Genomic DNA, 112339 nt, shown 5'->3' with positions numbered 1-112339 from the left:
GCTACGGCTGGGACTTCTCCCCGCGCCTCCGCCACCAGGGCGTCTGGAAGAGCGCGCGCCTCCGCGTCGCCCGCGCCCTCCTGGGCGACGTGACCGTGAGCGCGCGGGTCGCCGAGGCGGGCGAGGCGCCCGCGCCGCGGTCGAGTGGTGAGTGGATGCGCGAATCCGCGTCGGGTGGCGACGAGATGTCACGACTCGATCCGACCGCGGCGCACGAGCGAGACGGCGTGGTCGACGTCTCGTGGGAGGCACCGCTCGCCGCGAGACCGGATGCCGCCCTCGGCGTGACGGTCACGGTCACGCGCGAAGGGCGCACCGTCGCCCAGCAGCGGGTGGATGCGGCGGCCGGCACCGCGAGCCTGCGCATCCCGCAGCCCGAGCTGTGGTGGCCCAATACGGTCGGCCCGCAGCCGCTCTACGCGGTCACGGTCGCACTGTCGGACGCCGCGGGCGAGACGGATCGAACCGCGCGGGAGGTCGGGTTCCGCACGGCGGAGCTGGTGCCGAACGAGGGTGCCCCGGCGGGCGCGCTCGGCTACACGGCCGTCGTCAACGGCGTCGTCGTGCCCCTGCTCGGCTGGAACTGGACCCCGGCCGACACCCTGTTCGGCTCGATCGACCCGGCGAAGGTCGAGCACCTGCTCGCGCTGGCGGCCGCGTCGGGCGCGCGCCTCATCCGTGTCTGGGGCGGCGGCCTCATCGAGTCAGAGCACTTCTACGCCACGTGCGACCGCCTCGGACTGCTCGTCTGGCAGGAGTTCTCCCAGTCGAGCTCCGGGATGCAGAGCGCGCCCAGCACGGATCCCGACTTCGTCGCGCTCATGCGCGCCGAGGCGGAGGCGCTGGCGCCCACGCGCATCCACCACCCGTCCTTGCTGCTCTGGGGCGGCGGCAACGAGCTCGACGACGGCGGCGTCCCGCTCAGCGACGACCGGTCGCCGGTGCTCGCCGCGCTCTCCGCGACCGTCGCCACGCTCGATCCCGGCCGCGGCTGGCTGCCCACGTCGCCGACGGGACCCGAGTTCCACAACCGGCTCGACCGCATCCACGCCAACCCGGAGGGGCAGCACGACGTGCACGGACCTTGGGAGCATCAAGGGCTGGTCGGCCAGTACACGCTCGCGAACGCCGGAACGAGCCTCGCGCACACCGAGTTCGGCGTCGAGGGGATGACGAACCTGCGCTCGCTGACGGCGCTCGTCCCCGAGGCCGAACGCTGGCCCGCCGACCGCACCAACCCGGTGTACCGGCACCTCGGCGAGTGGTGGAACAACGCCGACCAGGTCGTCGAGCTGTTCGGCGGACGGCCGGACGACCTCGCCACCCTCAACCGGGCGTCCCAGCTGCTCCAGGCGACCGGGCTGCAGTACGCGGTGGAGGCGGACCGCCGCCGGTTCCCGCGCTGCAGCATGGTCTTGCCATGGCAGCTGAACGAGAGTTTCCCGAACGCGTGGTGCACGACCGCGGTGGACTTCCGCGGCGACCCCAAGCCGGCGTTCTTCGCCGTGGCGCGGGCCTTCGAGCGACGCCGGGCAACCCTGCGGGTGGAGCGGGCCGTGTGGGGCGGCCAGTCCGTCGCGGCGGCGGAGGTCTGGCTGTGGGCGGAGGATGCGGTGGTCGAGGGCTCGACGGTCACGGTGCGGGCGGTCGCTCTCGACGGAACGGTGATCGCCGAGCGGGTGCTCGGTGCGCCGACGGTCGGCCGCCCGGCGGCCGTCGGGAGCCTCGAGGTGGCGGTGGATGCGCTGCCCGCCGTCTTCCTGTGGGAGGCGGACTGGCGGGATGCCGAGGGGCGCGTCATCGACCGCGAACGCACGGTCGCGACCACGACGGAAAACTTCGCGGCGCTGCTCGACGTCCCGGCCCCGCTGCTCGCGGTGACCCGCGGTGCGGACGGCGCGGTGCGCATCGGGAACGAGGGCGACGTGGCGGCGCTGACGCTGCGGGTTGTGGACGCTCGTCCCGTGGAGGCCGAGCCAGGGGGCGCGAGATCCGCGGTGGGGCGCCCCGTCGGCGCGCCGGGGGCGCCCATCCTGAGCGTCTCCGGCGACCCGCGCCCGCTGCTGCCCGGCGAGGAGCGCTGCCTAGCCGCGACGCCCGGTGTGCCGGTAAGGCTGGAATCGTGGAACGCGGAGCCGGTCGACCTGCCGTGACGAGCGACGCCGTGACGCGTCTCCACGTCACCCGTTCTGGTGTGACCGCAATAGAGCCGCCACACCGGGAGCGTTCACGATCCGTTCAGAACGGGGTGGTGTGATAGCCCCGTGAAGACGCGAATCGCGGAATACCCGCGGCCGGACCACTTCCTGCTCCACATCAGCGACACGCATCTGCTGGCGGGGGGCGAGCGGCTCTACGGCACCGTCGACAGCGAGCAGCACCTCCGGGCGCTGCTGCAGGAGGTGGAGTCCTCGGGCGGCCGTCCTGACGCCATCGTGTTCACCGGCGACCTCGCCGACCGCGGGCAGCCCGACGCGTACGCGCGGCTCCGCGCGCTGGTCGACCCGGCGGCGGAGCGGATGGGCGCCCGCGTCATCTGGGTGATGGGCAACCACGACGACCGGGCGGCGTTCCGGCAGGGGCTGCGCGACGAGAACGCGGTGACCGCGCCCGTCGACGACGTCGTGTGGATCGGCGGCCTGCGCGTCATCGTCCTCGACTCGACCGTGCCCGGCCACCACTACGGCGACGTGAGCGAGTCGCAGCTCGACTGGCTCGCCGCCGAGCTCGCCATGCCGGCGCCCGAGGGGACCATCCTCGCGATGCACCACCCGCCCATCCCGAGCGTGCTCGATCTGGCCGTGTCGGTGGAGCTGCGGGACCAGTCCCAGCTGCGCGAGGTGCTCGAGGGCAGCGACGTGCGCAGCATCATCGCGGGGCACCTGCACTACTCGTCGACGGCCATGTTCGCTGGGATCCCGGTGTCGGTGGCGTCGGCCAGCTGCTACACGCAGGACCTCAACGTGCCGGTGGGCGGCACCCGCGGTCGCGACGGCGCGCTGTCGTTCAACCTGGTGCACGTCTACCCGAACACGGTGCTCCACTCGGTCGTGCCGCTCGGCCACTACCCGACGCTCGACTACGTGGACGCCGAGGAGTCGGCGCGCCGCCTGGCCGCCGACGGCATCCGCATCCCCCCGGCCGCCGGCCGCGAGGCCCCCACGGAGCCCGTCCGCATCCTGGCCTGACCCCGCTCCTGTCGCGCCCGCGCCAGGGCCGAGATTTGTGCCAAATCGTGGTTATGCGCGCGCCATAACCGAGATTTGGCACAAATCGTGGACCCCGGGCGGCGCAGAGGGTCAGGGGAGCGGGCGCTCCCACGGGGCGGGGAACGGGAAGTAGCGCTCCAGGAAGTCCGTCACCACGCGCGTGCGCTCAGCGGCGTCGATCTCGGGCTTCGAGCCGTCGTTGAGGCAGAACATGTCCTGGTCGCGCTTCTTCAGCAGGCGGCGCATCATGTCAGGCGCCTGCCGCAGCGTCGTCTCGATGTAGAGCACCTTCGCCTGCGTCTGCGTCACGGCGCGTCCGGTCATCAGCGCGTAGTAGTGGTACAGCGAGTTCGTGACCGAGATGTCCGTCGCCGAGCGGAACGGGCTGCCCGCCGTGCGGCGGAAGTCCTCGGGAAATTCGCGCTCCATCTCCTGCAGCACGCTCACCCGCAGGGGCGCTGCGCAGTGCTCGAGGTGCCGCGTGGTGACCGCCCCGAAGCGCTCCCACAGCAGCCGCCGGTTGACGCGCGCGGCGTTCTCGAACCCGCTGCGGGCCGGGTCGGTCTCGCCGAGGCCGATGCGCGTTCCGGCCTCCACGAACTTCGTCACACCGCCGGGCGAGAAGAAGATGTCGGGCGAGAGCGGCCGCCCGATGAACATGTCGTCGTTCGAGTACAGGAAGTGCTCCGACAGGCCCGGGATGTGGTGCAGCTGGCTCTCGACGGCGTGCGAGTTGTGGGTCGGCAGGGTGGACGTGTCGGCGAAGAAGTCCTCGCTTCGCATGATGTGGATGCGCGGATGCTCGGCATCCAGCCACGGCGGCACCGGTGAGTCGGTGGCGATGTAGATGTTGCGGATCCACGGGGCGAACATGTGGATGCTGCGCAGCGCGTACTTGAGCTCGTCGATCTGCCGGTAGCGCGCCTCGTTGTCGTCGCCCTCGCCGACGACGTAGGCCGCCATCCGCGCGGCCCGCTGCCGCTGGTACTCGCTGTCGGAGCCGTCCACCCACGAGAAGACGATGTCGATGTCGAAGGCGACGTCGCTCGCGAGCGGGTCGAACATGTGCTGGAGGGTGCGCCAGCGGCGCCCGTACAACTCGACCTCGGCCTCGACGGCCTCGCTCCGCGGCAGGCGCGGCCGCATCAGGGCGTTCTCGCGCGGTGCGGTGATCTCGTCGTCGCCGAAGCGCCAGAACTCGAGCTGGAAGGCCGTGTCGGCGCCGTACCGCAGGCGGCCGATGGGCTCCAGCCGCGGACGGTACAGGCGGATGATGTCGGCCTTGCGGCGGGAGAGGCGGCCGTCTGCGATGAGCAGGTCCTCGCCGTGCGCGCCGCCCTCGGGGTCGATGCCGCGGGCGTAGAACGGCTCGTCGGCGAAGGCCGCCGCGAGCGCCGCGGTGACCTCCTTGCGCTTGCGCCGGTCGAGGGCGACGATCAAGCGGTTGTCGTCGTCACGAACCAGCAGGTACTCGAGCCCCGCGTCGTCGAGCGCGTCGCGCACGGCGAGCAGGTCCTCGATCATCGACTCCCGCGGGGTGAACGGTCCGGACACCAGGGTGTACAGCCCTTTGCGGTGCACGATGTCGTCGCGGGTGAACCGGCGCGCGCCGATGCCGGGGTCGCTGGTGACGACGACGGGCTCGGGCTGGTCGGACAGGGATGCGGGAGGAAGCTCAGCCATACAGGGACCACTCTAGGCTGCTTCTCCGTCCGCGCCGTCCCCCGGTCGGGGTGGCCCCCGCAGCGCCGTGCGCGGCGCGGGAGCCGCCGCTCAGCCGAGCAGCTCGCGCACGGTCGCGAGCAGTAGCGCCCGCGCCTCCGGGGTCACGAGCCACGGTGCGAATCCGTCGGCCGCCAGGAAGAACGTCGCGCGCGCGGCGGGGGCGATGCTCCCGTCGGCCAGCCGCGACCCGGCCGGGGTGACGCCGATGACGGAGCGGCCGGACTCGGGGTCGTGCGCCACGACCGCTGCGTCCTCCGGCGGGTCGGCGACGGTCAGCTTCGACCGGCCGCGGTACACGACGACGTCGCCGTCGAGCCCGGCGGCGGCGGGATGGTCGGCGCCGGCGATGCGGATGCGGTCGAGCGAGAGCGGAACGGCCGCCGCGGTCGCCAGCCCGAGCGGCACCAGGTGTCCCCAGGCGAGCAGCGGGACCGGGCGCGACGCGGCTGCCCGGGCCGTCTCCTCGGTCGCGCCACGTGTCACGATGAGCAGGTCGGCGGCGGGGTCGTCGCCGAGGTGGGCGCGCATCCCGGACCGTCCGAGGAACTCGACCAGCTCGCGGTCGCCCGGCGCCGGGTTCGGGCCGGTCAGGACGGCGACCGTGGCGCCGGTGCCGTGCGTCCGCGTCCCGACGACGCCGAGGCGTTCGAGCGCGCGATCGACCAGCGCGAGCACGGCGGCGCGGGCGACGTCCGCGTACTCGGCCTCCAGCAGGCGGAGCGCGGTGCTGAGCTCCTCGATCGCGTCGGCAGGGTCAGCGCCGTCCCGGGAGCCGCCCAGCACCCGGCACGCCAGGACGCCCGCGGCGCCGGTCGCGCGCGCCGCGTCGATCCACGGTCCCAGCTGTGCTGCCAGGTCGACGGGGGTGGATGCGCTGGGCGCCGTCTCCGCGAGGCCCCGGAGCAGCGTGGCAGCGTCGTCCCAGCGCTCCGCGGCGACGGCGTCGTCGAGCCGCGGCCAGCGCGGGGCGCCCGGGGGCCACGCGCTGCACGCATCCACCAGGGTCCGCAGCCCGGCCGCGTCCCCGTCGTCATCACCGGCGACGGCCCGGTACGCGCGATCGGCAGCAGCCGAGGGATCGTACGCCGACGGGTCGGCCGCCCACTCCGCCACGGTGTGCAGCGCGAAGCGGGAGGGCGCCGCCTCCACCATCGGATTGGCGACGATGCCGACCAGCCCGGGCCCGGCCTCGCGCCCGGTCAGCGGCCCGAGGAACACGCGGGACCGGTCGAAGTCGTTCACCGGGAAGTTGTCCCACAGCACCAGGTCGCGTCCGAAGGCGGCGGCCGCCCTGGCGATGTCGTCGGACGTCACGCGCCCGACGACGATGTCGGCCCCCGTCCACAGCACCCGCGCATCCCGGGGCAGGGTCCGGTCCAGGCCGATCCGGTACGGCGTCCGTTCGAGCCCCGCGTAGTCGGTCGGGCAGAACAGCACGGGCTCGTGGATCCCGGCCGGCCGCAGGAACGACCGCTCGAACCGCGCCGCCACCGCGCCGTGCTGCCGCCCGAGGAGCTCCGGCTCCTCCATCGGAACGTCGTCGAAGAGCAGGGCGAACGACCGGATGCCGGCGTCGAGCAGCTGCCGGCACTTCGCCGCCAGCGCCTCGTGGTCCGCGTCGTCGTCGAACCGCATGTCGAGGCCGGGGGAGACCGAGTACACGAGGCGGACGCCCCGCTCGTCGGCAGCACGTCCCAGGCGAGCGAGCTCGGCCAGCCGGTCGGCGGGATACGGCTCCCGCCAGCGCTCCCGGTGCCACGGGTCGTCCTTGGGCGCGTACAGGTAGTGGTCGAGCCCGAGGGCTCCGGCGCGGTCGAACCAGGCGAGCCGGTCGGCGTGCGACCACGGCTCGCCGTAGAAGCCCTCGACCACCCCGCGCCAGGCGAGGCCGCTCACCGGCCGCCGCCGTGCCACGACGACCAGAGCTCGGCGTAGGCCCCGCCGGCGGCCACCAGTTCGTCGTGGCTGCCCAGCTCCTCGATCTCGCCGTCGCGCACCACCGCGATGCGGTCCGCGTCGTGCGCGGTGTGGAGCCGGTGTGCGATGGCGACCACGGTCCGCCCCTCGAGCACGCGGTTCATGGCGCGCTCCAGGTCGCGGGCGGCGGTCGGGTCGAGCAGGGAGGTCGCCTCGTCCAGGATCAGCGTGTGCGGGTCGAGCAGCACCAGCCGCGCGAGGGCGAGCTGCTGCGCCTGTGCCGGAGTGAGGACGACACCGCCCGAGCCCACGACCGTGTCGAGGCCCTTCGGCATCGCGGCGACCCAGCGGAGCGCATCCACCACCCGGAGGGCGCGCGCGAGCTCGTCGCGTCCGGCGCCGGGCTTGGCGAGGGACAGGTTCTCGGCGATGGTGCCGACGAAGACGTGGTGCTCCTGCGTGACGAGCGCGACGTGGCTGCGCAGGTCGTCCAGCGGGAGGTCGACCAGCCGCACGCCGCCGACGGTGATCCGCCCGCCGGTCGGCTCGGTGATGCCCGCCATGAGACGGCCGAGCGTCGACTTGCCCGAGCCGGACGGCCCGACGATCGCCAGCCGCTCGCCGACGGCCAGGTCGAGGCTGACGCCGTGCAGCACCTCCGTGCCTTCGCGGTACGCGTAGCGCACGTCCTTCGCGACCACGTGCTCGTCCGCGGGCTGCTCGCCCGTCGCGTGCCGGTCCTCCGGAACGTCGGCGACGCCGATGATGCGCGACAGCGCGGTCGTGCCGACCTGGATCTCGTCCAGCCAGCTGATCAGTTCGTCGACCGGCGACACGAGCTGCATGGCGTAGAGCGCGACCGCCGTGACCGCGCCGATGCCGGCGACGCCCTGGCCGACCAGGAACGCGCCCCAGGCGAGCACCACGATGACCGGCAGCAGGAACGCGATGTCGGTGCTCGGGAAGAACCAGGACCGCAGCCACAGCGTGTACCACTCGGAGTCGCGGCGCTCGCGGAGGGCCGCGTCGATCTTGGCCCGCTGCGCCGGCGCCAGGCTGAGCGCCTCGATGGTGCGGACGCCGTCCACGGTCTCGCTGATGGTCCCGCCGAGCGTGGCGTAGGAGGCGAGCTGCCGCTGGTAGCCCGGCCCGGACCGCTTGAGGTACCAGCGCGCGGCGACGATCAGGATCGGGACGCCGGCGAACATCGCAACAGCAACGGCCGGGTTCACCAGGAATGCCGCGACCACGGTCAGCACGGCTGTCACCCCGGCGACGAGGATGCGCGGCACCCCGAACCGCACGGTCTGGGCGACCGACTGGATGTCGTTGGTGGTCCGCGCGAGCAGGTCGCCGGTCCCCGCCGCCTCCACGGTCGAGAGCGGGAGGCGCGCGACGGTGGCGAGGAACTCTTCGCGGAGCTGCGCGAACACGCCCTCGCCGAGCACCATCGACTGCCGCTGCGCGAAGCGGATCAGCACCGCCTGGCAGACGATGGCGCCGAGCAGGATGAGCGCGATCGTGTCGATGCCGGTGCTGGTGAGGGTGTGCCCGGTGATCCCGTCGATGATGAGGCCGATCAGCGCGGGACCCGCGAGTCCGGCGACCGCCGCGAGGGTGTGCAGGAGCAGGACGACGGAGAGCCCGCCGCGGTGCTGGCGGATGAGCCGCGCGCCGGTGGCCCGGACGGTCGCGGTGCTAGCGATCGGAAGCAGCATCGTCGGTTCCCTTCGTGGGGGTGGAGTCCGGAGTCGCCCGCTTCTTCGCGGCCCGCTTCGCCTTCTTCTCCTTCTTGTCCTTCTTCTTCGTGCCCGCGCGCGTGCCGCCGTCCGGCCGCTGGGCGGTCACGGGATGCGTCGCCGTCCAGAGCGCGTCGATGGAGCCGGTCCACGCGGCGTCGAGCTCTTCGCCGTCCGCGGGCTCGGCCGCGCTGATCGTGCGCGAGACGATGGCGCGGTAGAGGTCGCCGAGGTCGTCCTCCTGCCGCAGCAGGGTCTGGTGGTCGCCGGTCCCCACCACCCGTCCGCGGCGGACGACCGCGATGGTGTCCATCCGGTCGAGGAGGAGCGGACTGGCGGTCACGACGACCGTCGTCCGTCCATCCCGCGCTTCGCGGAGCCGCTCGGCGATCTGCGACTCGGTGTGCGCATCCACCGCACTGGTCGGCTCGATCAGCACGAGCACCTCCGCGTCGGTGAGCAGCGCCCGGGCGAGGCTGAGCCGCTGGCGCTGACCGCCCGAGAAGGTACGGCCGCGCTCGGCGACCCGCTCGTGGACGCCGTCCGGCAGCGCCTCCACGGTCTCGGTCGCCGCGGCGGTGTCGAGGGCTGCGGACACCCGGCGGATGCGGCCCGTGTGCGTGTCGGTGTACTCGCGGTCCCGGATGGGCAGCGTGTCGAGCCCGTCGAGCAGCCGGCCGCCGAAGAGGTGCGGGTTGGCGTCGTTGACCACGATGCGCTCGCGCACCTCCTTCACCGGCACGCGCGTGTGGTCGACGCCGCCCCACAGCACCGGCGCCTCGCGGTGGACGGTGTCGTCGAAGCGGCCGAGCCGGGTCGCGATGGCCGCCGCTTCGTCGGGGTCGGCGTCCACGATCGCGGTGAAGCGGCCCGGCTCCACCACGACCCCGGAGGCGAGGTCTTCGATGGCGGAACCCCAGGCCGGGGCCTCAGCGGTCTCGTCCCGGTCGCGCGCCGCGGGCTGTGTGCGCAGCACGGACAGCACACGGCGGGCCGACACGACGCCGGCGGTGAACGTCTGGGCGGCCTCCACCGCCGTCCGCAGCGGGAGCACCAGGAACGTCGCGTACCCGTAGAAGGCCGTCAGCTGTCCGGGAGTGATGCTGCCCGCGACGGCGAGGTGCGCCCCGAACCAGACGATGAACACGAGGAAGGCGCCGGGCAGCAGCACCTGCAGGCCGTCCAGCCAGCTCTGCGTCTTCGCGACGCCGACGCCCGCGGCGCGCACGCGCTGCGACTGGCGGGCGTAGCGGTCGACGAACTCGTGCTCGCCGCCGATCCCGCGCAGCACACGCAGGCCCACGACGGTGTCGGCGCCGAGCGTGGTGAGCCCGCCGGACTCCTCGCGCCAGACGGACTGGCGGGTGCGCAGCGGACGCAGCAGCAGCGCGAGCACGAGCGCGACAGCCGGAACGCCGATGACCACGGCGAGCCCGAGCGGCAGGGATGCGTTGAGCATGATGATCGACACCGCGATGAACGCGACAACCCCGCCGCCGAGCCGGGCCGTGACGTCGAACATGGCGCCGAGCCGCAGGGAGTCGGTGTTGACGGTCGCGACGATCTCGCCGGACGACGTGGTCGCCGTGATCGCCGATCCCGTCTCCGCCGAGTGGTACCCGATCAGCCGCGCGACGCCGAGGGAGGAGCGCAGCCAGTTCGAGACGGCCATCCGGTGCCGCAGCATCCCGGTCACCGCCTGCACCACGGCGACGCCGAGCAGCGCCGCGCACCACAGCCACAGCCGGGCCGGATCTCCCGAGACGCCCTCGTCGACCGCCCGGCCGAGCAGGTAGGGCCAGATCGCCTGGCACAGCATCCAGACGACGCCGAAGAGCACGCCGGCGCCCAGGGTGAACGGCTGCCGGGCGGCCTGCCAGAGCAGGAAGCGCGGCACCGACGAGAGGTGCCGGTCGCTCGGCCGGGCCGCGGGGATGCGCGCACCGCGCGGCGGGCCCGACGGCGGACGGGAGGGGGATGGACGGGCAGCGCGCACGCTGGACACGGAGTGCTCCTGAGGGATCGAGCGGGAAGGGAGGAGGGAGTGAACGGACGGCGGGAACCCGGCGGCGGTTCAGCGTCCCGGCGGGGTCAGCGCCGCGACCGCTGCGGCATCGAGGGCGACCGCGGGGGCCTGCTTCAGCAGCAGCGTGAGCTGCGCCGCCGTCTCGAGCTCTTCGGCGAGGTCGATCGCCGCGTCGAGCGTGGCCGCCGCGACCACCGGTCCGTGGTTCGCGAGCAGCAGGACGGGGTGCCCGGGAGCGGCGGCGGCCACCCCCGAGGCGAGCTCGGCGCTTCCCGGCGGCGCGTAGGGGACGAGGGGCACGTCGCCCAACCGCATCACCCGGTAGGGCGTCAGCGGCGGGAGCGGCGCGAAGCCGTCGGGGGTCGGCGGCAGGCAGGCGATCGCCGTGGCGTACGGCGAGTGGAGGTGGACAACCGCCGTGGCCTCGGGATGCGCGGCGTACATGGCCGCGTGAAGGGGCAGTTCCTTGGTGGGCCGGGGGGTCCCGTCCTGATCGGCCGGCGTCGCGGCGAGCTGCTCCTCGGTGACCGAGCGGAGCGACGAGCCGGTCGGCGTGGCGATGATGCGGGCGCCGACGCGGACGCTCACGTTTCCGGAGCTTCCGGGCGACAGGCCTGCGCCCGACAGGTGGCGGCAGGCCCGCACGACGGCGGCGCGGGCGTCGGACTCGGTGCGGATGGCGGTCACGGCGCGACCTCCCAGGCGTCGTCGAAGAGTGCCGGGCCGCCGAAGTTGCCGGACTTCAGCAGCACCGCGATCGTGCGCTCCTCCCCGCCGGGCGCTGCGCTCGCCGCCACGGCCCAGGGCACGCCCGGCGCCGCCTGTGCGCCGATCCGTAGCCGGGCGATGCCCAGCCGCGCGGTCACGGCGCCGGACGTCTCGCCGCCCGCGATGAGCAGGTGGCTGTACCCGAACTCGTGGACCGCGACGGCGGCGAGTTCGGCGAGCGCACCCTCGAGCAGAGCGGCGGCACGAGCGGCGCCCAGCGCTTCCTGTGCGGCGGCCACCTCGGGCGAGGCGTGGATGAGGAGCGGCGATCGCCGGTCGTCGTGGGCGGCGAGCGCATCCCGGAGCCGGGCCAGTGCCGCGTCCGCATCGCGGTCGAGCTCGCGTGGATCGAGCACGTGGCGCTCGCCGCGGAACGCCGCGAGCTGAGCGCGCGTGGCCGCCGAGGCGCTCCCGGCGAGGATGAGCCGGCCGGTCACCGGGACCGACGGGAGCCCGGCCGCCCCACCGGCGACGCCGCTCTCCCGCATCTCGGCCCGGGCCAGCGCGGTGGCGACCCCGGCCCCGCCGCCCGCGAGGATCGGCGCGTCGGCCGCCCGCTCGCGCACGGCCGCGGCGATGAGGTCGAGATCCTGCTCGGTGAGCGCATCCACCAGGGTGTGCCCGTCGGCGATGGCGGCGGCGACCGTGGCCGAGCCGCGCTGGACGTCCTCCCAGCGCACGAGCCCGACCGGCGCGCGGGTCTGCGGTGCGAGCAGGCGGACGAGGTTGGAATCGCGCATCGGCGTGAGGGGGTGGTCGCGCATGGGCGACTCGGCGAGCGGCACGCCGTCCACGAACAGGACGCCCTGATACTGGGTGCGGCCGGCGCCGGGGGTGGCCGGCGTCCCCACCGATGCGGTCGCGCCGGCGACGTCCAGGAGCGCATCGGCGATCGGCCCGATGTTGCCGGAGGGCGTGGAGTCGAAGGTCGAGCAGTACTTCTGGTACAGCTGCGTGGCGCCGGCCGAGAGGAGCAGCCGGGCGGCGGCGGTGGATGCGTCGACCGCCTCCGCCACGGGTGCGGTGCGCACCTTGAGCGCGACGACCGCACATCCCGAGCCATCGCCGGGGAATACGGCGGCGTCGGCCGCGTCCGCCGACGCGGTGAGCAGCACGCTCGCAGGAAGTCCCGCCTCGGCGACGCGGCCCGCGAGATCGCAGGCGCCCGTGACGTCGTCGGCGACGGCGCCGAGTCGCATCACGAGACGTCGACCCCCGCGTCGCCGGCGGTGGAGAGCGCGTCCACCGTCTCGCCCGCGACGACGACCGTCGCCCCGATCTCGCGCAGCACGCGGAGGTCGTCCGGGTCGGCCCCGGCGTCGGTCACGATGATGTCGACGAGGTCCAGTCCGCCCACGCGGATGGGCGCACGCGCACCGAGCTTCGAGTGGTCCACGAGCAGCACCGTGGTGCGGGCGGCGCGGGCGAGCTCCTGCTTCAGTTCGGCGTCGAGTGCGTTGGCGCAGAGGATGCCGCTTCGGTCGACGGCGGTCGCGGACAGCACCGCCACATCCACCGAGTAGTCGGCGATCGTGCGCCGCGCGGCCGAGCCCGCGAAGCTGCGCGTCTCGTTCTGGTAGACGCCGCCGACGGCGACCAGCTCGACGTCGTCGCGCGCGATCGCCGCCTGGATGACGGGGACGGAGTGGCTGATGATCGTGGAGCCGGCGGGCAGCATCCCGGCGAGCGGTGCGACCGTCGTGCCCGCGTCGAGGGCGACCGTCACGGCGCCGTCGAGCAGCTGCAGGCACGCCTCGGCGATGGTGTGCTTCTCGCCGCTGCCGGTGACCGCGCGCTCGTCGAAGGGACGGCCGTGGCCGAGGTTCGGGAGGCTCGCGCCTCCGACGACGCGACGGGCCAGCCCCTCCGCCTCGAGCTGGCGCAGGTCGCGCCGGATGGTCATCTCGGAGACGCCCAGCTCGTCCGCGACGCGCGACGACGAGACGTAGCCTTCGGCCGAGAGCCGGCGGAGGAGCTCGTCGCGGCGGGCGGGGGCGTCGGTGTAGCGCACGCGTCCATCCAACCGGCTGCTCGGCGCGCTTGTCAACAATCGGACAAATCTTGACGTGAATGTTCAGAAGTGAACAGAATGGATGCGTGACCCCCGCTCCGCTCGCCGCCCTCGGCGTCGACGTGGGCACCACCAACACGAAGGTGGCGCTCGCCGTGCTCGGCGACGGCGTGACCGAGGAGCGCACGCTGAGCGTGCCGACGCCGCGGACCGGGGATGCGTTGCAGGCCGTGGTGCTCGGCGCTCTGCGCGAGGTCGCGATCGACAGCCCGCACCCGATCGCGGCGATCGGCGTCGCGTCCATGGGCGAGACCGGTTCGCTGACCGGTCCCGGCGGCATCCCGCGCGGCGACCTGCTCCGCTGGGCGGACGGCGACACCGCGACCGCCGACCGGCTCGTCGCGGCCGTCGGCGCACAGACCCTGTACGACGCGACCGGTGTGCCCGCCCCGCACAAGTCGCCGCTGACGCACTGGCTCCGGCTGGCAGCCGAGGGTGACGCCCGGCTCGGCGACGCCCACTGGCTCGGCGCCGACGGGCTCGTGGTGTCGGCGCTGACCGGCGAGGCGGTCACCGACCACACCCTCGCCGCCCGCACGATGGCGTACCGCCTGCCTGAATCCGGCGCGCCGCTCGCGGAGACCTTCGATCACGACCTCCTCGGACTCGCCGGCCTGACGCCCGATCGCTTCCCTCGAGTGGTCCTTGCGGGCGAGACGGCGGGCAGCCTCACCGCGAGCGCGGCATCCGCTCTCGGGCTGGGCGACGGCATCCCCGTCGTCGTCGCCGGGCACGACCACGCGGTCGGCGCCTGGGCGGCCGGCGCTCGGGAGCCCGGGAACGCGGCCGACTCGGTCGGGACCGCCGAGGCGCTGCTCCGGATCGCCCAGGGTGTCTCCCGGGAGGAGGCCCTTCGCGAGGGGATGTCCCTCGCGCGCTGCGTCGACGGCCGCTTCGAGACCCTCCTGGCCGGCAACCCGACGGCCGGGGCGCTGGTGGAGTGGGCGTTCTCGGAGCTGATCCCGGGCGCCGACCGGCACGACGTGCTGCAGCAGGCCCGGCTGCTCGCCGACGGTCCCCTCGATGCCTTCGTGCTGCCCTACCTGCGGGGACGCCAGTCGCCCGCGCCCGATGCGACCGCGACCGTGCGGCTCGTGCGCGCCGCGCGCTCCGGCACCGACGCCGGAGCCGAGCCCGTCGCCTCCGCCGACCCGGCCGCCGCCCTGACCGCCGTGCTCACCGGTCTCGCCCTCCAGCTCGCCTGGATGGATGCCGCTCAGAGCCGCCTCGCCGGCCCACGACGCGACGAGCTCGCCGTCCTCGGCGGTCCCGGAGCGGGCAATGGCGCCTGGTGGCGGCTCAAGCAACGCCTCGTGCCCGGCGTCCTCCGCCGCGCCGACGTCGCCGAGCCGGTCGCCACCGGCGCCGCCATGCTCGCCGTGCACCGTGTCGCCGGCCTCACCACCTCGCTGCCGCTGAGCAGCGCCGACACCGTCGCCTCCGTGGGCGATCCGGCCCTGCTGGACGCCTTCGTGCAGGCGGCGGCACCCGAACAGAAGGAAACCGCATGACCGACACCGCGTCCCGCCCGGCGCTCGACCTCGACGCCATCGCCCGCCCCGGCGGCGCCCTCGCGATGGTCGCGATGGACCAGCGCGAGAGCCTCCGCCACATGTTCGACCTCGCGGGGGCCGGCCGTCCGGCGGACGACGTGCTCGTCCGCTTCAAGCTGGAGGTCGCCGAGGCGCTCGGCCCGCTGGCCTCCGGCTTCCTCATCGACCGCCACTACGGCTTCGAGGCCGTCCGCGACACGCTCCCGTCGGGAACAGGTCTCATCCTGGCCGCCGACGAGCTCACCCAGGAGGACGGCGGCCCCGTCGAGGAGACGGCGCTCGACCAGGTCGTGCTCGATGACCTCGACCTCGCCGGCGTCTCGGCGCTCAAGCTGCTCGTGATCTGGCGCCGCGACGCCCTGCGCGAGCAGCGCGTCCGCCTCGTGGAGCGATTCGTCGCCGAGTGCCGCGCCCGCGGCGTCCTCTCCGTGCTGGAGCCGGTCGTCCGCGCGACGCCCGCCGAGCTCTCGGACGGCACCTGGGATCTCGACGTCGCGATCCGCGAAGCCGCCGCCGAGCTGTCGCCCTCCGGCCAGAGCCTCTACAAGGTGCAGGTTCCGCTGTCGGGCACCGGCGACGCACGCGCCCAGCGCGAGGAGAGCGAGCGCCTGAACGCCGCCATCACCGGGCCGTGGGTGGTGCTGTCCCAGGGCGTCGACCGCCCGGCGTTCCTGCCGGCCGTCGAGGCGGCCTGCCGCGCCGGGGCCAGCGGATTCCTCGCCGGCCGCGCCCTCTGGAGCGACGTGGTCGGCCGCGACGATGTCCCCACCGCGCTGCGCGAGCTCTCCGTGCCGCGCCTGGAGGCGCTGATCGACGTCGTCGACCGCGAGGCCCGGCCGTGGCGGGAGGCCTGATGATCGCGGGTCTGCTGCACACCGTCCCCGCCCTCGCGCCGTCCTTCGACGCCCTCGTCGCCGACGCCGTCCCCGGCGTCGCCCGCGAGCACGTCGTGGACGCGTGGATGCTCGAGACGGCCATCGCCGAGGGCGTCACTCCCGAGGTGCGCGAGCGGGTCGCCTCCCACCTGCGCCACCTCGCGGAGTCGGGCGCGGACGCCGTGCTGGTCACCTGCTCGTCCATCGGGGAGGCGGCCGAAGAGGCCGCCGCCGCGCTGCGCATCCCCGTCGTCCGGGTGGATGCGGATATGGCCGCCGAGGCCGCCCGGATCGCCGGGGTGAGCGGGCATCCGCGGATCGCGGTGCTCGCGACCAACACGGCGACCCTCGGGCCGACGACCCGGCTGATCGAGCGCGAGGCCGCGGCCCAGGGCGTGCAGGCGGACGTCACCGCGACGGTCGTCGAGGGCGCCGCGGCAGCACGCGCCGCGGGCGACCAGGAGACGCACGACCGGCTCATCGCCGAAGCTGTGCGCGCACATGCCGCGCCGTCGGGCGGCGCAGAGCCGGCCGCCGTGCTCGTGCTCGCCCAGGCGTCGATGGCGGCGGCCGCCGCCTCCGCGGGCGTCGACCTCCCCGTGCTCACCTCCCCGGCGGGCGGCGTCGCCCGCCTGGTGGAGGCACTGACCCCGTCGGACCCGGGAACGCCGGACGCCAGCGCGAACCGGCCGGCGCCTCCCGGGTCCGGCGGAACCTCGGCATCTGCTCTCGACGGAGAAGCCGCGGACGGGAGGCCCACCGCGTGACCGGCGTCGACCTCCTCGTCTACGCCGACCGGCTCGGCGGAGATCTCCCGCGGCTGCGTGCGCTCCTCGACGGTCCGCTGCGCGACTTCGCCGGGGTGCACATCCTGCCGTTCTTCGTGCCCTTCGACGGCGCCGACGCCGGGTTCGATCCGATCGACCACGGCACCGTCGACCCGCGCCTGGGCACCTGGGACGACGTCCGCGCCATCGCGGCGAACCGCGAGGTGACCGCCGACCTGATCGTCAACCACGTCTCGAGCGAGTCGGCCGAGTTCGTGGACTGGCTGGCGCTCGGTGAGGAGTCAACCCACGACGGCATGTTCCTCACCTTCGACACCGTCTTCCCCGACGGCGCGAGCGAGCACGACATCACCGCCTTCTACCGGCCGCGGCCCGGGCTGCCGTTCACCGCGTACCGGATGGCCGACGGCCGGCGGCGACTGGTCTGGACGACCTTCATGCCCAGCCAGGTCGACCTGGATGTGGCGAACGACCGCGCCCGCGCCTACCTGCGCCGCATCCTGGCGACCCTGCGCGCCGGAGGCGTCACGACCGTCCGGCTCGACGCGGTCGGCTACGCGGTCAAGACCCCCGGCTCCGACAGCTTCATGACGGAGGAGACGCTGGAGTTCGTGCGCGAGATCGTCGGCATCGCCCGCGAGGAGGGACTGCGGGTGCTCGTCGAGGTGCACGCGCACTACAGCCAGCAGCTCGCCATCGCGCCGCTGGTCGACCTCGTCTACGACTTCGCCCTCGCCCCGCTGCTGCTCCACAGCCTGGGCACCGGGACCTCGGACCGCCTGGCCGAGTGGCTGCGCATCCGCCCCGAGAACGCCATCACGGTGCTGGACACCCACGACGGCATCGGCATCATCGACGCCGGTCCCTCGGGCGACAGGCCCGGCCTCATCGACCAGGACGAGATGGCCGCGATCTTCGCCCGCGCCGCGGAGGCGACGCACGGGCACTCGACGCTCGCGTCCGTCATCCCCGCGTGGATGAGCCTCCCGCACCAGATCAACGCGACCTTCTTCTCTGCGCTGGGCGCGGACGCTGCGAGCTACCTGCTGGCCCGCGCGGTGCAGCTCTGGCTGCCCGGACGGCCGCAGCTCTACTACGTCGGCCTGCTCGGCGGTCTGGATGACGTGGCTCTGTTCGATCGGACCGGCCAGGGCCGCGACGTCAACCGCCACGTCTACACGCCCGAGGAGCTCGACACCGCCCTCGGCAGCGAGGTCACGCGCGCCCAGCTCGCGCTCGTGCGATTGCGGTCCACCCACGCGGCGTTCAAAGGTTCGTTCCGCTACCGTGTGGATGCGAACGGCGACCTCGCGCTGGAATGGGAGCTCGGTGACGAGCGTGCCGCCCTCGAGGTCTCGTTCGCGCCCGCCCCCCGCTTCCGCCTCCGGCTGACCGGCCCCGACGGCGGTCTCACTGCCGACTCCGCCGCCGCGCTCGCGGCACTCTGACCCCCGCCCCCGACAGAGGACCATGCAGACCACCCAGGACATCACCGTCACCCGCCGCGCGACCGAGGTCGTGCTGGTCGCGCCCGCCTACACGCTGGGCGTCGCCCTGACTCGCCCGCGCGCCACGATCGCCGGCCCCGACGGGGAGCTGTGGAGCGACCTCTCGCTGCTGGCGAGCGTCGACCGCGTCGGCGTCCCCGACGAGTCGTGCGGCCCGACCGCCGTCACGGTCGAGGAGGACCCGGACGGCTCGGTGCGCGTCACCGTGCTGACCGACTCCAGTGCGTGGGCGACGAAGGCCGTGGTGCTGCACTGCACGCCGCGCGAGGTGCGGGCACGGGTCGAGGTGACCACCGAGGAGGACGACGCCCGGATCGCCGACCTCACCATGTTCGGCGGGCAGGCCGCCCTGCCCACGGGTGCGGCGGGCACGTTCCGCTCGGGCATCCGCTTTCCGTCGGTGTTCGTCCCGACGCCGACCGAGCCGATCCAGGTGGTGCGCCTCTCGAACACGCAGGCGCAGCTGGGCGTGGTGGGCGACGCCGAGCCGGGACGCCTCCACGGCATCTTCTCGCCGCCGCCGCTGGTGTTCGGGCTGGGCCGCCCCTCCATCGCCGCGGACGCGCCGCACGGCCCCACCGACATGCCGGTCGGGGACTGGCTGGGCGTCTCGCTCGTCGCGCCGGTCGAGGAGCTCGGCTTCACCACCTTCCGCTACGACGCCATCGACGGCGGCTTCCTGTTCCGCCTCACCTACGAGGGCCACACGCGCGTCCGGGCCGGCGGATGGGTCTCGCCGGAGTTCGTGTTGCGGCCGGGCGGCGCTCCGCTCTCGCTGATCCGCGACTACCGCGACGACCTCGCGGCCCACGGCTGGGCGCGGCCGGCGGGCGAAAGCGCGTCGTGGTGGCACGAGCCGATCTTCTGCGGCTGGGGAGCCCAGTGCGCCCTCGCCGTGCGGATGAGCCACGAGGGGGAGGCGCTGGCGACGGACAACGCGGACGGCTTCGTGCTGCCCGCGGGCGCGGCCTTCGCCCCCGATCTGGCGCGCCAGTACCTCTACGACCGCTGGCTGCGGCGGCTCGCCGAGCACGACATCCACCCGGGCACCGTCGTCATCGACGACCGCTGGCAGGCCGACTACGGCACCAACACGGTCGACACCGAGAAGTGGCCCGACCTGCGCGCCTGGATCGACGAGCGTCACGCCGCCGGTCAGCGCGTGCTGCTCTGGTTCAAGGCGTGGGACCCGACCGGGCTGCCGGCGGAGCTGACGGTTCGGGATGCGCACGGCCGGCCGGTCGCCGTCGACCCGTCGAACCCCGCCTACCTCGAGGCGCTCGCCGAGCAGGTCACGCGGATGGTCTCCCCCGACGGCCTCGACGCGGACGGCTTCAAGGTCGACTTCACCCAGCGCGCACCGTCCGGCGTCACCCTCCGCACCCACGGCGACGGCGAGCCCGACGGCGGCGTCTGGGGAATCAGCGCGCTGCACGCGATCATCGCGACCATCCACGCGGCGGCTAAGGCGGCGAAGCCGGATGCGCTGGTCGTGACGCACACCGTGCATCCCTCGTTCTCGGGCGTCACCGACATGGTGCGCCTCAACGATGTCCTCGAGGACTCGGTGCACGGCGACCCGGTGCCCGTCGGTGACCAGCTGCGCTACCGCCACGACATCGCGGCCGCGGCGCTGCCCGGGCACCCGATCGACACCGACCAGTGGCCGATGCCGAACCGCGACGAGTGGCTGGCCTACTCGCGCATCCAGCCGGAGCTCGGCGTCCCCGCGCTCTACTACGTCGAATCCATCGACAACAGCCGCGAGGCGGTGACCGACGCCGACCTGGACGAGATCGCCGAGCTGTGGCGCGGCTACCGCGCGGCTCGCGGAGAGCGGGCCGAGAAGGAGCCGACCACGGTATGAGCGCGTTCACCGAGGTCGCTCCGGGCGTCCACCGGTTCGCGGACACCTGCAACGTCTACATCGTCACCGCGGGCGACGGTGCGGGCGACGGCCGCCGCGGGGCGATCGCGATCGACTTCGGGTCCGGAGACGTGCTCGACCACCTCGACGAGCTCGGCCTCGACACCCTCGACGCGATCCTCATGACCCACCACCATCGCGACCAGGGTCAGGGCCTGCCGCGCGCGGTCGCCGCGGGCATCCCCATCCACGTGCCGCCGGTGGAGCAGGACCTGTTCGCCCGCGTCGACGAGATGTGGTCGGCGCGAGCGCTCTACAACGACTACAACCTGCGCCAGGACCGCTTCTCGCTGCTCGACCCCGTGCCGATCGCCGGCACCGTGCCCGAGTACCGCACGGCACGGTTCGGCGCCATCGACGTGAAGACCGTCCCCGCCCCCGGTCACACCATGGGGTCGGTCGCCTACCTGGTCGACCGGGGGGATGCGCGGATCGCGTTCACCGGCGACCTCATCTACGCGCCGGGCAAGGTCTGGTCGCTCGCCGCCACCCAGTGGTCGTACACCGAGAACGAGGGCCCCGCCATGACGGTGCTCTCGTGCCTGCTGCTGCAGGAGGAGGAGCCGACCATCCTGCTCCCGTCGCACGGGGAGCCGATGCCGCAGGCGATCGAGGCGCTCGAGAGCCTCGCCGTCCGGATGGGCGAGTACGTCGACTCGCGGCGCACCAACCCGTGGGACCTGCGCGACTGGCTGGAGCGTCCGTTCGTCCGCCTCACCGACCACCTGCTCCTCAACCGCACCGCCAACTCGTGCGTCTACGTGCTGCTCAGCGACTCCGGCGCCGCCCTGTTCATCGACTACGGCTACGACATGTCGACGGGATGGCCGGCCGGCACCGACCGGGCCGCCCGCCGGCCGTGGCTCGCGTCGCTGCCCGCGCTCAAGCGCGACTTCGGCGTGACCTCGATCGAGGTCGTGCTCGGCACGCACTATCACGACGATCACATCGCGGGCCTGAACCTGCTGCGCGACGTGGAAGGCACCGAGGTGTGGCTGCCCGAGAACGTCGCGCCCATCATGGCCGACCCGATGCGCACGGACCTCCCGTGCCAGTGGTTCGAGCCCATCCCGGCCGACCGGGTGCTGCCGCTGGGCGGCACGGTCCGCTGGCAGGAGTACGAGATCGTCACCCACGAGCTGCCCGGCCACACGCTGTACGCGGCGGCCTTCGAGTTCGAGGTGGACGGCGTCCGCGTGCTCGCGACCGGCGACCAGCAGACCGCCGAGGGGCGGCTCGGCGTGCAGCGCGAGATCCTCAACTACCAGTACCGCAACCGGTTCCGCCGCGACGACTTCATCCAGAGCGCCGCGCTGTACCGGCGGGTGGCCCCCGGTCTGATGATCACCGGCCACTGGCAGGGCCGCGAGGTGGACGAGGACTACCTCCAGCTGCTGACGGAGCAGGGCGACGAGCTCGCGGCCATCCACGACGGGCTGCTCCCCGACGACGGGCAGCGGCCCCCGGCGGACGGCAACCTGGTGCTGGTCGAGCCGTTCTACCAGCGCGTCACGGCCGGTGACGACCTCACGTACGAGGTCGTCGTCGTCAATGCGTACGACGACGCCCGCGAGGTGGTGGCGGAGCTCGTGACGCCGCCCGGGTGGAGCCGTCCGGAACCCGCGGCGGTCGTCGCAGGCGCGGGCGAGACGGTACGGCTGCGGTTCGCGGTGCGCGCGGGCGGGGAGGCGCGGAAGCGCCAGCGGCTGGCGGCCGACGTGCGGGTCGGCGGGGTCCGGCTGGGGCAGGCGGGCGATGCGGTGGTCGACACAGTGGCGGCTACGGCGCTGGATGCGGTGGTCGACACGGCGGGGACGCTCGGCTAGCCTGCGGGCGTGGACCGCATCCCGCTCTACCGTGCCTGGTTCGGCGACCCGGACTCGCCGCACCCGCCGCTGCTGCTCATCCACGGCGGCGGTTCGACCATCGAGACGAACTGGGGCCTCCTGCTCCCGCTCGTCGCTCCGACCCGTTCCGTGCTGGCCGTCGAGCTGCAGGGGCACGGGCGCACGCCGTCGGGCGACCGGCCCGCGAGCTTCGAGGGCTCGGCGGACGACGTCGCCGCGGTGCTCGAGTCGCTCGGCGTCGGGCCGGTGGATGTGCTGGGCTTCAGCAACGGCGGGCAGGTCGCCCTCCAGCTGGCCGCGCGCCACCCCGACCTGGTCCGACGCCTGATCGCGGCGTCGGCGCCCGTCCGGCGCTCCGGAATGGTGGACGGCTTCTGGGACCGCCTCGCCGCGGGAACGTTCGACGACCTCCCCGCGCCGTACCGCGACGCGGACCTCGCCGTCAGCCGCGACCCGGAGCACGCCCGGCGGATGTTCGAGCTCGACCGCGAGCTGATGCTCGGCTTCGAGGATTTCCCGGATGCGCTGCTCGCCTCGGTCGCCGCCCCCACGCTCGTCGTCGGCGCCGACCGCGACGTGGTCCGCGCCTCCCACTTCGTAGAGCTGGCCGCCCTCCTCCCGGACGCCCGCCTCCTCATCGTCCCCGGCATCCACGGCGACTACCTCGGCGAACGCCTCGCCGCCGCCGGCGACCCTGCGTCCCTCCGCCGCACGCTCCCCCACCTCCTCGCCTTCCTCGACGCCCCCTGACCCCACCATCGGTTCCTGCCCCCCGTCGAGTACACGAAAAGTGCACGCTCTCCAGGCGAAAAGCGTGCACTTTTCGTGTACTCGACGGGGGGCGCCGGCGAGGAGGTCAGGCGGCGAGGAGGGCGTCGACCTGGGTGAGGGCCTCGCGCATGCCCTCCTCCATGTCGATCGCGAGCATCTCCTCCAGCTGGGCGGCCGATGCGAAGCGCACCAGCTGCGTCATGCGCGTGCGCCCGTCCCGCTCTTCGAACGTGGTCACCATGCGCACCGGCTCGCCAGGCATCGGGTTGCCGTTGTCGTCGGCGAAGCCGTCATCCAGCTCGATCCGTTCGGGGGCGTCGATCTCGGCGAAGCGCCACCAGCCGTGGGCCTTCGTGCCGTCGGGTCCGGTCATGTAGTACGCCGCGCGTCCCGCCGGCTCGAACTCGAACGTGTCGAAGGTGGCCGGCCACTCCGGCGGACCCCACCAGCGCTCCAGCTGCCGCGGATCGGACCACAGTTGCCACACTCGCTCGCGCGGGGCGTCGTACTCGGTGACGAACGTGAGCGTCAGCGCGCCCACATCCTTGGTCGACTCGATGAAGGTCATCGGCCGCTCCTCTCTGGTTGGTGGTGCGGGTGGTTCCGGTCGTCGTCGATGGATGCGGCGGGCCGCGTCGTCAGCGGCGGTCCGCGGCGAGGATCCCCTCGATCGCCGCATCCCGCCGCCGCCAGATCGCCTCGTACTCGTCGAGCAGCCGCGACGCACGGCGGATGGTCTCCGGGTCGCCGGAGACGACCCGCTCCCGTCCGCGCGCCCGCTTGCGCACGAGTCCGGCGCGCTCGAGCACCGCCACGTGCTTCTGCACGGCCGCGAAGCTCATGTCGTACCGCTCCGCGAGCTCGCTCACGGAGTGCTCGCCCTCCAGCGACCGCGCGACGATGTCCCGTCGCGTCGCATCCGCCAGCGCGTGGAAGAGCCGATCGACTTCGGCGTCCGTCATCTCATCTACAACCATTTGGTTGTACGTTAGCGCCGCACTCCGCCCCGCACAACCCCCGTCCGCATCGAGTCGTGAGTGGATGCGCGAATCCGCGACGAATTCGGACGTCATGTCACCACTCGCGGGGCGGCGCCGCCACCGCAACGCGCGCGTCGCGCCGACGCGGCGGGGCGCGCCCGCGTGGGCGCAACGCCGACGGCACGCACGCGCCCGCCCGCCCGCCCTCCCCGCGATCGACCGGTGAGTGGATGCGCGAATCCGCCCCGAATTCGGACGTCATGTCACCACTCGCGAGGCAGGCCGCCGGGCGCTTCTGGCGTCCGGAGACGAACGCCCCATGTTGACCCGCCCGCCCGCGTCGGCCTAGTATCTGTGGGAACGATCCCACACGATCCGCCGACGAAGGCGCGGTCGTGCACCCTCGGAAGGACATGATGGCAAACGGCCTCCGCGCCGTCCTCTCACTCGACATCGGCGGCACCAAGCTCGCTGTCGGTGTCGTCACGGAGGATGGACGAACCCACGCACTCACCGTCGAACCCACGCGTCGTGAAGAGGGTCCGGGTGTAATCGTTCCCAGACTCTTCGCCATGGGGCAGCGCGCCATCGCCGAGTCCGGTCTTGCGATCGAGGCCGTCGGCATCTCGTGCGGCGGTCCGCTCGACGCGAAGGCCGGCGTCCTGACCGGCCCGCTGCACCTCCCCGGCTGGATCGACCTGCCGATCGTGGAGCTCGCTGAGCGCGAGTTCGGCGTTCCCGCCGTGCTCGAGAACGACGCGACGGCCGGCGCTCTCGGCGAGTTCCGCTACGGAGCCGCCCGCGACGCCGACACCATGGTCTACCTGACGATCTCGACCGGCATCGGCGGAGGGGCCGTCATCGACGGCCGCCTGCACCGCGGCGCGGCCGGCAACGGCGGCGAGTTCGGTCACGTCATGGTCCGCACCGGCGGGCGCCCCTGCCTGTGCGGCCGGCGCGGGTGCCTGGAGGGCTACGCCTCCGGCACCTCGATCGCCCTCCGCGCCCGCGAGGCCGTCGCCGAGCGCGGGCAGGGCTCGTCGCTCGCGCAGCTGCCCGTCGTCCACGCCGAGGACGTCGTCGCGGCCGCGGCCGACGGCGACCCGCTCGCCTCGGAGCTGTGGGAGGAGACGATCGACGTGCTCGCCACCGCCCTCACCGACCTCGTCAACGTCTTCGAGCCCGACCTCGTCGTCCTCGGCGGCGGAGTGACCCGCTCCGGTGACGCCCTGCTCGTGCCGGTGCGCGAGCGGGTGGCCGCCGCCGCGATGGCGCCCGCAGCCGCCGCATCCACCGTGGTGCTCGCCGCGCTCGGCGACGTCGTCTGCGTCGTCGGCGCCGGCGCGGTCGCCTTCGACCGTCTGGACCAGCTCGAGGGCGCGATCGCCGGAGCACCGAAGGGAGGCCCCCGTGGCTGAGTGGATGCGACAGCAGCTGGAGGCTCACATCCAGGTCGCCGAGAAGGGCGAGGCCCTGCTGCCCGCGCTGCGTGAGGTCGGGAAGGTGCTCTGCGACGCGTTCGCCGAGCGCGGCATCCTGTACACCTTCGGCAACGGCGGCAGCGCTGCGGACGCCCAGCACTTCACCGGCGAGATCATCGGCCACTACAAGCGCGACCGGCGGCCGCTGGGCGCTGTCACGCTGAGCACCGACCCGACCACGATGACGTGCATCGCCAACGACTACTCCTACGACGACGTGTTCGCTCGGCAGGTCGCGGGCCTCGCACGCCCGGGCGACGTGGTCGCCGCTTTCACGACGAGCGGACGGAGTGCGAACATCGTCTCAGCGCTCGAAGCCGCGAAGGCGGCCGGCGCGACGACCCTGCTGTTCGGCGGGGGCGACGGCGGTCCCGCGCGGGAGTTCGCCGACTACGCGCTGCTGAGCCCGTCCACGACCACCCCGAGGATCCAGGAATTCCACACGTTCATGCTCCACGTGCTCTCCGAGATCGTGGATGCGTGGGCCGACGGCGACGAGGAGTACGCACTGTGACCACCCCGCACACGCCGGGCACCGACGCCGGAGCGCGCACGGAGACGGACGACGCGGCACGAGCGGTCGACGCCGTCCGCGTCGGCCCGGAGACTCCGGAGAAGTTCGCGGTGGATGCGGCGCAGGAGCAGCGCGAGAGCGCATCCGGCGCCGAGGTAGCCGGCGAGACCGGTGAGACGGCCGACCCCGACGCGGGCGGCAAGGCCCCCGTCGCGAACGCCCCCGCCGGCACCCAGCCCCGCGACCTCCCGCCGGCGAAGCGCCCGACCGCGACGCCGCAGCGCACCCTCCACATGATCGGCAACGCCCACCTCGACCCGGTGTGGCTGTGGCCCTGGCAGGAGGGCTACCAGGAGGCGCGCGCCACCTTCTGGTCGGCCATCCACCGCATGGAGGAGTACCCCGACTTCGTCTTCACCTGCGACCAGATCGTGCTGCTCAGCTGGGTGGAGGAGTCCGATCCCGAGCTGTTCGAGCAGATCAAGCGCCGTGTGGCCGAGGGCCGCTGGGTGAACGTCGGCGGCTGGTGGGTCGAGCCCGACAACAACATGCCGATGGGCGAGAGCTTCGTGCGCCAGGGCCTCTACGGCCAGCGCTACCTCGAGTCGCGCTTCGGGATGCCGTCGACCGTCGGCATGAACGTGGACCCGTTCGGCCACAATGCGATGCTCCCGCAGATCCTGCGCGGCCAGGGGATGGACTCGTACACGTTCCTGCGCCCCGGCCCGCACGAGTCCGACCTCGCGCCCAGCCTGTTCTGGTGGGAGGCGCCCGACGGCTCCCGCGTGCTGGCGTACCGCATCCCGTTCGAGTACTGCAGCCCGCCCGGGTCGGTGGACGGCCAGACCGAGAAGGCGCTCGCCTCCCTCGACCGCACGGTCGGCTTCGGCGAGAACGCGACCGCGATGGTCTTCTACGGCGTGGGCAACCACGGCGGCGGCCCGACGATCGCGAACATCGAGTCGATCCACCGCTACGACCGCATGGGCTCCTTCGGAAGGATGACGATGTCCTCACCGCGCACGTACTTCGACGAGGTGCTCGGGCGCGGCGAGGCGTTCCTCGACACGCTCCCCGTGCGCCGCGACGACCTGCAGCATCACGCGCCGGGCTGCTACTCGGCGCACTCCGGCATCAAGGCCTGGCAGCGCCGCGCGCAGTTCGCGGTGCTGAACGCGGAGCGCTGGGCGGCGGTCGTCGCCGCGAGCGACGGCGTCGACTACCCGCGCGAGCAGTTGGAGACCGCCTGGAAGCAGGTGCTCTTCAACCAGTTCCACGACATCCTGCCCGGCTCGGCGATCGAGCCGTCCTACGACGACGCGCGCGACCAGCTCGGCGAGGCCGTCGCGATCTCGAAGCGGATCATCACACGGGCGCACAACATCATCGCCCGCCAGGTGCAGGTCGACCGCGAGGACGGCACTCAGCCGGTCCTCGTCTTCAACCCGCACCCCTGGCCGGTGTCCGTGGATGTGGACTTCCAGTACGGCGCGCAGCGCGCCGGCGTCCACGTGGTCGACGAGAACGGCGAGCCGGTCGTCTTCCAGAACTCGCAGTCGACCGCCACGACGGACGACGTCTCGCGCGGCGCGGTCGTGTTCCGCGCCGACGTGCCCGCTCTCGGCTACCGCCTCTACCGCCTGCGCCCCGGAGCGGGACCGGGCGCCGCATCCAGCGCGCTGACGGTGACCGCTGACACTCTCGAGAACGACCACGTCCGCATCCGCATCGATCAGGAGACCGGCTGGATCTCGTCGTACCTGGTCAAGGCGACCGGTGTGGATGTGATGGCCGGCGTCGACGGCGCCCAGCACACCCAGATCAACGACGACCCGACCGACACGTGGGGCCACCGCGTCATCTCGTACGCCTGGCCGGGCGCGACCATGGCGCTGAAGCGGATCGTGGTCCGCGAGACCGGCCCGCTGCGTTCGCGGGTGCGGGTCGAGCGTGAGTGGGGAGCATCCACCCTGGTGGAGGAGCTCATCCTCGACCACGACTCGTCCGTCCTGCGCGTCAATGTCACGCTCGACTGGCGGGAGCAGGCGCACCTGCTGAAGCTGCGCTTCCCGACGGTGCTGGAGGACCCGACGGCGACCTACGAGATCCCGTTCGGCCACCTGGAGCGCCCGGTCGACGGCGCCGAGGAGCCCGCGCAGTCGTGGGTCGACCTGACCGGGACGGTCGACGGCGCCGCAGCGGGGATGACCGTCATCACGACGAACAAGCACGCCTACGACGTCTCGCCCGGCGGCGCCGACAACGGCGAGCAGCCCAGCATCGGCGTCACCGCGGTCCGCAGCCCCGTCTACTCGTGGCACGACCCGCGGCTCCTCGACCCCGAGGGCATCTACTCGTTCCAGGACCAGGGCGTGCAGCGGTTCAGCTACGAGCTGGTGCCGCACGCGGGCGACTGGCGGGAGGCCGACCCGATCCGCCGCGCCCTGGTGCTCGGCAACCCGGTGCGCGCGATGCAGGAGTCGTTCCACGATGGCGCCCTGCCCCCGGTGAACTCGTTCGCGGGCGACGGCGGCGACGCGGTCATGGTGACCGCGCTCAAGGGCACGGAGGACGAGACGGATGCGCCCGGCGGCGCGGACGTCGTCGTGCGAGCCGTCGAGACCCGCGGCGAGGGCGGACGGTCGCGCATCGAGCTGCCCTTCCTCGGGCGGACGATCGAGGAGGACTTCGGCCCCTCGCAGCTGCGCACCTTCGTCGTCCCGGCCGACCCGTCCCAGCCCGTTCGGGAGGTCGACCTGATCGAGCGCCCGCTGCCGTGAGCGCGCGGCCGGAGGTCTGTGCGACCGCGGTCGGCGCCGCTGCGGCGTCGGCCGAGGTCGCCCTCGACTGGACGGAGGCCGAGCTCGGTTGGCGCCTCACCGTACGTGTGCGATACACCGGCGATGAGGCGGCCGACGGCTCGGTGCTCGTCGAGGCGCCGGTCCACGGCGCCGACGACCCGTGGTGGCTGATCCCCGGCGCCTTCTACGGGGAGAACCGCCCCGCCGAGAACACCCGCGCCTTCCCCCGCTTCGAGGTCGGCGCCGACACCGCCGAGCAGCACGACGCCCTGGTGAGCGACACGTGGGAGTTCCGCGCCGACCGCGCGGCGACGCCCGCCGTGTTCGCCTGGGCGGGTGAGGGCCGCGGGGGTGTGGCGCTCGCCGCCGCCGAGACCTCGGCGCTCGGGCTGACGGGACTCGGCCTCGCCCACGACGCCGCCTGGGGCGACGCCACCGTGAGCCTCCGCTTCCCGTACCGCGAGTACCCGGTCACCTACTACGGCGACGCGCGTCCGCGCCCGGCCGACGTGTCCACCTACCGTTTCTCGCCCGGCGAGACCCTGGAGCTGTCGGTGCGCGTCTTCGCGCTCGACGCGTCCCGTCACGCCTACGCCCCGATCCTGCGCGCCCTGCACGCCGAGGCCGCCGCCGACACACCCCTTCAGCCGTGGGTGGATGTGGCGACCGCGGCGGACCTGACCGCCGACGGCCTGCTGACCTGGCACTACGACCCCGACCCCGGCGTGCTGCTGGAGACGGTCGGCTTCGACCGCGAGGTCAGCGGCCGCGACGGCCTCACCGTCGACCGCCAGGCCATGCACGTCGGCTGGGTCAGCGGCATTCCGTGGGCGTACGCGCTGCTCGCCCACGGTCTCCGCACCGACCGCCCCGCCGAGGCGGACGCCGCGCGCCACGTGATCGACTTCATCAGCGCGAACCTCTCGCCGTCGGGCACGTTCTGGGGCGTCTGGTACCGCGACCACGGCTGGACGCAGAGCTGGACGGAGCTGAAGCGCGGCCTGCACGCCCGCACGCTCGGCGAGGCGACGCTGTTCCTCCTCCGCGCCCAGGCGCTGGACCCGCATCCCCGGTGGGAGGACGCCCTCCGCTCGAACCTGAATGTGATGGTCGGCCGCCAGCGTGCCGACGGGAACCTCGGGTCGGTCCACCACGCCGAGACCGGCGAGGTGCTGTCCTGGTCGGGCGCCTCCGGCCTCACCTGGATCGCGGCTCTGGTTGAAGCCGCCGATCGCGACGACCGGTACCTCCCTGCCGCCCTCGCGGCCGGCCGCTACTACGAGCAGTTCGTCCACCGCGAGTTCGTCCACGGTGCGCCCGAGGACGTCGACCTCGCACCGACCTCCGAGGACGGCTACGCCGCGGTGATGGCGTACGTCGCGCTGCACCGGGCGACGGGCGACGCGCACTGGCTCGACCTGGCACGGCGCGCGGCCGATTGGATGCTGACCTTCCGGTACACGTACGACGTGCGCTTCCCGGAGCACACCCTGCTCGGCGCCTACGGCTTCCGCACGCGCGGAGCCGACAACGCCTCCCCGTCGAACCAGCACCTGCACGCCTACGGCCTCGTCTGCACCGCCGAACTGCGCGAGCTGTCCGCCGCGCTCAGCGACCCGCACTACGCGGAGCGGGCGGAGGAGACCCTCGCCTGCTTCCGCCAGTTCATCGCGCGCGAGGACGGCGACTTCAACGCCTACCGCGGCATGGTCAGCGAGCGGTACTACCAGACCGCGTGCTTCCAGCCGAAGGGGATGCTGCTGACGCTGTCGCACGCGTGGAGCGCCGGAGTGACGCTGCTGGCGTGCGAGCAGACGCTGGCGGGCTGACAGGGTCAGCGCCGTCTGGCGCCGGTCGGAGGGGGGCGTTCTGGGCATCATGCCGGTCGGAGCAGAAAGAACGAGCCGGCCGCTCCAGCGCTCAGGCAGACCGCGGAGCACCCGAACAGCAGGACGATCAGACCGATCTCGGGGAGCGTTGTCGTCCCGATGACCAGCCCGATCAGGGCGAGGCCGATCCCTGTCGCAAAGAGTACGACGGTGGCGAGCCAGCCGAGTGCGGTGCCCGAGTCGATCGTGCTCGTGCGGCGCATGCCGTTTCCTGTTCTCTCTGAGGACATCATTCGCCAGCGCAGCCCGCCCGCGACAGTCAGCGCTCCGCGACCAGACGCAGACGCGGTCCCGAGGCGCCCGTGGGGATACGCGAACGGTCGATGAGCGCGGCGTGGTCGAGCGCGTGCACGAGGTCTTCCGGGTCGCACCATTCCACGTAGCCGCCGCCGTCGGTCGGCCACTGGACCTGGACGATGTGCAGCGTATCCCTCGTGACATCGACCGCCATCACCTCGCCGCCGCGCTCGTCCCCGTTCACTCGATCGACGCGCATCCCGGGCCGGAACAGCTCGGGCAGGCTGTTTCCAGCGACGACCGAACCGGCCGGGGTGCGGTGCGCGCTCCGGGTCGCGGCCGCGAACCAGCGGGACCGCATGATGATGCCGGCGATGATCGCCGTGTCCTTGTCGAGGTTCAGCCCCTCTCGGTGGGCGTCCTGAAGCACCATGGTGAGCGCGGACTGGCCGCCCTCCCAGCACTCGAACGGCGGCTCGGTGCCGAGCTCACGGGTGTCGCGATCGATCATGTCCATGCGGATTCCTGCCTTTCGTCTTACCTAGACAGACGCGTCTACGAAGCATCCATGACGGAACCGCCCGGGTGCCGCGCCGTAATCCGTGCATTCGTGCGTTCGACGCCGCGTCCCCGTCACAATTTGTGTTCCCATCCGTCTGCACAAGTAGTCACCTTGTGCAGTGGGCCACTGCAATCGGCCGCCGAGCGCCCCCGCTCGACGAGCCGGTCTCGGATGCGATCGGATCGGACACCTCATGAGACTCAGGACCAAACTGGTGGCCGGCCTCACGGCCGGTCTCGTCAGCGCCATGACGCTGACGGCGGCGGCTGCGCCAGCGCAGGCGGCGCCCCTCCCGGCGCCGCCGGTGCCGACGGTGACCCCGAGCAGTGGGCCGGCGGCCGGGGGGACGGCCGTGACGATCGATGTGCCGCAGATCCAATTCAGTGACGTGCAATGCGGTGCTAATCACTGCCTGGGCCTGACAGTCAACGGCCTCGTGCTGGCGTGGGGAGATAACGCCCACGGGCAGCTGGGCGACGGAACCACAACCGATCGAAGCGTGGCAACACCGGTGCGCGGCCTGACAGGTGCCGTGGCGGTTTCTGCCGGGCTCCAGCATTCTGTCGCGCTCAAGGACGATGGCTCGGTGTTCGCATGGGGTCAGAACGACGCGGACCAGGTGGGCGACGGATCCAGAAACGACCAACTAAGGCCCGTGAAGGTAGCCGGCCTGGACGGAATCGCGGAGATCGATGCGGGAAATTCCTACACCGCAGCGCGCAAGGACGACGGCACAGTTCTCGCATGGGGAAAGCGGCTCGACGCTCGGAAAGGTCACAACTCCGCGCCGATCGTCGTCGATGGTCTGTCGAGCATCTCCGACATTTCTGCGGGCGGCGAGTTCCTTGCCGCTAGGCGCTCGGATGGTGCCTGGCTTACCGTGGGGGATGCTCAGGGACTCGGAGTGTCCCTCCACCCCGATACTGGGTGGACAGACGTGCCTCAAACGCCGACGGATCTGGACGGCGCGGTCCAGCTCTCAACTGGCAACATCCACGGGCTCGCTCTCACGGCAGATGGCAAGGTGCTTTCGTGGGGGATCAACAACAACTGTCAACTAGGTGACGGGACCACCCTGCATCGCGATTTACCGGCCGTGGTGCCTGGCCTGCCCGAGATCGCTTGGGTCGCCACTGCTGATTCGACGTCATACGCGATGGCGAAAGACGGCACGCTCTATGGCTGGGGATACAACGGCACGGGCAAGTTGGGTAATAGCCGCACCCAATGCGAACGTGTTCCGGTAGCGCTACCTGCATGGTCCGATGTCGCGCACGTGCGAGGTGGCTGGTACCACACCATCGTGCTGAGGTCGAATGGGACCCTCCTCGCTGCCGGTGCAAACACATACGGTCAATTGGGTGATGCGACGACGGCCCAGCAAACGGCTCCGGTGAAGAGCGGCGTCCCGAACGTGACAGGGATCTCGTTCGATGGCGCATCCGGCACCGCCTTATCCCAGAACGGCGCCACCGTAGACGCAAAGACTCCCCGCCATGCTGTCGGTGCGGTGGATGTCCGGGTCGCCTCCGAGTACGGTGACGGCACTCCCCTACCGGTCGTCACGTCGCCCGCTGGCTTCACCTACACGGCCGGCGCCGCAGATGCGGCATCGTCCTCCATCTCGGTAACCTCTGGGCATCGCACCGCGGACGGCGTGGACACGCACATCGTCACCGTGATCGCGAAGGACAGCGAAGGCAACCCGGTCAAGGACGCTGCGGTCGATTTCACCCCCGCCACGGGAGCAACGCCCCAGGCACTTTCCGCGACGACCGACGCGGCCGGCAAGGCGGAGACCCCCGTGACCTCGAGGGTCCCCGGCACGTACGACATGCGCGCCACCATCGGCGGCGTCCTCGTGGCCGGGTCGCCGAAGCCGGTCACCTTCGTGGCCGGCGCCGCGGTCGCGTCGAAGTCTCAGCTCACCGTCAGCACCGGTCCCCGAACGGCTGACGGTTCTGACACTCACACCCTCTCGGTGCTCGCCAAGGACGCCCAGGGCAACCCCGTCCCGGACGCTCTGGTCGGCTTCACCGGCCCCGTCGGCGTGACCCTGTCGGCGAGTTCCGCAAGAACGGACTCCACCGGTGTGGCCACGGTCACCGTCACTTCCACCCGGTCCGGCACGTACAGCATGGGTGCCACGATCGGCGGCACGCCCGTCGTCTCCTCGCCGCAGCCCGTGACGTTCGTGGCGGGCGCTGCCGACGCGACCATGTCGAGCCTCGCCGTGTCCGGCGGCGCACAGCTGGCGGACGGCGCGGCGACGCACACCGCGACGGCAACCGTGCGGGATGCGTTCGGCAACCTCGTCCAAAACGCCACCGTCCGGTTCACGGCGCAGTTCGGGGCGACGCTGTCCGCCCCGAACGCCGTCTCGGCGGCCGACGGCACCGCCGCGGTGACGGTCACCTCGACCGCGCCCGGCCAGTACAGCATCCACGCCTACCTCGGCGCGGCGGAGCTCACACGGTCCCCAGGCTCGGTCGCCTTCACGGCGGGCCTCCCGTCGACCTCCTTGTCGACGTTCTCCGTCTCGTCCGGCATGAAGGTCGCGAATGGTGCGGACACGCACACCCTCACCGCCGTCATCAAGGACGACCGCGGCAATCTGCTGCCCGGCGTCCCGGTGGAGTTCGCCGTGCCCGGCGCAACGCTGTCCGCGGCCTCTGCACTGTCCGACGCGTCAGGCATCGCGCGGGTGACGGTCACGAGCACGAAGGCGCGCACGTACCAGGCGTCGGCGGCGCTCACGGGTGCGGCGATCACCGGCTCTCCGAAGGACATCACCTTCGTCGCGGGAGTTGCGTCCGCCGCCGACTCGACGATCTCAGCGAGCCCGACGTCCATCCCTGCGGACGGCGTCACCGCCACCACCATCACGGTGAGGCTGAAAGACGACAATGGCAACCCGCTGACGGCGGGCGGCGATCGGGTCACTCTCTCGACGACCGCCGGCACCCTCTCCGCGGTGAGGGACAACGGCGACGGCACCTACACCGCGACGCTGACTGGTACCGATCCGGCCACGGCCACCCTCTCCTTCACGGTCGGTGGCGCCAGCGCCCCGGCGACGGTGAAGGTGACCCTCGACGACGTCGCCCGGTACGCCGACGCCGCCACGTCGACCCTGACGGTCACTCCGGGATCGAAGATCGCGGACGGCACCGATTCGCACACGCTCACCGCGACCGTCCGGGACGCGGCCGGCAAGCCGCTGAAGGGCGTGTCGGTGACGTTCGCCGCCGCCCCGACCGCGACGCTCTCCTCCACCACCGACGTCTCCGACGCGGCAGGCGTCGCCACGGTGCGCGTCACCTCTACGAAGGCCGGCAGCCATCAGGTCGCTGCCGCCATCGCGGGAGCCTCCCTTGCCGGGTCGCCGCAGAACGCGTTGTTCGCGGCCGGCCCCGCATCGCTCAAGGAGTCGACGATCGCCGCCAGCCCGACCACCATCCCCGCGGACGGCACCACGGCATCCACGGTCACGGTCACCCTGAAAGACGCCAACGGCAACCCGCTGACGTCCGGCGGCGCGGACGTGAGGCTATCGACCACCGCCGGCACGCTCTCCGCCCTGAGGGACAACGGCGACGGCACCTACTCGGCGACCCTGACCGGCACCGACCCGGCGAAGGCAACACTGTCCTTCAGCCTGGGCGGCAGTACGGCCCCTTCCACCATCACGGTCACGCTCGCTGACGTGGACGGCGTCCCGGATGCGGGAGCGTCGGCCTTCTCGGTGACTGCGGGCACTCGCGCGGCGGACGGCAAAGCCACCCATACCCTCACCGCGACCGTGAAGGATGCGAACGGCAAGCCGGTCAAGAATGCGAAGGTCACTTTCACCGCGGCGAAGGGGATCACGCTCTCGGCGGCGTCGGACACCACAGACCCATCCGGCATCGCCTCCGTCGGCGCCACCAGCACGAAGGCAGGAACGTACGACGTGACGGCGTCGCTCTCGGGCGCCGCGATCAACGGCTCACCGAAGCAGATCGTGTTCGTCGCGGGCGCGCTCTCGCTTCCCGACTCGACCATCACGGCGAGCCCGACGAGCATCCCTGCCGACGGCACCTCCTCCTCCACCATCACGGTCACGCTCAAGGACGCCGAGGGGAACCCGCTGCTCGGCGGCGGCGCCGGCGTGACGCTCTCCACCACGACCGGGACCCTGTCGTCGGTGACCGACAACCGGGACGGAACGTACACCGCGACGCTCACCGGATCCGGCCCCGGAACGGCGGAGCTGTCGTTCGCGGTCGGTGGAACAACCGCCCCCGTGACGATCCGGGTCGAGCTGACCGAGGTCACGGGAACGCCGGACGCTTCGGCCACCCGCTTCGCTGTGTCCCAGGGCGCCAAGGTCGCCGACGGGAAGGACGCCCACACGTTGAGCGCGACCGTCAAAGACGCGAAGGGCAAGCCGGTGAAGGGCGCACGGGTGACGTTCACCGCCGAGACGGGTGTCACCCTCTCCGCTGCCTCCGACCTCTCCGATGCTGCCGGCGTCGCCTCGGTCACCGCGCACACGACGCGGGCGGGGTCGTACCAGGTCAGCGCTCAGCTGGCCGGGGCGACCGTGTCCGGCGCCCCGCAGGCCGTGGTGTTCATCGCGGGCGCGGCCGTCGCGAACGCGACGACGGTCACCGCGACGCCATCCTCCATCCGCGCGGACGGCAAGGCGAAGAGCACGATCACCGTTCGTCTGGTCGACCAGCACGGAAACGCGCTCACGACGGGTGGTGACGCCGTCGCGGTCTCCAGCACGGCGGGAACCGTATCCGGCGTGACGGACAACGGCGACGGCTCCTACAGCGCCACGCTGTCCGGCACGAAGCCCGCCAGCGCCGTCGTATCCGTTACGGTGAACGGCACGAAGGCGTCCGCCACGGCAACGGTCGTGCTGCTGGAGGCGGGTATCGAGGTCACCCGGGTGGCGGGTTCCGACCGCTACGGCACGTCGATCGAGGTGTCCCGCAGGGAGTTCCCCGACACCGCTCCCGTGGTCTTCGTCGCCTCCGGCGAGAACTTCCCGGATGCGCTGTCCGCCGGTCCCGCCGCGGCCAAGGCCGGGGGTCCGATCCTGCTGACGCCGACCGGGTTCCTGCCGGCCGTGGTGAAGGACGAGATCGCGCGCCTCAAGCCTCAGCGGATCGTGCTGGTCGGCGGGACGGCGGCCGTCTCGGCCGCTGTCGAGGCCGAGATCGCGTCGTTCCGTCCGAGCGGAACAGTCGTCCGCGAATGGGGCGGCGACCGGTACGGCACCTCGCAGGCGATCGCGGCCGCCGAGTTCACCAGCGCATCACGCGTGTACGTGGCAACCGGCGCGGACTTCCCCGACGCCCTGACCGCGGGAGCCGCCGCGGGATCGAAGGACGCCCCGGTGCTCCTCGTCCCGGGCTCGCGGGCCGTGGTCGACACCGCCACCGCCGCGACCCTCCGGAAGCTCGGCGCGTCGACCATCTCGGTGGTCGGCGGACCGGCGGTGGTGTCCGCGGAGATGGTCGGGTCGCTGGCGCAGTACGGCGCCGTCTCGCGCCTCGCCGGCGCCGACCGGTTCGGCACGGCCTCGGCGGTGAACCGCGACGCATTCCGCACGGCGGACACCGCCATGATCGCCTCGGGACTCAACTTCCCGGACGCGCTCTCCGCGGCGCCCTGGGCGGCCACAACCGATTCCCCGCTGTACCTCGCGCGCCCCGAGTGCGTGCCGCAGCTCGTCCTCACCGATCTGCGAGACCTCGGGGTGTCGCGGGTCTACCTGATCGGCGGAACGGCGGTGCTGAGCGTCCGCCTGGAGACGCTCACCAGCTGCGGCTGACATCCACAACGAGCCAGCCGCGACGCGTGCAGTACCACCCGTCAGCCGCGACGCAGGCGGTACCACCCGCCTGCGTCGCGGCTGAGCTCGATCCTCGCCTCACCGGTGCAGTCCCCAGAACGCCCACGGCGACACCCGGTCGAGCCAGGGATCGCGCTCGGCCCGCCGGGCGCTTCGCCGCACCCGCAACGCGCGGTACCGGATGCGTATCCACCGCCCGACGCTCTCCGCCGGGATCGCGGGCCGATGCGCGACCGTGATGATTCGTTGTGCCGTCTGGTCCACCATGACCCTCCTAACACCGGCTAAAGCAAATGACCGGTGTTCCAACACTGACCCCTCCCGGTGACACCTGTCAAGAGCGTATGCTGGTGTGATGGGTCGACAGACGGATCTCGCGTTCCAGCGAGAGGACGAGATGATCCCCGCGCGGCTCAAGCTGGTGCGGGATTTCGTCAACACGGTCGAGTACCAGGAGGACGAGGAGGGCTGGGAGCAGCCGGCCGACCTCACGTCGTGGCTCGTCGGGCGCGGACTGCTCGGCGACGACAGCCCGCCCGCCACCGACGCCGACCTGGCGCTCGCGAAGGCGTTGCGCGAGGGTCTGCGCTCTGTGCTCGCAACCCACGCCGGTCACGAGGCCGACCCCGCCGCGCTCCGGAGCCTCGACGACGCCCTCGCCGAACTGCCGCTGCGGTTGTCCTTCGCGGCCGACGCGTCGTTCGCTCTCCAGCCCGCGAGTGACGGTGGCGCGCGGGGGGCGCTTGCCGGAGTGCTGGATGCGGTCCGCGCGTCGCGCGAGGACGGCAGCTGGTCGCGCCTCAAGGTCTGCGACCGCGTCACCTGCCGGTGGGCCTACTACGACTACTCGAAGAACCGCTCCAGCCGCTGGTGCACCATGGCGGGCTGCGGGAACGCGGTCAAGATGCAGAAGGCGCACGCGCGCCGCGCATCCACCCCGGCCTGAACCTCCGCGATCAGGAGCCCGACGGCTCGTCGCCCCGCGCGTACTCCGACCCCGAGCGCGTCCGGAGCAGGATGCCGGCGTCGACGAGATAGCGCCGTAGTGTCACCGGATCGTCGCCGAACCGGGCCAGTCTCTCCGTGAGTTCCCGTTCCGTCACGATCTCGCCGACCGCGATCACCCGGCCGGCGATGTGCCGGAGCAGTTGCGAGCGGTCGTCGGCCGCGGCGGGGAACCGGTCGATCCGGCCGTCCGGGCGCAGGAACCGCTCGACGCCCGTCGGACGCGGCTGAAGCGATGCCGAGGCGGCCAGAAGCTCCCGAAACGCCGCGTCGGCCACCTCGACGGCGCCCCCATCGGTGGTGCGGATCAAGCCGGCGGCGTCGAGCAGTTCGCGCGCCCGTCGCTCGCGGGCCGGGCTGAGGGTGCCACCCCCGTCCACGACGAGCTTCGCCCACACCGCTCGCGCATCGCGGTTGGCGAGTGCTGCGACCACGGGCCGCCAATCCACAGGGTGCCCGGTCGCGGACGGCTCGTTGGCCGCGCCGGTCGACGCGCGCTCACCGCCGAGATCCTCTGTGCCGTCCTGCTCCACGCTCCCAGTGTCCCGCACCAGTCCGCCGGTATCGAGCCGCCGACGTCCGTGCGCCGTTGCAGCGTCAGAGCGAGGAGCGCCCGGCGGACAGGGGGACAGGTGGACAGGATGCGGCACACCGCGCGCCCCTGGTCGCGATCCGGCGTGCCGCACCTGTCGTTCGGCGGGGGAGGGAACGCCCGCCGTGGGGGTCATCCGGAGCGCGGGGCGGGATGGATGTGCGGATGTCCCCCTTATGAGGGGTTTGCCAGGTTCATCGTCCGGCGGCCTGGCGCGTGGAGCAGCGCTCACCGCCCGAGAGGCCCCGTGTAGGCGCGCGCCTGGAGCGGCAGTGCCAGGTCGGCGCCGAAACGGGCGACGGCGTCGCGCAGACCGCCGGCATGCGCAGGACGGAAGCGGTAGTGCAGCGTGCCGGTGAACTCCTGGCTGGCCGGGAAGTTCGTGAAGTGCAACGTGTTCATCACCCAGCTGTTGACGTGCCCGGCCGGAGCGACCAGCGTCCGCGCCCACTCGCCGGTCTGGAACCCGCCGAGCTGGACGAGCGGCGCATCCACCGTGCCCCAGAGGATGGCGTCGTCGCCGTTCCCAGCGGTGCCACGGCCGCGCACGCCCACCGCGTGCTGGATCGAGTACCAGTCCTTCGACGTGTCCGGCAGCTGCTCGGTCTCGGCCGCGAACACCGCACCGGCGGTCTCGAGCAGGAACTCGGGCTCGGTCACCGAGAACGGGAAGGCTACGAACACGCTCTCCGGTCCGAAGCGCTCCGGTTTCGCGAGGTGTACGGCGAGGTCGATGTCGTCCAGGTCGCGGTACAGGGTGAGCGTGTGGGTCGCGGTGAGGATGCCGTGCAGCTCCGTCGTCCAGTGGATGCGCGTGAAGGCGGCAGTCTCCGTCACCGCAGGGTCGGCGGCCGAGCCGGCGTGAACGCGGTCGAAGGCAGGGCCGGGGAAGGCGGGGTTGAAGTTCTTGGGGTTGTCGAAGATCGGATGCGATCGTCCCTCTTCGGTCACCTCCTCGATGACGACCGCGCCGAGCCCATGCGGGATGTCCGGGTCGATGAGCTCGCGCCCGGTCCGTCGGTCGATCAGCGAGACCACACCGCCGCGGGACGGATCGACCTCCGCCCGGTACCGTCCGGCTTCGATGACGCGACCGGTGACGGGCGACGGCTCCGGGGCGGGGGCGTCGACCACGACCGCCGAACGCGCGGGGACCTCGGCGACCACGGTCACGCGCCGCGTGCCGTCGACCTCCGCCTCCACGGCCTCCCGGCGGGGGCGGTCGCCGAGGTTGGCGATCAGCACCCCGGATGCGGGCGCGGGGCCGGAGACGCGCGCGTCGCCCGAAGCTGTCGCGGCGGCTCCGTCTCCGGATGCGGCGAGCCGGTAGAGCGCCTCCACGTTCAGGTCGCGCGCCAGGTCCCACGCGCCGAAGGCGAATCCCGCCTTGGCGTTGTGGTGCGACGCGGTGAAGTGCGAGTGCGGCTTGGAGTACGTCTCCCACGAGCCCCAGGTGTGCTCGCCGTAGAGCAGCAGCTCTTCGTCCACGCGGTCGAACGCCTCGGCGAGCTCGGCGCCGTCCCGCAGGCGGACCGGACCGCGGCGGTAGCCGAGCACCGTCGCCAGCGCGGGGTCGCCCTCCCCGCGCTCCGCGGCAAGGCGGAACGCCTCCCGTGCCGACCGGGCGAAGCGCCGCGCCTCCCGGTAGGCGGCCACGTCGCGCGCGGTGGAGCCGTGCCCGTGCGCCCACCAGTCCGCCCACTCGCCGCGGAGGACGGGCAGGTCGTCCGTCGCCTGCGCGGCCAGCGCATCCATCGCCGTGTCGATCGTCGCGGTCTCCATCGGCCGGTCCGGGTGGCGCTCGTTCCAGTGGCGGACGACACGCGTGAACAGGGCCGTCGGCCAGCGGTTGTCGTTGCCGGCGTGCACCACCGCCGTGTCGAACGGGTAGTCGTCCCGCGCCTCCAGGCCGTCGAGGAAGGCGAGGATGCGCTGCCCGGCCAGTTCGACGTCGCCGTCGACGATCCCCCACTCCTCGCCGAAGCCGTAGTGCGTCGACAGCAGCGTGAACACGCGGCGGCCCGACGGCGCCTCCCACCAGAAGACGCTCGGCTGCGTCAGCGGGGCGCGGCCGTGATCCGGGTTGAGCGCCATCACCAACCGGTCGAGGCCGGCGTCGAGCATGGTGTCGGCCACGCCCCACGCGATGCCGTTGACGTCGCCGTGCTGCTCGGTCCGCACCGGGATGCCCGCGTCGCGGATGCGCTCGAGCGCCCGGTACGCCGCCTCGAACTCCGGGAGGTCTGGAAGCTGCGTCATGTTGAGGTAGCCGCCGGTGACCGCGATCGTGCCGTCAGCGGTCGCCGCGGCCAGCGCATCCACCTCGCCGGGGGTCGCCGACCGCAGGAAGTTCAGGACCGGGCGGGCGACCTCGAAGGTCCAGCGGAAGCGGTCCGGGGCGCCCGCCGCGGCGGTGTCCGCGGCGGCGAGCCGCAGCACCTCGCGCACGATCTCGGCGTGCATCCGGTCGATGATCCGCGGGCTGTTCGTGTAGCCGACGTCGTGGTGGGTGTGTCCGAGCAGCAGTATGCGGCGGATGCGGGGCATCGGGCCTTCTTCCGGTGTCGATCTGGCATCGTTGCCATACGACCCTAGGACTTGAGAAGCGCGTCGGACAAGCGTAAGAAACGATCAAGTAACGAAAACCGGGTCCAAGTACCCGGTCCCCTTGTGAAGAGCCTCGCTGCTGCATTACCGTGCGATGTGGGAAGGTTTCCACACTGCCGCCATCGAACCCCGGCAGTCGGGGATCCCGTACCTCTTCGCACGGGCGAGGACGCCCGCTGCGACACCACTGAAGGGAAATCAGATGAACAAGAGGCACACCGCCCTCGCCGCTGTGGCAATCACCGCGTCGGTGGCGCTCCTCGCCGGGTGCAGCTCCAGCGGTGGCAGCTCCTCCGGCGGCGACTTCTCGAAAGACGTCAAGGGCAACCTGAACGCCTGGGGCTTCGACAACGCCGACGAGGTCGGCACCTCGCGCATCGACTACGCCAAGGACCAGCTCAAGGGCGTCACGATCAAGATCGACCAGACCCCGTTCGACGCGCAGAAGTTCACCACCCGTGTCGCCGGCGGCAACGTGCCCGACGTCGTGCAGATGGACCGCCAGTTCGTGGCGACCTACGCGGCGCAGGGCCTCATCCAGCCGCTCGACCAGTGCTACTCGGTGCACAACGTCGACCCGAAGAAGTCGTACTACGGCTCGGTCGTCGACGACATCACCTACGGCGGCAAGATCTACGCGGTGCCGCAGTTCTACCAGCCGCCGGCGATCATCACCAACGAGCGCGTGATGAAGGCCGCCGGGGTCACCGACGCCGACATCGACACCTCGAAGCCCGACACCCTCGTCGCGGCCGTCAAGAAGATGTACAAGGCGTCCGGGGGCAACCCGTCGACCCTCGGCTTCGACCCGCAGGCCAGCGGCCAGGCGGGCCTGTGGCTGCTCGCCAACGGCGGCCAGCTGATCGGCAGCGACGGCAAGCCGACGCTCGACGACCCGAAGAACGAGAAGGGCCTGGAGGTCCTGAAGAAGATCACGGACGCCCAGGGCGGCTACGCGAAGATGAAGAGCTTCACGGACTCCTTCGACTTCTTCGGCGAGAACAACCAGTACGTGAAGGACCAGGTCGGCGCTGAGGTCAACGCCCAGTGGTACGTCAACGTGCTGACCCCGTTCGTCGACAAGGTCGACATCGGCGCCGTTCCCTTCAAGGACAGCGAGGGCAACCCCTTCACCGTCGCATCCGGCACGTCGTTCGTCATCCCGGCGGGAGCCAAGAACAAGGACGCCGCCTGCGCCTGGGCGCTCAGCCTGACCAGCCTGCCGGCCTGGGAGGCCGCGGGTGCCGCCCGCGCCAAAACCATCGAGAAGACCCCGGGTGCGATCAACACCGGCCTGTTCACCGGTTCGCCGGAGGCCGACAAGACGCTCCGCGAGAAGTACGTGAAGCCGTCCGGCAACGCGGGCTTCGATAAGGCGATCTCGACGTACTACGACGTGGTCGGCAGCGGCAAGTCGTTCGGGGCGTCCCCGGCCGGCCAGCAGATCCAGACGGAGCTGCAGAACGCCATCCAGTCGTACCTCCTCGGCAACAAGTCGGCCAGCGAGGCCCTCAAGGACGCGCAGGCCGCGGCCATGAAGGCCTACCAGCAGGCCACCAAGAGCAGCAAGTAACGCCGCTCGCCCCAGGGGCGGTCTCCCACCGGGAGGCCGCCCCTTCTGCGTGCGCGGGGCGCCCGCGCGCCGCTGCGCGGGCGCTGTGCGCGGGGGCCTGCGCCGCGCTAGGCCGGCGCTGTGCGCGGCACGTGCAGCGTGCGTGCGTCCTTTCGCCGAGGTGCACGTCCTTGCGCACCCTCGCGGCGTGTCGCCCCCGACAACGTGCACCTGAGCCGCCGCAGCGGCGACCGCCCCCGCCGAACCGTGAGTGGATGCTGCTACTCGCGTGCAATTCGCGCACCTACTCACGACTCGCACGCCCGGCCGGCGCACCCGAGGCATCCACGTTCGCTGAAGTGCGCGTTGTTGTGGCCCCTGGCGGCGTGTCGACCGCAACGACGTGCACCTCACGGCTGCCGCGGCGGCTGCCGCCCTCGAGTGGTGAGTGGATGCTGCCACTCGCGTGCGATTCGCGCACCTACTCGCCACTCGGGCACGCGCCTAGCGCCCGGCGCCGGGCGCACGCGGCGCATCCCCTCTCGCTGACGTGCACGTTGTTGTGGACCCGTCCGGCGTGTCGACCGCAACGACGTTCACCTCACCGCTGCCGCGGCGGCTGCCGCCGTCGAGTGGTGAGTGGATGCTGCCACTCGCGCGCAATTCGGGCACCTACTCACGACTCGTGCGCCCGTCCGGCCTCCGGGCCGGGGTGCGCCCATGCGGCGCATCCCCTTTCGCTGAGGTGCACCTTGCTGTGGCGGCGGGCGGCGTGTCGACCACAACTGCGTGCACCTCACCGGCTGCAGCGGCGGCCAGCGCCGTCGAGTGGTGAGTGGATGCTGCCACTCGCGCGCGATTCGCGCAGCTACAAACGACTCGAGCGGCTGTCGGGCGCGCCAGGCGCGGGGCGCACGCGGCGCATCCCATCGCCGAGGTGCACCATGTTGTGGACTCCATTGGCGTGTCGGCCGCATTTCGGTGCACCTCGCGCGGACACGCCAGGGCCACCGCACAAGGGCGTCCGTGGCCACCTCCGCGCAGCGCGCATCTACCCGCACTTTGGCCCCGCCTGCGCGCTGCGCGCATCCACTCACACCCGCGCCCGGCAGCGCGCCCCCTTAAACGACGCCGGGCGCGGCGGACCATATGTCCGACCGCGCCCGGCATCCGGGATCGGGATCAGCCCTTGCGGCCCTGCGTGGCCACGCCTTCGATGAAGTAGCGCTGGCCGAAGCCGAACAGCAACAGCATGGGCAGCGTCACGATCAGCGCGGCCACCATGACGTACTGGTAGTCGCCGTGTCCACCGTTGGTGGGGCTGAACGTCGTCATCGCGTACGAGATGCCGAGCGGCACCGTGAAGCCTTCGACGCCTCCCGCGTTCAGGTAGATCAGAGCCGCCTGCAGGTTGTTCCAGCTGGCCTGGAACTCGAACAGGAAGATGATGATGAACGAGGGGATGCTGAGCGGCATCGCGATGCGGGTGAACAGCTTCCAGTAGCTGGCACCGTCGAGGCGTGCGGCCTCGAACAGTTCACGCGGGAGCCCCATGAAGAACTGCCGCTGCAGGAAGATGTAGAACGCCGAGCCGAACAGGTTCATCCCGAACAGGGGGATCCACGTGCCGACCAGGCCCAGGTTCTTCCAGATCAGGTACTGCGGAACCATCGTCACCGCGCCCGGCAGCATCATCGTCGCGAGCACCAGGCCGAACAGCAGCGTCCGGCCGGGGAACTTGAAGTACGCGAACCCGAACGCCACGATCGAGCTCGAGATCGCGACCAGGCCGGCGGCGAGGACCGCGATGACGACGCTGTTGCCGATCCACGACAGGAGGGGCAGCTGGTTCCACACCTCGACGTAGTTCTGCGGGGTGAACGTCTTCGGCCACAGCGAGTTGTCGAAGACCTCCTGCCGCGGCTTGAGGCTCGCAGCGAGCAGCCAGGCGAACGGGTACAGGAACAGCAGCGTGAAGCCGAGCGCGATGATCCACAGCACGGTCTTGCCGATGATCGACTTGGGCTTGTACCAGCGGTTGCCGACCGGCTTCTCCCCAGGACCGCGGCCGGTCGGTGTGCCCTTGCTCTCCAGCTGGGCGGCCTCCAGTTCGGAGGCGAGCGGGGCGAGGGCCGCGGCGGCAGTGGACTGCGTCGTGGACGACATCACTTGTCTCCTTCGTAGTAGACGAGCCGGTTGCTGACCTTCACCTGCACCAGGGTGATGAGGAGGATGATCACGAACAGCAGCCAGGCCATGGCGGCGGCGAAGCCGAAGTTGAACTGCCGGAACGCCTGCTGGAACAGATAGACGCCGTAGAACAGCGACGAGTCCGGCGACGCGTTCGTCTGATCTCGCCAGAACAGCAGATACGCCTGGTCGAACACCTGCAGCGCCGCGATCGTCAGCACCACCACGTTGAAGAAGATCGCCGGGGAGATCATCGGGATGGTGATGGTGAAGAACTTCCGGATGGGGCCGGCGCCGTCGAGGGACGCGACCTCGTAGAGGTCCTGCGGGACGTTCTTGAGCGCCGCCAGGAAGATCACCATCGTGCCGCTGACGCCCCACAGGGTCATCAGGACGATGGACGGCTTCACCCAGTTCGGGTCGATCAGCCACTGCGGGCCCTCGATGCCGAACAGCGCGAGGAAGCGGTTGATCGCGCCGGTGTTGCCGTTGAGCAGCAGCAGGAAGATGGATGCGGTCGCCACCGCCGGCGTCATCTTCGGCAGGTAGTAGATGGTGCGGAACACGCCGGCTCCTCGTCCCACCCAGTTGAGCAGGAGGGCGAGCAGCAGCGCGAAGATGATCTCGAGCGGCACCGCCATCACGGCGTAGAACAGCGTGTTGCCGAGCGACAGGGCGACCTTGGGGTCGTTGAACAGCTCGGAGTAGTTGTCGAACCCGGCGGGGCTCGCGCTGTTGGTCGCCAGGTTGTAGTTGCTGAACGAGATGAAGAGGCTGTACAGCATCGCGCCCAGGGTGAACACCAGGAAGCCGATGATCCAGGGGCTGATGAAGAGGTAACCCGCGATGGCCTCGCGCTTGTTGTACTTCTTCGCCCGCGTCTTCTTCTCCGGCTTGCGGTCACCCGTTCGGGTCTTGCTGCGCGATGCGTCGGTCAGGACGGCCATCAGCGGCCTCCCTGCGTCGCGTCATCGAGCTCGGTGATCCTCATCGCCACCCTTTCGATCCGTCCCCCGCCTCCTTCGGCGCGGTGTGGCATCGTTACCACATAGCTGCGACTATAAGTCCTCACGCCCGGGCCTGCAACCGAACCCGGGCCATTCCCGGGTTGAGCCGACTTGCGCGGCGGACCCGTCCCGGCTGTGTGGGCGACGCCGACGGGGGAACTGCTCTGTGTGACGCGAACGGTACACCGGTGCGGCGGCGGAGTCAGGGGGATGCGCGGTGCCGCGCGGCGAACGGGGACGGGACGTACTGCCGCTGGTGTCGCCTCGCGGTGCGGGGCGTGGCGCGATCCGGTCTCGCATACCGGCGCCCGGCACGAGGGGGACGCGGTGAGGCGGTGTCCGGCGTTGCGGCGCCGCGCGGGTGCGGCGCGCTGTGACGACGCGAGCGGGACCCGGGAGGCGCGGTCGCGCGGTGACCGTTATGGTGGATTTCGCCGGGCGTCCCGGCGCTCCGGCGCGCGACAGTCCCGCGCGAGAAGGGTGCCCATGATCGAGAACGACGCGGAGGGGGCTCCGCGCCGCGCGACGCTGAAGGATGTCGCGCTGGCGGCGGGGGTGTCGCAGTCCACCACATCCCGTGCGCTGAGCGGCGAAGGCTACGTCGCCGCGGGCGTGCGCGAGCGCGTGGTGGCGGCCGCAGAGTCCCTCGGCTACGTCCCGCACGCGATGGCCCGCAGCCTGCGCAAGCAGGACAGCCGCACGATCGGCGTGCTCATCTCCGACCTGCGGAACGCCTTCTATGCGGACCTCGCCGCCGGCATCGCCGCACGCGCGCGCCGTGAGGGCTACACGATGATGCTGGTCGACGATCAGGGATCCACCGAGGCCGAGATGGATGCGGCGCGCGCCTTCGTCGCCACACGCGTCGCCGGCGTGATCGTCACCCCGCTCTCCGGCGACGTGTCCGACTACCTGATGCGGCAGCACATCCCCGTCATCGAGGCGGACCGCCAGTTCTCGGCCGGACGCTGCGACGCGGTCATCATCGATAACTCGGGCGTCGCCAAGCGGATGACCGACCACCTCATCGACCTCGGCCACCGCCGCATCGCGCTGTTCATCGACGAGACCACGTGGACCACCGGTGGGGAGCGCGCCGCCGGCTACCGCAGCTCGCTCGAGGGCTCGGGGATCGCCGCGGACCCGTCCCTCGTGATCTCGACGGGATGGGACGCCGACGGCGCCCGCAAGTCGGCCATCGACATCCTCGCCCGCCGCGACCACCCGACCGCCATCTTCGCCGCGAACAACCTGCTGGCGGAGGGCGTGTGGCGGGCGACGAACGACCTGGGGCTGCGCATCCCCGAGGACGTCAGCGTCGTCTCGTTCGACGACTCCGAGTGGATGAGCATGGTGAGCCCCGGCATCACCGCGGTCGCGCAGGACGCCGTCGCCCTCGGCGAGACGGCCCTCGACCGCCTGCTCGGTCGCCTCAAGGACCCGGCGGCCGAACCTCAGACGATCGTCCTCGAGGCGCAGGTGCTGCCCCGCGGCTCCACGGCGGCGCCCCGCGCGCTGTAGCGGCGCGTCCGCCCTGGGCCTTCTCGCGCTGCCTCGCGCGAGATTTGGCGCAAATCGTGGTTATCGCGGGACCTTTCCCGCGATTTGGCACAAATCTTCTGGGCGCGTGTCTCCCCGGGCTCGTGTGCAGCGCACATTCGGCACGAATGTCGGGATTGCGGGCTGGGGAGGCGACATTCGGCACGAATCCCGCCGCGAGGTCGTTAGGCGCGGTCGTCCCGAGATTTGGCGCAAATCGTGGTTATGACGGCCCGTTTCCCGCGATTTGGCACAAATCTTCGGCGGCGGCGGGAGCGTATTCGGCACGAATGTGGGGATGGCGGGCTGGGGAGGCGACATTTGGCACGAATGGCGCACCGCCTGCGCAGGCCGCCAGAAAGCGAGGGTGGAAACGATCCCATATTTGCGGCAGGATGGGCGCGGCGAAAGGACCGATGCTGACCACCTTCCCGAACCCAGCCGCTGAGCCGGCCCTGGCCGTTGCGATCGACGGCGGCAACTCGAAGACCGAGGTCGTCGTGCTGGAGCGCGTCCGGGATGGGGCTGACGTGCTGGTCGAGCGGATGCGCGCGATCGGCGGGGGCAGCGGGTCCGGGCCGCAGGCGGTCGTCGCAGCGGTGCGGGACGTGCTGGCCGAGCGGGACATCCGGCCGGAGCGGGTCGCCTGGGTGTCGGCGGCGATCGCGGGGCTGGATTTCCCTGGCGATGAGACGGCGCACGGTTCCGCCCTGGCCGGGCTTTTCCCGAATGCCGCGATCGAGGTCGTCGGCGACGCTGTCGCGGTGCTCGAGGCGGGCGGCGGGGCGGGCGACGCGCTCGCCGTCGTGTGCGGCGCCGGGCTGAACGCGGTCGCACGCGGGCCGCTCGGTGTCGCGACGGTTCCGGCGCTCGGCTGGGTGAGCGGGGACTGGGGCGGCGGTGACGAGCTGGGCCGCGAGGCGGTACGTGCCGCCGCGCGCGCCGAGGACGGCCGCGGGCCGGAGACGGCGCTGCTGGCGCTGGTCCTCGCGCAGACGGGCGCGCCCGACACGGTGTCCCTCGCCCGCAGCATCCGGGACGGACGCGTCAGCATGAAGCAGGTCGGCGCGCTGGCGACGACGGTCGCACGCGCTGCCGCGGAGGGTGATCCCGTCGCGACGGAGCTCATGGGTCGCGCCGCCCGCGAGGCCGTACTGCTCGCTGGGGTGGTGACGCGCGGTGCGTGGGGCACGGAGCGGCGCGTCCCGCCGGATACGCCTGCAGCGCTGGCCGGCGGGCTGTTCGCGGACGAGGGGTTCCGCACCTCAGTGTCCGAGGGGTTGCGCGCGCTGGGCTTCGACCCACGGCCGCTCGCGTTCCGTCCGGTCGACGGCCTGGTCCGCGCACTACGCGACCGCGCCGCCGACCTCCCGGCCGCTCCCGACCTCCCGGCAAACACCCCCGGCCCACTCCCCACCCCCACCCCCACCCAACCCCCCGAACGAAAGGACCCCCGATGAAGGTCACCGTCATCGGCGCCGGCTCCACGTACACGCCCGAGCTGGTCTCCGGCCTCTGGAAAGAGCGCGAGCGCCTCACGGTCGACGAGCTGTGGCTCATGGACGTCGACGGTCCCCGGCTGGAGATCGTGGGCGGCATGGTGCGCCGGATGCTCGCGCGGCAGGGCGCCGACGTCCCGGTGACCCTGACGACCGATCGCACCGCCGCCATCGAGGGGGCGGATGCGGTGCTCATCCAGCTCCGGGTCGGCGGGCAGCGCGCGCGGCTGCAGGACGAGCTGTTCCCGCTCGCGTGCGGCTGCGTCGGGCAGGAGACCACCGGCGCCGGCGGGCTCGCCAAGGCGCTGCGGACCGTCCCGGTGGTGCTGGACATCGCGCGCGAGGCCCGCGAGAAGGGGAACCGGGGCGCGTGGGTCGTCGACTTCACCAACCCGGTCGGCATCAACACCCGGGCGCTTCTCGACGACGGTCACAACGCCATCGGACTGTGCAACTTCGCCATCGGCGTGCAGCGCTGGATCGCGCGCGAGCACGGGGTGGAGCCGCACCGCGTCGAGGTCGACCCGGTCGGGCTGAACCACCTGTCGTGGGTGCGCCACATCCGCGTGGACGGCGAGGATGTGCTCCCGCGCATGATCGCCGAGCGCTCCGACGAGCTGGGCCGCCGCGGCGGCGTGACGGGCGAGCTGATCCGCGACCTCGGTGTGCTGCCGTCGTACTACCTGAAGTACTACTACGCGCACGACGCGACCGTGGCGGAGATGAAGGCGGGCACGCCCCGCGCGACGGTCGTCGCGGACGTCGAGCGCGAGCTTCTGCAGCTGTACGCGGACCCGCGCGTCGACACCAAGCCGCCGCAGCTGGAGGCTCGTGGCGGCGCCTTCTACAGCGAGGCGGCGACCGCGCTGCTCGCCTCGCTCGTGGCGGGAACGGGCGACAACCACGTCGTGAACGTCCGCAACGACGGCCTGATCGCCGGGCTCGCCGACGACGACGTGGTGGAGACCCTGTGCCGGGTGGATGCGTCGGGCGCGACGCCGCTGCCGCAGGAGCCGGTCGCGCCGGAGCTGCTCGGCCTCATCCAGCACGTCAGCGCCTACGAGCGGCTGGCCGCTCGGGCCGCCGTGACGGGCGACCGACGCCTGGTCCGGATGGCGCTGCTCGCGCATCCGCTCGTCGGCCAGTGGGACCTGGTCACGGCCCTGGAGCGCGGGCTGTTCGAGACCGGCGGCGACCTGCTGCCGCAGTTCGCGGAGCGCGCGGGCGCATGACCCGCTCCGCGGACGTCGTCGTGTACGGCGCCACGTCGGCGGGCGTGGCCGCGGCGGTCGCCGCGGCGGAGGCGGGCGCGCGCGTCCTGCTGCTCGAGCCGCGACGGCACCTGGGCGGGATGACGTCGGGCGGCCTCGGCTACACCGACGTCGGCGACGTGCGGGCGCTGGGCGGAGCGGCGGCACGGCTGCGCGCGGACATCGCCGAGCACTACGGAACCGCGCCCGGACACTACGCCGGCCCCGAGCCGCACGTGGCGGAGGGGATCTTCCGCCGCTGGCTCGAGCGCGCCGGGGTCGATGTGGAGTTCGACGCCCGCCTGCTCGGGGCCGAGACGGCGGAGCGACGCGGCGGACGCGACGGACACCGCGGCCACGACGGCCACGACGGCCACGACGGCCCCGACGGCCGCGAGCTCCGGGCAGTCACGGTCACAGGCGCCGGCCGGGTCGAGGGCGCAGTTTTCATCGACGCGAGCTACGAGGGCGACCTGCTGGCGGCCGCGGGCGTGCCGTACCGGGTGGGTCGCGAGGACCGCTCGCTGTACGGCGAACGGTTCGCCGGGCGCCAGGAGCTGCTGCCCGGGATGCACAACATGCCCCCGTGGGTCTCTCCCTTCGCCGGCGACCCGACGGGCCGGACCGAGGGCCGCATCCTGCCGCAGCTGCACGACCGCCCGCTCGCGGGCATCGGTGAGGGCGACGGCGGCGTGATGTCGTACGGATACCGGGTCTGCCTGACGACCGCGGCCGACCGCATCCCCTTCGAACGTCCGGACGACTACGACGAGGAGTACTGGGAGCTCGCGCGACGGCTGTTCGCGCGCGATCGCCGCGAGGGCGTCGAGCGCACGGCGGGGGCGATGCTCGGCCTCGAACCCAACCTTCCGGGCGGGATGGCCGACGGCAATTCGCTGGGTCCGGTCTCGCTGAGCGTGCTGGACGGCTCGGCATGGGAGTACCCGGACGCCTCCCCCGAGCGGCGGGAGGAGCTGCGCCTGCACCACCTGTCGCACACGCGCGGCTTCCTCTACTTCCTCTCGCACGACCCGGCCGTGCCGGCGGGCATCCGCCGCGAGCTGGCGCGCTGGGGGCTGCCGCGCGGCGAGTTCGCCGACACGGGGCACCTGCCGCATCAGCTGTACGTGCGGGAGGCGCGGCGGATGCTCGGCGAGCGTGTGCTCACCGAGCACGACCTCCTGGCGGGGGCGATCCCGTCCGACACGGTGGCCCTCGGCTCCTACCACATCGACGTCCGCGAGGTTCAGCGGGTCTGGCGGTGGGTCTACGAGCATCCCGAGCCGATCGGCACGGTCTTCACCGAGGGCTACCTCTCGGTGCCCGTGCCGCTGTACGGCATCCCGTACGCGTCGCTCGTGCCGCGCCGGGTGGATGCGGTCAACCTGCTGGTGCCGGTCTGCCTGTCCGCGTCGGCGGTGGCGTTCGCCTCGGTCCGGATGGAGCCGCAGTACATGATGCTGGGGCAGGCCGCCGGTGTCGCGGCGGCGCTCGCCGCGGGGCGCGGGGACGACGTCCAGGACGTCGACGTGGAGGTGCTGCGCGACCGCCTCCGCACGACCGGCCAGCGGGTCGAACCGGCTTGACCACGGTCTGGGACCGGTGTCAATCCCCCTGACACGAAAGGATTTCGGTGCCGCCTTAAGGCACTATGAGGTTATGGGAAAACTCGTCTACGGCGCCGGACAGGAGTACGACCTCGATGACCGCGTACTCAGCCACGTCAAGCTCGCGATCGTCGCGAAGCTCCGGCGTCACGAGAGCTTCCTGCTGAACTGGGATGTGCCGGTCGAGCAGGGCTCCGGGCGCGTCTCGCTCTGGATCAGCCGCGAGGTCCCGCTGGCGTTCCAGTTCAGCGGCAGCCGTCCCCCGGCGATCAACCCCCAGTGGCTCGAAGCGCTGATGCACACGTCGCAGCGCACCGGCGGGATGGTCATCATGGCCGAGGACGAGATCGCCCACCACATGCCCTGAATGGGGGGCACGGTTCGAGCGCTTCGTCAATCCCCTGCTTTTCCGGAGGGTCCGCCTTAGCTTTGCTTGCATGGGCGATATGACGGCGAGTGCGGTGCTGATGATGCTGCCGCGCCGAGCCCGGACTCCCGTCGCCGTTCTGGCGGAGGGGCCGGTCCCCTCCTCCCTCCGGTTGGACGTGTTCGGCGGACGCGACCTCTTCGTCCGTATGCGGCGAGGGACGGGCGTCCACGGGCTCAGCGAGCCGTACCGGGAGCAGCCGCGCGACGAGTACCCGGCGGAGTCCGACCCCGCGGTGGTGGTCACCTCCGACAGCCACGCCCCCGCGCGCTTCGCCTGCTCCGCCTCGGTGTTCGGGGCGACGGACGTCATCGTCTTCGTCCCCCTGGACGCGGACGGCGAGGCGCCCGCTCATGTCAGGATCCCCATCCCGTCGCTCGATCGACCGTCGTGGCACGACTACGAACTGGTCTCGCGCACCCGGATGGAGTGCCGTTACCGCGTCGCCGACACGAATGACGCCATCCCCGTTGGAGGTTCCCGTGCTGTATCAGCTCTCTGAGGTCGAGCGGCTGCTCGCCGAGACGCCGGGGCTGTACGTCCGCTACTCCGCCGGGTACGCCGCAGACCTGGAGGACGGGTCGGTGGATGCCGAGAGCGGCCTGCCGCTGCCCGGCCTCAGCGCGCATCCGCTCGACGCCGAGCCCTGGTGGACGCTGCCGCGCGTGGAGTGGATCGCCCGCCAGATCAGCCGTCTGCCGGCCCCGCGTCACGCACCGCAGGACGGCTCCCGGCCCGACCGCTTCGCCTGGCTGCTGCGCGGCACCGTGGCCGGGCGCGGCCCGGACGGCGAGGCCCTGATCGCCGATGTCGAGGTCGTCGGCCGGCTGGCCGAGTGCCTCATCGAGCAGGCGGACCGGGTCTGGGGCGCCCGCTTCGACGCCGAGCTCGGGCGCCGGGAGGCGGAGCTCGTCTCGGTGGCGCATGCCTGAGGCGGTCGACGTGGAGCCCGGAACCGAGACGACCGTCGCCGCTAGCGCCGTGCTGCAGCTGATCTCCGACAGCCCGTCGGGCGGGACGGCCATCGTGCTGCGGCGGCCGGAGGCGCCCCCGTTCATCGTGATGGGCGACGACACCGAGGAGGGTTTCGCCCGGCTGCGGCGCGGGACCATCGCCTACGGCATCCCGGAGTCGTATCAGGCCCTGCCCCGCGACATGATCCGCGCGGGCCACATCCTCCACGTCCGCGACGACCACCAGCCTGCGCGGGTGGACAAAGCCGGCTCGATCTTCGGACCGGAGCCGGACAAGCTGTGGGTGCCGCTGGACGACGAACGGCGGCCGTTCGCGCGGATGCAGGTGCCCATCCCGTCGCTGGAGCGACCGGCCTTCGTCGAGTTCGTCCTGATCGGTGGCGACGAGGTGCTCGAGTACCGCCTGGACGGCGAGGCGCGGCTCGGTGACGGCTACATCTGCTCGTACTGCGGCAAGCTGTGCGCGCAGAAGGAGCCCCACACCGCCGCGCACGGGGTCGCCGGGCACACCCACGCCGGCGTTCCGGCGGGCCAGGACCAGGACGGCCCCGCTCCGGAGACCGGCCCGCTCGAGGTCCGGGGCCACCCCGGCCCCGGGTCGCAGCTGTGAGCCGCGCGTTGCGGCTGCTGGTCTGGCAGGTCCACGGCGGGTGGATGGACGCCTTCGTCCGCGGCCGGCACACGTACCTGCTGCCGCTGGATGCGGAGGGCGGCGGTGGTGTCGGCGCCCGCGACTGGCCGGCCAACGTGGTCGACGTCCCCGAGGCGGAGCTCGCGTCGACCCCGTTCGACGTGGTGATCCTGCAGCGGCTGGAGGAGTTCGACCTGGTGGAGCGACTCACCGGCCGCAGACCCGGCGTCGACGTGCCGGTGGTCTTCGTCGAGCACAACACACCGCAGGACAGCGTCCCGAACTCGCGGCATCCGCTCGCCGACCGCGACGACGTGATGATCGCGCACGTCACGCACTTCAACGCGCTCTTCTGGGACACGGGATCGACCCGGACGACCGTCATCGAGCACGGTGTCGTGGATTACGGCAACTTCTTCACGGGCGAGCTCCCGCGGGCGGCGGCGGTCATCAACGAACCGGTGCGACGGTGGCGGGTGACCGGGTCGGACCTGCTCGGCGGGTTCGCAGCGGTCGCCCCCGTCGACGTGTTCGGGATGCAGGTCGACGGGCTCGCCCAGGCGCTGGGCGTCGGGGCCGACAGGATGGTCGCGGCGGGCGACATCGAGGCACCGCGCCTGTTCGCCGAGGTGGGCCGCCGGCGCGTCTACGTGCACCCCAACCGGTGGACCTCCCTCGGGCTGTCCCTCCTGGAGTCGATGACGGCCGGCGTACCGGTGGTCGCGCTGGATGCGACGGATGCGCGGCGCGCGGTCGTCCCGGGGGTGGGCGTCGTCTCCACCGACCCGGCCGAGCTGCACGCCGCGGTGCGGGCGTTCGTCGACGACCCCGGTCGCGGCGCGGAGACGGGGGAGCGGGCGCGGGAGTGGGCGCTCGAGCGCTTCGGGCTCGGCCGCTACCAGGCCGACTGGGACGAGCTGCTCGCGCGCTGGGTCGGCTGACCTGCGCGAACCGGTGACCGGCGTTCAGTCGTCGCGCGCGTCTCGCAGCGCCTTCTCGGCATCCCGGACCGCGTGCTGCGCCTCCGAGAGTCGGCCGCGCAGCTCGCGCTCGGCCGCGCGCACCTCGTTGAGGTCGTCCAGGATGCGCTGCAGGCGTCGCTGGAGCCGCTCGCGTTCCCCTTCGAGGTCGCCCCGGCGGTCCACCGTCTCGTCGAGCTCGTCGTCGATCGCGTCGGCGTCCGCCCGGGCGCGCTCGACCGCCTTCTCGGCGGCGCGGACGCGGCGCTGCCGCTCGCGGCGCTCGCTGGCCGACTCCTCCGGCTCGGCAGGCGTTTCGTCGTCCTGCCGATCGTCGCCCGCTGCCGCAGACCGTCCGGAACCGGACCGCTTCGACCGCGGTGACGGCGTCGGGAAGTCCTCGATCTCGATGGGGAGGGCCACCGCATCCGACACGTCGACCTGCTCCAGCCCGGTCGACTCGAGGGCGCGGACGAGCATCCCGCTGCGCACCGCCGCTGCGGCCGCGGGATCGATGACCGCGGCCTGCAGGGTCTCCTCCACCTCGCGCTGGACGGCCGGGCTGAGACCCAGCCCCTCGGTGGCGCGCTGCAGCATCCGCTGACGCTCCTGGGTGAGCGAGCGGATCTCGGCACGGTCGCGCGCGGCGAAGGCGTCGCGCATCCGTGCTCCGATGTCGAGCACGTCGCCGACCAGGTCGGGATGCTCGCGCATCAGCGCGTTCACCGCCGCGGCCGAGGCCGACGGCTTGCGCAGCGCCTTGATCTCCTTGGCGGTGGGGCGGTCGGCCTGCGCCGCGGCCGCGTTGCGACGCGCGATGAAGTCGCCGGGGGCAGCGGCGTACAGCTCGCCGGCGACCTCCCGAACGTCCATGCCGCGAGTGTACGCGCGCGGCGACGGGTCAGGCGCGGGGTGCCTTCGCCGCCTTGACCGCCGCGAACCACTCGTTCGACGGGCGCAGCCAGATGAGAATGACGCCGACGACGGCGAGCGCGAACTGGAGGAACCCGGCGCCGTAGCCGTTGATGATGTTCAGCAGCGACAGCACGGTGAGGACGGTCAGCACGATCCGAGCCCAGTTCGCGCCGCGGCGCATGAAGAACGCGAACAGGACGAGCGCCACGGCCCAGAAGATCAGGGTGATGATCGCCCAGGTGGTGGCCCCGGCGATGACGGCGTCGGCGACGCTCTCGGGGTTGGCGGAGCCGTTCCGGTTGGATTGGCGCACGGCCTCCAGGAAGTCGGCGCGCTGCGAGCCGATCGCCACGATCGTGATGATCCCGCTGATGACGCTGAGCACGGCGCCGGCGACGAAGAGCCAGAAGGCGATGTTGACGTTGCGCGGCGGCGCGGTCGGGTCCGCGAGCGGAGCGCCGGCCGGGTAGCCGGACGCGGCTGCCCCCGGGTACGCGGGAGGCGGCGGGGGCGCGGCAGGGAAGCCCTGGCCGGCCGGCGCGGGCGGCTCGACCGGCTCAGCGGGCGTCGCGGCGGGCGCGGCCGGCGCAGCGTCGGGTGCGGGCGGCGGGGTCGTCGGCTCGCCGGGCCCGGTGGATCCGGCGGGGCGCGGCGTGCTCTCGTCGTCAGGGATCGTCATGCCGCGACCCTACTCCCGGCCCGCGCAGGCTGACTAGGCCTGACGAGCCGCCCCACCGGGGGCGCCGTCGCCCGCCGTGGCGTCCGCCGGCGCGGCCGGGGCCGTCCCCAGCGGCTGCGTCGCCGGACCCTCGAGCACCGTTCCGTCCGGCGCGAAGCGCGAGCCGTGGAGCGGGCAGTCCCACGAGAGTTCCGCGTCGTTCCAGCGCACCACGCCGCCGAGGTGCGTGCACACGGCCGTCAGGGCGCAGGTGGTCCCCTCGACCGTGGAGACGGCGACCGGCGTGCGGCCCCGGCGGCCGACCACGCCCGTGCCCTCGGCGACCGGCTCGTCGCCGACCTCCGGTGCGGTCTGCGCGGCCGCCCATTCCGTCACGGCCGCCTTGCCGACGCCCGCGTTCATCGCGACGCCCGAGGCGATGTCGACGGGCCGGGTCACCCGGTGGTGCATCACCCGCGCCCATTCGAGCGTCTCGCCGGTCAGGTCGGCGGTGAGGCTGAGCGCCGAGGCGATCGCATTCGTCATGCCCCACTTGTCGTACCCGGTCGCGAGGTAGACGCGGCCGCGGCCGCGGGGGAGCCAGCCGACGAACGGCACGCGGTTGGCGGACCGGTAGTCCTGCGCCGCCCACCAGTGCGTCCTTTCGGCGCCCGGGAACGTGCGCTCCGCCCACGCGGACAGATCGGCGAGCTTCTCCGCCGGAGAGTCGGCGCGCCCGGCGGGATGGCCGTTGCCGCCGACGAGGAGCAGTTCCGAGCCGTCCGCGGCCGCGGCCGTGCGGAGCGAGCGCGTCGGCGCGTCGGCCGAGAGGTACATCCCCTGCGGGATGTCGCCCGGCACGCGGTAGGCGGTGACGTACGACCGCGTCGGCTCGACCTTCGCGAAGTACAGGCCGCGGTCCAGGATGGGCGTCCCCGTCGCGAGGATCACCTGGTCCGCGCGCGACGTGCCCGACGTGCTCGTGACGACCGCGGGCTTCGACGCCGACACATCGGTGACGCGCTCGCCCTCGACGATCCGCCCGCCCAGGCGGCGGAACTCGGCGGCCAGTGCGGCCAGCACCCGGAGCGGATGCACCTGTGCCTGACCGCCCAGCTTGAGCACCCCCTCGACCGGGAACGGCAGCTCCGTGCTCCGCTCCTCGACCGCGTCCAGGCCGGCCACGCGCGCTGCGGCGAGCTCCGCATCCAGCTTGTCCAGTCCGTCCAGCGTCGTCGCGTACGTGACGGCGTCGCGCATCTCGAACGGCACCCGCTGCTCCTCGAGGAAGTCGAGCAGCCAGCCCTGGCCGGCCGTGTTCCCGTCGACGTAGGCGCAGAGCACCGCGTCGGAGGAATGGCGGCGGATGGAGGAGAGCGTCGTGCCCTGCAGCAGGCTCACCTTGCCGGTCGTGTTGCCGGTGGTGACCGCGCCGACCGTGCGCGCCTCCAGGACGAGCACCCGCATCCCGGAGCGAGAGAGCATCAGCGCCGTGGCGAGGCCGGTCAGGCCGGCGCCGACGATGATCGTGTCGTAGTGCCCGTCCCACTCGAACGAGTCGGTGGGGATGGACGGGGAGGTCTCGAGCCAGAGGGAGGTCGGCATGAGACGAGCATCCCCCTCCGTCGTGGTGGGCGGAAGCGGTTGACTTACGCTGCCGAAGGCCTGGCCGGCCTCAGCGCGGCCTCAGGCCAGGGAGTCGAAGTCGAACCAGAACGCGTCGTCGTCGTCCTCGCCGGCGGCCGAGCCGGTGGAGACGGGGTCGCGCGGGATGGTCGCGGTCTCGATGCGCACCTTCGTCTGGCTGGTGACGAAGATCTCGCTCGGCGGACGACTGGACTGCGTGATGGAGACGAAGTCGCCGTCGTTCCTGCTCGCTTCGACGACCCTGCTCTTCAGCTCCTCGACCGGCGCGCGGTCGACGAAGGTGAACCTCAGGTCGTCGATGTAGACGTGGAACACCTGCATTACCCTCTCCCGGTCGTCGGTTACTCGCCCGATAGTACGCGGCGAATCGGGTTGCGCCAGGTGCACTCGCGTATTCGCGAAACGCGCCGCCTCGCGCGGCGGTCAGAGGAGGTCGTAGTCGAGGTCGGGTATGTCGTCGGTCCCGTGCTCGACGTAGGTGGCCTTCTGCGGTCCCAGGGCGGCGATCTTGTCCTCGAACTCGGCGACGAACGGCTCGTCGAGCAGTTCGGGACCGGAGTACGGCTCGTCTTCGGCGAGGATCTGTGACGCGGGCCCGAGCAGCATGAGCGCCTCGCCCGTCCCACCGCCCTCGATGACCACCGGAGCGCGAACCTCCGCGGCGTCGTTCTTGTGGGCCAGTGCGGCAGCGAAGCGCACCAGGACGTCGGCGATGTCGTCTCCCGTCAGGAGCGAACCGCTTGCATAGTAGATGCGCTTCATCACCCATCCATACGGTCACCTGGGCATAAGGTCAAGGTCGCGGCGGAACCGGTTGCGGTTTTCGCCGGGGGCGCGTTCACTCCGCGGCATGACCGATGAGAACCGTCCCCTGACCGCACTCGCCCTCGTCTGCACGCTGAAGCCGTCGCCGAACGAGTCCAGCAGCCAGCTCCTCGCCCGGCAGTTGCTGGACGAGCTGGCCACCCACGACGTGACGGGCACGGCCGTGCGGCTCGTCGACTACGACATCAAGCCCGGCGTCGAACTGGACGAGGGCGAGGGTGACGAGTGGCCGAAGATCCGCGAGCAGGTGATCGCCTCGGACATCCTGCTGATCGTCACGCCGACGTGGATGGGGCACCTCTCGTCGGTCGCGCAGCGGGCGCTGGAGCGGCTGGATGCTGAGCTGTCCGAGACCGACGAGGACGGTCGTCCGCTGGTGGAGGGCAAGGTCGCCATCGTGGGCGTCGTCGGCAACGAGGACGGTGCGCATGCGATCATCGCCGACCTGTTCCAGGGGCTCAACGACGTCGGCTTCAGCATCCCCTCGCAGGGCGCCACGTATTGGAACGGCGAGGCGATGGGCTCGGTCGACTACAAGGACCTGGACGAGACGCCGGAGTCGGTCGCGGGCACGAACGCGACGGTCGCGAACAACGCGGCGCACCTGGCCCGGCTGCTGGCGGCGCAGCCGTACTGATCCCCGGGCGACCGCGCCCCGGGCTTCCGCGCCGCTAGCATGACGGCGTGCCCGAACCGGATGCTGGAATCGTCGCGCGCCTGAGGGCGGCTGGCTGCGTCTTCGCGGAGGACGAGGCGCGGCTGCTCACCGAAGCTGCTCGTTCGTCCGCCGAGCTGGAGCGCCTCGTGTCCCGCCGGGTCGCCGGCGAGCCGCTCGAACCGCTGCTCGGCTGGGTCGAGTTCGGCGGCCTGCGGCTGCGCATCGGTCCGGGGGTGTTCGTTCCCCGCCGCCGTACCGAACTGCTGGCGCGGAGGGCCGCCGGGCTGGCGCGGGACGCGATGGGGCGGTCGGGCCGTGCCATCGTCGTCGACCTGTGCTGCGGAGCGGGCGCGATCGGCGCCGTCGTCGCGTCCTCTGTCCCCGATGCGGAGGTGTTCGCGTCGGACGTGGACCCGGCCGCCGTGGAGTGTGCCCGGCAGAACCTCCCGGCGGACCGCGTCTTCGGGGGGGACCTGTTCGACGCCCTCCCGGCCGCCCTCCGTGGCCGCGTGGACGTGCTGGCCGTGAACGCACCCTACGTGCCGACCGCCGCGATCCCGCTGATGCCGCCGGAGGCGCGCGACTACGAGCCGGGCGTCGCGCTGGACGGTGGACCGGACGGCCTCGACCTGCACCGCCGGATCGCCGCGGAGGCGTCGTCCTGGCTCGCTCCAGGAGGAACCCTGCTGATCGAGGCGGGTGAGGAGCAGGCGGAGGCGTCCGCGGCCCTCTTCGCGGCCTCTGGGCTGCGGACCAGCGTCGAGACGGACGACGAGGTGGGGGCGACGGTGGTGCTGGCGACGGCCGTGCGATAGGTCTACCGTGCGGGGCATGAGCACGCTCGCCGCCGCGCGGCCCATGCCGGTCGACCGCGTCCGCCAGTCCCTCGTCATCGCCGGCGCCGTGATCGCGCTGATCGGGGCCGTCGTCGGATCCGGGTTCGCGGGCGGGACGCCCATCCCCGAGGTGGCCGGCGGAGCCCTCAGCGCGGACGCCACGTTCCTCGCCCCGGCCGGGCCGGCCTTCGCGATCTGGTCGGTGATCTACGCGGGCCTGGTCGCCTACGCGATCTGGCAGGCGCTGCCGTCGCAGGCCGCCCGCGACCGCCAGCGCCGCGCCGGGTTCTGGGTGCTCGGCTCGCTGCTCCTCAACGCCGCGTGGATCCTCTCGGTGCAGGCCGGGCAGCTCGCCCTGTCGGTGGTGGCCATCGTCGCGCTGCTGGTCGTCCTCATCGTCGCGTTCGTCATCCTGCGCCGCCACCCCGCCGAGTCGACGGCCGACGCGGTGCTCTTCGACGGCGTCGTCGGCCTGTACCTGGGCTGGGTGATGATCGCGACCGTGGCGAACATCGCCTCGTGGCTGCAGCAGGCCGGCTTCGACGGGTTCGGCGGCAACCCGCACGGGTGGGCCATCGCGATGCTGGCCCTGTTCGCGGTCATCGGTTGCGCCCTCGCCGTCTGGGACCGCGGACGCTTCGCCCCCGCGATCGCCTCCGCCTGGGGCCTCGCCTGGATCGGCGTCTCGCGTCTCACCGGCACCCTGGTCTCCGCCCCGGTCGCCATCACGGCCTTCGCGGCGGCCGCCCTCCTGCTCCTGGTCGCGCTCGCCGTGCGCGTGGCCCGGCCGGAACCGCGCCGCCGCTAGCCGCACCCTCCCGTCCCGTACGCTGGTCCGATGGGCGGCGTGCTGACCGGGTTCGGGATCATCGCGTTCGTGATCCTGGTCGGATATGTCGCCGGACGGTTGCGGATCGGCGGCCCGACCGCCCCGTTCGTGCTCAACCGGATCGCGTTCTTCGTGACGAACCCGGCCCTGCTCTTCGTGACGCTGGCCCGCGCCGACCTGCACGTCGTGTTCTCGGCCCAGCTGCTCGTGGCGGCCGTCGCGGCGGTCGTGTCGGCCGGACTGTTCGTCGCCCTGTCGCGCGCCTTCTTCCAGGCCCCCGCGCCGGAGACGACGATCGGCGCGCTGGGCGCGGGCTACGTCAACGCGAACAACATCGGCCTGCCGGTCGCGGTCTACGTCCTCGGCAGCGCCTCGTTCGTCGCGCCGGTCCTCCTGCTGCAGTTGATCGTGTTCGCCCCGATCGCCCTGACCATCCTCGACACGACCAGCCGCGGAGCGGTCTCGGTGCGGTCCATCCTGACGCAGCCCGTGCGCAACCCGATGATCATCGCCTCGCTGCTCGGCATCCTCGTCGACGTCAGCGGTCTGAAGCTGCCGGATGCGGTGCTCAAGCCGTTCGAGCTGCTGGGCGGCGCCGCGGTGCCCCTCGTCCTCCTGGCGTTCGGGATGTCGCTGGTGGGAGCCCGGCCCCTCCAGGCCGGGGCGGGTCGCGCATCCATCGTCACGGCCGTCGTGCTCAAGTCGGCGGCGATGCCGCTCGTGGCCTTCGCCGTCGCGCGCTTCGGCTTCGGACTGTCGGGCCAGTCGCTCTTCGCGGCGGTCGCCCTCGCCGCCCTGCCGACCGCGCAGAACGTCTACAACTTCGCCGCCCGCTACGAGCGCGGCATGGCGGTCGCCCGCGACGTCGTGCTGCTGACCACGATCTTCGCCGTCCCGTCGCTGCTGGTCATCGCGGCGCTGCTGGCCCCGTAAGGGATGCGCCGTTCTCGTCACGAAACCGGGTCAGGCGCGTCATACCCGGTGAGTGTTATCCGCTCGCGAAGCTGGTTTGAAACATGTACACGTTTATGTACTGAAAGGCGGTAATCTATGACAATGGTCCTCTCGCACATCCCGCCGGTGCTTCCGACGAACGAGGCTCGCGTCGCGCTGACGAAGGCGCTGGCGCGCTTCCGGGAGCAGGGGGCCCTCGCCGAGCCGGTCGTGTTCGGTGCACAACGCCGTCCCGAAGGCGTGATGATCCCGTTCGCGCTCTACGAGGAGCTTCTCCCCGTCATCGAAGACCTCGAGATCGCTCACCTCGCTCGCGCGAGGGCAGCCGCCGGAGAATCCATTGCGCTGTCTGAGGTTGCGGCCGCGGTCGGACTCGATCCGGACGACTACCGCTAGTGCAGCGCACCCTGCAACTGAAAGCCCTGCCCGGCTTCCAAGAGGATGTCGATGCGTTACCGGACCTCGCCACGAAGAAGATGGCGCTGAACATGCTCGTGCTCGTCCGGGACGGCGAAGTGAGCGGCGTGCGGCTCGATGCTCGTGTGGCCACCGGCGATCTGAGCGATTGCTACAAGCTCTATTTCGATCCAGAAGGTGTTGGAAAGCCTCGCTATCGACTGGTCTACCGCTACTCACCCAACAGGATCACGGCCGTCGCGATCGAGGCCGTCGCTGTCGGCCGCCGTGCCGACCTGGACGCCTACAGGCGAGCAATGGCGAACCTCGGGCGCGACAAGGACTGAAAGCCCTCTTTAGCGCCGCCGTCAGGCGCGGTCCAGGGACCGCAGGTACTCGGCGTTGCCGCGGATGGCGGCCTCGTAGCGCAGAAGGTCGGGGGTGCGGATGCGGTCGGCGGCGACTTCCATCAGCTCCGCGACGGCGGCGTCGCTCCGGCCGGCGGCGTGGAGTGAGAGGGCGTGCCAGACGCGGACCGACTCGGAGTCGGGGAACAGCTCGACGGCGCGGTCGAGGGCGGCGAGTGACTCGTCGAAGCGTTCGAGGTTGCGCAGCGTGCTGCCGTACTGCAGCAGGCAGCGGCGCAGCGTGTCGCCGTCGAGGCCCGCGTGGAGGGCGCGCTCGTAGTATCCGGCCGCCGTCTGCTCCTCGCCCGACGTGTCGTAGGCGCCGCCGACCTCGTAGAGCACGTGCGGGTCGTCGGGATGCTCGGCGAGCACCGCGAGGAGGGCCTGAACCGTCGGGGCCATGTCGTCGCGGTCGCGCGCGGCGAACAGCTCAGCGAGGCGTTGGAGCAGGGCGGGGTCGGTCTGCGGCATCCCCTCAGCCTAGGGCGGCGTCCGCGACGGCGGCCCGCACGACATTGCGCAGGGGCGCGGGCAGCTCCGCAGGCGCGAGCGCCGTGGTGAGCGCCGCCCCGTACTGCTCCTTGCGTCCGGAGGTCGTGCCGAGGAACCGGTGCAGCTGCTGGTCCACCGTCCGGGTGCGCTGCGCAGGCTGCTGCTGGAATGTCCGGAACAGGCCGAGATCGCCCTGCTCATGGAGTGCCTCCTCCGTCCGGGCGTGACCGAGGGCGCCGAGCAGTTCGCCCTCCAGGTCCGGGCGGCAGACGAACACCGCCTCGGCGGGGAGCCCGGCACGTTCGAAGAAGCGCACCTCGCCCGCGTCGCACAGACCGCGCAGGCGCATCCCGGCGCCACCCGGCCCGAGCTCGGCGACGAAGCGGCGGACCGACATGGCGCCGCCCATCGGCACGACGGAGACGCCGACAGCCTCCAGCTCGACGCCGAGCACGCGCGCCGCGGCCGCGACGGCAGCCCGGTCGCTCGCGCCTTCCACGAGGATCGCCGCGCCGCCTGGAACCGCACCCGAGTTCATGCGCACAGTATCCCCTCGCCCGGGATGCGCGTCTCCGCCAGCCCCTGTCGCGGTCCGCGCCCGGCGCGTACGGTGCACGCCATGAAGATCATCATCTTTGCCGCAGGAGTCGCCGTCGGGTTCGTCATCGGGTCGCGCGCCGGGCGCGGTGCGTACGAGGACATTCGCCGCAAGTGGCGCGGGTTCGCGGAGTCCGACACCGTGCAGCACGTGAAAGGCGATGTGAAGGACTTCGCCGGTCGTGCCGCATCCGACGTCGGGGAGAAGGTCAGCGAGACCGTCAGCAAGGTGACCGACAAGGCGTCGAGCAAGATCGACCAGGTCACCGGCAAGAACGGGTCCAGCAACGGCTCCGCCTCCGACTCGGGCTCGGGCCCGGCGTCGCCGTCGCCCGCCGTCTGACTCGCCGGCCGGGTCACGCACCCTCGGGCGGGTGGGCCAGCAGGTCCACCCGCTCGCCTACATAGTCCGCGAAGGCCCGAGCCCCGGTGTCACCGGCTGCAGGGCTCCAGCGCACGAGCGCGCGTCCGTCCCGGACGAACAGCGGCCCGTCGCTCGCCGCGAGAGCCTCCGGGTCGAGATCGATCACCGGCGCCCCGAAGTTGACGGTCTCGCCGTTGCGGAACCGCCCGCGCTGCGCGGCCGCCCGCAGCGCCCGCCGTTCCTCGGCGGACTGCGACTGGTACTGCGGCCGCCCCGGCGGCGTCGCCCGCACGAGCAGCCCGGTGGCCCGCAGGACGCCCTCGGCGTCGACCAGGAACACGCCCAGTCGCCAGACGCTTCCGATGCGGCGCAGCACCGGCTCCCGACGGATGAACAGCGCGTTCCGCGCCGGCACGTACTCCGCGAGGGCTTCCCGCCGGGCATCGGAGGCGAGCAGGGTGCTCACGGCATCGCGCAGCACGGCGCGGATGGCTGCGACGACAGGGTCATCCGTGGTGCGTCCGTCGGTCCCGTCCTCCACGGGACGAGCCTACGAGGCCGTGCGGATGGAGAACGAGTTGTCGTCGGTGACGAGGAGGAGCTCCACGCCCTTCTCGTGGCGCAGGACGACGAGGGCGGACGAATCCGTCGCCGCGACACGCTCCACCTGGTTGAGGAAGATGCGCGCCATCTCGTCGGTCACCCGGAAGTCGCGGCCCAGCGCATGCACGATGTACCCCGAGATCGCCGGGGGCCGACGGCGGAGGCCCGTCTCCTGCGCGAAATCGTCAACAGCGACACGGAAGTCGGGCGTCATGGTCATCGGAGTGCTCCTTCTCTAGCCTCACCGACAGTAGGCGCGGAATTCCGCGCCGCCAGGGGGTTGACGAGGGGTTAGATGGAAGGCATGAAGACCTTCACCTTCCCCCGGACCGACATCACCGCGTCCAACATCGTCCTCGGCCTCATGCGCATCTCCGACCTCGACGACGAGCAGATCCGTACCCTGGTGCGGACTGCCCGCGACTCCGGGATCACGATGTTCGACCATGCGGACATCTACGGCGGCGAACGTCACGGATGCGAGCGGCGCTTCGGCGAGGCCGGCGCGATCCCTGCCGCGGAGCGCGACCAGGTGGTCATCCAGTCCAAGGTGGGTATCCGCGACGGCTTCTTCGACTTCTCGCGCGAGCACATCCTGCGCTCGGTGGATGAGTCGCTCGAGGCTCTGAGGACCGACTACCTCGACATCCTGCTGCTCCACCGCCCGGACACCCTGGTCGAGCCCGACGAGGTCGCCCTCGCCTTCGACGAGTTGCAGAGCGCGGGCAAGGTGCGCGCGTTCGGCGTCTCCAACCAGACGCCCGGGCAGATCGAGCTGCTGCAGCGCTCCCTGTCGCAGCCGCTGATCGCCAACCAGGTGCAGCTGAGCATCACGCACTCCCCGCTGATCGCGCAGGGCGTCGCGGCCAACATGGCCGCCCTGGACCAGTCGATCGACCGCGACAACGGCATCCTGGACTACGCCCGGCTGCACGACATCGTGCTGCAGGCGTGGTCGCCGTTCCAGAAGGGGTTCTTCGACGGCGTCTTCCTCGGCGACCGGGAGAACTACGCGGAACTCAACGACGCGATCGACGAGCTGGCCGAGAAGTACGACGTGACGCCCACGGCGATCGCGGTCGCGTGGATCACGCGGCACCCGGCGGGCATGCAGGTCGTGCTCGGCACGACCAATGAGCAGCGCGTGCGCGACTCGGCGGCCGGGTCGGAGATCCCGCTCACCCGCCAGGAGTGGTACCGGCTCTTCACGACGGCCGGGCACATCCTGCCGTAACGGAGGGGCGTCCATCAGCGAACGTGGCCCGGCGGGCCGGTTTGGGCGGCCGCCGGCGCCGGGCTACGGTCGGAGGGTGGACGACGACAGGGTGTCGCTCCCTCGGCGGGCGAGGATGCTCGCCTGGCGCGCCCGCGTGGCTGCCGTCCGCAACCGGCTCGTCCGGCCGGTCGGCGAGCGGCAGGCGTTCGCGGCCGGGCGCCGCGCGTTGCGGGTGCTCCTCGTCGGTTCCGGGCCGGTCGTCGGCTGGGGCGTCGGCAGCCACGACCTGGCGCTGCCGGGTGGTCTGGCCCGCGCGCTCGCGGCGGCCACCGATCGCGGAGCCGTCGTGGACGTCGTGCCTCACCCGTCGGCCGGCGTGCGCCGTCTCGGGCGGCTGCTCGACGCGGCCGGGCCGGAGCGGTACGACGCCGTCGTGCTGAGCGCCACCATCCCCGATGCCATCCGCATGGCCGAGCCGGCGCGCTGGGAGACGCACCTGCGTTCACTGCTCACACGAGCACACACCGCCGAGCGCACGGTGATCTGGCTCGGCGCCCAGCCGATCCGCTCCATCCGCTCGTACGACTCGGCCGCCGGCGCCATCGCGCAGGAGCACGCCGAACGGCTCAACGCGATCGCCCGCCGGGTGTGCCGCGAGACGGGCACCCACTTCGTGCCGCTCGGCGCCCCGCCGCGCGGCGACTCGGGCCGGCATCGCACACCGGCGGACTACCTGTTCTGGGCCCGGCAGATCGCGGACGTGCTCGCGCCGGCACTGCAGGAGCACGCCGTCCGACGCGCGGACCCGGCCGTGGACGCATCCGATCGTGTGGGTGCCATCGAACGGCTGAAGCTGAGCGGGCGCCGCGGCGACGCCCGCCTGGACGAGATCGTGGGCACGGCGAAACGGACGCTCGGCACCGACATCGCCATGTTCACCGTGCTCGACGATCAGAAGGAGTGGCCCCTCGCCTCGACCGGCTCGGTGCTCCAGTCGATCCCGATCGAGCAGTCGGCGTGCATCCACACCATCCAGACCGCCGACGGGATGGTCGTGCCGAACGCGGTCGAGGACGGCCGCTTCGCCGGCAGCAGCCTCGTCACCGGCCCCGCCGGGCTGCGCTACTACGCGGGCTACCCGGTGGAGGCGCCGGACGGCACCCGCATCGGGGCGCTGTGCGTGTTCGGCCGCAGCCCGCGCGAACGCGAGGAGGGCGAGGCGGACTTGGACGTGCTGCGCGAGCTGGCACTGCTGGCGCAGCGCGAGCTGTGGCGGTGGTCGCCGGACTCCTGAGCGCTGCGGCGCGAGGCCCGGTCAGCGCTCCAGCGCGGTGAGGAGGCGGTCCAGCGACCCGCCCAGACCCCACTTCTCCGACAGGGCCGTCAGCGCCGCACGCTGCTCGGCGCTCGGCGGCGCGAGGCGCGCATCCACCTCGGGGAGCGGGAGGTCCCGTACGACCTCGACGACCCGCGGTGCCACGGCGAGGTAGTCGCGTGCCGCGGCGAACCGTGCGCGAGCTGCCGGTTTCATGCCGCTGGAGGAATCCTCCGCCGCGGCGACGATCCCGGCCAGGTCGCCGTAGTCAGCGAGAAGCGCCGCGGCGGTCTTCTCGCCGATCCCGGCCACGCCGGGCAGACCGTCGGAGGTGTCGCCGCGCATCGCCGCGAAGTCGGCGTACTGGTCGCCGCGCACGCCGTACCTCCGCTCCACGACCTCGCCGGTGACGAGCTCCAGGTTGCTCATGCCGCGAGCGGTATAGATGATCCGCACGTCGCGCTCGTCGTCCACCAGCTGGAACAGGTCTCGGTCGCCGGTGACGACATCCACCGGTCCGGACGCGCGCGTCGCGAGCGTGCCGATGACGTCGTCGGCCTCGTGCTCGGCGGCACCCACGATCACGATCCCCAGCGCGTCGAGCACCTGGCGGATGATCGGCACCTGCCCCACGAGCGCTTCGGGTGTCTCCTCCACATCGACGCCTCCGGGCACGAGCCGGGCGACGCGGTGCGCTTTGTAGCTCGGGATGAGGTCGACCCGCCAGCGCGGGCGCCAGTCGTCGTCCCAGCAGGCGACGAGCGACTCCGGCCCGTAGTCGGTGACGAGCTTCGCGATGATGTCGAGGAAGCCCCGCACCGCGTTCACCGGGGAGCCGTCCGGGGCCTTCACCGTGTCGGGCACGCCGTAGAACGCGCGGAAGTAGAGGGAGGCGCTGTCGAGCAGCATCGTTCGGCCGGTCACGCCCCCGATCCTGCCACGCGCGCCCCTTCGCGGGAATGCGCCGTGGCCCTGGGAGGGACAGGCCGCTAGTCTCAGCGCATGACCGAGAACGTCGTCGTGGAGCGGATGGAGCGCATCGCCGCCACCCCGGAGCAGCTGCTCCCGCACATCTCCCGCCTGCCCGAGTGGACGCAGTGGTCGCCCTGGGAGGACCTCGACCCCGACCTGAAGCGCCAGTACTCGGGCGAGCCGGGGGCTGTCGGTTCGTCGTACGAATGGTCGGGCAACCGCAAGGCCGGCTCGGGCAGCATGCGGATCACCGCGGTGGATCCGGACGGCGTCGGCATCCACCTCGACTTCACCCGGCCGTTCAAGTCGTCGAACGAGCTGCGCTTCGTCCTTCAGCCGGAGGGCGATGCCACGCGCGTGATCTGGCGTATGGAGACCCCGCGCAAGCTGTACACGCGCTTCGTCGACCTCGACAAGCTGGTCGGTGGGGACTTCGAGAAGGGCCTGCGCAAGCTGAAGCAGGTCGCCGAGACGCCGTAGCGGCCGCATCCCGTAGCGTGGTCGGGTGACCTCCGCCGCACCCCTCATCGTCTCCGCCGTCGCCGTCGTGCGCGACCGGAAGGTGCTCATGGTGACGGCGCGAGGCCGCGACGTCTACTACATGCCGGGCGGCAAGGTGGATGCGGGCGAGTCGGCCGCAGAGGCCGCGGCGCGCGAGGCGCTCGAGGAGGTCGCGCTCCAGCTGGACCCGGCAGCGCTCGCCGAGCTCTTCGAGGTGCGCACGCAGGCGCACGGCGAGCCGGAGGGACGCCAGGTGCACATGCGCGTGTTCCGCGCATCCACCGATCAGGAGCCGGTCCCGTCCGGCGAGGTCGGCGCGGTGCACTGGACGACCAGCGCGGACGCCGACCGCTGCCCGCCGGCCGGTGTGGAGGTTCTGCGCCGGCTGGTCGCCCTCGATCTGATCGACTGACGCGTCCGCTGGGCCACCCGCTCGAGGGATGGCGCTGGGCCCGACGGGGCGGCAGGCTGTCGTCATGGCGCGCACCCACGAGTTCACGTTCTCCGGCGACCCCGACTTCGATTTCGAGATCCGCACCACGATCGGGCAGGCCTTCAGCGGTGCGGCGGACATCGGCGAGGTGCTCGCGGCGGTGCAGGGCATCCGCGCCAAGGATCACGAGGGGTGGTTCGCCGCCTGGCGCGGGCTCGGTGACCGCATCGCCGCGGAGGCGGACGCCGCTGCAGCCGCAGGGCACACGGTCAGCGCCGCGAGCGCGTACCTGCGGGCGGCTTCGTACTACGCCACCGCCGTCAACGCCGTCGCCTCGCTCCCCTCCGACGAGGACCTGCTGCCGACGTTCCGCTCGCACCGGGCGGCGTGGGACCGCTGGGTCGACCTCGTCGACCTCGACATCGACCGCGTCGACATCCCGTACGACGAAACCACGATGCCCGGTTACTGGTTCCGGTCTGGGCTCGCAGGCGGCGGCCCGCGTCCCGTGCTCGTGGTCGTGAACGGCAGCGACGGCGCGCTCACGGGGCTGTGGTCCTCCGCGGTGTCGGGCGCTCTTCGCCGAGGTTACGACGCCCTCGTCTTCGACGGCCCGGGCCAGCAGTCGCTGCTGTTCGAGCACGGGATCCCGTTCCGTCCGTACTGGGAGGCGGTCCTGACGCCGGTCCTGGAGTTCGTGCTCGCCCGGGAGGGAGTGGATGCGGAGCGCGTCGCCCTCTACGGCATCAGCCAGGGCGGCAACTGGGTGCCGCGCGCTCTCGCGTTCGAGCACCGCTTCGCGGCCGCCGTCGCCGACCCCGGAGTCGTCGACGTCTCGACCTCGTGGACGGAGCACCTGCCGGCGAACATGCGCGCGCTCCTGAAGGACGGCGAGGACGCCAAGTTCGACCGCGACATGGAGCTGGGGATGAAGTTCTCGCCCGACCTCGCGCACACCTGGCGGTTCCGCGCCCGGCCCTACGGCACCACCGGCTACGCGGAGACGATGCGCGCGGTGCTGCAGTACACGGTCGAGGACGTCGCATCCCGCATCACCACTCCGCTCCTGATCACGGACCCGGAGCACGAGCAGTTCTGGCCCGGCCAGTCCGAGCGGCTGGCCGCACTGGCGCCGGGGGTGTCCATGCTCGTCAGCTTCACCGCGGCCGAGGGCGCCGACTTCCATGTGCAGCCGCTGGCCCGCGCCCTCACCGAGCAGCGCATGTTCGACTGGCTCGACGAGCGTCTCGGGCGCTGACCGGCCTTGCCGGGCGTCAGCGGTGGAGGGTTGGATGCTGCCATGAGCGATTCCCTTCCCGCCATCGCCGTCACAGGCGTCACCGGCGCCATCGGGCGGATGACCGCCGATGCCCTGGCCGACGCCGGGGTGCCCTTCCGGATGCTCGCGCGCACGCCGGAGCGGGCGCCGCGTTACCCGGGCAGCGCCGTGGTCGCCGCCTCGTACGGCGACAGTGACGCCGCGAGGTCCGCCCTCGACGGGGTCGAGACGCTGTTCATGGTCTCCGCGGCCGAGAACGCCGAGCGCCTCGCGGAGCATCTCGCCTTCCTCGATGCTGCACAGGATGCCGGAGTGCGGCACATCGTGTACACGTCCTTCTTCGGGGCGGCCCCGGACGCGACCTTCACGCTGGCGCGGGACCACTACGCCACCGAGCAGCGCATCCTGGGCTCCGGGATGCGGCACACGTTCCTGCGCGACAACCTGTACCTCGACTTCGCGCAGGAGCTCGTCGGCGACGACGGGGTCATCCGCGGCCCGGCCGGAGACGGCCGCGCCGCGATGGTCGCGCGCGCCGACGTGGCCCGCGTCGCGGCGGCGGTGCTGCTCGACCCCGATGCCCACGCCGACGTGACCTACGACCTGACCGGCCCCGAGGAGCTGACTCTCGCCGAGGTCGCCGACAAGCTGTCGGCGCACACCGGCCGCGTCATCTCCTTCCACGACGAGACGATCCCGGAGGCGTACGAGTCGCGCGCCAAGTGGGGCGCACCGGACTGGCAGACCGACGCCTGGGTCTCGACCTACACGGCGATCGCGGCCGGCGAGCTCGCGGGCGTGACCGACCACGTCGAGCGGGTCACGGGCCGCCGGCCCCTGTCGCTCGACGAGCTGCTCCGCGACACGCTGCGCTGAGCCGGACGCCGGTTCCAAGTAATGCCGTCATAGGAACTAAATGCGTGGCTAGAAATCTGTAGCCGTCATAAGCTAGGATGATGGCACCGCGATGGATCGACTCGGCTTTCAAGCACGGCGTCTCTCGGGCTGACCAGATGTGGGCGATGCTGCACCCCATCTACCAGGCGGAGCTCCCAGGGGAATCATTGGACGATGGCACTGTGAGGTTGATCATCGGTCATCCACATGCGCAGACTGATCGCGAGATCGAGGTGCTCGTCAACGTCTATGACGATGGGCGCGAGGCGCGCGTATTCCATGCGATGGAGTTGGGCCCGAAGTTCCGGCGTTACCGGGAGGAGAATTCGAATGGCTGAGATGACTGACGCGGACTACGAGGCGCTGGCCGCCCGGCTGACCCACCCTGACTCAGAACTACCGAAGCCGGAGAACGTTCTCACGGGTGATGCTGCCGCGGCCGCGGGCCGGGACTTCATGCTGCGCGAATACGGGTCGCAGGAGGCACTGGATGCCGAGCTGCGTTCCGCTGGTCGGCCTCGCCTGGGCGCAAAGCCCAGGGGGGCGTCGCCGACCGTCCGCGGGCGGATCGCGGAGGCGGATCGCGCTGCGTTCGATCAGTTGATCAAGCAGACCGGGAAGAAGGAGAGCGAGCTCGTGCGCGAGGCGGTGCACCTGCTGCTCGAGCAGCACAAGCTCGCCAGCTGAGTCCACTCGGTCGAGTCTCCGCACGCTGCGCTGAGCCGGACGCCGCCGAAAGGGGCGGCCCGCATCGCGGACCGCCCCTCCCTCATGCGTCAGCCGTTACGGCTGCGCAGTCCAGCCGCCGCGAGGCGGGGCCGGCCAGTGCGGGCGGGTCGGCACGATCGAGCTGACCGCTCCGGTCGAGGGGTCGAGCAGCACCTCCCGCTGCTGCGGGTGACCCCAGTCGAACAGGCCGCCGAGCGAGCCGGCGCGGGTGTCGAACGACGCGTCGCCGATCCGTCCGGTCAGCCAGTTGCTCTCGATGAAGCGGAGCACGCTGGTCTGCTCCGTCGGGGTGTGGTCGACGCGGTTCTGCGCGGCCCAGGGCGAGATCACCAGCAGCGGCAGGCGCTGGCTGGGGCCGCAGCGATCGGCGTAGCCGCCGGCCGCCGGCTTCTTCACGGTCGTGCACACCGCCGAGTCGACCGCCGGGTCGTTGGAGCCGTTGGCGATCTTCGGCGCGACGTGGTCGTACCAGCCGTCCGAGTCGTCGTAGGTCACGACGACCGCGGTGCTCGACCAGCTGTCCGACTTCTGCAGGGCGTTGATCTCGTTGACGAGGAACTTCTGCTCGTCGATCGGGTCGGAGTAGCCGGCGTGGCCGTCCTGCGCCTCCGGGGCCTTCAGGAAGGAGACGGCGGGCAGGTTGTCCGCCTTGAGGGCCGCGTCGAACGAGGTCAGGTCGTACTGGTGGTTGGCCTGGTCCGTGTGGCCGATCGCCTTCACCGAGGTGGGGGCCAGGTGGTGCGGGTTCGACGTCGACTTGTAGTACTGGAACGGGGAGTGGTGCGGCGAGTAGTCCTTCGGCGTCGCCCCCGCGATGTTCGCAGTGGTGGCGTCGCACTTGGCGTACGAGCCGGCCTGGCCGTTCCACGCGGTGGTCGGGGTGAAGCCGCCCTGGAACCAGCCCCACGTGACGCCGCGCTGGTTGAGCAGGTCGCCGATGTTGCGGCCGGACATGCCGACGACGGCGGACGACGCGGTGTGGTCGTTGTCGGAGCAGTCGTCGTAGGCCGGGTCGGGGTCGCCGATCACGGTGCCGACGCCCTGGGCGTTCGCCGACTGGACGGCCGTGGAGGTGGTGAGCACCGCTCCGGTCTTCGGGTCGTAGGCGGTTCCGCCGTGGGTCTGACCCGAGATCAGGTTGAGGGCTCCCGGGGTGGACGGTCCGAAGACGGTGTCCCAGTAGTTGTCGCTCATCGCGTAGTTCTGGGCGTAGTTCCACAGGCCGGTGACGGTGTTGCCGTCGTAGTAGTCCATGACGAGGCCCGGTGCACCGTAGGCGCCGGTGCAGGTGTCGGACTCGGTCTTCTGGACGAACTGGTCCATCTTTCCGCCGTCGACCGCTGCCTGCTCCGCCGCGTAGCTGTGGTTCTGGTCGCAGGTCACCGCCTGGGCGGGGGTGAGCCGCTTCGGTGCGTAGAGGTTGGGGTTGTTCGTCAGGGTGCCCGAGGTCGTGAGCGTGTTCGCCTTCGGGGTGTTCGCGGCCGCCTGGAAGGGGGTGCCGTCGGTGTTCGCCGCGTTCGGGTAGGTGCCGAAGTAGTGGTCGAACGAGATGTTCTCGTCGAAGATGACGACGAGGTGCTTGATCGGGGTGATGGTCTGGTCGGAGTGGTCGCCGTGCTGGCCACCGGGGTTGGCGGATGCCGGAGCGCCCGCGAGGATGCCCGCGCCCGCGAGGGCGGCTGCGCCGGCGAGAGCGACGCCCGCGAGGGCGACGGGGGAGCGGCGCAGACGTGAGGGTCTGAACACGATTCCTTCTTCCTTCTCTTTCACTGTCCCCGGCACGGTCGTGGCGGGGGCCTCCGGGTGGTCAGGCGAGCATGCTGCGCCCGAGCCAGTCGGAGGAGTCGCGGGCTCCGGGGAGCGCGAAGTAGTACCCGCCGCCGAACGGCTGGATGTAGTCGGTGAGCGGCTCGCCGGCCAGGCGCTTCTGCACGGCGACGAACTGCCGGTCCAGGTCCTGGTTGAAGGCGACGAAGATGAGGCCCATGTCGAGGTTGCCGTTCACATCCAGGCCGCCGTCGTAGTTGTAGGCGCGGCGCAGCATCCGCTGGGCGTCGGTGTCCCGCGTGCGGGGGTTCGCGAGGCGGATGTGCGCGTCCAGCTGGATGACGTCGCCGGTCGGATCGTTCTCGAAGTGCGGGTCGTCGAACTCGGCGGACGCGGTCAGCGGCGCACCGGTGTCCCGCCGCCGGCCGATCATGTTCTCCTGCTCGTGCAGGTTCACGCGGTCCCAGAACTCGACGAGCATCCGGATCACGCGCACGACGTGGTAGCTCCCGCCGGCGACCCAGCCGGGCTCGTCGCCGCCCGCCTTCGCCCAGACCAGGCGCGCCATCTCGGCGGCGTCGCCGGTGTCGGGGTTGCTGGTGCCGTCCTTGAACCCCATCAGGTTGCGCGGGGTGCCGCTCGGCCGGGGCGGGGAGACGAAGCCGTCCTGCCGCCAGCGCACCTGCATCCCACCGCGCGTGGCGCGGGCGATCTCGCGGACCGCGTGGGTGACCGCGTCGCGGTCCGCCGCGCAGACCTGCAGCAGCAGGTCGCCGTCGCAGACCTCCCGGCGCAGGGCGTCGTCGGGGAACTCGTCCATCGTCCGGAGCCGAGCCGGCTTCGCCGAGGCGAGGCCGAAGCGATCGTCGAAGAGGGAGGCGCCCACCGAGACCGTGACCGTCAGCGCGTCAGGCACCACGGTCGGTCCGAGCACGCCGGAGTCGCGCGGCGGCGCGGTGAGTCCCGGATCTGGCGGCGTGCCGCCCGTCGTCAGGAAGCGGGCGCGCTCGGTGATCGTCTTCAGCAGGTCGGCGAGCTCCGCCCGCGAGCCCGCGGTCACGTCGAGGGCGACGAACGCCGAGGCTTTCTGCGCCGGGGTCAGGATGCCCTGCTGGTGCGCACCGTGGAACGGGAGGGCGGTGGGATGCGCGGTAAGGGCATGGGCGCCGGCACGGGTGGCCGCAGCGGCGGCGCCCGCACCGGCAATCCCGACACCCGTCGCGGCCGCCGCGCTCGCCGCACCCGCGAGGAACCCCCGACGTCCGATCCCGTTCATGAGTCCCTCCTCGGGTCGCAGATGGCCGCCACCGGGGCCAGCAGCTCGGCGGCGCGGTCGAGCGCCGCATCCAGGCGCTCCCGCGCTGTGCGGTCGAGAGTGCTGAGCGCCGTCCAGGTGCCGTCGGGCGACCGGTACGCCTCCACGAGCGTCTGCGCCTGCGCCAGCGCCTGCTCGGTGTCGGCCAGCCGGTCGTAGCGCGGGGCGAGAACCGCGTGGAGCGGTGCGAGGGCGGCGGAGGCGCCGGTGAGCTCGGCGTCGACGGTGGCGAGCGCGGTGCCCGAGCCGGCGTCCGTGGCACCAGTCAGCGCATCCTGGATGGCGTCCTCGACGATCTCGTGAGCCCGGAGGGCCACCTCGCCCGGGTCGAGCTGCGCGTCGGCGAAAGCGGACGGCAGCCGGTCGACCAGCGCGAGGAGCTGGACGGCGGAGGACGCGACGGTCGCGGCGGGCGCGCCCGACCAGAGCTGCGACTCCACCAGGTGGAAGCCGGTCAGCCCGTGGCGGGGCAGTCCGTCGAGCTCGTCGCCCAGGTCGCCGAAGGCGCCGTAGGCGGCGCCGAGCGTCTCATACGTGGTGTGGGCGGTGATCCAGTCGCGGCGTGCGGCCGCTAAGTCGCCCTCCTCGGCGTCGGCGGAGACCGCGGCGACCTGGCGGCGCAGCACCGGTATCCGTGCCGAGACCCACGCGGCGTACGTCTTCGCGACGGGTATCAGGTCGTTGCGCGTGACGGGCACGATGCCGGGGGTGAGGTGCGAACCGGCGGGCGGCGAGCCCACGGCGACGGTGGGGCCGCGCGCGGGGTCGGCGTCGGCGGGCAGGCAGACGAAGCGGTAGCGCCCCGAGCCCAGCGTGACCCGAACGGTGGCGTGCGCCCCGGCGCCGAGGCTCTCCAGGTCCAGATAGACGCGCTTGCTGTCGACCGACTGCAGGTAGACCTCGATTCCGCCGACGGTGGTGTTGGTGACGGTGAAGGTCTGGTCGCCGCCGTCGGCCTTCGCAGCCGGGCCGGTACCTCCCGGCTGGCCCCAGCCGCGACCGCAGTCGTCGAGACCTGCGCTGATCTCGAACGCGGACCCCGCCGACGGCGACGCGGCCACCGGCCGCAGCACGATGGCGAGCACCGAGGCGACCACCACGAGCGCGGCGAGTGCCGCGAAGAACGCGGTCAGCCGGGCGCGGGTCGACATCGGCGGAAGGCCTCCAGGGGGTGGTGGAGCGCGGGCGACGGCCCGGCGTGAGCGATCCTAGAAGCGGCCGGACGGCGGCGGATCGGGCTTCACCCGGTGTTCATTCGACCGTCACCGGTTCGCCCCCCGACGGGGGACAGCGCCCGGGCGGTACGGCGGATGCCGGCGTCCTGCGCCCGTTCGCGCCGCGAACAGGGGACTCAGGGAATCAGGGTCATCGGGCGCATGATGGTGTGAACGGAAGGGGGCCGCCGATGCGCGAGGCGCGCTGCCCGCAGTGCCGGGGTGTCGCGCGGCTGGTGCGCAATCCGTACTACGGCGCGGGACTCGCTGTGCACAGCGACCTGCTGGTGTGCCAGGCCTGCGGCTTCTCCGGTTTCGCGGACAACGCCGACGACGGCGATGCGACGGTGCGCGCCGCCATGCCCGACGGGGTGTGGCAGCGGATGCTCCGCTTCCTCTCCGGCGGAGGCTGACGCCTTCCCCACCCAGGGCCACGGCTCAGCGGATGCGCACTCGCCCCTGCTGCCACATCCGTGCGGCCGTCACGCGCGGGTTCGCCTGCTCGTCCGCATCCACCCCGAGTGCTGCGTACAGGCGCGCGAGCATGGTCTCGACCGCGCGGACGCTGGTTCCGCGCTCGGCGGCGATCCGCCGCGTGGAGGCGCCGGAGGCGACCAGCCGCAGCACCTCGGCCTGCGCCCGCGTCACGGTGCGCACATCCCCGGCCGGCTCGGCGGTGCGGTGCTCTTCTCCGACGATCGCCGCGTCGACGGCCGCCACGAGCACATCCACATCCTTCACCTGCGACTTCACCAGGTACACGACAGAGGGCGGGAGGGCGTCGTCGCCCACGGCGAGCTCCGGCGACAGGTGGCTCGTGAGCACGACCAGTCCCACCCACGGCAGGTCGCGGTGCACGCGCCACAGCAGCTCGGCGCCGGTGTCGCCCCCACCGAAGTCGAGGTCGGTGACGATGGCGTTCGGCTCGACCGCCACGATGGTCTCCCACGCCTCCTCCGCGGTGGTCGCCTGCGCGGCCTCGATGCCGGTCGAACGGAGGGCGGACGCCACCATGGACGCGGTGAAGACATCGTCGTCGGCCACCACGGCGCGGAGGGTGCGCGTGCGTGCGGAGGTGTCGGTCATCGTTCTGGCTCCTGCCCCTTTATGTCACCGTCCCAGAGGTGGACGCCACGAGCCCCTCGACCGCTTCGAGCAGCGCCGGGAGGGTGAACGGCTTGGTCAGATAGCCGATCCCGGTCGCGGCCAGCTCCACGGGTCGGGTGAGGGAGCCGCTCATCACCAGTATCGGGCGGGCGCTGCCGTCCGCCCGGCGACCGAGAAGGTCGAGGCATTCGCTGAGCGAACATCCCGGGATGATGGCGTCGAGCAGCACCGCGTCCGGATCCGCGCCGTCCAGGGCGGTCCGCGGGTCGGCCCAGCCGGTCACGCGGTACCCGTGCGCGCCCAGCGCCGCCTCGACGGTGAAGCGGATCAGCGGGTCGTCGTCGACGACGAGGATGGTCGGCTCCGCCCGGTCGGTGTCCATGCCGGTCAGTGTAGGCCGCCCGCCCGGCCTACAATCCCCTGCATGCACCACCCGACACGGCGACCGGCCGCGTGATGACGACGCCCTCCGAAGCGCTGCGCCTCCACGGACTCGACGCGCTGTTCCACGGCCACCCCGACGGCGTCTGCGTCGTCGACACGGCGGGGACGTTCGTCGACTCCAACAGCGCGCTCGTCGAGCTCACCGGGTACCCGGCGGACCAGCTGATCGGGATGCCGTTCTCCCGCCTCCTGCACCCGGACTCCGTCGAGCCGACGCTCGCCTACTTCCACCAGGCGGTCGCCGGCGAGAACCGGCGCTATGTGACCCGCATCGTCACGCCGGACGGGACGGTGCGGCTCCTCGACGTCACGCTCATCCCGCTGCGCGGAGACGACGGCGAGGTGGCGGCGGTGCTCGCGATCGCCCGCGACATCGGCGATGTCGAACGGGCCGCCGCAGCGGCGGCGGGCAACGAGGCGCTGGTGCGGATGGCCGCGCGCATCGCCGGGTTCGCCGGCTGGTTCATCGACGTCGAGTCCGGACGCATCGAGTGGAGCGACGAGCTGTTCCGGCTGCTCGGGATGCAGCAGGGCCGCGTCCCGGTCGATGCGGAGGCGCTCGAGCTGTTCGAGACGGAGGACCACCGTTCGGTGTGGACAGCGTTCGAGCGCACGATCATCCACGGCGATCCCCTCGACCTGCATGCCACCGTCCGGCACGCGTCGGGCCGGCGGATGCACGTCCACCTCGTCGGGGAGGCCGAACGCGACGAGACCGGCCGCATCGTCCGCGTGCACGGCGCCTTCCACGACGTGACGACCTTCGTGCGGCACCGCGAGGAGCAGCGCGCGATGGCCCGGCTGCTGCGCGACTCGCTCGATCAGGTGCACGACGCCATCGGGTTCGTCGACCGCGGGTGGCGGTTCACCTTCGCCAACTCGTGGGCGCTGCAGCTCGCCGGGATCGACGAGCCGCACCTCCGCGACCGCACGCTGTGGGAGATGCTCCCGACCGCGCAGGGGAGTCCGTTCGAGTCCATCTACCGCGACGCGATGGATCGCGGCGTGGCGGGAAGCGCCCGCGCCTTCGCCGCGGACTGGGGCTGCTGGTTCGAGGTGGACGCGCATCCCACCGAGGAGGGCATCGCGATCATCGTCCGCGACGTGACCGAAGACCAGCGCGCGCGAGAGAAGCTGGACGAGTACACGCGGCAGGTGGAGGCCCAGGCGGCACTGCTGGATGCGGCACGCGACGCGATCATCGTGCGCGACCTCGAAGGGGTGGTCCGCTACTGGAACGGCGGCGCGGAGACGATCTACGGGATCCCCGCGTCGCAGGCCGTCGGGAGGTCGATCCGCGACCTGCTCTACGACGACCCGGCGCAGTTCGACGCGGCGGACGCCGCCCTGCGGCGCGACGGCTACTGGGTGGGCGAGCTGCGGCAGAACCGGGCTGACGGCTCCGTGCTCGTCGCGGACTGCCGCTGGCAGCTGTCGCGGGGCGCGGACGGTCAGGTGACCGTGTTCGCGGTGAACTCCGACATCACGCAGCACCGGCGCGAGCAGGAGCAGCGCATCCGCACCCAGCGGCTGGAGAGCCTGGGGACGCTGGCGGGCGGCATCGCGCACGACCTCAACAACGTGCTCACGCCCATCCTGATGTCGGTGCAGCTGCTGCGCCAGGCCGAGGACGATCCGCGCCGTCGCGACATGCTCGATGCCCTCGACGCGGCGGCCCAGCGCGGCGCGGCCATGATCCGGCAGGTGCTGTCGTTCGCCCGCGGCTCGCAGGGCAGGCGCGCGCCGGTGGATGTGGTGGCGCTGCTCCGCGAGCTCGCCCGCTTCTGCCGCGAGACGCTGCCCGCATCCATCGACCTGCGGGTCGAGGCGCCGGACCGCCTCCCGAGCGTCTCGGGCGACGACACCGAACTGTTCCAGGTGCTCGTCAACCTGGTGACCAACGCGCGCGACGCGATGCCCGACGGCGGGACGCTCGTCGTACGCGCGGGCGAGTGCGACGGAAGCGTGCGGCTCGAGGTGAGCGACTCCGGGCACGGGATGGACGACGCGACCGCCGGGCGCATCCTGGAGCCGTTCTTCACCACCAAGGAGACCGGGACGGGCCTCGGCCTGCCCACGTCGGCGGCGATCGTGAAGGCGCACGGCGGCGACCTGGAGGTGCGGACGACGCCCGGCGAGGGCACCACGATCGGCTTCACCCTCCCGGCCGACGGGCCGGCCCTGGGTGCCGCGGGCGGATGGCCGCGCCGCGAGCCCGCGCCGGACCCGGCCGCCGGACGCGGCCGACGTGTGCTCGTGGTGGACGACGAGGCCGCGATCGGCGAGCTCGTGCGGCAGACGCTGGACCAGCGCGGCTTCGTCACCGAGGTGGCACAGGGCGCGGAGGCGCTGGAGCTGCTCGAGCAGGGACGCAGCTACGACGCGGTGCTCACCGACGTGATGATGCCTGGGGTGCAGGGCGACGCGATCGCCCGGCGTCTCGCGGCCGATCACCCGCAGACGGCCGTCGTCCTGATGAGCGGGATGCTGCCCGGGCCCGGCGCGCGCGCCGCGGTCGAGCGCGACGGCGCGCACTTCCTGGCCAAGCCGTTCACGCCCGCCGCGCTCCTCGCGACGCTGGATGCCGCCCTCGCCGGCCGCGCGTCGACGGCGGCGACCGCCGCCGAGTGGTGAGCTGATGTCGCCACTCGACCCGGATTCCTGCAACGACTCACCGCTCGATCGCCTCGGGGGCGTGATGAGCGATGCGGTGGATGCGCTGGGGGCGGGTGCGGCGGAGGACGCGACGGTGCGGGAGCGGGTCGCGTCGCGGCTCGCGGAGGCGGCGGAAGCAGCGCAGCGCGCGCTCGGGGAGCGGGCGCGCGATCCGCGCATCCATCGGATCGTGGGCGCTGCCGCATCGTCGGCGATGGCCCTGTCGCTCGCCGGCGCCGCGGTCCCGACGGGCGATGTGGTGGCCCGGCTGCAGGAGGGTCTGCGCGAACTGGCGGCGGGATCCTGGCCACCCGAAGACCAGGATCCCGCCGATTAGTGTCGCGCCGGCGCCACCGTGGACCGGGGGGAACGGGGTGGCGCCAGGCACGCGACGACTCGATCTTTCCGGCAGCCTCGGCGCGCGGCAAGAGCCGCCGGACGGTCGTGTGCGCTTGACGAACACAGAAAGTTGCTGACGAGAGCGCTCTCCTGTGAGAGGCTTCAGACATGAAGGACTCTCATGAGGCTGGAGCCGAGCCGGCGTCCGTCCACGGGCCCGGCCGGGCCCCGGCTGGGATGCCCCTCACGATCCGGCTGGGCGAGCGGGAGTACGCCGCCCTCGTCCGGATCGCCCGCGCGCGGGACACGACCGCCGCGTCCCTCGTCGAACTCCTCGTCCAGCACGCCCTCGGCAAGGCCGAGGTCCCGCCGCCCGCGGAATCGCACCCGGCGCGCCGCCACACCACCTACGAAGAGGCCACGGCGGGTTTCCGCCGCGACGACGAGCCCACTCCCACGCCGCACGCCTGACCCGGGCTGATCCGCCGCGCCGAGGGGGCTCGAACCCGCCGGCCGTGGCGCTTGCACCACCGCCACTGTCACCCCACTCCCAGCGGGCGTACAGTCACGGTCGTGATCCACGGACTCCCGCCCGCCCGCGGCGCCGCCCTCCTGCTCGCCGGCGCCGTCGCCGGAGCAGCCCTGACGGGGTGCTCCGCGGACGACACCGCGCGCAGCAGCCTGTCCCAGTCCGCCGGCACCGCCGCCGCGACCGCCCGCTCCGCCGGCCTCGTGCTCGGCCTGGAGCAGGACGACCGTCTGCTCGGCACGGTGCTCGATACCGGCCTGACCGACTCCGCGGACACGCTCGCCCAGGAGGCGCAGACCGTCAGCACGCTGACCGCGCTCGGGGGGATCGGCCGCACCCGCGACGAAGTGCTGTCCGACATCCGCTCGGCCCAGGATGCGGTGGCCGCCGCCCAGCGCGCGGTCGCCGCGGGGAGCGGAACCGGCGCCGTCCTGGACCGGCAGCGGCGGCAGCTCGACCGGCTGGCGAAGCAGCTCGACGCGACGTCCAAGCGGCTGGAGCGCGGATGAAGGCGATCTTCGCGGTCGCTCTCGGCGTCCTGACTGCCATCGGCGGCTTCGTCGACATCGGAGACCTGGTCACCAACAGCGTCGTCGGGTCGCGGTTCGGGATGACGCTCACCTGGGTGGTCCTCGTCGGGGTCGTCGGGATCTGCCTCTTCGCCCAGATGTCCGGACGGGTGGCCGCGGTGAGCGGCCGGGCGACGTTCGAGATCATCCGTGAGCGGCTCGGAGCCCGCGTCGCCCTCGCCAACCTGTCCGCGTCGTTCCTGATCAACCTGCTGACCCTGGCCGCGGAGATCGGAGGTATCGCGCTGGCGCTGCAGCTCGCGTCCAGCATCGAGCCCATCCTGTGGTTCCCTGTCGCCGCCATCGCGGTCTGGATCGTCGTGTGGCGCGTGAAGTTCTCCATCATGGAGAACGTGACCGGGCTGCTCGGTCTGTCTCTCGTCGTGTTCGCCGTCGCACTGTTCCTGCTCCATCCGGACTGGTCGGCCCTCGGGTCCCAGGTGCTGCTCCAGCCGTCGCCGCACACCGACGAGTCACCGGCGACCTACTGGTATTACGCGATCGCCCTGTTCGGCGCGGCGATGACGCCCTACGAAGTGTTCTTCTTCTCGTCCGGAGCGATCGAGGAGAAGTGGAAGAAGAAGGACCTCGCTCAGTCCCGCCTGAACGTGCTGGTCGGCTTCCCTCTCGGTGGCATGCTCTCGCTCGCCATCGCGGCCTGCGCGACCGTCGTGCTTCTCCCCAAGGGCATCCAGGTGGAGTCGCTGTTCCAGACGGCGCTGCCGGTGGCGCAGGCACTCGGCAAGATCGGCCTCATCATCGTCATCCTCGGTTTCGTCGCCGCGACCTTCGGCGCGGCCCTCGAGGTCACCCTGTCGAGCGGTTACACCCTGGGCCAGTTCTTCGGCTGGCCGTGGGGCAAGTTCCGGCGTCCGGCGTCGGCGTCGCGGTTCCACGCCGTGATGATCCTGTCGCTGGTCGTGGCCCTCGGCATCCTCTTCACGGGGGTGGACCCGGTGCAGGTTACGGAGTTCTCGGTCGTGTTCTCGGCGATCGCCCTGCCGTTGACCTACCTGCCGATCCTGATCGTGGCCAACGACCCCAAGTACATGGGCGATGAGGTGAACGGCCGGGTAACCAACTTCTTCGGCCTGATCTACCTCGGGCTCATCCTGGTGGCGTCGATCGCCGCCATCCCGTTGATGATCGTGACAGGAGCGGGCGCATGACCACGCGGAAGCAGAAGCGCGCGGGACGGCGCGCGGCGCGGGACCGGAGGCTGGCCACGCCCCCTAAGGTCGCCGGCCGCATCCTGGACGCCGGTCTCGACCTGCTGGACCGGCAGATCCTCGACCCACGCGCGGTGCCGGTCAGCACGGTGGACGACCTGGAGCTGACGACACCCGACGACCTGGCCCGCCTCCAGGCTGGAGAGCCGCCGGTCGTGGAGGCGCTGCTCACCGGCGCCGTCCTGATGACCCGCGTCTTCGGCGGGCGCCTGCCGGACTCGCGCTTCATCCGCATCCCGTGGAAGGTCGTCGCCGACCCGGGGATCGTCGTGAGCCTCGGTGTCGCCGCCGACTCGCTCGACGCGAGCTGGACCGAACGGTGGATGCGCGACCACGTGATCGCCCGCATCCCGGGAGGCCGCCATGATCCTGAGTGACCTGCTCGGCAGCCCGGTGCTGTCCGCCGAGGGCGAGTGGCTCGGCGAGGTGGTGGACGCGCGCCTGGTGCTCGACGGACCCCCGGACGGCCTGCTCGCCGCCGCGCGCCTGCACGGCCTCGTGGTGAGCCCGCACGCGCACAGCTCGTTCGCCGGCTACGAGCGGACGGGGGTGGATGCGCCCGCGCTGGTCGCGCGCTACCTGCGCTGGCGCGCCCGCGGCTCGTTCCTCGTGCTCTGGGAGGACCTGACCTCCTTCACGGACGATGTCATCCGCCTGCGCGCGGGAGCGACGCTCTACTCGCCGCGGCTGGAGGACTCGGAGGTGTGAGCGTCGGCGTGGTGGTGACGTCGGCTTGTCAAGGCCTCGCCGTCCCGCACCGCCGGTGGTTGCGTCCGTTATGGAAAGGAGTCCCACCATGACCACCGCACATCCCTCCGACCGGGGGTTCGCCGACCGCGACGACCGTCGCTACGCGGGCACCGCGGTCCAGAAGGCCGCGCTGACCTCCGGCATCGTCTTCCTCGTCGTGGGCCTCGCCGGGTTCATCCCGGGCCTGACCACGAACTACGGCGACATGTCGTTCGCCGGCCACGGCTCGATGGCGATGCTGCTCGGCATCTTCCAGGTGTCCGTGCTCCACAACATCGTGCACCTGCTGTACGGCGTCGCCGGTCTCGCGTTCGCGACCTCCCGGTTCGGGTCCCGCAACTACCTCGTCGTCGGCGGGATCGTCTACGCCGTGATCTGGCTGTACGGCCTGTTCTTCAGCGGGGACCACCCGGCCAACTTCGTGCCCGTCAATTCGGCGGACAACTGGCTGCACCTCGTCCTGGCCGTCGGCATGATCGCGCTGGGCATCTTCCTGAGCCCGCGCGGCGCCGGCGTCAACCGGCCCGCCACGCGGGTCTGAGGCGCGGCCGATGGGGGATGCGACGCTCGGTAGCGCGATGACGCGGGACGCTGAGTACGTCCTCCCGCTGCGGTGGGCCGACGATGACGGGCTCGACGAGCTCGTCGCCTACTTGAAGACCCTCCGCGACCTCATCGACGTGACGGTCGTCGACGGTTCGTCCCCCGAGCGCTTCGCCGCGCACGCGCGCGCCCTGCCGGTCGGCGTGCGGCACCTGCCCGTCGAACCGCTACCCGGCCGGAACGGAAAGGTCGCCGGCGTGATGACCGGCCTGCGCACGGCGCGGCACGACCGTGTCGTGCTCGCGGACGACGACGTGCGCTACGACGAGGGTGCACTGCGCGCGGTGGTGGGGATGCTCGACGCGGCCGACCTCGTCCGGCCGCAGAACGTGTTCGTGCCCGCGCCGTGGCACGCCCGCTGGGACACCGGGCGCAGCCTCCTGAACCGGGCGCTCGGGCACGACTACCCGGGCACCCTCGCCGTCCGGCGGCGGCTCGTCATCGCCACGGGCGGGTACGACGGCGACGTGCTGTTCGAGAACCTGGAACTGATCCGCACGGTGCAGGCGATGGGCGGTCGCGTGGTGACCGCCGATGCGATCGGTGTCGCGCGGCGGCCTCCGAACGTCCGCCATTTCCTCGGCCAGCGCGTCCGCCAGGCCTACGACGACTTCGCGCAGCCCGCGCGCCTGGCGGCGGAACTCGCGGTGCTGCCGCTCGCCGTGCTCGCCCTGCGCCGCCCGCGCCGCCTGCTCATCGGTGCGGCTGCCGTGGTGGCGCTCGCCGAGGCGGGCCGTCGGCGAGGCGGGGGACGCAGCCTGTTCCCGCCGACCGCCGCCCTGTGGGCTCCGCTCTGGCTCGCCGAGCGCGCCGTGTGCGTCTGGCTGGCGGTGGGCGCGCGCCTGCGCGGCGGCGTCCGCTACTCCGACGGCCGCCTCCTGCGGGCCGCGACACCGCCGCGCGAACTGCGCCGCAGGCTCGTGGACGCACCGAAGCCGCCCCCTGGCAACCACTTGACCGCCGTCCCCTCCGCCGGTTCTGTCGAAGCATGACACCACGCATCACCCCGCGGGGGCCGGTGAGCGAGGCGCTGCTCGAAGCGCTGCAGACCGACCCGTCCGCGCCATCCGACCAGCTCCGCCGATTCGCCGCCCTCACCGCCGAGGCGCTGGACGCCGGCCCCGACCTCCTCACCGACGAGGACCTCCAGCTGACGCTCTTCGTGCTGTACGGACTCCATTACGGCGGCACGGTCGACGCCGACGACGAGTGGGAGTGGAACCCCGAGCTCCTTCGCACCCGCCGCAGCATCGAGCGCGTCTTCGAGCGGCAGCTGCGCGAGCGCGTCCCCGTCGGCGACCTGCCCGAGCCGACCGCCGACGCCGTCGCGGCCCACCTGTTCGAGCTGACCGCAGAGGACGGCGGCCCCAGCCTGTCCCGGTTCCTCGCCAAGAAGGCGACGGAGGAGCAGGCGGTGGAGTTCGTCATCCACCGCTCCATCTACACCCGCAAGGAGGCGGACCCGCACTCCTGGGCGATCCCCCGGCTGTCCGGCCGGCCCAAGGCCGCGCTGGTGGAGGTGCAGGCCGACGAGTACGGCGGAGGACGGCCGGAGCGCATCCACGCCGAGATCTTCGGCCAGACCATGCGCAGTCTCGGACTGGACGACGCCTACGGCGCGTACATCGACAACGTCCCGGCGATCACGCTGGCCTCGTTCACGATGATGTCGATGTTCGGGCTGAACCGCAGCCTGCGCGGCGCGATCACTGGGCACCTGGCGGCGTTCGAGATGACCTCGTCGATCCCGAACCGTTTCTACGGGAACGGTTTCCGCCGCCTCGGCCACGGCGAGGACGTCACCTGGTACTACGACGAGCACGTCGAGGCGGATGCGGTGCACGAGCAGATCGCCGGGCGCGACCTGGCGGGCGGCCTGGCGGAGCAGCAGCCCGACCTGCTGCCGGACATCGTGTTCGGCGCGGCCGCGTGCCTGTACGTCGACGGCCTCGCGGGTCTGCACATGCTCGAGTGCTTCGAGGCCGGCCGCAGCTCGTTGCGCGAGCCGGTCGGGGTGCCCGCATGACCGCGCACGAGGAGCAGCCGGTGATCGTCGCCTGCCCCGACGGGCCCCTGCTCGTGCGCGGGCACATCGACCTGACCACCCCGGACGGCACGCCGATCGAGCAGAACCGCCGCACCGTCGCGCTGTGCCGCTGCGGGGTGTCCACGATCAAGCCGTTCTGCGACGGCAGCCACAAAGCGGTGCACTTCCGCACCGACACCTGACCCGACCGAACCGGTCGAGAGAGAAAGAGGAGCGACCATGTCCGACCCCCAGAACACCGAAGGCGACCGCCACGACGAGAACACCGCGGCCGAGCAGCAGATCGTCGACAAGCCCTCGCAGGCGGAAGGCGACGAGGGCGACAGCGACAACGGATAGGGTTCCTGCATGACGACGGAGCATACGGAGCTCGGCGAGCGCATCGCCGACCTGGCATCGTCCGACGGCGTGACCATCGCGGTCGCCGAATCGCTCACCAGCGGCGCGATAGCATCCGCGCTCGGCGCCTCCCCGCAGGCCGGCGACTGGTTCGCCGGAGGTGTCGTCGCCTACTCCGAGCACGTCAAGTTCGACGTGCTCGGAGTCACGCCCGGCCCGGTCATCACGCCGGAGTGCGCCGGTCAGATGGCATCCGGCGTCGGGAGGCTGCTCAGCGCCGATCTGGTGGCGGCAGTCACCGGCGCGGGCGGCCCCGGACCGCAGGAGGGCCGCGAGGCCGGGACGGTCTTCCTTGCGCACGGACGCCCCGACGCTCCCCGCGTCGAGGAGCTGCACTTCGACGGCGAGCCGGAGGAGGTCGTCACGGCGACCGTGGAGGCCGCGCTCGACGCAGTGCGGCGCGACCTGGAGGAGCTGAGGGGATGAGCGAGGGCACGGACGCCGACCCGACCGACGGCCGCGACGAGACACCGACCCAGCGGGCGGACCGCAACTGGAACGAGCTGCTGCAGGAGTTCCGTGTCTTCCAGACGGGGACGCAGATCCTCGCCGCCTTCCTGCTGACCCTCCCCTTCCAGCAGCGCTTCACGCAGCTGCCGCCGGTGGATGTGGTGGTCTACCTCGTCCTCGTCTTCCTGGCGGTCATCGTCACGCTGTTCGCCCTCGCGCCGGTCGCACTCCACCGGCTGCTGTTCCGCCAGCGCGCGAAGGCGGAGCTCGTGGGCTTCGGCAGCAAGATCCTCATCGTCTGCCTCGCGGCCGCCTCCCTGCTGTTCACGGGCATCGTGCTCTTCATCGTCGACTTCCTGCTGGCGCCCCCGGCGGGCATCATCGCGGCGAGCTGCGTCTTCGCGGTCGTGCTCGTCATCTGGGTGGTGCTGCCGCTGGTGATCCGAGCGCAGCGGAAGGGTCGCCGGGCGGAGCGGTCCTGACGTCCATCGCAGCGGTCGCCGGCCTGATCCGGTCGAGCGGCCGCAGCCCGCGTTATGGTAAACTCATCTCAACATTCGGGCCCACTCAGCTTCCAGCTGGGTGGGTTCTTCGTTTCGGGCGATCGGCGGGATGTGAAGGACTGGATCGATCTCACAGCGCAGGTTCAACGCCATCGGGACCGAGGTTTGGAACTCGGCGAGGTCACTGCGAGCCAGTTCGCCATGTTCCTATATGCAAGCAATTACTACCGCCTCAGCGGCTATGCACGATGCCTGTACGAGGCTGACACGTGGCCGGAACGATATCGGGCGGGGACGACCGCAGCGACCCTCATGGAGGTCTACGACCTCGATCGGGCGGTCCGAAACGCGGTGCTCGATGGGGTCTCCGTCGTGGAGCCCACGTTGCGGAGCCGCGTCGCCTACCACCTGACCCAGGTCATCGGAGGTGGCGATGACTACCTGCGAGAGGATCTCTTTCTCCCGGAGGCCAGCCCACCGCGCGCTACCGACGCTGCCTACGGCAGGTGGGTGAAGCAGCTGAAGAACCGGAAGATCGTCCTCGAGGAACTCGGACGTGTGCAGGGCCGGAATGAGATTTTCATCCAGCACCACATCGACAGAGGAGATCCGATCCCGTTCTGGGCGGCCGTAGAGGTCATCTCGATCGGGACGTTCTCGCGCCTGCTCCGAGGGCTGAGGGACAAGTCGGTGTTGGAGCCCGTGGCGAGGTCCGTCGGAATCGAGGACGTTCCCAAGCTTCTCCAGGCGGTGCAGAACGTAGCCTTCATCCGAAATATCGCAGCCCACCACGGCCGCTTGTGGCACCGGCGTTTCGACGGGTCGGTCACGCTCCCCGAGATCGCTCTGCGGATCAAGAGGGCATACCTCTCCCCCAAAACACCAGCGGCCGCTTTCACCCTTCTTGCAGGCTTGGTGGACCGCATAGAAGGCGACTCCTCCTACTCCTCCCACCTCTTGGACCTCATCCATTCGGTCCCCGGACTCGAGGACGGCTATTACAGGCCGATCTTGTGATCGCCCGCAAGCACATCCCGACCCGCGTGCCGCGCTGACAAGCCGTTGCGCCCGCGCAGGGGCTTGAGTCCTCCGCCGGGTGAGCCGACGATGGCGGCATGGATCAGCCGACGACGGTTTCCGCCGGGGATCGCTCCCGGATCGAGGACGTGTGGGGCGACCGCACGCCGTTCGCGCGCGGAGGGCGGTGGCCCGATCGCGCCGACCTGATGTTGCAGGAGGGTCTCACCGAGGCCGATGTCGACCGCTGGGTGCGTAGCGCCTGCGTGCTGTGCAGCAACGGCTGCGGGTGCGACATCGCGGTGAAGGACGGGCGGATGGTCGGCATCCGTGGTCGGGTCGACGACCCGATCAACCACGGCCGGCTCGGCCCCAAGGGCCTCTACGCCAGCTGGGAGGGGATGCGCGGGCGCGACCGCTTGACGCATCCACTCGTCCGCCGCGACGGTGAGCTGGTGCCGGCGTCCTGGGACGAGGCCATGTCGGCCATCGTCGACCGCAGCCGTGAGCTGCTCGACACCGTCGGCCCGCTCAGCCATGGGTTCTACACGTCCGGCCAGCTGTTCCTCGAGGAGTACTACGCGCTCGGCGTGATCGGTAAGGCCGGCATCGGCACCCCGCACATGGACGGGAACACCCGCCTGTGCACCGCGACCGCAGCCTCCTCGCTCAAGGAGACCTTCGGCGCGGACGGGCAGCCCGGCTGCTACGAGGACATCGACGAGTGCGACGCGATGTTCCTGTGGGGTCACAACCTCGCGGCTACGCAGACCGTGACGTGGGCGCGCGTGCTCGACCGCCTCGCCGGGCCGAACCCGCCGCGGCTCGTGGTCGTCGACCCGCGCCGGACGGCGACGGCCGAGAAGGCGGAGGTCCACCTCGCGTTGCGGCCCGGCACCAACCTCGCCCTGCTGCTCGCCCTCGAGCGCGAGCTGCTCGAGAACGGCTGGATCGACGAGGACTACGTGGCCGCCCACACCATCGGCCTCGACGAGCTGAAGGCACAGGTCGAGCGGTGGACGCCGGAGCGCGCCGCCGAGGTGTGCGGAGTGCCGGCCGACGACATCCGGCGGGCGGCGCGCATCTTCGCGGAGTCGCCGCGCGTGCTCTCGACAGTGCTGCAGGGCTTCTACCAGGCGCCGCAGGCGACGGCGTCGTCGTGCCAGGTGAACAACCTGCACCTGCTCCGCGGCATGATCGGCCGGCCGGGCGCGGGCATCCTGCAGATGAACGGCCAGCCGACCGCGCAGAACAACCGGGAGTGCGGCGCCGACGGCGATCTGCCGGGCTTCCGCAACTGGGAGAACGAGGAGCACGTGAAGCAGCTCGCCGAGCTGTGGGGTGTCGACCCGCTGGTCATCCCGCACTGGGCGCCGCCGACCCACGCGATGCAGCTGTTCCGGTACGTCGAGCAGGGCTCGATCCCGTTCCTCTGGGTCTCGGCGACCAATCCCGCGGTCTCGCTGCCGCAGCTGCCGCGCATCCGCGACATCCTGAGCAAGCCGGACCTGTTCCTGGTGGTCCAGGACCTCTACCTCACCGAGACGGCGGAGCTCGCCGACGTGGTGCTCCCCGCCGCCGGCTGGGGCGAGAAGACGGGCACCTTCACGAACGCGACCCGCACCGTCCACCTGTCCGAGAAAGCTGTTGAGCCGCCCGGGGAGGCCCGGGCCGACCTCGACATCTTCCTCGAGTACGCGAAGCGGATGGACTTCCGTCGCACCGACGGCACCCCGCTCATCCAATGGGAGACGCCGGAGGACGTCTACCGAGCGTGGCAGGAGTGCTCGCGCGGGCGGCCCTGCGACTACACCGGCATCTCGTACGACGACCTGCGTCGCGAGTCGGGAATCCGCTGGCCGCGGCGCGAGGGCGAGACGGAGAGCGTGACGCGCCTGTACGCGGACGGCGACTTCCCCTCGCACCCGGACTACTGCGAGAGCTACGGGCACGACCTGCTGACCGGCGCGACGGTCGGGGAGGAGGCGTTCCGCGCGTTCCGCCCGGACGGCCGGGCGATCCTCAAGTCGGCGCCCTACTCGGGGCCGCACGAGCCGCCGGACGACGAGTACCCGCTCCAGCTGACCACCGGCCGCAGCGTCTACCACTTCCACACCCGCACCAAGACGGGCCGCAGTCCCGAGCTCGCGGATGCGGCGCCGCACGTCTGGGTGGAGCTGTCCCCCGCGGACGCGGAGGCTCGCGGCATCGCCGAGGGCGACCTAGTGGAGGTCGTCTCGCGCCGCGGCCGCCTGGTGGCACCCGCGCGCCTCGGGGAGCCGCGGAACGGCACCGTGTTCGCGCCGTTCCACTACGGCTACTGGGATGCGCCGCCCGGCGCGCCCGAGCGCCGCCCGACTGCGGCGAACGAGCTCACCGCCACCGAGTGGGACCCGGTCTCGAAGCAGCCGGTGTTCAAGTCCGCGGCCGTCCAGGTGCGACGGCTGGATGCGGGCGACACCGCCGAGGGGAGCGCATCGTGAAGCTGCCGGTCTACCTGTCGCTCCTCGCCGAGTCCGAGTCCACGCTGGCGCGGTCGTTCCGCCAGGTCGCCGACGCGCACGGCGACGAGCCGGACGTGCACCTGCTCTGCCTGACCCTCGCCGCCCAGTGCGAGGACCACCGGACCCGCCTCGACCCGGTCATCGAGCGCTACGGCAGCAGCTCCGAGGGTGACGACGAGCCCGAGCGCCTGCACGCCGACGCGATCGAGGAGGCGCGTTCCGGACCGCTCGGACTGCTGCGCGACCTGCAGGACCTCTACCTGCTGGCCAGTCTCACCGACGTCACCTGGACCATGGTCAAGCAGGCGGCACAGGCGCTTCGGGATGCGGAGCTGCTGCAGATCATCGCCGGTTGCGAGCACGAGACCAGCGTTCAGTTGCGGTGGCTGATGACGCGGATGAAGCAGGCGGCGCCGCAGGCGCTGATCGCGGCGTCGTGAGGAGCGAACGATGAAGCCGTCCCTCCTCGAACGCGTGTCGGAGCGCGCCGGTACGGCCGGTGCCGGTGCCTACACGGCGGTCCTGTCGCTCGTGGTCCTGGCCGCCTCCGGCGCGATCGGCATCGTGTTGAGCTCGCCGTGGCTGTTCCCGAGCCTCGGGCCGACCGTCATGCTGATCTTCGGGGCGCCGCAGCATCCCACCTCGCGGCCGCTGAACGCCGCCGTGGGGCACGGTGTCGCCCTCGTCGCGGGCGTGGCCTGCCTCTTCCTGTTCGGGATGAACGGCAAGCCGTCCGCACCCTCCGCCGGTCTCTCCCTGGGGTACGTGCTCGCGGGCGCGCTGTCGGTGGCGATCACGGCGTTCGTCCTGCATGCGCTGAAGCTGCAGCATCCACCGGCCGGGGCGACCACGCTCATCGTGAGCCTGGGCGTCATCGCGACGCCGGTCGGAATCCTGTCGATGTCGGCCGCGATCGCGTTCACCATCGTGGTGGGCTGGGGCGTCAACTGGGCGCTCGGGGAGCGTCCGCCGGGGGCCGCCTCATGACCGGCGAGGAGGCCGGCGCGCGGGTCGGCGCTGCGCCGGTCGCGGCGATCCTGGTCGCGGCGATCGTGGTCGCGGGAGGTCGGTCGTCTCGCTTCGGCTCCGACAAGCTGCAGCACGTCCTGGACGGGAACACCCTTCTGCAGCGGACGATGGATGCGGTGCGCGACATCCCGCACGTGGTGGTCGTGACCGCGGCCGACCTTCCCGATGCGGACGCCGTCACGGTGAGCGAGTTCCCGCGCTGGGGCGGTCCGTGCGCGGCGGTCGCGGCGGGGGTGGACGCCCTCACGTCGTCGGTGGGCCGCCCGCTCACGGACGGCGACCTTCTACTCCTCCCCGCCGACCTGGCCGACCCCTGGTCGGCGGCGGAGGCCCTGCGAGCGATCGGGCTGGGAGTGCTGACCGACCAGGACGGCAGGCCGCAGTGGCTGCTCGCCCGCGCGTCGCTCGCAGCTCTGCACGCCCGGATCGACGAGTTGCGGGCGGACGGCGGCCTCCCCGGCAGACCGGCGTCCGCGCTGTTCGACCGCGACACCCGCCGCCACGCGGCCGCTGCCCACGCGTGCGCGGACATCGACACGCGGGCCGACCTGCCCACCGCGCGCACGACAGACGACAGGAGGCTCGTCCATGGAACCGTCTGAGCTCGACGACTGGGCGGCGGAGGCCGCCGAAGCGGTCGGCGCCACCCTCGAACCCGGTGACATCGCCGCCGTGCTCGATCTGGCGCGGGACGCGGCGCACGGCATCGCACGCCCGGCGGCACCGCTCACGACCTTCATCGCGGGCATCGCGGTCGGGCGCGGCCTTCCCCTGGCGGAGGTGGTCGCCGCGCTCGTCGCCGCGATCGAGAGGCGCTCGGCGTGACGACCTGGTCGGATGCGCGGGAGCTCGCCCATGAACTCGGGCGGAGCGCGTCGACCCGCGTGATGACGGTGCCGACCGGCCGCGCCGCGGGCCTCGTGCTCGCCTCGGATGCGCGGTGTGCGCATCCACTGCCCCGGTTCGACAACTCGGCCATGGACGGCTGGGCGGTCGCGGGCGACGGCCCTTGGCGGGCAGGCGAGCCGGTGCTCGCCGGGAACCCGCCGCCCGCAGCTCCCCTGGCGCCCGGCGAGGCGCGGCCGGTGGCCACCGGGGCGCCCGTGCCGCCCTGCACGCTCGGCATCGTCCGCTCCGAGCAGGCGATCCCGTCGGCGGCCGACGGGCTGATCGACGTGCTGGAGCCGCCCCTGCCCGGTGTCGACATCCGTCGGGAGGGCGAGGAGGCGGTTCCCGGCGAGGTGCTGCTTGCGGCCGGGGTCGTGCTGTCCCCGCCCGCGCTCGGGCTGCTCGCCGCCGCCGGGGTCGGGCAGGTCGACGTCTCCGCGCCTCCGCTGGTTGCGTTCGTGGCCATCGGCGACGAGCTGACGGCGCCGGATGCGGGAACGGGTCCGCGGCCCGCCCCGGGAGCAGTGCCGGACAGTCTCACACCGATGATGCCGTCGCTGCTGACGGCCTTCGGCGCCCGCTGCGCGACCACCCGGCGGGCATCCGATCGACCGGACGACGTGGCCGCGGCCATCCGCCACACCCGCGCGGAGACCATCATCACCTCCGGCGGCACCGCTCACGGCCCGGCCGACCCGTTGCGGGAGGCGCTCCGGCGGCTGGAGGCGCGCATCCTGATCGACGGTGTCGCACTGCGCCCGGGCGGCTCGGTCCTGCTCGCGCTGCTGCCCGACGGACGCCACCTGCTCGGCCTGCCCGGCAACCCGCTCGCGGCCGTCGTGGCGCTCGCCGTGCTGGGCTGGCCGCTGATCCAGGGGCGGCTAGGGCGTGCGCTGCCGGCGCTCGAGCCCGTCGGGCCGGGCGCAGCGGGCTGCGCCGGCGAAGGCGGTCACGGTTCCCGCGACCGGGCGGTCGCGTGCACCCTGGTCGACGGCGTGCCGGTACCCGTGCGGTACCAGCGGTCCGGGATGCTGCGGGGGGTCGCAGCCGCCACGCACCTCGTGCTGACGCGCGGGGACTCCGCGCAGCTGCTGCGCTTGCCCTGGGCGGGCTGACCGCGCGGCGCGTGACCGCGGAACGTGACTCTGCGGTGCTGCCCCGCGCATGCGGCGCGGAACACGAAACCGGCCCCGCCCCTCCGTGCGCGTTCGGGTCGCCACGGCGGGTCGGGGCCGGTAGTTCAAGGTCCGGCTGGCGGAGGTTCCGCCGGTCCGGAAAGGCTACGGCGTCGGCATCCCGCCGGTGACGGCGAGGGTCTCCCCGATGACGTAGCTCGACTCCGGAGACGCGAGGAACACGTAGGCGGGCGCGAGCTCGGCGGGCTGACCGGGACGGCCGAGCGGGGTCTGCTGGCCGAACTCGGGGATCGCCTCCGCGGGCTGGCCCTTGCTCACCTGCAGCGGCGTCCAGATCGGGCCCGGCGCGACCGCGTTGACGCGGATCCCCTTCGGCGCCAGCTGTTGAGCGAGCGCCTTCGTGAAGGCGTTGATCGCCGCCTTGGTCGTCGCGTAGTCCACGAGCTGCTCGCTCGGCTGGTACGCCTGGATGGACGTGGTGTTGATGATCGTCGCGCCGGCCGGCAGGTGCGGCAGCGCCGCGCGCGTCAGCCAGAACATCGCGTAGACGTTCGTCTTCATCGTGTGGTCGAACTGGTCGTCGTTGATGTCGGTGAGGCTCTCCATGGAGATCTGCTTGCCGGCGTTGTTGACGAGGATGTCGATTCCGCCGAGCTCGTCGATGGCGCGCTTCACGACCTCGTCGCTGAACGCGCGCTCCTTCAGGTCGCCGGGGATGGTGACGGCCGTGCGTCCGGCGTCGCGGATGAGGCCCGCGATGCGCTGCGCATCCTCCTCCTCCTCGGGCAGGTAGACGATCGCGACATCGGCGCCCTCGCGGGCGAAGGCGATGGCGGTGGCCGCGCCGATCCCGGAGTCGCCGCCGGTCACGACGGCTTTGCGGCCGGTGAGGCGTCCGTTGCCGACGTAGCTGTCCTCGCCGAGGTCGGCGGACGGCTGCAGGTCGCTCTCGAGGCCCGGCTCGGGCACCTGCTTCTCGTCGGGGTGGATGACCGGGTACCGGTCGACGGGGTTGTCGAAGGTGAACTGGTTCTCAGGCATGCCGCCACGCAACCACGCGCACGCGCGCTCGTTCAGGGGGGTGCGCGCGCCCGCATCCCGGAGTACGCCCCGCGCCTCCGCTCCCCGCGCGCCGCTTACGCCCTCCGCCGTTCCCGTCCGCTCGCGCTCCCTTCGCGCATTCCGTCCGCCCACGCCCTTCCACCGCCCATCCCTCGCCGAGTGGTGACATCTTGTCGCCACTCGCCGCCGATTGGAGCAACTACTCACGACTCGATGCCGCGCGGTGGCGGGACGGCCGACGCGCGGTTGCGCGCAGCGCGACCCTGTGCCAGCATTGAGACGAATTGATACCGGTACCAAAAAGTGGATCGGTGGAGGGAGACACATGCTGGGCTTCAATGAAGAGGAATTCCTGGAGCAGGTTCGGAGCACCGTCGCGCTCCGGCGCCAGATCGAGGAGCTCGCGGAGCGCGTCAGCGCCGGCCGCTGGAAGAACATCTACTTCATCGGCGCCGGCGGCACCTACGCCGCCGCGCTTCCCTACGAGCGCCTGTTCCAGACGCACTCGGCGTTCCCCGTGCGCGCCGTCATCGGTAAGGAGTTCATCCTCGCCCCGGACCCGCAGTTCGGCCCGGACTCCGTCGCGATCTTCGCGTCCGTCTCCGGCACCACCGAGGACATCATCGACTGCGTCGAGTTCGCCCGCGAGAAGGGTGCGCTCACCGTCGGCTTCACCGGCCAGGCCGACAGCCCGATCGCCACCGCCGTCGACGAGGTGCTCCTCTCCGCGCCGAAGGCGTGGCCGTTCGACGTGCAGTTCCTCACCTTCGCCGCCAAGTTCCTGTCGCTGCGCGGCGAGTTCGACGGCTACGACCGCCTGGTGAAGGACCTCGAGGCGATCCCCGAGGCGCTCGTCGCCGTGACCGAGCAGGCCGACTCGGTCGGCGAGGCCTTCGCGAAGAAGCACGCCGAGACCGACTACCACTTCCTGACCGGATCCGGTCAGCTGTGGGGCTTCACCTACCTGTACTCGATGTGCATCCTCGAGGAGATGCAGTGGCTGACCACCACGCGCGTCCACGCCGCGGAGTTCTTCCACGGCTCGCTCGAGCTCATCGAGAAGGACACGAGCATCATCGTGTTCGCCGGCGAGGACGAGACCCGTCCGCTCACCGACCGCGTCATCTCCTTCTCGAAGGAGTACAGCGACGACGTCACCGTCATCGACACCAAGGACTACGCCCTCCCCGGTGTGAGCGACGAGTTCCGCGGGCTGCTGGCGCCGATGGTCGTCGATGCGGTCGTCGACCGCTTCAGCAAGCACCTCGCCCAGGTGCGCGACCACTCCCTCGACCTGCGCCGCTACTACCGCGTCGTGGCGTACTGAGCGGGCGCCGATGAGCACGGTGCGCGTCCTCGGTCTCGGGGACAACATCGTCGACCGGTTCGTCGACCGCGGCGTGGAGTACCCGGGAGGGAACGCCGTGAACGTCGCGGTCTTCGCCCGGCAGCTCGGCGCCGAGGCCGCGTACCTCGGGGTCTTCGGCGACGATGAGCAGGGGCGCTTCGTGCGACAGGCCATCGAGGACTGCGGGGTCGACACCTCGCGGTCCTCGGTGCGCCCGGGCCCCAACGGGGTGACCGAGATCGAGACGGTCGACGGCGAACGGCGGTTCCTCGGCTGGAACCAGGGCGGCGTCACGCTGAGCGACCCCGTCCGGCTGAGCGACGAGGACGTGCGCTACGCGTCCGGCTTCTCGCTCATCCACTCGAGCGCCTACTCGGGCGTCATCCCGGAGCTGCCGAAGCTCGCCGCCACCCGGACGCTGCGCTCGTACGACTTCTCGTCCGAGCCGGAGTACCGCACGACCGAGTACCTGCAGGCGGTCGGCCCGTGGGTCGACCTGGCGCTGGTGTCCCTCGGCACGCTCTCGCGGACGGACACCTGGGCGGAGCTCCGCCGGATCGCCGCGCACGGGCCGTCGCTCGTGCTCGGGACGCTGGGGGAGGGCGGCGCGGTCCTGTTCGACGGCGACGCGTACTACTACTCCGACGCGGCGCCGGTGCCGGGGCCCTTCGTCGACACGATGGGATGCGGCGACGCCTACGTGAGCGCGTTCGTGGTTGAATTGCTGCGATCCGGCTGGCGCAGGAACGCGCGGGCCGGCGGCGCCGCGCTGCACAGGTCGATGCGGCGGGCGGCGCAGTTCGCCGCACGGCAGTGCACGGTCGAGGGAGCGTTCGGTCACGGCCGCGCCGTCGACGAGTCGGTGCGGGTCGGTTCGCTGCCGCCGGTGGCCGCGGGCGACGCGGGATAGGGCGCAGGCCGCCCCGGATCAGGAAGGGGTGGCGATGTCCACGGAACGCGATCACCGCACTCCCTCGCCGACGATCTCGGAGGTGGCGGCGGCCGCCGGCGTCGGCCGTGCGACCGTCGCCCGCACCCTCGGCGGCTACGGCTCGGTGAGCCCGAAGACGCGGGACCGCATCCTCGCCGTCGCGAAGGAGCTCGGCTACCGGCCGAACTCGATCGCGCGCAGCATGACGACCGGCGAGACCCGCACGCTCGGCGTCGTGCTCGCCGACGTCGGCAACCCGTTCTTCGCGGGCGTTCTGCGCGGGATCAGCGACGCGGCCCGCAAGGCCGACTACGACGTCATCGTGCTGAGCACCGACGAGGACCTGCGTCTGGAGGAGGCGGCGATCGAGGTGCTCGTCGACAAGCAGGTCGACGGCATCGCCCTCGCCCCCGCGGCCGGCCGCAGCGCCGACCTCCCGCACCTCGACATCGTCGCCAAGCGGGAGATCCCGCTGGTGCTGCTCGACCGCCTCGTGGACACGGTGGAGGCCGACGCCGTCGTCATCAACAACCGGGAGGCGTCCCGTCAGGCCGTCATGTCCCTGATCGAGAAGGGGCACCGCCGGATCGCGTTCGTCTGGGGCCCGGTGACGAACGAGCCTGCCGCGGACGCCGACGACCTCCGCCGCATCATCGACCACGCGCTGTGGTCGGACGGCGAGCGCCTGCTCGGCTACCTGGACGCGCTGGAGCTGGCCGGAATCCCCTTCGACACGTCGCTGGTGACCCACGTGCTGAAGAACGAGTCGCAGGCGACGCGCGCGGTGCTCGGGATGCTGTCGCTCTCCGACCCGCCGACCGCCATCTTCGCCACCGAGACGGATGCGCTGACCGGCTCCCTGCGCGCGCTGCGCCAGCGCGGCCTCCGCTGCCCGGAGGACGTCTCGCTGATCGGCTTCGACGACAGCTCGTGGGCGAGCGTCATGACGCCGCCGATGTCCGTGGTCGCGCAGCCCATGCACCAGCTCGGCGAGCTGACCGCGGAGTGCCTGCTCGCCCGCGTCGCGGGCAGCGACGCGCCCGCCGCCACGCACGTCCTCGAGGCGGACTTCATCGAGCGCGACTCCGTCGCCCCGCCCCGCACGCGCCCGTAGCCCGCGCCTCCGTCCCTCGCGCCCTCCGCCCTTCGCACGATTTGTGCCAAATCGTGGTTTTCGCCGCCCCATAACGACGATTTGGCACAAATCGTCGCCACGCCCCGCAACGCAGGGCGCGCATTCGTCACGAATGGCGGCTCCACGCGCATCGTGGCCCCGTTTCGTCACGAATGTCGCCGGCGGCCCGCACCGCTGCGAGGAGACATTCGTCACGAATGCTCCCTCACGGCGGCGCAGGATGCGCATTCGTCACGAATGCTCCCGCCCGGCGGCGCAGGATGCGCATTCGTCACGAATGTCGCGACACCGCCGCGCCTTCGCGACGCGACCACGCCCGCACGTCCGCGATTGGGCAGTGTTGATACCGGTACCAAAATCACGTATAGTCATCGCAACCGGCCGCAGGGAGCGGCGAGGACCGATCCAAAGACGGGTCAGCGGAGATCCCGACCGCACGACCCGCACGACGGGAGATGAGCGTGAAGAACACCACAAGGGCCATCACGGCAGCAGCGGCGGGCGTCATGGCGCTCGCGCTCACCGCGTGCTCGTCCGGCGGCGGAGCGTCCGCCGACATCACCGCGAAGCCGGACTTCTCCGGCAGCATCAGCATCCTCACCGCGGCGGCGGGCGACCCGCTCGGCTCGTATTTCGAGAACCTGGTGAAGGACTACAAGAAGCTCCACCCGGATGTGAAGATCACCCTCGCGCAGGAGACCGACGACAACGCGATCAAGGACAAGGAGAAGGTCCTGATCGGCTCGCAGTCGCTGCCCGACATCTACTTCAGCTACGCCGGCAACTGGGGCGAGAACTTCGCCGCCAACGGTCTCGCCGTCGACCTCAGCTCGGTCATCGCGCCGGGCACGACGTGGGGCGACACCTTCGGCGAGGGATCCCTGAACGCCTTCAAGTACGACGGCAAGTACTACGGCATCCCGCAGTACGTCGACGGCAAGTTCATGGGCTACAACAAGAAGATCTTCTCCGACCTCGGGCTCGACGTGCCGAAGACGCTCGACGAGCTCATCTCGGACTGCTCGACCATCAAGTCCGCCGGCTACGTGCCCATCGCCTTCGGCAACAAGGACGGCTGGCCCGGCCTGCACTACCTCGGCCAGCTGTTCGCCTACGACGTCCCGCAGAAGACCCTCGAGGCCGACCTGCTGCCGACGACCGCGAAGTACACCGACGCCGGCTACCTGCAGGGCATGAAGCAGTTCCAGCAGCTCGTCACCCAGTGCACGGGGGATGCGTCCAACTCCAACGGAGTCACGTACACCACCGCGCAGCAGCAGCAGGCGACCGGCAAGGCGGCCATGTACTACCAGGAGCTCATCGAGTTCGACTCGGTGAACACGAAGGACAGCCAGCTCGCCAAGGACGGCTTCGGCATCTTCCAGCTCCCCGCCGCGTCCGGCGCCAAGGGCGACACCTCGACCCTGGAGGCCGCGCCCGAGGGCTACATGATCAACAAGAAGAGCAAGAACGCCGCCCTGGCGCTCGACTTCATGAAGTTCGTCATGAACGAGAAGAACGCCACAACGCTCTCCTCACCGCCGTACGGCCAGCCGAGCGCGGTGAAGGATGTGGTCACCGACCAGATCGCCACCCCCGCGGTCGCCGAGGGCACCAAGCTGGTGAACGACGCGAAGTCGACCGTCGTCTGGCTCGACATGGCCAACGTCCCGGCCGTCGGCGACGCCTGGGTCTCCGTCTCGGAGGGTCTCGTCTCCGGCAGCCTCACCCCCGAGGCCGCTCTGAAGGCCGTGCGACAGGCGTCCGAGAAGGCGAAATGACCACCACGCAGGCGCCCCAGGCCCCCGTGCGGCCGCGCACCCAGCCCCTCGCGGGCCCGGGTCGCGGCCGCACGGCCCCGGCACCCGGCGGCACGTCGCCTCGGGCCGCCAACCGCGGAGGCGCCCGCTGGCGCGGACTTGTCTGGCTCATCCCCGCGCTGGCGGTGCTGGCCGTCTTCGTCTACTGGCCGCTGATCCAGAACATCGTCTTCAGCTTCCTCAAGTGGAACATCTACAGCGGTGAGCAGACCTTCGTCGGCGGCGACAACTACGCCCAGCTGGCGCAGGACCCGGTCTTCTGGCGCGCCCTCGGCAACAACACCTGGTACGCCGCCCTGTCGATCGTCTTCCAGGTCTTCGGCGCACTCGTGCTGGCCGCGATCGTGGAGAGCGTGCGCAGCGACCGCTGGCGCAAGGCCTTCCGGGCCATCTATTTCATCCCGTCGGCGATCTCGCTGACCGTCGCGGGCCTCCTCTTCTACTTCATCTATCAGCCGCAGACGGGGATGCTGAACGTCTTCCTCGACAACGTCGGGCTCGGTCAGTTCTCGCAGGCGTGGCTCGGCCACGAGAGTACGGCGATCTTCGCGATCATCGCGATGAGCCAGTGGCAGGGGTTCGGCTACAGCGTCCTGCTGTTCTCGGTGGCGCTGCAGCGCATCCCGCAGGAGCTGTACGAGGCGGCGAACCTCGACGGCGTCGGCCCGATCCGCCGCTTCTTCCAGGTGTCGCTCCCGTTGGTGCGCGAGATGACCGGCCTCATGATGATCGTCACCATCTCCGGCGCCTTCCAGGTGTTCAACGAGGTGATGGTCATGACGAGCGGCGGTCCGAACAACTCCAGTCAGGTGCTCGGCACGTGGCTGTACCACGCCGGTTTCGTCACCAACGACTTCGGCTCGGCGGCCGCGATCGGCGTCGCCATCTTCGTCATCACGCTGCTGCTCGCCGCCGCGCAGCTGGCCTACTCGCGCAAGAGGAGAGTGGAATGGTAGCCCTCGCCCGTCTCGGCCGCGGCGTCCGCGCCGCCCTCGTCTGGGCGCTGCTCGTCGCGCTCGCCGTCGTCGTCCTCTACCCGCTGCTGTGGATGGTGACCAACGCGCTGAAGACGAACGCCGAGCTCTTCGGCAACCCGTTCGCCCTGCCGAGCCAGTGGCTCTGGCAGAACTTCGGCAAGGCCTGGAACCAGGGCGTCGGCGACTTCGTCCTGACCAGCGTCTCGCTGACGGTGCTGGCGACGCTGATCACCGAGCTGATCAGCGCCTGGGCGGCCTACGGCCTCACCCGCGTGAACATTCCGCTGAACCGCACCTTCACTATCGTCGTGCTCGCCGGCCTGATGCTCGCTCCGACCGTCGCGCTGATCCCCCTGGTGAAGCTGTTCCAGGCGTGGGGTCTCTACGACACGTTCTTCGGCCTGCTGATCCTCTACACGGCGTTCCGCATCCCGTTCACCGTGTTCCTGATGCGGGCGTACATGCTCGACCTGCCACGCGAGGTGGATGAGGCGGCCTCGATCGACGGCGCCTCGCGTGCGGCGACGTTCTGGCGGATCATCCTGCCGATGAGCATGCCGATCGTGGCGACGACGATCGTCCTCAACGTGCTGCAGAACTGGAACGAGTACCTGTTCGCGATGATCTTCACCAGCGGCACCGGCGTGCAGACGCTGCCGGTCGGACTCGCCGACATGATGTCGAAGAACGGCACGCAGTATCCGGTGGTCTTCGCCGGGATGGTGATGGCCGCACTGCCGATGGTGATCCTGTTCTTCGTGTGCCAGCGCTACTTCGTGCGCGGTCTCGCCGGCGGCGTTGGCAAGTAGCGGGGTGCGGACGTACCTGGAGCTCGTCCGCGTCCCCGGTGTCCTGCGGGTCACGGTCTCGCAGCTGGTGGCGCGCTTCCCGCTCGGGATGCTGTCGCTCGCGGTGCTGCTGCACGTGCGTCAGGCCAGCGGGTCGTACGCCCTGGCGGGTCTCGTGGTCGCCTCGGTGAGCGTCGGCGAGGCGGTGGCGATGCCGCTGGTGAGCCGCTCGGTGGGGGTGTTCGGCATCCGCCCGCCGGTTCTCGTCGCGGCGGTCGTGAACGCCACAGGGATGCTGCTGCTCGCCTTCGGGCCGCCCCTCCCGCTGCTGATGGTGCTGCTCGGCGCGATGATCGGATGCTCGGTGCCCCCGCTGATGCCGGTGGTGCGCGCGCTGTACCCGCGGCTGGTTTCGCGTCGCGCAGTGCCCGCGCTGTTCGCGCTCGACACGTCCGCGCAGGAGCTGATCTGGATCACGGGCCCGGTCGTCGCCACCCTGCTCAGCGGCACGGTGTCGACGCGAGCGCCCCTGATCCTCGCCGCGGCCGTGACCCTCGGCGGAACGGTGTGGTTCCTGCTCACCCCGCACATCGCGGGCGTGCGGCTGCCGCGCAACCCGACCCGGCCGGGAACGGTGCTGCTCACCCGGTCTGTGCGGCTCGCCGCGGCGACCAGTTTCGCGCTGATCGCGTCCTTCGCCGCGCTCGAGATCGCGTTGATCGCACGTTTCGCCGGCGACAGCATCCTCGCCGGCCTCGCGATCGCCGTGTCCAGCCTCGGCTCGCTGATCGGCGGCGTCGCGTTCGGCCACCGCCGCATCGGGCCGCGCGGGCTCGCCGCGGTGCTCGGCGGGGTGGCGGTGGCGACGGCCGCCGCGGGACTGGTGCCCGGCATCCCGCTGCTCTACGCCGTGCTGTTCCTGTCGGGGCTGGGCTTCGCCCCGTCCCTCGCCGCGCTGTACGCGATGGTGTCCGCGGCGCTGCCGGAGGCATCCACCCCGGAGGCGTTCGGCTGGCTGAACACCGCGGGTCTGGTCGGCGGCGCGACCGGGACGGCTGTGGCCGGCGTGCTGGGGGATGCGCTGGGCGCGCCCGGACCGTTCGTCGCGGCGACCGCCGCCTCCGTCGTCGCGGCGCTGCTGCCGCTTGCGCCGGGCCTGCGCCCACGCGCCTGACCCGCGTGCGCAACGCGACCGCCACGTCCCGTCACGTCTGCGCCCGCTCGCGCAGCCGCAGACGTGACAGCGCGCGGCAGTCGCGCCCACAGTCGCGCCCGCAGACCCGTCAGCGGAACGTCGGGCGCGGGTCCGTCGCGAGCACCGACATCAGGATCGAGTCCGTCCACTCGCCCTCCCACAGCAGGGTGTCGCGCTGCCGTCCCTCGACCACGAACCCCGCCTTCTCGTAGGAGCGGAGCGCGCGCGGGTTGAAGGCGTAGACGTCCAGCCCCACCCGGTGCAGGCCGATCTCCGCGAACGCGTGGTCCAGCATCACGGTCATCGCCTCCGTGCCGTACCCGCGGCCCGGGAAGCCTGGCGCCAGTGCGATGCGGGTGTTCATGGAGGCGCTGTCCTCGTCGAGCTCGTTCAGCACGATCTCGCCCAGGTAGTCGCCGGTGGACCGATCCAGGATGGCCCAGTCGGCGCGGTCGTCCGCTGCGCCGATGCGGGCGAGATGCGCCGCGACCGCTGCTTCCGTGAACCGGGTGCGGGTGCCCGTCAGCCGCATGCTCTCGGCGTCGTGGAGTCCCTCCCAGACGCTGTCGAAGTGCTCGGGGCCGAGCGGCACGAGACGCACCCGCGGCCCCTCGAGGACGCGGACGGCGGTGAGCTCGTCGGTCTGCACTGCTTCCCCCTCCAGTCTTCCGGACATCGGATCGGGGACCATGCTACCCAGCAGGCCCGGCTGGATGGCGGGCACGAAACTGACGCCCATTAATCGCCCGGCCCACCGGACTGTCAACGGCTGGGGTCATCCCGATTCCGGGGCTCCTCTGGAAGCACCAACCAGAAAGGGGAAACCGCGAATGTTCTTCCACCGTCAGGAGATGCAGCACACCGGGAAGCCGGACAAGCCGGACGCGGTCTACGCACGCAAACTGCAGGAGGTGCTCGGCGGCCAGTACGGCGAGATCACCGTGGCGATGCAGTACGGCTTCCAGGCCTGGAACGCCCACATCCCGGGCAAGTACCGCGACCTGCTGTACGGGATCGGGGCCGAGGAGTTCGGTCACGTCGAGATGCTGGCGGTCATGATCGCCCAGCTGCTGGAGAAGTCCCCGCTCGGGATCACGGAGGACGCCGTCCAGGACGACCCGGTCGTCGCCGCCGTCGTGGGCGGGACCGATGTGCAGCACGCCATCGTCGCAGGCGCGGGAGCGCGCCCGGTCGACAGCAACGGGAACCCCTGGCAGGGCAGCTTCATCACCGCCAGCGGCAACCTGCTCGCCGACTTCACCGCCAACGCGAACGCGGAGATGCAGGGCCGTCTCCAGGTCGCCCGGCTCTACCACATGACCGACGACGCAGGGGTGCGGGACCTCCTCTCGTTCCTCCTCGCCCGGGACACGATGCACCAGAACCAGTGGATCGCCGCCGCCGCCGAGCTTCGCGAGGAGGGCACCGAGGACCTGCCGGTCCCGAGCAACTTCCCGCTCAGCAAGGAGGACCGCGACGTGGCGTACGAGTACATCAACTTCTCGGACGGCGCGGCGGCCGCCGAGGGACGCTGGGCGAGCGGTCCGACGCCCGACGGCAAGGGGGAGTTCACCTACCTCGACGGGCCGCAAGCTACGGTGCCGATGCCGCCGCCCACGCACCCGGACTCCCGCTTCTACGGGACGACGGAGCTGCCCAACACCGTCGAGAAGGTCGCCGGCGCCGTCCAGGACAAGCTCAACAAGGAGTGACGGTCACTCCGGATGCGGCAGGCTCCGGGCCACTCGGAAGGTCTCGAGGCTCGCGTCCGCCGCATCCGGGATGACCATTCCCGCCGCCAGCCCGGTGCGCAGGTAGTCCACGACCGCGCTGTTGATCACCTCGCCGGGCAGCAGCGCCGGGATGCCCGGCGGGTAGGGCGTCACCTGCTCGGCGGCGATGCGACCGGCGGCCTCGCCGGCAGGCACGGTCTCGACCGGGCCGAAGAAGGCGTCGCGGGGCAGGGACGCCATGACCGGCCGGAGGTCGGCCTTCGACGGCAGCGATACCGGGCTCGGTGCGGGCATCGACTCCGCAGCGTCAGGCAGGGCCTCGAGCGCGTCCAGGAGCCGCTTCGTCGTCTGCTCGTCGTCGGCGGTCGAGATCACCGCCTCCACGCGCCGGTGGTCGTTGATGCCCACATCCAGCCGGTGCTCGGCGCGCAGCCAGTCCGCCACCTGGTAGCCCGAGACGCCGAGCCCCTGCACGTCGATCAGGACGTGCAGCGGGTCGAGGTCGTGCGACGCCTCCTCGGCGAGCAGCTCATCCCGCAGCACGTGCAGCCCCGGGATGCGCTCGATCGCCGCGCGAGTCCGCTCGGTCAGCGCCAGCGCGTCCGTCAGCAGTTCGGTGCCGTGCTGCACCATCTGGCGGCGCCAGCCGTCGATCGCCGCGTAGAGCAGCACATTCGAACTCGTCGTGGCGAGAACGTCGGCGCACTGCGACAGCCGGACCGGGTCGACCAGCGATCCCTGCAGGTGGTAGACCGAACCCTGCTCGAAGCCGATGCCCATCTTGTGCACGCTGACGACGCAGATGTCGGCGCCCGCATCCATCGCCCACGTCGGCAGGTCGTCGTGGAACGGCAGGTGCGCGCCCCACGCCTCGTCGACGATCACCGGTTTGCCGCGGGAGTGGCAGATCTCCACGATCGCGCGGAGGTCCGCGCAGGTGCCGTAGGGCGTCGGGCTGGTGACGACGGCGGCCGACGCGTCGGGGTAGCGCTGCCACATCCGCTCGAACTCGTCGGGTCCGGGTGGATGCGCGATGTGCTGCTCCTCGTCGTAGCGGGGCGACGCCCACCGCGGCTGGAGGCCGGAGAGGACGAGGCCGGCGATGGTCGACTTGTGGGCGTCACGTCCGATGATCAGCTCGCCCTCGCCGCGGGTGACGGCGAGGATGGCCGCCTTCACCGACAGCGAGCTGCCGCACGTGGAGAAGAACGCACGATCGGCCCCGACCGCGTCGGCCATCAGCTCCTCGGCCTTCGAGAGGTAGCCGTTGGAGGACTTCCGGTCGTCGAGCCCCGCGGTCGCGAGCACGTCCTCCCGGAGCGCTCCGCCGAGGACCGCGTTCACCCGCTCGTCAGCGCCGCGGCCCTGGCGGTGGCCGGGCGGCGTGAAGCCGTAGCGATCCAGGCGGTGGTAGTCGGCGAGGGCGTCCAGCACGGGGGCTTCGTCGTGATCCATACCTCCTCGGTACACCGCGGGCCGCTGCTCCGGGAGGGGGCTGACATCAGCGCGCGTCCGCCGCTGCACGCCGGAACGCGGGGAGGACGAGCGACACCACCGTGAGCACGGCGAAGACCGTCGCGCAGGCGATGATGCCGCCGGTCGAGCCGGAGCGGTCGAGCACGAGCCCCGCGAGCACCGGCGTCACCGGCGCCAGCAGCCCGACCACCAGCACCATGCTCGACTGCGCACGCCCGACGAGCGCGTCAGGGACGCGCACGGACACCTCCCCGAACAGCGACGCCGCGACAACGGGCGCGGAGAAGAAGGCGACCGCCCCCGCGACCCCGATCAGCACCGGCGACTGCAGGGGCAGCAGGGCGACGGTGGCGGCGGTGTCGACGAGCGCGGCGAGGCGGAAGACGGCGCCCGGCCGGAGCCGCCGCTGGATGGCCGGGGTGAGCAGCGCGCCCGCCAGGCCTCCGGCGGCGCTGATGCTCGACATCAGACCGATGGCTGCGCTGCCCGCCCCGCGGTCCTGGGCGACGACGATCACGATGAGGCCGACCGCCGAGAAGGTCGCAGTCAGCGCGGCGACCCACAGGGCGGCCGGGAGGAGGAAGCCGTCGCGACGCAGCCAGCGCCAGGCGGACTTCCGTTCTCGGCCCGGGACGGCGCCCGCACCGGAGTCCACCGAGGACGCCGCCCTCGGCAGGGCCGCGACCAGGGCGAACGAGGCGGCGTAGCTCAGCGCGTCGACGGCGAACGGCAGCCAGGGCGCGATCCCGAAGAGCACCCCTCCCGCCAGTGGTCCGAGGAGCCCGGCCAGCTGGGAGCGGGACTGCATCCGCCCGACCGCGATGGCCCGTTCCTCCGGTGCGCTGATCGCGCGGAGCAGACGGAACTCGGCCGGCCCGAACACCGCTCCGGCGCAGACCTCGAGGCCGACGACGACCAGCACGGGCCCGATACCCGCCAGCCCGGCGGAGACGGACACGGCGAGCACGGCGAGGAGGATCGCCCGGGCGGCGTCGGCAGCGAGCATGAGCGGGCGCGGCGGCCGCCGGTCGGCCAGCGACCCCGCGGGGAGGCGTGTCACCAGTCCCGCGACGGCGACCACCGCGCCGACGAGACCGGCCTGCGCCGCCGATCCCGTCAGCTCCAGGATGAGGAGCGGGTACGCCAGCGACGAGACGCTCGTCCCGAACTGCGAGAGCGCCTGCGAGATCCACAACAGGGCGAAGGGGCGCCGCACATCCATCCGGGGATTCTACGAACCCGGACGGTTCCTTCGTCAGCGCCGTGGACTGCGCATCAGCGCGCGAGAGTCGCCGCGGGCGCCTCTCCGTACTGCTCACGGTAGCGGCGCGTGAACCGGTCCGCGTCGGGGAACCCCCACCGCGCGGCCAGGTCGGTCAGATCGGTGGTCACGGGGTCGGAGACCAGGAGGTCGGTCCGTGCGGCCGACAGCCGGACCGTCTGCAGGTGGGCACGCGCGCCGGTGCCGCCGTGCGAGCGGAACGAGGAGTTCAGCTGGGCGATCGTCGCGCCGACCGCGCCCGCGATGTCCGTCACCGTGATCGGGAGCGACGCGTGGTCCTCGATGAAGCGGACCGCGGCGCGGTACGTCTCGCGCTGACCGGCGGGGCTCAACGGCCGCTCCCGTGGGTCGCCGTTGAGCGGGAAGCATTGCAGCGCCGCCATCGAGAGGGTGTGGAACAGGCTCGCGCGCACCAGCGGGTGGCGGAACGTGCCCGACTGCACGTACTCGGCGGCCACCGTCGCGGCGGTCATCATGTAGGCGGCGTGGCGCGGACTGGTCGTCTCCGGACCGTCGAACACCACGGTCAGGTCCTCGTCCCCGTACGTGGTGCGCGCCACATCCTGCAGCATCGCCGGCGGGAGGAAGATGTCGACGATGTCGGCATCCTCGGCGAAGCAGGTGAAGTCGTGCCCGGGCCGGATGAGGAACGGCGAACCGGGTGCGACGCCCCGCTTCCCGTCGATGTCCCACAGGTAGCTGCCGCGCGTCACATTGACGATGACGATGTCGTCGAAGTCGCCGGACGCCTCCCACTCGCCGCCGATGCTGAACTGGCCGATCGAGAACGACGGGTCGACCGCCTGATCGACCGCGAACGAGAAGCCGCCGTCGGGCTCCGAGGCGAACGCGAACCGGCCGCCCGCGGCGGCGAGAAGTGCATCGGCCTCCGCCGGCTCCGACGTCCGGCTGTGCAGCCGGGTGAAGTCAGCCATCGCTCCACGCTACCCCGGGCGTCCCGTGATCGCGAGCGTCCTGCACACCCTGCCGGGCAACCCTCAGTCGGCGTGTCCCAGCACGTGCACCGGGATGCCGAACGACAGCGCGATGCACAGGATGCCCGCGAAGAACACGAGGCCCTGGAACGCCGGGAGGGTGTCCGCCAGTCCCAGCAGGAAGATCCCCACCAGGAACAGCAGGAAGCACAGGATGAACGCGATCACATCGCCCATGTCAGCTCTTCTTCCGTTTCGCCGCCGTCTCGCGGCGGTTCGCCTTCTTGATCTCGTCGACCAGCTCGTCCTTGGTCATGCGGGTGCGGCCCGAGATGTCCAGACGCTTGGCGACGTCCAGCAGGTGCGACTTCGAGGCGTTCGCATCCACGCCCTCCTGGGTTTTCGCGCGCGTGCCGCGTCCGCCCGCCGCCTTGCGGTCGGACGGGCCGTTCTTCGCTTTGCGCTCCCAGTGATCGCCGACCTTCTCGTACTCGTGCTTGAGGGCGGAGAACGCGGTGCGGTGGGCGCGCTCGCCCTCGCCGTACTCCTCCACGGCCGAGTCGTGCGCCTTCGACCAGAGCGCCTGAGCGTGCTTCTCCGACCGTTCGAGCGTCGAGGGGAGCTCCTGTGAAGCGGGCATGATCCTGTGGTACTCCTTCCGCTGCGAGTGGGGCTAGTACTTCTCCTCCACAGCTACGCCTCTTGCGCGGGTTTTCAACGGGTTCCTGAACCCCCGCCCGTCGCGCGTACCGTCGCGCCAGTCTGGAGAAACGACCGGGAGGAGAGAACATGAAGGCGATCGTGTGGCACGGAGTCGGAGACATCCGGCTCGACGATGTACCCGACCCCACCATCCAGGAGCCGACGGATGCGATCGTCCGCATCACGACGAGCGCGATCTGCGGCACCGACCTGCACATGATCCGCGGCACGATGGCGGGCATGAAGCCGGGCACGGTGCTCGGTCACGAGGCCGTCGGCGTGGTCGAAGAGGTGGGGGATGCCGTGCGCGGCTTCTCGCCCGGCGATCGCGTGATCGTGTGCTCCACCATCTCCTGCGGGGTGTGCCCGCAGTGCCGCGCGGGCAACACGGCGCAATGCGACGTCGCCAATCCCAACGGACCGGCCGCGGGCACGTCATTCTTCGGCGGCCCGGAGACGACCGGCCCGGTGAACGGGCTTCAAGCGCAGTACGCCCGCGTGCCGTGGGCGCAGCACACGCTCATCCCGGTGCCGGAGGCGGTGAGCGACGAGCAGGCCATCCTGCTGTCGGACATCTTCCCGACCGCGTGGTTCGGTGCGGAGCTCGCCGCCGTGAAGCGCGGCGACACCGTTGCCGTCTTCGGTGCGGGCATCGTGGGTCAGCTCGCGATCGCCTCGGCGTTCCGCCAGGGCGCCGGCCGCGTGTTCGCGGTCGACGGCATTGAGACCCGCCTCGCTCAGGCGCTCGATCAGAACGCCGAGATCATCGACTTCAACGCCGAGGCGCCGGTCGACGCCATCCTCGAGCTGACGCGGGGCGCCGGTGTCGACGCGGTGATCGACGCCGTCGGCGTGGATGCGCAGCGCCCGAAGAGCGGGCCGGCGGCCGAGCAGACGCAGGAGCAGGAGCCGGAGTTCCAGGAGGCGCAGCAGGAGGTCGCGCCCGAGACGAACGTGCAGGAGGACCAGTGGGTCCCGGGGGATGCGCCGACCCTCGTCTCGCAGTGGGCCGTCGAGTCCGTCGCGAAGGCGGGGCGCATCGGCATCATCGGCGTGTACTCGCCGCAGCTCACGCACTACCCGATCGGCGCGGCGATGAACAAGAACCTCACCGTCCGCATGGGCAACTGCAACCACCGCGCCGTGACGCCACCGCTGATCGACCTGGTGGCCGCCGGGCTGTTCGATCCGACGCGCTTCATCACGCAGGAGGTCGGGGCGACGGACGCGCTGGAGGCCTACCGCAGCTTCGACCGCCGCGAGGAGGGATGGCTGAAGACCGTCCTCGACCCGTCGGCGTGAGGCGGCGTGACCGCGGGTGAGTACCGTGGGAGGGTGAGCGCCGACCGAGACCCCCTGCCGACACCCGCAGCCGTGGTCACGGTGGACACCGGTGGCGACGCCGGTCGTAGTGCCGGCGCGGGCCCCGTCTTCGTGCTGGTCCACGGCATCGGCGTGAGCTCCCGGTACTTCGAGCGGCTGGTGCCGGCGCTCGCCGAGGAGGGACGCGTGATCGCGGTCGACCTGCCGGGCTTCGGCAAGGCGCGCCCGCTGCGCCCGAGGCTCGGGTTCTCCATCGAGGAGTTCGCGGACGCCGTCGCCCGGGCGCTCGACGGCCTCGGCGTGTCCGAAGCGGTGATCGTCGGGCACTCGATGGGAACGCAGGTCGCCGTCTGCCTGGCCGACCGGCGCCCCGACCTCGTCCGCGCCCTCGCCCTGCTCGGACCCGTGATGGCGCCCGACGACCGCAATCCGCTCCGCGCCGGTGCGCTGCTCGGCCTCGACACGCTCCGTGAGGACGCGCGCGGCAACCGCATCGTCATCGGCGACTACCTGCACTGCGGCGTCCGCTGGTACCTGGCGACGCTCCCCGCCATGCTCGGCTACGAGACGGAACGGGAGATCGAGCGGGTGAGCGTCCCCACCCTCGTGGTGCGCGGTGGACGCGACCCGATCGCCCGCGACGGCTGGGTGGATGCGCTCGCCGAGCGCTCCGGGGGCGGGGCCGCGCGGGTGCCCGGCGTCGCGCACCTCGTGATGCACGGGGCGCCGTGGCGCACGGC

Annotated in this window: 109 protein-coding genes (2 of these 109 only partly in view); 71 read left to right on the top strand and 38 right to left on the bottom strand. The window is 71.8% G+C overall.

What is annotated here, in order from left to right; genetic code table 11:
- Positions 1-2153, top strand: partial view of a glycosyl hydrolase 2 galactose-binding domain-containing protein gene (locus J2W45_RS12770; protein WP_310132432.1) — the 3' portion only. The gene continues 559 nt to the left of window position 1, outside the view; 2153 of the gene's 2712 nt are visible here — the last part of the coding sequence; its start codon lies beyond the left edge, outside the window; its stop codon occupies positions 2151-2153.
- A 111-nt stretch (positions 2154-2264) separates the two neighbouring features.
- Positions 2265-3188, top strand: coding sequence for a phosphodiesterase (locus J2W45_RS12765; protein ID WP_310132431.1), 924 nt, complete (start codon positions 2265-2267; stop codon positions 3186-3188).
- 111 nt (positions 3189-3299) lie between these two features.
- Here J2W45_RS12765 and J2W45_RS12760 read toward each other — a convergent pair whose 3' ends face one another.
- The 7 genes from J2W45_RS12760 to J2W45_RS12730 all read right to left on the bottom strand — a co-directional run bounded on the left by J2W45_RS12760 (position 3300) and on the right by J2W45_RS12730 (position 13395).
- Complete coding sequence (locus tag J2W45_RS12760) at positions 3300-4892, bottom strand: stealth family protein (RefSeq protein WP_310132429.1); 1593 nt, start codon at positions 4890-4892, stop codon at positions 3300-3302.
- A 90-nt stretch (positions 4893-4982) separates the two neighbouring features.
- Entirely contained in the window at positions 4983-6830 is a 1848-nt protein-coding gene (locus tag J2W45_RS12755) for a protein O-GlcNAcase (RefSeq protein WP_310132426.1), read from the bottom strand.
- On the bottom strand, positions 6827-8569 hold the full coding sequence (locus J2W45_RS12750) for an ABC transporter ATP-binding protein (RefSeq protein WP_310132423.1): 1743 nt from the start codon (positions 8567-8569) through the stop codon (positions 6827-6829). The genes J2W45_RS12755 and J2W45_RS12750 overlap by 4 nt, the downstream gene beginning before the upstream one ends.
- Positions 8550-10595, bottom strand: a complete 2046-nt coding sequence (locus tag J2W45_RS12745; protein WP_310132420.1) for an ABC transporter ATP-binding protein — start codon at positions 10593-10595, stop codon at positions 8550-8552. The genes J2W45_RS12750 and J2W45_RS12745 overlap by 20 nt, the downstream gene beginning before the upstream one ends.
- 69 nt (positions 10596-10664) lie before the next feature.
- The gene (locus J2W45_RS12740) at positions 10665-11303 is read right to left on the bottom strand and encodes a class II aldolase/adducin family protein (RefSeq protein WP_310132417.1); all 639 of its coding nucleotides are present in this window, start codon (positions 11301-11303) and stop codon (positions 10665-10667) included.
- Complete coding sequence (gene otnK / locus J2W45_RS12735) at positions 11300-12583, bottom strand: 3-oxo-tetronate kinase (RefSeq protein WP_310132416.1); 1284 nt, start codon at positions 12581-12583, stop codon at positions 11300-11302. Before otnK ends, J2W45_RS12740 begins: the two co-directional genes overlap by 4 nt.
- Entirely contained in the window at positions 12583-13395 is an 813-nt protein-coding gene (locus J2W45_RS12730) for a DeoR/GlpR family DNA-binding transcription regulator (protein WP_310132414.1), read from the bottom strand. The genes otnK and J2W45_RS12730 overlap by 1 nt, the downstream gene beginning before the upstream one ends.
- 86 nt (positions 13396-13481) lie before the next feature.
- Between J2W45_RS12730 and J2W45_RS12725 the strand changes: the two genes are divergently transcribed.
- Genes J2W45_RS12725 through J2W45_RS12695 form a run of 7 tightly spaced genes read left to right on the top strand, consistent with a single transcriptional unit; the run spans position 13482 to position 22703 of the window.
- Complete coding sequence (locus tag J2W45_RS12725; RefSeq protein WP_310132412.1) at positions 13482-14966, top strand: FGGY-family carbohydrate kinase; 1485 nt, start codon at positions 13482-13484, stop codon at positions 14964-14966.
- Positions 14963-15862, top strand: coding sequence for a hypothetical protein (locus J2W45_RS12720; RefSeq protein ID WP_310132411.1), 900 nt, complete (start codon positions 14963-14965; stop codon positions 15860-15862). The genes J2W45_RS12725 and J2W45_RS12720 overlap by 4 nt, the downstream gene beginning before the upstream one ends.
- The gene (locus J2W45_RS12715; protein WP_310132410.1) at positions 15847-16650 is read left to right on the top strand and encodes an aspartate/glutamate racemase family protein; all 804 of its coding nucleotides are present in this window, start codon (positions 15847-15849) and stop codon (positions 16648-16650) included. Before J2W45_RS12720 ends, J2W45_RS12715 begins: the two co-directional genes overlap by 16 nt.
- Entirely contained in the window at positions 16647-18119 is a 1473-nt protein-coding gene (gene gtfA, locus J2W45_RS12710; RefSeq protein ID WP_310132409.1) for a sucrose phosphorylase, read from the top strand. The genes J2W45_RS12715 and gtfA overlap by 4 nt, the downstream gene beginning before the upstream one ends.
- Before the next feature lie 22 nt (positions 18120-18141).
- Complete coding sequence (locus J2W45_RS12705) at positions 18142-20046, top strand: alpha-amylase family protein (RefSeq protein ID WP_310132408.1); 1905 nt, start codon at positions 18142-18144, stop codon at positions 20044-20046.
- Entirely contained in the window at positions 20043-21932 is a 1890-nt protein-coding gene (locus J2W45_RS12700) for an MBL fold metallo-hydrolase (RefSeq protein ID WP_310132406.1), read from the top strand. The genes J2W45_RS12705 and J2W45_RS12700 overlap by 4 nt, the downstream gene beginning before the upstream one ends.
- A gap of 9 nt (positions 21933-21941) precedes the next feature.
- On the top strand, positions 21942-22703 hold the full coding sequence (locus J2W45_RS12695) for an alpha/beta fold hydrolase (protein ID WP_310132404.1): 762 nt from the start codon (positions 21942-21944) through the stop codon (positions 22701-22703).
- Between the two features lie 106 nt (positions 22704-22809).
- On the opposite strand, the gene J2W45_RS12690 is transcribed toward J2W45_RS12695, so the two are convergent.
- Positions 22810-23292 (bottom strand): SRPBCC family protein, encoded by a 483-nt coding sequence (locus J2W45_RS12690; protein ID WP_310132402.1) that lies wholly within the window; start codon positions 23290-23292, stop codon positions 22810-22812.
- 70 nt (positions 23293-23362) lie between these two features.
- Positions 23363-23701, bottom strand: coding sequence for an ArsR/SmtB family transcription factor (locus J2W45_RS12685; RefSeq protein ID WP_310132401.1), 339 nt, complete (start codon positions 23699-23701; stop codon positions 23363-23365).
- A gap of 416 nt (positions 23702-24117) precedes the next feature.
- Here J2W45_RS12685 and J2W45_RS12680 point away from each other — a divergent pair, with 416 nt between their 5' ends.
- Genes J2W45_RS12680 through J2W45_RS12665 form a run of 4 tightly spaced genes read left to right on the top strand, consistent with a single transcriptional unit; the run spans position 24118 to position 30329 of the window.
- A complete protein-coding gene (locus J2W45_RS12680) occupies positions 24118-25122 on the top strand; it encodes an ROK family protein (RefSeq protein WP_310135021.1) in 1005 nt (334 codons plus the stop codon).
- Complete coding sequence (locus J2W45_RS12675) at positions 25115-25699, top strand: D-sedoheptulose-7-phosphate isomerase (protein WP_310132400.1); 585 nt, start codon at positions 25115-25117, stop codon at positions 25697-25699. Before J2W45_RS12680 ends, J2W45_RS12675 begins: the two co-directional genes overlap by 8 nt.
- A complete protein-coding gene (locus tag J2W45_RS12670; RefSeq protein ID WP_310132399.1) occupies positions 25696-28479 on the top strand; it encodes an alpha-mannosidase in 2784 nt (927 codons plus the stop codon). The genes J2W45_RS12675 and J2W45_RS12670 overlap by 4 nt, the downstream gene beginning before the upstream one ends.
- On the top strand, positions 28476-30329 hold the full coding sequence (locus tag J2W45_RS12665) for a hypothetical protein (RefSeq protein WP_310132397.1): 1854 nt from the start codon (positions 28476-28478) through the stop codon (positions 30327-30329). Before J2W45_RS12670 ends, J2W45_RS12665 begins: the two co-directional genes overlap by 4 nt.
- Positions 30330-30376: 47 nt before the next feature.
- Here J2W45_RS12665 and J2W45_RS12660 read toward each other — a convergent pair whose 3' ends face one another.
- Positions 30377-30592: a hypothetical protein gene (locus J2W45_RS12660; protein WP_310132395.1), complete on the bottom strand. Its 216-nt coding sequence runs from the start codon at positions 30590-30592 to the stop codon at positions 30377-30379.
- Positions 30593-30648: 56 nt separating this feature from the next.
- Positions 30649-31143 carry a hypothetical protein gene (locus J2W45_RS12655; RefSeq protein ID WP_310132393.1) on the bottom strand — a complete coding sequence of 165 codons (495 nt, stop codon included), beginning with the start codon at positions 31141-31143 and terminating at the stop codon, positions 30649-30651.
- A gap of 238 nt (positions 31144-31381) precedes the next feature.
- Here J2W45_RS12655 and J2W45_RS12650 point away from each other — a divergent pair, with 238 nt between their 5' ends.
- Positions 31382-37015 carry an invasin domain 3-containing protein gene (locus J2W45_RS12650; protein ID WP_310132392.1) on the top strand — a complete coding sequence of 1878 codons (5634 nt, stop codon included), beginning with the start codon at positions 31382-31384 and terminating at the stop codon, positions 37013-37015.
- A gap of 99 nt (positions 37016-37114) precedes the next feature.
- Here J2W45_RS12650 and J2W45_RS12645 read toward each other — a convergent pair whose 3' ends face one another.
- Positions 37115-37303 (bottom strand): hypothetical protein, encoded by a 189-nt coding sequence (locus J2W45_RS12645; protein ID WP_310132391.1) that lies wholly within the window; start codon positions 37301-37303, stop codon positions 37115-37117.
- 88 nt (positions 37304-37391) lie between these two features.
- Here J2W45_RS12645 and J2W45_RS12640 point away from each other — a divergent pair, with 88 nt between their 5' ends.
- On the top strand, positions 37392-37982 hold the full coding sequence (locus tag J2W45_RS12640; RefSeq protein WP_310132388.1) for a CGNR zinc finger domain-containing protein: 591 nt from the start codon (positions 37392-37394) through the stop codon (positions 37980-37982).
- Positions 37983-37992: 10 nt separating this feature from the next.
- Here J2W45_RS12640 and J2W45_RS12635 read toward each other — a convergent pair whose 3' ends face one another.
- Together J2W45_RS12635 and J2W45_RS12630 are read right to left on the bottom strand one after the other, a co-directional pair.
- Positions 37993-38574, bottom strand: a complete 582-nt coding sequence (locus tag J2W45_RS12635) for a DUF2087 domain-containing protein (protein ID WP_310132385.1) — start codon at positions 38572-38574, stop codon at positions 37993-37995.
- 287 nt (positions 38575-38861) lie between these two features.
- Positions 38862-41180 (bottom strand): glycoside hydrolase family 38 N-terminal domain-containing protein, encoded by a 2319-nt coding sequence (locus tag J2W45_RS12630; RefSeq protein ID WP_310132383.1) that lies wholly within the window; start codon positions 41178-41180, stop codon positions 38862-38864.
- Between the two features lie 262 nt (positions 41181-41442).
- Here J2W45_RS12630 and J2W45_RS12625 point away from each other — a divergent pair, with 262 nt between their 5' ends.
- The gene (locus tag J2W45_RS12625; RefSeq protein ID WP_310132381.1) at positions 41443-42813 is read left to right on the top strand and encodes an ABC transporter substrate-binding protein; all 1371 of its coding nucleotides are present in this window, start codon (positions 41443-41445) and stop codon (positions 42811-42813) included.
- Positions 42814-43974: 1161 nt separating this feature from the next.
- Here the strand turns inward: J2W45_RS12625 and J2W45_RS12620 are convergent.
- Entirely contained in the window at positions 43975-44958 is a 984-nt protein-coding gene (locus J2W45_RS12620) for a carbohydrate ABC transporter permease (RefSeq protein WP_310132378.1), read from the bottom strand.
- Positions 44958-45929 carry a carbohydrate ABC transporter permease gene (locus J2W45_RS12615; protein ID WP_310132376.1) on the bottom strand — a complete coding sequence of 324 codons (972 nt, stop codon included), beginning with the start codon at positions 45927-45929 and terminating at the stop codon, positions 44958-44960. The genes J2W45_RS12620 and J2W45_RS12615 overlap by 1 nt, the downstream gene beginning before the upstream one ends.
- 546 nt (positions 45930-46475) lie before the next feature.
- On the opposite strand from J2W45_RS12615, the gene J2W45_RS12610 reads away from it, so the two are divergent.
- From J2W45_RS12610 to J2W45_RS12570, 9 genes are all read left to right on the top strand, one after another.
- The gene (locus J2W45_RS12610) at positions 46476-47510 is read left to right on the top strand and encodes a LacI family DNA-binding transcriptional regulator (protein WP_310132375.1); all 1035 of its coding nucleotides are present in this window, start codon (positions 46476-46478) and stop codon (positions 47508-47510) included.
- 434 nt (positions 47511-47944) lie between these two features.
- Positions 47945-48988, top strand: coding sequence for a BadF/BadG/BcrA/BcrD ATPase family protein (locus J2W45_RS12605; RefSeq protein ID WP_310132373.1), 1044 nt, complete (start codon positions 47945-47947; stop codon positions 48986-48988).
- Complete coding sequence (locus J2W45_RS12600) at positions 48985-50259, top strand: 6-phospho-beta-glucosidase (protein ID WP_310132370.1); 1275 nt, start codon at positions 48985-48987, stop codon at positions 50257-50259. The genes J2W45_RS12605 and J2W45_RS12600 overlap by 4 nt, the downstream gene beginning before the upstream one ends.
- Positions 50256-51863 carry an FAD-dependent oxidoreductase gene (locus J2W45_RS12595; RefSeq protein ID WP_310132369.1) on the top strand — a complete coding sequence of 536 codons (1608 nt, stop codon included), beginning with the start codon at positions 50256-50258 and terminating at the stop codon, positions 51861-51863. Before J2W45_RS12600 ends, J2W45_RS12595 begins: the two co-directional genes overlap by 4 nt.
- A gap of 73 nt (positions 51864-51936) precedes the next feature.
- Positions 51937-52251 carry a DUF7882 family protein gene (locus J2W45_RS12590; RefSeq protein WP_310132367.1) on the top strand — a complete coding sequence of 105 codons (315 nt, stop codon included), beginning with the start codon at positions 51937-51939 and terminating at the stop codon, positions 52249-52251.
- 70 nt (positions 52252-52321) lie between these two features.
- Positions 52322-52813, top strand: a complete 492-nt coding sequence (locus J2W45_RS12585) for a hypothetical protein (RefSeq protein WP_310132366.1) — start codon at positions 52322-52324, stop codon at positions 52811-52813.
- Entirely contained in the window at positions 52794-53243 is a 450-nt protein-coding gene (locus tag J2W45_RS12580; RefSeq protein ID WP_310132365.1) for a DUF6098 family protein, read from the top strand. Before J2W45_RS12585 ends, J2W45_RS12580 begins: the two co-directional genes overlap by 20 nt.
- Positions 53236-53895, top strand: a complete 660-nt coding sequence (locus J2W45_RS12575) for a hypothetical protein (RefSeq protein WP_310132363.1) — start codon at positions 53236-53238, stop codon at positions 53893-53895. Before J2W45_RS12580 ends, J2W45_RS12575 begins: the two co-directional genes overlap by 8 nt.
- Entirely contained in the window at positions 53892-54857 is a 966-nt protein-coding gene (locus tag J2W45_RS12570; RefSeq protein WP_310132362.1) for a glycosyltransferase, read from the top strand. Before J2W45_RS12575 ends, J2W45_RS12570 begins: the two co-directional genes overlap by 4 nt.
- Before the next feature lie 24 nt (positions 54858-54881).
- Here the strand turns inward: J2W45_RS12570 and J2W45_RS12565 are convergent, their stop codons facing one another.
- The 5 genes from J2W45_RS12565 to J2W45_RS12545 all read right to left on the bottom strand — a co-directional run bounded on the left by J2W45_RS12565 (position 54882) and on the right by J2W45_RS12545 (position 58857).
- Entirely contained in the window at positions 54882-55748 is an 867-nt protein-coding gene (locus J2W45_RS12565) for a hypothetical protein (RefSeq protein ID WP_310132360.1), read from the bottom strand.
- A 28-nt stretch (positions 55749-55776) separates the two neighbouring features.
- The gene (locus tag J2W45_RS12560) at positions 55777-56469 is read right to left on the bottom strand and encodes a hypothetical protein (protein WP_310132359.1); all 693 of its coding nucleotides are present in this window, start codon (positions 56467-56469) and stop codon (positions 55777-55779) included.
- Positions 56470-56502: 33 nt separating this feature from the next.
- A complete protein-coding gene (locus tag J2W45_RS12555; RefSeq protein ID WP_310132358.1) occupies positions 56503-58053 on the bottom strand; it encodes an FAD-dependent oxidoreductase in 1551 nt (516 codons plus the stop codon).
- 81 nt (positions 58054-58134) lie between these two features.
- Positions 58135-58416 carry a hypothetical protein gene (locus tag J2W45_RS12550; RefSeq protein WP_310132356.1) on the bottom strand — a complete coding sequence of 94 codons (282 nt, stop codon included), beginning with the start codon at positions 58414-58416 and terminating at the stop codon, positions 58135-58137.
- A 102-nt stretch (positions 58417-58518) separates the two neighbouring features.
- Positions 58519-58857, bottom strand: a complete 339-nt coding sequence (locus tag J2W45_RS12545; RefSeq protein ID WP_310132353.1) for a hypothetical protein — start codon at positions 58855-58857, stop codon at positions 58519-58521.
- Between the two features lie 88 nt (positions 58858-58945).
- On the opposite strand from J2W45_RS12545, the gene J2W45_RS12540 reads away from it, so the two are divergent.
- The 6 genes from J2W45_RS12540 (at position 58946) to J2W45_RS12515 (ending at position 62940) form a co-directional block, all read left to right on the top strand.
- Positions 58946-59557 (top strand): flavodoxin family protein, encoded by a 612-nt coding sequence (locus J2W45_RS12540; RefSeq protein WP_310132351.1) that lies wholly within the window; start codon positions 58946-58948, stop codon positions 59555-59557.
- A 47-nt stretch (positions 59558-59604) separates the two neighbouring features.
- Positions 59605-60393, top strand: a complete 789-nt coding sequence (locus J2W45_RS12535; protein WP_310132350.1) for a putative protein N(5)-glutamine methyltransferase — start codon at positions 59605-59607, stop codon at positions 60391-60393.
- Between the two features lie 16 nt (positions 60394-60409).
- On the top strand, positions 60410-61222 hold the full coding sequence (locus J2W45_RS12530; protein ID WP_310132348.1) for a TspO/MBR family protein: 813 nt from the start codon (positions 60410-60412) through the stop codon (positions 61220-61222).
- A gap of 30 nt (positions 61223-61252) precedes the next feature.
- Positions 61253-62176 carry an AEC family transporter gene (locus J2W45_RS12525; protein ID WP_310132346.1) on the top strand — a complete coding sequence of 308 codons (924 nt, stop codon included), beginning with the start codon at positions 61253-61255 and terminating at the stop codon, positions 62174-62176.
- Positions 62177-62293: 117 nt separating this feature from the next.
- Positions 62294-62593, top strand: a complete 300-nt coding sequence (locus J2W45_RS12520) for a hypothetical protein (protein WP_310132345.1) — start codon at positions 62294-62296, stop codon at positions 62591-62593.
- Positions 62593-62940: a hypothetical protein gene (locus tag J2W45_RS12515; RefSeq protein ID WP_310132343.1), complete on the top strand. Its 348-nt coding sequence runs from the start codon at positions 62593-62595 to the stop codon at positions 62938-62940. Before J2W45_RS12520 ends, J2W45_RS12515 begins: the two co-directional genes overlap by 1 nt.
- Before the next feature lie 21 nt (positions 62941-62961).
- Here the strand turns inward: J2W45_RS12515 and J2W45_RS12510 are convergent, their stop codons facing one another.
- Positions 62962-63471: a tetratricopeptide repeat protein gene (locus J2W45_RS12510; RefSeq protein WP_310132341.1), complete on the bottom strand. Its 510-nt coding sequence runs from the start codon at positions 63469-63471 to the stop codon at positions 62962-62964.
- Between the two features lie 4 nt (positions 63472-63475).
- Positions 63476-64030, bottom strand: coding sequence for a TOPRIM nucleotidyl transferase/hydrolase domain-containing protein (locus tag J2W45_RS12505; protein ID WP_310132338.1), 555 nt, complete (start codon positions 64028-64030; stop codon positions 63476-63478).
- 81 nt (positions 64031-64111) lie between these two features.
- Here J2W45_RS12505 and J2W45_RS12500 point away from each other — a divergent pair, with 81 nt between their 5' ends.
- Positions 64112-64432 carry a hypothetical protein gene (locus J2W45_RS12500; protein ID WP_310132336.1) on the top strand — a complete coding sequence of 107 codons (321 nt, stop codon included), beginning with the start codon at positions 64112-64114 and terminating at the stop codon, positions 64430-64432.
- A 13-nt stretch (positions 64433-64445) separates the two neighbouring features.
- Here the strand turns inward: J2W45_RS12500 and J2W45_RS12495 are convergent, their stop codons facing one another.
- Positions 64446-64994, bottom strand: coding sequence for a hypothetical protein (locus J2W45_RS12495; RefSeq protein ID WP_310132334.1), 549 nt, complete (start codon positions 64992-64994; stop codon positions 64446-64448).
- Positions 64995-65003: 9 nt separating this feature from the next.
- Positions 65004-65276: a TetR family transcriptional regulator gene (locus tag J2W45_RS12490; RefSeq protein WP_310132332.1), complete on the bottom strand. Its 273-nt coding sequence runs from the start codon at positions 65274-65276 to the stop codon at positions 65004-65006.
- Between the two features lie 84 nt (positions 65277-65360).
- On the opposite strand from J2W45_RS12490, the gene J2W45_RS12485 reads away from it, so the two are divergent.
- Both J2W45_RS12485 and J2W45_RS12480 read left to right on the top strand, forming a co-directional pair.
- Complete coding sequence (locus J2W45_RS12485; RefSeq protein ID WP_310132326.1) at positions 65361-66290, top strand: aldo/keto reductase; 930 nt, start codon at positions 65361-65363, stop codon at positions 66288-66290.
- A gap of 76 nt (positions 66291-66366) precedes the next feature.
- Positions 66367-67566: a GAF domain-containing protein gene (locus J2W45_RS12480; RefSeq protein WP_310132324.1), complete on the top strand. Its 1200-nt coding sequence runs from the start codon at positions 66367-66369 to the stop codon at positions 67564-67566.
- Between the two features lie 21 nt (positions 67567-67587).
- On the opposite strand, the gene J2W45_RS12475 is transcribed toward J2W45_RS12480, so the two are convergent.
- Positions 67588-68496 carry a 5'-3' exonuclease gene (locus tag J2W45_RS12475; protein WP_310135018.1) on the bottom strand — a complete coding sequence of 303 codons (909 nt, stop codon included), beginning with the start codon at positions 68494-68496 and terminating at the stop codon, positions 67588-67590.
- 93 nt (positions 68497-68589) lie between these two features.
- Between J2W45_RS12475 and J2W45_RS12470 the strand changes: the two genes are divergently transcribed.
- From J2W45_RS12470 to J2W45_RS12445, 6 genes are all read left to right on the top strand, one after another.
- Positions 68590-69039: an SRPBCC family protein gene (locus J2W45_RS12470; protein WP_310132322.1), complete on the top strand. Its 450-nt coding sequence runs from the start codon at positions 68590-68592 to the stop codon at positions 69037-69039.
- Positions 69040-69064: 25 nt separating this feature from the next.
- Positions 69065-69472 carry an NUDIX hydrolase gene (locus J2W45_RS12465; RefSeq protein WP_310132320.1) on the top strand — a complete coding sequence of 136 codons (408 nt, stop codon included), beginning with the start codon at positions 69065-69067 and terminating at the stop codon, positions 69470-69472.
- 64 nt (positions 69473-69536) lie between these two features.
- A complete protein-coding gene (locus tag J2W45_RS12460) occupies positions 69537-70751 on the top strand; it encodes an alpha/beta hydrolase family protein (RefSeq protein ID WP_310132318.1) in 1215 nt (404 codons plus the stop codon).
- A gap of 42 nt (positions 70752-70793) precedes the next feature.
- On the top strand, positions 70794-71648 hold the full coding sequence (locus J2W45_RS12455; RefSeq protein WP_310132317.1) for an SDR family oxidoreductase: 855 nt from the start codon (positions 70794-70796) through the stop codon (positions 71646-71648).
- Positions 71649-71851: 203 nt separating this feature from the next.
- Complete coding sequence (locus tag J2W45_RS12450; RefSeq protein WP_310132316.1) at positions 71852-72007, top strand: hypothetical protein; 156 nt, start codon at positions 71852-71854, stop codon at positions 72005-72007.
- 1 nt (position 72008) lies between these two features.
- Positions 72009-72356, top strand: coding sequence for a hypothetical protein (locus J2W45_RS12445; RefSeq protein ID WP_310132315.1), 348 nt, complete (start codon positions 72009-72011; stop codon positions 72354-72356).
- A gap of 96 nt (positions 72357-72452) precedes the next feature.
- Here J2W45_RS12445 and J2W45_RS12440 read toward each other — a convergent pair whose 3' ends face one another.
- From J2W45_RS12440 to J2W45_RS12430, 3 genes are all read right to left on the bottom strand, one after another.
- Positions 72453-74144 (bottom strand): phospholipase C, encoded by a 1692-nt coding sequence (locus J2W45_RS12440; protein WP_310132313.1) that lies wholly within the window; start codon positions 74142-74144, stop codon positions 72453-72455.
- A 61-nt stretch (positions 74145-74205) separates the two neighbouring features.
- Positions 74206-75441, bottom strand: coding sequence for an iron uptake transporter deferrochelatase/peroxidase subunit (efeB, locus tag J2W45_RS12435; protein ID WP_310132312.1), 1236 nt, complete (start codon positions 75439-75441; stop codon positions 74206-74208).
- Complete coding sequence (locus J2W45_RS12430) at positions 75438-76631, bottom strand: EfeM/EfeO family lipoprotein (RefSeq protein ID WP_310132310.1); 1194 nt, start codon at positions 76629-76631, stop codon at positions 75438-75440. The genes efeB and J2W45_RS12430 overlap by 4 nt, the downstream gene beginning before the upstream one ends.
- A gap of 254 nt (positions 76632-76885) precedes the next feature.
- On the opposite strand from J2W45_RS12430, the gene J2W45_RS12425 reads away from it, so the two are divergent.
- Entirely contained in the window at positions 76886-77107 is a 222-nt protein-coding gene (locus tag J2W45_RS12425) for a hypothetical protein (protein ID WP_310132308.1), read from the top strand.
- A gap of 25 nt (positions 77108-77132) precedes the next feature.
- Here the strand turns inward: J2W45_RS12425 and J2W45_RS12420 are convergent, their stop codons facing one another.
- Together J2W45_RS12420 and J2W45_RS12415 are read right to left on the bottom strand one after the other, a co-directional pair.
- The gene (locus J2W45_RS12420) at positions 77133-77780 is read right to left on the bottom strand and encodes a response regulator (RefSeq protein ID WP_310132306.1); all 648 of its coding nucleotides are present in this window, start codon (positions 77778-77780) and stop codon (positions 77133-77135) included.
- A 19-nt stretch (positions 77781-77799) separates the two neighbouring features.
- A complete protein-coding gene (locus tag J2W45_RS12415; RefSeq protein WP_310132304.1) occupies positions 77800-78183 on the bottom strand; it encodes a response regulator in 384 nt (127 codons plus the stop codon).
- A gap of 74 nt (positions 78184-78257) precedes the next feature.
- Between J2W45_RS12415 and J2W45_RS12410 the strand changes: the two genes are divergently transcribed.
- The 20 genes from J2W45_RS12410 (at position 78258) to J2W45_RS12315 (ending at position 94871) form a co-directional block, all read left to right on the top strand.
- Positions 78258-80879: a PAS domain-containing hybrid sensor histidine kinase/response regulator gene (locus J2W45_RS12410; protein WP_310132302.1), complete on the top strand. Its 2622-nt coding sequence runs from the start codon at positions 78258-78260 to the stop codon at positions 80877-80879.
- A gap of 4 nt (positions 80880-80883) precedes the next feature.
- Positions 80884-81237 carry a hypothetical protein gene (locus J2W45_RS12405; RefSeq protein WP_310132300.1) on the top strand — a complete coding sequence of 118 codons (354 nt, stop codon included), beginning with the start codon at positions 80884-80886 and terminating at the stop codon, positions 81235-81237.
- 170 nt (positions 81238-81407) lie between these two features.
- Positions 81408-81710, top strand: coding sequence for a hypothetical protein (locus J2W45_RS12400; protein WP_310132299.1), 303 nt, complete (start codon positions 81408-81410; stop codon positions 81708-81710).
- A 102-nt stretch (positions 81711-81812) separates the two neighbouring features.
- Positions 81813-82277: a hypothetical protein gene (locus J2W45_RS12395; RefSeq protein ID WP_310132297.1), complete on the top strand. Its 465-nt coding sequence runs from the start codon at positions 81813-81815 to the stop codon at positions 82275-82277.
- A complete protein-coding gene (locus J2W45_RS12390; RefSeq protein ID WP_310132294.1) occupies positions 82274-83506 on the top strand; it encodes an NRAMP family divalent metal transporter in 1233 nt (410 codons plus the stop codon). Before J2W45_RS12395 ends, J2W45_RS12390 begins: the two co-directional genes overlap by 4 nt.
- Positions 83503-83943 carry a hypothetical protein gene (locus tag J2W45_RS12385; protein WP_310132293.1) on the top strand — a complete coding sequence of 147 codons (441 nt, stop codon included), beginning with the start codon at positions 83503-83505 and terminating at the stop codon, positions 83941-83943. The genes J2W45_RS12390 and J2W45_RS12385 overlap by 4 nt, the downstream gene beginning before the upstream one ends.
- Positions 83930-84274 carry a PRC-barrel domain-containing protein gene (locus J2W45_RS12380; protein ID WP_310132291.1) on the top strand — a complete coding sequence of 115 codons (345 nt, stop codon included), beginning with the start codon at positions 83930-83932 and terminating at the stop codon, positions 84272-84274. The genes J2W45_RS12385 and J2W45_RS12380 overlap by 14 nt, the downstream gene beginning before the upstream one ends.
- Positions 84275-84362: 88 nt before the next feature.
- Positions 84363-84857: a DUF4383 domain-containing protein gene (locus J2W45_RS12375; protein WP_310132287.1), complete on the top strand. Its 495-nt coding sequence runs from the start codon at positions 84363-84365 to the stop codon at positions 84855-84857.
- A 37-nt stretch (positions 84858-84894) separates the two neighbouring features.
- A complete protein-coding gene (locus J2W45_RS12370) occupies positions 84895-85911 on the top strand; it encodes a glycosyltransferase family 2 protein (RefSeq protein WP_310132286.1) in 1017 nt (338 codons plus the stop codon).
- Positions 85908-86945: an iron-containing redox enzyme family protein gene (locus tag J2W45_RS12365; RefSeq protein ID WP_310132284.1), complete on the top strand. Its 1038-nt coding sequence runs from the start codon at positions 85908-85910 to the stop codon at positions 86943-86945. The genes J2W45_RS12370 and J2W45_RS12365 overlap by 4 nt, the downstream gene beginning before the upstream one ends.
- Positions 86942-87148: a CDGSH iron-sulfur domain-containing protein gene (locus J2W45_RS12360; RefSeq protein ID WP_310132282.1), complete on the top strand. Its 207-nt coding sequence runs from the start codon at positions 86942-86944 to the stop codon at positions 87146-87148. The genes J2W45_RS12365 and J2W45_RS12360 overlap by 4 nt, the downstream gene beginning before the upstream one ends.
- Before the next feature lie 166 nt (positions 87149-87314).
- Entirely contained in the window at positions 87315-87791 is a 477-nt protein-coding gene (locus J2W45_RS12355; protein ID WP_310132280.1) for a CinA family protein, read from the top strand.
- Positions 87788-88297 carry a DUF6328 family protein gene (locus J2W45_RS12350; RefSeq protein ID WP_310132277.1) on the top strand — a complete coding sequence of 170 codons (510 nt, stop codon included), beginning with the start codon at positions 87788-87790 and terminating at the stop codon, positions 88295-88297. The genes J2W45_RS12355 and J2W45_RS12350 overlap by 4 nt, the downstream gene beginning before the upstream one ends.
- Before the next feature lie 132 nt (positions 88298-88429).
- A complete protein-coding gene (locus J2W45_RS12345) occupies positions 88430-89335 on the top strand; it encodes an Abi family protein (RefSeq protein ID WP_310132274.1) in 906 nt (301 codons plus the stop codon).
- A gap of 98 nt (positions 89336-89433) precedes the next feature.
- On the top strand, positions 89434-91818 hold the full coding sequence (locus tag J2W45_RS12340) for a molybdopterin oxidoreductase family protein (protein WP_310132273.1): 2385 nt from the start codon (positions 89434-89436) through the stop codon (positions 91816-91818).
- Positions 91815-92279, top strand: coding sequence for a hypothetical protein (locus J2W45_RS12335; RefSeq protein WP_310132271.1), 465 nt, complete (start codon positions 91815-91817; stop codon positions 92277-92279). The genes J2W45_RS12340 and J2W45_RS12335 overlap by 4 nt, the downstream gene beginning before the upstream one ends.
- A 10-nt stretch (positions 92280-92289) precedes the next feature.
- On the top strand, positions 92290-92826 hold the full coding sequence (locus J2W45_RS12330) for an HPP family protein (protein ID WP_310132270.1): 537 nt from the start codon (positions 92290-92292) through the stop codon (positions 92824-92826).
- Positions 92823-93470, top strand: coding sequence for a molybdenum cofactor guanylyltransferase (gene mobA / locus J2W45_RS12325; protein ID WP_310132269.1), 648 nt, complete (start codon positions 92823-92825; stop codon positions 93468-93470). Before J2W45_RS12330 ends, mobA begins: the two co-directional genes overlap by 4 nt.
- Positions 93457-93693 carry a DUF6457 domain-containing protein gene (locus J2W45_RS12320; RefSeq protein ID WP_310132267.1) on the top strand — a complete coding sequence of 79 codons (237 nt, stop codon included), beginning with the start codon at positions 93457-93459 and terminating at the stop codon, positions 93691-93693. The genes mobA and J2W45_RS12320 overlap by 14 nt, the downstream gene beginning before the upstream one ends.
- Positions 93690-94871 (top strand): molybdopterin-binding protein, encoded by a 1182-nt coding sequence (locus J2W45_RS12315; protein ID WP_310132265.1) that lies wholly within the window; start codon positions 93690-93692, stop codon positions 94869-94871. Before J2W45_RS12320 ends, J2W45_RS12315 begins: the two co-directional genes overlap by 4 nt.
- 165 nt (positions 94872-95036) lie before the next feature.
- Here J2W45_RS12315 and J2W45_RS12310 read toward each other — a convergent pair whose 3' ends face one another.
- Complete coding sequence (locus J2W45_RS12310; RefSeq protein WP_310132264.1) at positions 95037-95933, bottom strand: glucose 1-dehydrogenase; 897 nt, start codon at positions 95931-95933, stop codon at positions 95037-95039.
- 346 nt (positions 95934-96279) lie between these two features.
- On the opposite strand from J2W45_RS12310, the gene J2W45_RS12305 reads away from it, so the two are divergent.
- The 7 genes from J2W45_RS12305 to J2W45_RS12275 all read left to right on the top strand — a co-directional run bounded on the left by J2W45_RS12305 (position 96280) and on the right by J2W45_RS12275 (position 104127).
- Positions 96280-97281 (top strand): SIS domain-containing protein, encoded by a 1002-nt coding sequence (locus J2W45_RS12305; RefSeq protein ID WP_310132263.1) that lies wholly within the window; start codon positions 96280-96282, stop codon positions 97279-97281.
- A 10-nt stretch (positions 97282-97291) separates the two neighbouring features.
- Entirely contained in the window at positions 97292-98212 is a 921-nt protein-coding gene (locus J2W45_RS12300) for a PfkB family carbohydrate kinase (RefSeq protein ID WP_310132262.1), read from the top strand.
- Positions 98213-98246: 34 nt separating this feature from the next.
- Positions 98247-99347: a LacI family DNA-binding transcriptional regulator gene (locus J2W45_RS12295; protein WP_310132257.1), complete on the top strand. Its 1101-nt coding sequence runs from the start codon at positions 98247-98249 to the stop codon at positions 99345-99347.
- A 476-nt stretch (positions 99348-99823) separates the two neighbouring features.
- On the top strand, positions 99824-101149 hold the full coding sequence (locus tag J2W45_RS12290) for an ABC transporter substrate-binding protein (protein ID WP_396427087.1): 1326 nt from the start codon (positions 99824-99826) through the stop codon (positions 101147-101149).
- On the top strand, positions 101146-102144 hold the full coding sequence (locus tag J2W45_RS12285) for a carbohydrate ABC transporter permease (protein WP_310132255.1): 999 nt from the start codon (positions 101146-101148) through the stop codon (positions 102142-102144). Before J2W45_RS12290 ends, J2W45_RS12285 begins: the two co-directional genes overlap by 4 nt.
- A complete protein-coding gene (locus J2W45_RS12280; RefSeq protein WP_310132253.1) occupies positions 102138-102974 on the top strand; it encodes a carbohydrate ABC transporter permease in 837 nt (278 codons plus the stop codon). Before J2W45_RS12285 ends, J2W45_RS12280 begins: the two co-directional genes overlap by 7 nt.
- Positions 102975-102978: 4 nt before the next feature.
- Positions 102979-104127, top strand: a complete 1149-nt coding sequence (locus tag J2W45_RS12275; RefSeq protein WP_310132251.1) for an MFS transporter — start codon at positions 102979-102981, stop codon at positions 104125-104127.
- Between the two features lie 109 nt (positions 104128-104236).
- On the opposite strand, the gene J2W45_RS12270 is transcribed toward J2W45_RS12275, so the two are convergent.
- Positions 104237-104797, bottom strand: coding sequence for a GNAT family N-acetyltransferase (locus J2W45_RS12270; RefSeq protein ID WP_310132250.1), 561 nt, complete (start codon positions 104795-104797; stop codon positions 104237-104239).
- A 181-nt stretch (positions 104798-104978) separates the two neighbouring features.
- Here J2W45_RS12270 and J2W45_RS12265 point away from each other — a divergent pair, with 181 nt between their 5' ends.
- Entirely contained in the window at positions 104979-105860 is an 882-nt protein-coding gene (locus tag J2W45_RS12265; protein WP_310132248.1) for a manganese catalase, read from the top strand.
- 3 nt (positions 105861-105863) lie between these two features.
- Here J2W45_RS12265 and J2W45_RS12260 read toward each other — a convergent pair whose 3' ends face one another.
- The 5 genes from J2W45_RS12260 to J2W45_RS12240 all read right to left on the bottom strand — a co-directional run bounded on the left by J2W45_RS12260 (position 105864) and on the right by J2W45_RS12240 (position 110214).
- Positions 105864-107336: an aminotransferase class I/II-fold pyridoxal phosphate-dependent enzyme gene (locus J2W45_RS12260; RefSeq protein ID WP_310132246.1), complete on the bottom strand. Its 1473-nt coding sequence runs from the start codon at positions 107334-107336 to the stop codon at positions 105864-105866.
- Positions 107337-107382: 46 nt separating this feature from the next.
- Entirely contained in the window at positions 107383-108579 is a 1197-nt protein-coding gene (locus tag J2W45_RS12255; RefSeq protein ID WP_310132244.1) for an MFS transporter, read from the bottom strand.
- A 53-nt stretch (positions 108580-108632) separates the two neighbouring features.
- Positions 108633-109574 (bottom strand): helix-turn-helix transcriptional regulator, encoded by a 942-nt coding sequence (locus tag J2W45_RS12250; RefSeq protein WP_310132243.1) that lies wholly within the window; start codon positions 109572-109574, stop codon positions 108633-108635.
- A 63-nt stretch (positions 109575-109637) separates the two neighbouring features.
- Entirely contained in the window at positions 109638-109811 is a 174-nt protein-coding gene (locus tag J2W45_RS12245) for a hypothetical protein (RefSeq protein ID WP_310132241.1), read from the bottom strand.
- Position 109812: 1 nt separating this feature from the next.
- Positions 109813-110214 carry a ChaB family protein gene (locus tag J2W45_RS12240; RefSeq protein WP_310132240.1) on the bottom strand — a complete coding sequence of 134 codons (402 nt, stop codon included), beginning with the start codon at positions 110212-110214 and terminating at the stop codon, positions 109813-109815.
- A 149-nt stretch (positions 110215-110363) separates the two neighbouring features.
- On the opposite strand from J2W45_RS12240, the gene J2W45_RS12235 reads away from it, so the two are divergent.
- Positions 110364-111578: a zinc-dependent alcohol dehydrogenase gene (locus tag J2W45_RS12235; RefSeq protein WP_310132237.1), complete on the top strand. Its 1215-nt coding sequence runs from the start codon at positions 110364-110366 to the stop codon at positions 111576-111578.
- Between the two features lie 33 nt (positions 111579-111611).
- Positions 111612-112339: the 5' portion of an alpha/beta fold hydrolase gene (locus tag J2W45_RS12230; protein ID WP_310132236.1), read on the top strand. The gene runs 106 nt beyond the window's last position; only the first 728 of its 834 coding nucleotides appear in the window; the start codon lies at positions 111612-111614; the stop codon falls past the right edge of the window.

The sequence above is a fragment of the Leifsonia shinshuensis genome (genome assembly GCF_031456835.1).
GTDB classification, from domain to species: domain Bacteria; phylum Actinomycetota; class Actinomycetes; order Actinomycetales; family Microbacteriaceae; genus Leifsonia; species Leifsonia shinshuensis_C.
This window is presented reverse-complemented; position numbering and strand designations above follow the sequence as displayed.

What these genes read in the sequence shown, in the direction of transcription:
- J2W45_RS12760 (WP_310132429.1), bottom strand. Translation starts at nt 4,892, where the DNA reads ATGGCTGAGCTTCCTCCCGCATCCCTGTCCGACCAGCCCGAGCCCGTC.
- J2W45_RS12750 (WP_310132423.1), bottom strand. Translation starts at nt 8,569, where the DNA reads ATGCTGCTTCCGATCGCTAGCACCGCGACCGTCCGGGCCACCGGCGCG.
- otnK (WP_310132416.1), bottom strand. Translation starts at nt 12,583, where the DNA reads ATGCGACTCGGCGCCGTCGCCGACGACGTCACGGGCGCCTGCGATCTC.
- J2W45_RS12720 (WP_310132411.1), top strand. Translation starts at nt 14,963, where the DNA reads ATGACCGACACCGCGTCCCGCCCGGCGCTCGACCTCGACGCCATCGCC.
- J2W45_RS12705 (WP_310132408.1), top strand. Translation starts at nt 18,142, where the DNA reads ATGCAGACCACCCAGGACATCACCGTCACCCGCCGCGCGACCGAGGTC.
- J2W45_RS12700 (WP_310132406.1), top strand. Translation starts at nt 20,043, where the DNA reads ATGAGCGCGTTCACCGAGGTCGCTCCGGGCGTCCACCGGTTCGCGGAC.
- J2W45_RS12690 (WP_310132402.1), bottom strand. Translation starts at nt 23,292, where the DNA reads ATGACCTTCATCGAGTCGACCAAGGATGTGGGCGCGCTGACGCTCACG.
- J2W45_RS12685 (WP_310132401.1), bottom strand. Translation starts at nt 23,701, where the DNA reads ATGGTTGTAGATGAGATGACGGACGCCGAAGTCGATCGGCTCTTCCAC.
- J2W45_RS12680 (WP_310135021.1), top strand. Translation starts at nt 24,118, where the DNA reads ATGATGGCAAACGGCCTCCGCGCCGTCCTCTCACTCGACATCGGCGGC.
- J2W45_RS12660 (WP_310132395.1), bottom strand. Translation starts at nt 30,592, where the DNA reads ATGCGCCGCACGAGCACGATCGACTCGGGCACCGCACTCGGCTGGCTC.
- J2W45_RS12655 (WP_310132393.1), bottom strand. Translation starts at nt 31,143, where the DNA reads ATGGACATGATCGATCGCGACACCCGTGAGCTCGGCACCGAGCCGCCG.
- J2W45_RS12650 (WP_310132392.1), top strand. Translation starts at nt 31,382, where the DNA reads ATGAGACTCAGGACCAAACTGGTGGCCGGCCTCACGGCCGGTCTCGTC.
- J2W45_RS12645 (WP_310132391.1), bottom strand. Translation starts at nt 37,303, where the DNA reads ATGGTGGACCAGACGGCACAACGAATCATCACGGTCGCGCATCGGCCC.
- J2W45_RS12640 (WP_310132388.1), top strand. Translation starts at nt 37,392, where the DNA reads ATGGGTCGACAGACGGATCTCGCGTTCCAGCGAGAGGACGAGATGATC.
- J2W45_RS12630 (WP_310132383.1), bottom strand. Translation starts at nt 41,180, where the DNA reads ATGCCCCGCATCCGCCGCATACTGCTGCTCGGACACACCCACCACGAC.
- J2W45_RS12625 (WP_310132381.1), top strand. Translation starts at nt 41,443, where the DNA reads ATGAACAAGAGGCACACCGCCCTCGCCGCTGTGGCAATCACCGCGTCG.
- J2W45_RS12620 (WP_310132378.1), bottom strand. Translation starts at nt 44,958, where the DNA reads ATGTCGTCCACGACGCAGTCCACTGCCGCCGCGGCCCTCGCCCCGCTC.
- J2W45_RS12615 (WP_310132376.1), bottom strand. Translation starts at nt 45,929, where the DNA reads ATGGCCGTCCTGACCGACGCATCGCGCAGCAAGACCCGAACGGGTGAC.
- J2W45_RS12610 (WP_310132375.1), top strand. Translation starts at nt 46,476, where the DNA reads ATGATCGAGAACGACGCGGAGGGGGCTCCGCGCCGCGCGACGCTGAAG.
- J2W45_RS12605 (WP_310132373.1), top strand. Translation starts at nt 47,945, where the DNA reads ATGCTGACCACCTTCCCGAACCCAGCCGCTGAGCCGGCCCTGGCCGTT.
- J2W45_RS12600 (WP_310132370.1), top strand. Translation starts at nt 48,985, where the DNA reads ATGAAGGTCACCGTCATCGGCGCCGGCTCCACGTACACGCCCGAGCTG.
- J2W45_RS12595 (WP_310132369.1), top strand. Translation starts at nt 50,256, where the DNA reads ATGACCCGCTCCGCGGACGTCGTCGTGTACGGCGCCACGTCGGCGGGC.
- J2W45_RS12590 (WP_310132367.1), top strand. Translation starts at nt 51,937, where the DNA reads ATGGGAAAACTCGTCTACGGCGCCGGACAGGAGTACGACCTCGATGAC.
- J2W45_RS12585 (WP_310132366.1), top strand. Translation starts at nt 52,322, where the DNA reads ATGGGCGATATGACGGCGAGTGCGGTGCTGATGATGCTGCCGCGCCGA.
- J2W45_RS12575 (WP_310132363.1), top strand. Translation starts at nt 53,236, where the DNA reads ATGCCTGAGGCGGTCGACGTGGAGCCCGGAACCGAGACGACCGTCGCC.
- J2W45_RS12565 (WP_310132360.1), bottom strand. Translation starts at nt 55,748, where the DNA reads ATGGACGTTCGGGAGGTCGCCGGCGAGCTGTACGCCGCTGCCCCCGGC.
- J2W45_RS12560 (WP_310132359.1), bottom strand. Translation starts at nt 56,469, where the DNA reads ATGACGATCCCTGACGACGAGAGCACGCCGCGCCCCGCCGGATCCACC.
- J2W45_RS12555 (WP_310132358.1), bottom strand. Translation starts at nt 58,053, where the DNA reads ATGCCGACCTCCCTCTGGCTCGAGACCTCCCCGTCCATCCCCACCGAC.
- J2W45_RS12550 (WP_310132356.1), bottom strand. Translation starts at nt 58,416, where the DNA reads ATGCAGGTGTTCCACGTCTACATCGACGACCTGAGGTTCACCTTCGTC.
- J2W45_RS12545 (WP_310132353.1), bottom strand. Translation starts at nt 58,857, where the DNA reads ATGAAGCGCATCTACTATGCAAGCGGTTCGCTCCTGACGGGAGACGAC.
- J2W45_RS12540 (WP_310132351.1), top strand. Translation starts at nt 58,946, where the DNA reads ATGACCGATGAGAACCGTCCCCTGACCGCACTCGCCCTCGTCTGCACG.
- J2W45_RS12530 (WP_310132348.1), top strand. Translation starts at nt 60,410, where the DNA reads ATGAGCACGCTCGCCGCCGCGCGGCCCATGCCGGTCGACCGCGTCCGC.
- J2W45_RS12525 (WP_310132346.1), top strand. Translation starts at nt 61,253, where the DNA reads ATGGGCGGCGTGCTGACCGGGTTCGGGATCATCGCGTTCGTGATCCTG.
- J2W45_RS12520 (WP_310132345.1), top strand. Translation starts at nt 62,294, where the DNA reads ATGACAATGGTCCTCTCGCACATCCCGCCGGTGCTTCCGACGAACGAG.
- J2W45_RS12510 (WP_310132341.1), bottom strand. Translation starts at nt 63,471, where the DNA reads ATGCCGCAGACCGACCCCGCCCTGCTCCAACGCCTCGCTGAGCTGTTC.
- J2W45_RS12505 (WP_310132338.1), bottom strand. Translation starts at nt 64,030, where the DNA reads ATGAACTCGGGTGCGGTTCCAGGCGGCGCGGCGATCCTCGTGGAAGGC.
- J2W45_RS12500 (WP_310132336.1), top strand. Translation starts at nt 64,112, where the DNA reads ATGAAGATCATCATCTTTGCCGCAGGAGTCGCCGTCGGGTTCGTCATC.
- J2W45_RS12490 (WP_310132332.1), bottom strand. Translation starts at nt 65,276, where the DNA reads ATGACCATGACGCCCGACTTCCGTGTCGCTGTTGACGATTTCGCGCAG.
- J2W45_RS12485 (WP_310132326.1), top strand. Translation starts at nt 65,361, where the DNA reads ATGAAGACCTTCACCTTCCCCCGGACCGACATCACCGCGTCCAACATC.
- J2W45_RS12475 (WP_310135018.1), bottom strand. Translation starts at nt 68,496, where the DNA reads ATGCTGCTCGACAGCGCCTCCCTCTACTTCCGCGCGTTCTACGGCGTG.
- J2W45_RS12470 (WP_310132322.1), top strand. Translation starts at nt 68,590, where the DNA reads ATGACCGAGAACGTCGTCGTGGAGCGGATGGAGCGCATCGCCGCCACC.
- J2W45_RS12460 (WP_310132318.1), top strand. Translation starts at nt 69,537, where the DNA reads ATGGCGCGCACCCACGAGTTCACGTTCTCCGGCGACCCCGACTTCGAT.
- J2W45_RS12455 (WP_310132317.1), top strand. Translation starts at nt 70,794, where the DNA reads ATGAGCGATTCCCTTCCCGCCATCGCCGTCACAGGCGTCACCGGCGCC.
- J2W45_RS12445 (WP_310132315.1), top strand. Translation starts at nt 72,009, where the DNA reads ATGACTGACGCGGACTACGAGGCGCTGGCCGCCCGGCTGACCCACCCT.
- efeB (WP_310132312.1), bottom strand. Translation starts at nt 75,441, where the DNA reads ATGAACGGGATCGGACGTCGGGGGTTCCTCGCGGGTGCGGCGAGCGCG.
- J2W45_RS12430 (WP_310132310.1), bottom strand. Translation starts at nt 76,631, where the DNA reads ATGTCGACCCGCGCCCGGCTGACCGCGTTCTTCGCGGCACTCGCCGCG.
- J2W45_RS12425 (WP_310132308.1), top strand. Translation starts at nt 76,886, where the DNA reads ATGCGCGAGGCGCGCTGCCCGCAGTGCCGGGGTGTCGCGCGGCTGGTG.
- J2W45_RS12420 (WP_310132306.1), bottom strand. Translation starts at nt 77,780, where the DNA reads ATGACCGACACCTCCGCACGCACGCGCACCCTCCGCGCCGTGGTGGCC.
- J2W45_RS12415 (WP_310132304.1), bottom strand. Translation starts at nt 78,183, where the DNA reads ATGGACACCGACCGGGCGGAGCCGACCATCCTCGTCGTCGACGACGAC.
- J2W45_RS12410 (WP_310132302.1), top strand. Translation starts at nt 78,258, where the DNA reads ATGACGACGCCCTCCGAAGCGCTGCGCCTCCACGGACTCGACGCGCTG.
- J2W45_RS12405 (WP_310132300.1), top strand. Translation starts at nt 80,884, where the DNA reads ATGTCGCCACTCGACCCGGATTCCTGCAACGACTCACCGCTCGATCGC.
- J2W45_RS12400 (WP_310132299.1), top strand. Translation starts at nt 81,408, where the DNA reads ATGAAGGACTCTCATGAGGCTGGAGCCGAGCCGGCGTCCGTCCACGGG.
- J2W45_RS12390 (WP_310132294.1), top strand. Translation starts at nt 82,274, where the DNA reads ATGAAGGCGATCTTCGCGGTCGCTCTCGGCGTCCTGACTGCCATCGGC.
- J2W45_RS12385 (WP_310132293.1), top strand. Translation starts at nt 83,503, where the DNA reads ATGACCACGCGGAAGCAGAAGCGCGCGGGACGGCGCGCGGCGCGGGAC.
- J2W45_RS12380 (WP_310132291.1), top strand. Translation starts at nt 83,930, where the DNA reads ATGATCCTGAGTGACCTGCTCGGCAGCCCGGTGCTGTCCGCCGAGGGC.
- J2W45_RS12375 (WP_310132287.1), top strand. Translation starts at nt 84,363, where the DNA reads ATGACCACCGCACATCCCTCCGACCGGGGGTTCGCCGACCGCGACGAC.
- J2W45_RS12370 (WP_310132286.1), top strand. Translation starts at nt 84,895, where the DNA reads ATGACGCGGGACGCTGAGTACGTCCTCCCGCTGCGGTGGGCCGACGAT.
- J2W45_RS12365 (WP_310132284.1), top strand. Translation starts at nt 85,908, where the DNA reads ATGACACCACGCATCACCCCGCGGGGGCCGGTGAGCGAGGCGCTGCTC.
- J2W45_RS12360 (WP_310132282.1), top strand. Translation starts at nt 86,942, where the DNA reads ATGACCGCGCACGAGGAGCAGCCGGTGATCGTCGCCTGCCCCGACGGG.
- J2W45_RS12355 (WP_310132280.1), top strand. Translation starts at nt 87,315, where the DNA reads ATGACGACGGAGCATACGGAGCTCGGCGAGCGCATCGCCGACCTGGCA.
- J2W45_RS12350 (WP_310132277.1), top strand. Translation starts at nt 87,788, where the DNA reads ATGAGCGAGGGCACGGACGCCGACCCGACCGACGGCCGCGACGAGACA.
- J2W45_RS12340 (WP_310132273.1), top strand. Translation starts at nt 89,434, where the DNA reads ATGGATCAGCCGACGACGGTTTCCGCCGGGGATCGCTCCCGGATCGAG.
- J2W45_RS12330 (WP_310132270.1), top strand. Translation starts at nt 92,290, where the DNA reads ATGAAGCCGTCCCTCCTCGAACGCGTGTCGGAGCGCGCCGGTACGGCC.
- mobA (WP_310132269.1), top strand. Translation starts at nt 92,823, where the DNA reads ATGACCGGCGAGGAGGCCGGCGCGCGGGTCGGCGCTGCGCCGGTCGCG.
- J2W45_RS12320 (WP_310132267.1), top strand. Translation starts at nt 93,457, where the DNA reads ATGGAACCGTCTGAGCTCGACGACTGGGCGGCGGAGGCCGCCGAAGCG.
- J2W45_RS12310 (WP_310132264.1), bottom strand. Translation starts at nt 95,933, where the DNA reads ATGCCTGAGAACCAGTTCACCTTCGACAACCCCGTCGACCGGTACCCG.
- J2W45_RS12305 (WP_310132263.1), top strand. Translation starts at nt 96,280, where the DNA reads ATGCTGGGCTTCAATGAAGAGGAATTCCTGGAGCAGGTTCGGAGCACC.
- J2W45_RS12300 (WP_310132262.1), top strand. Translation starts at nt 97,292, where the DNA reads ATGAGCACGGTGCGCGTCCTCGGTCTCGGGGACAACATCGTCGACCGG.
- J2W45_RS12295 (WP_310132257.1), top strand. Translation starts at nt 98,247, where the DNA reads ATGTCCACGGAACGCGATCACCGCACTCCCTCGCCGACGATCTCGGAG.
- J2W45_RS12290 (WP_396427087.1), top strand. Translation starts at nt 99,824, where the DNA reads ATGAGCGTGAAGAACACCACAAGGGCCATCACGGCAGCAGCGGCGGGC.
- J2W45_RS12285 (WP_310132255.1), top strand. Translation starts at nt 101,146, where the DNA reads ATGACCACCACGCAGGCGCCCCAGGCCCCCGTGCGGCCGCGCACCCAG.
- J2W45_RS12280 (WP_310132253.1), top strand. Translation starts at nt 102,138, where the DNA reads ATGGTAGCCCTCGCCCGTCTCGGCCGCGGCGTCCGCGCCGCCCTCGTC.
- J2W45_RS12265 (WP_310132248.1), top strand. Translation starts at nt 104,979, where the DNA reads ATGTTCTTCCACCGTCAGGAGATGCAGCACACCGGGAAGCCGGACAAG.
- J2W45_RS12260 (WP_310132246.1), bottom strand. Translation starts at nt 107,336, where the DNA reads ATGGATCACGACGAAGCCCCCGTGCTGGACGCCCTCGCCGACTACCAC.
- J2W45_RS12255 (WP_310132244.1), bottom strand. Translation starts at nt 108,579, where the DNA reads ATGGATGTGCGGCGCCCCTTCGCCCTGTTGTGGATCTCGCAGGCGCTC.
- J2W45_RS12250 (WP_310132243.1), bottom strand. Translation starts at nt 109,574, where the DNA reads ATGGCTGACTTCACCCGGCTGCACAGCCGGACGTCGGAGCCGGCGGAG.
- J2W45_RS12245 (WP_310132241.1), bottom strand. Translation starts at nt 109,811, where the DNA reads ATGGGCGATGTGATCGCGTTCATCCTGTGCTTCCTGCTGTTCCTGGTG.
- J2W45_RS12240 (WP_310132240.1), bottom strand. Translation starts at nt 110,214, where the DNA reads ATGCCCGCTTCACAGGAGCTCCCCTCGACGCTCGAACGGTCGGAGAAG.
- J2W45_RS12235 (WP_310132237.1), top strand. Translation starts at nt 110,364, where the DNA reads ATGAAGGCGATCGTGTGGCACGGAGTCGGAGACATCCGGCTCGACGAT.